Raw genomic sequence first — 115,343 nt, 5'->3', positions numbered from 1 at the left:
ACACGCCTTTGGATTCGGGATCGTCGCTTAAAAATTTCAGCACCAAAGGTAAAGCCACCAGGCCTAAGCCCACGGCGATAAACAACGTCGCCGCGCGCCAGCCTTCATGCACATTGATCTGCATTAACACCGGGGTGAACACTAACTGGCCGGAGGAGAAAGCTGCCCCCAATATGCCTAATGCCAGCCCCCGGTGTTTATGAAACCAGCGATTGATCAGGGCCGAGCCCATAATCATGGACGTGCCGCCCGAACCCGCGCCAATCAGTAATCCCCAAAGCAAATACAATTGCCAGGACTCCTGCATAAAAACGCTGCCACCAGCGCCCACCACCGACAATATCAGGGTGATAACGCTGATGCGTTTAGCGCCGTAAACATCCATCAATCGGCCTAGAAAGGGACCGGCAAGGCCAAATAACAGCAGATTGAGTGAGATGGCGCCGCTAATCGTTTCCCTATTCCAACCAAACTCCTGTTCCAGGGACAGCATAATAATCCCTGGAACGGAGCGCAGTGCCGATGCCATAAACAAACACAGAAACGTCACCGCGAGTATGACCCAGGCATAGTGAACTGAATCAGTGTGACTCTTGGGCATGGTGATATCGGACTTGGATTGAAACATTTTCGTGAGGGTTGATTAGTAAGGGATGGAAACGCTTCGCGAGACTACTTTAAAAGTCGGGTATCGGCCCGACAGCCGAGTTTCTTTCTTTTGCTCGGCCAAAAGAAAGAAACCAAAGAAAAGGCTGCCCCGCATACCGCCTTAATCCTGCGCTTCTCGCCTTTGACGAGGGTTTTTCGAAAGGGCATCCCAGCCCTTGCGAAAAACGCGCGGCATCCATGCCGCGCCCCTGCGGGCAATTTCTCGTCAACGGCTGCGATGCTCGGGGCGGTATGAGGGGATTAAAAACCAGCCTTCGGCTTTTTTCGCTTCGCGGATTTTTGATTTTTCACATCAAGTTGAACCGCACCCATTGCATTCAGCCCGACCTACCTTGGGTACGGCAGCCTTGTTATGATGGGCTTTTCATGCCAGCTGCATCCCAAAGCAGACCTATTCAGCGTCTTCGATTTTGTCCATGAGTTCGATCAGCCGAGTCACGCCTTGCAGCAAAATCCCACCAACGCCCAACGCAAACCAAACCCCAATCACAAAGCCCCAATGGATAGGTGCGGCGAAGAATTCTTCTCTAAACCAGAAGGTATGTCCCCATTCATTGAAGCCGACGCTGACCAAGATCATGAAGGGGCCGAACACCGCCAAGGTTAACGGTAAGGAAATGCCTTTGGCATACAAGGGCAAGCGGGTTCTGGCGTACAGCCAGGCGCAGCCGCCCAGGATCACGTAGAGCGGGAAGTTGAAATAAAACTCGATGATGTGATTGGCCGTAAACGGTGTATCGCGAATCGCCACCTGGTGCCAGGAATTGTCCTGCTCGGCAAAATAACTGCCCGCCCAGTACACCGCGAAAGTGTAAATGCTGATCCACATGGTCAAGGTGAAATAGCGCCGGATTTCTTCCTTGGGTGCCAGTTGATCCAGATTGCGGTCGCGCGTGGTCCATAAGTAACCCCAAAAGCCGCTGGCGACGGCGGCAATCACCGCCAGTTCGATATAAAACAGCCGCATCCAGTATTGTTCGAAGGCCGGTTCCGAGGAATCCAGACCGTGCGCTATGGCAAAAGCGCCCTGATACAGGCGTAAACTGATATACATAACGGTTAAAAAGCCAAAGCCCTTTAAATATTTGGGTAAGTCAAGCAAATACCAAGGCAATGATTTGGGGTTTTCGCTGCTCAAGCTAACGTGTTCTGTCGTGGTAGCCATGATGTGTGCTCCTGAATTAATTGAATTTGGGAATGACGGCGGCGGAAATGCTGGAGATATAGCGTTTTCCCATCACATCGTCGTAAAGAAACAGCAGGCCACCCAGCCGGCTGTCCGCATCTTTGATCAGCCCATCCAACTTTTCCGATTCCCAGGCCGCATCGCGCACTTCTACGGTGACGGTGCGTTGTTCGCCGGGGGCGATAGGTGTGTTGTCACTCAGGCTCAGACCGTTATTACTGACGTCATCTTTGCCAGGCTTGCTGTTGACACTCGCTAAGTCAGCATTCAGGAAATGCACGTTGGAACTGGAAAATTGACCGATCCTGACCGCGCCTTGGCTGCGATTGTCGATACTAAACTGCATCACCATGGCACGTTGAGCCACGTTGTATTCCGCTTTTAAGGTGTCGACATTGACCAGTCCGGCATTGACTTGAGCCGGCAGAGGCAAAATCCGATCCAAGCCCGCTTGTAATGGGATGGCATCCGGGTACTGGTTGGCGGTGACAGCATTCAGCGCCAATACCAATACCGGCACGCCCACTAACACCGCCTTGGCGATGGTTTTGTCCTGATCTGTGATCAAATCATGTTCCAAACCGGCATCCAGCATACGGTAGCGGCTGATGAACAAGGGACGGCGCACCCACCACAACAGCCAGGCGGCCGCCAATGCGCCCCAGAACAGATGCCAGAACACGCCATTGGCAAAGCCGAAGCTTTCCATGTCGATCATTTCCCCGTTGATGGTTTGAATGGTATTGCTAAAGTCGGCGGGATCGCCGCCAATGTCCAGCCACACCCCAGGTCCCATTACCTGACCGGCGTCCTTTAAATTAAAAAACGGATGGATGTGATAATGGCCCGGCAAACGGCCTTTCATGACCACCTTGAACTCGTAGTCGCCGCCCGGCTCCAGCGATACCGAATTGGTCCAAGGCTTACCGTTCAGGTAGCGCTCGGTACGGATCAGCACCGGTCCTGGCGTGGAGATGTTCAAGAAGCTGGCTTCCGGTTTGGGGACGCTGATCGGCCAGTCTTCGGCGACATGAAACTTGCCGCTGACGCTGACCTCATCGTTGACGTTGAATTTTTGCGTGGACCATTGCACGTCATACCATTGTATGGTGCGCATCCTGATGAACGGCTCCAGGGCTTTTTCGCCATGGGCCTGCGCGGTGGGTACGGCAAATATCGACAATACGTTGATGCAAAGCACGGCCAACAGCCAAGGTTTAAAAAATAATGTCATGGCTGTACTCCTTAGATTTTTTTCAGATAACGGGTATCAGCGAACAATTTGCCGATTTTCCACCAGAGCGGATACATCAACGAACACAACAACGCTGAACAAAATGCCGACAATGGCGTCGCGTACTGGCCATAGGTGCGCAAGGTGCCGCGTTCGATGATGCGCAGGTATTCCGGCATGCCGGTGCGGATGTATTGGAACCCGAACACGTCGGCCACCGACAGCTGGCTGTTGTGGTAATCGACCGCTTGGTGGAACATGCCGAAAATCGGCCAGTTGGTGGGGTAGAACAACAAGGCAAACGCGCCGCCGCCGAAAATCGAGGTGATGGTCAGGCTGTTGGTGAGCATCAGCAAGGTATCCAATACCAATGCACCCGGCACCATGGTCGCTGGCAACACCATGTTAATGGGGAAGAAGTTCCAATAGTGGTAGGCAAACACGCGGGTAACCCAGGTGCCGAGCAATAAGGCCGCGACGCACAGCGTAGCACCCAACGGCAGCCGGAACTTATCCCATAACACTGCTTGAACAGCCGCTGGAAAAGTGATGCCGATCAGCGGTGTGACCAATGGCCACCATTGCCGATCTTTCCAATCCACCCAGAAATCCCAGTCGCCGACGGTCAGGGCAAAATGCAGATGGAACGAGCCGATAAATAAAAATAAAGCCAGCACCAGGATCAGATAATCGTAAGCCCTGGCCAAGCGGGCTTTTTCGCCCTGATAAGGTTTGAATGTTGAAATTGGAATTTGTGCAGACATGGTAAGAATCCCCCGCAATGCGTTTTAGTGAACGGCTGTTGCCATTGAGTTTTGGGCGAGCCACCAACCGAAAATCTACCCTTGGGGGAGTTAAACTTTGTAGGCTTGGACGACGCGCTCGCGGTATAAGGTAGGGAGAAACGGCTTGGCTGTGAAATGGTGAAATTTCATCCGCTACCATCAAGACTGTTCATACCGGCCAGACGCGATTTTGTTTAGTATGCAGCCAGTTTATTTGAGGGTATCCACATGGCCAATCTGCGCACTTTCGACTTAAACCTGTTGCTGGCTTTCGATATATTGATGCGGGAGCGCAATGTCACCCGCGCGGCGGAATGCATGTTCGTCACCCAGTCGGCGATGAGCCATACCTTGCATCGCTTGCGGCAGCAATTGAACGATCCGGTCTTGGTTAAATCGCCGGCCGGCATGCAGCCGACCGCGCTGGCGCTGGCCTTGGTGGAACCGGTACGCAGTCTGTTACAGGAGATGGAACGGCTACTCGAAACACCCCAAGCCTTCGATCCGGCCTCCAGTCAACGCCGTTTCACCATCGCCGCCACCGATTACATGGAGTTTTTGATCTTACCCGAGTTGTCGCAATTGATTGAGCAATCCGCGCCGGGCGTGGATATTCATGTCAAACGCACGGAATCTGCTTTTCCCTTGGCGCAGCTGGAAAACGGCAGTCTGGATGTGGTGTTGGGCTTTACCTCGGTGTTAAATCCGCCCGCGCATTTGCACTGTGAACATTTATTCATGGATCGCATGGCTTGCGTGGTTAGGCAGGATCATCCCAGCATCCAAGCCGCGCCGTCGCTGGAGGACTATTTGGCGGCGACGCACATGCTGATCTCCAGAACCGGCGATAAATTGGGGGTGATAGACGAGAAATTGACCGAGCTGGGCCTGGAGCGCCGTATCAATTTCATCGTGCCGCATTTTTTATCGGCACCCTTGATCGTTGCCCAGACCCATATGATTTTGTCCTTACCCTATCGCCTGGCCATAGCATTCCAGAAACTGGTGCCACTGCAAGTATTACCCGTGCCGGTCAGTTTGCCGGACTACGATTTGGCGATGATTTGGCATCCCTTATGGGAAAAAGACCCGGCCCACGGCTGGTTGCGTGAACAAATTAGCTCAATAGGCCGGACAATAAGCGCCTCTCAAATCAATCTTTAACGTCCAGGCAGGCCGGCAGCCAAGGCTTTGACCTTCAACAGGAAGTAAGGCGGTTTGGATTGGTTATCGCCGCCGTTCAGTGTGGCAGAACGATGTAAGCGATTCACCACGGCATAGAGTTGGCCGTTAGCGCCAAAACTAAAAGAATCGACCCATGACAGCCGCGGACACTGCGCCAATTGCCGGTATTGTCGATTCGGCGCGATCACCCCAATCGCATTATTGGCCAAGTCCCCCAGATAGATATTGTTGTTCTCGTCAATGCTGATGCCGTCCGAGATCGGTTTGTCGCTGTAGCGTTCAACCTGCTTGGCGAGTTCTTGAGGCGTTAACGACTCGTTGATCAAGTCGGCGGCTTTAATCCGGTAAAGATTGAGGCCATGCATCGGTCCGAAATAAACCCATTCGTTGGCTAAATCCTCGGTAATGGGGTTCACACCAATATGCGGTTTCACCAATTCGCCTGACGGCGTTTTCACTTGAATCGGCACATTGTCGATGACTAAATCGACGTTTTCCGGTATCACACTGTGATGACCTTCCAGCACCCGCCGCGCCGCGCCGGTGGACAAGTTGACCACGATCAAGCCGGCATTGGCACCACCTGCCGGATCGCTGATAAAGGCATGATTGTGCTTGGCATCCAACGCAAAGTCATTGACGAACGCATCTTTCGGCGCAATCGGGGCCGGCAGGTAAATCAGCCGATGAAGTTTATTGGTTTTGGTATTCCAGCCAACCAGCTTGGGCGTCACCCCGCTCCGCATGCCGTTGTCCAGCATCCAGACGATACCGTTGCTATCGGAGCGGATACCCAGTACCGAGTCGAGCTTGATCGGCGCAGTCGAATCCGCCGCGGACAGCTCCTTATTCGGAAAAGGTAGCAAGGTTTGATCCTTGTATTCGACCACGGTGTATTGCGGCTGATAAAACTGATGTTGGCTCATTATGATTCGGCCGTTGGCTGTCGCCGTGACATTGCCGGGCCCGCTATCGAGGTTGGCGAATACCTCAAAATTAGAATTGCCATCCGCCAAGGCTTCAAATGCTGCAAACACTAGAGCAGCGCAAGATAGGGTTACACGGTTCATTTTCATCTCAATTATGTTGTTGGTTTAGGCAGCAACATACCGGATCGTTAAACCCGTGTTAAATGACATTATTTAATCACGGACCATTCAGAACGTTGATGGTGATTTGAGTATTCAATCTTGCCGATACCACGCTTTCAGAGGATCAATTCGGGATAAAAATTCATCAACGTACTGGTTGACCTGGCCGCTTCCGGCTTTACTCCCGACATTCGGTGAAATATTCGAATGTCCCAAATTGGCCGGATTCGTGAGGTCACCACCGGCAGCTTTGTGGAATTACAGTTCTAAGAATCTCGATTTAATTGACTGGCCGCTTTGAAGAATCGTGACTTGCAAAAATGGGTCGAAACCTATCACTGAAACACTCAAAATAGCTTATTCAGGGTTAAAAATGTTCCGGGGTTTCGGTTTACAACTTTGATTGGTGCAACTGCCGGAGGGCGCTTTGCCGATCTGGCAGTTGTTTTAAGTGGGATGAGGCTATAAACGTTGATTATTGATCCATTAGCTTTTCGAATAACCTGAGTTAATGCCTAGATTGAACAACAGGCAAAAACGCCAATAGCTCTATCATGATGGCATCTGATCGATGCCGATTCAGGGTGCACAATTAACCACCAGTTCATCACTGAATTGTCCCACTTCATCATCACCGAGCAAATGCACGGCGGTATAACGCCGCAGTTCCGGTTTGCCGGCAACCAACAATGGCCGCTTATCGGTAAAAGGTGAGACCAGCGTACGGGATAGCAGCGTCAATTCGGTCTCGCCCTCGCGCTGGCAATAAATATTGATACCATCGCTTTTATATTTATTAAATTTCAATTGCACAATGCCACCGGTTTGGTCGGTGGCCGTTAAGATGGGTTTATAACTGGCGGGATCGATATGAGTAGCCGAGCCGATGATCCCCAGCAATACGCCCATCGACTCGACATAAGCCGGCTGAGCCTTGGCCCGGCGCGCATGAGCGCGCGTATTATTTTCAACTTCGCCGATAGTGCTGGATTTTGCTGCATTAGCACTATGAGCCGCCACAGCAGCCGCATTTGCAGCGCTTATCGTTTGATGCAATTGCTCGTTATCGGCATGGATGGCGGCAAGATCCGCATCTGAAAAGCCCAAACTGTCTTTTAGTGTGGCAAGGGCATTTTTAAAATGATCATGCCAGAGCAATAAATCACTATCTGAATGCGGAAAATAATCGGATTTAGGCATGGCTAATTCTCCTGGGGGTGAGGAATCTGAAGCAGAGCACGGACGGCCTGGTAAGTGGCAATATCTATGTGACTAACAGGTAAACTAAGTTTATTGCGGTATTGGCTTTATGCAAGAAACTGCTAATGCGACTAAATGTCGCAGACCATTCGCTCGTCAGACTGGACGTGAAGGATTAAATGTTGCATCCCCAATGGGGACAGGGATGTTCCCAGCCTTAATAGAAAGGGCAATGAAGTGGCTGGGGAGATTATGAATCAGGCCAGGGAGGTTTTTTTTGCCGTTGGGGGCGATACAAAATCGTCTGGGGTCGCCCCCGGAAGCATCCGGGGCTCCCCCGGCGCGGTTGGGGACGTTTTTTTTGCCGCTGGGGGCGACCCAAAATCGTTTGGGGTCGCCCCCGGAAGAATTTGGGTCTCCCCCGGCAGCGTTGGGGGCGCTTTTTTTGCCACTGGGGGAGTCTAAAATTGTGTCGGGGAGGGTCAATCCTTTTCAAGAAAGCACGACTGTGAGCTTTTTGACGCAATGAGGCGCTCATTCCATCTCTAAAAGATCATAAATACCGGCAAATATAAGCTTAGGGGGCTTAGGATTTCGCCAAAATTAACTTGCCTGCGTATTCCGACCAAAATCAACCAACCATTCCGATTGAAAACCGCCACCAGTTCCGATGCAAACCAGGCCATCGATTCCGATGTGATTACGCCAGTGTTGAATTGTCGCAATCAACCCTCAAGCGACATTCACTCCAGTTTTGCAAATGTCCGCCAATTGATAATAAGCCGATGTTTGGTTTGCAGTTGTAGGCTAGGTTGAATGATAATGATGAGACCCAGCTTTGAGGCCGAAAAGTTTTGAAATTCAAAAACATTTGGATGCAAAGAAACTTGGCTATATCAAAGCCCCTGCTCTGTTTCGCGTTGCTCTACCCAGTCTACGGCCCTAATCATTATTTTGGATAGAAAAAGTGAAATATCGGGAAAGTCAAAGAGATAAGGAACTTCGAAAGAGATTTTCAAATGATTATGGGCACTTGCTATTGCGAAAAATTATACTCAAAGAGGGAACTCTTCGAGGGCTAGATGCGCTAGATATTGCTTTCCAATATCCAATTACCGCTATAGCTGGAAAGAATGGATCAGGAAAGTCTACTATTCTCGCACTCGCTTGCTGCGCATACCACAATGGAAAAACCGGATTTAAATTACCAAAGCGGAAAAACTCCTATTACACTTTTTCGGATTTTTTTATCCAACACTACGAAGAAATTCCACCTGGAGGTGTTGTTATTGAGTATCACATCGCGCATAACAATTGGAAAAAGACGCCTTCATTTCCTGATGGAGTCGGCATTGGTTTCCAAAGGCGTCGTAAGAAAAAGGGCGGTAAGTGGAACGATTATGCTGATCGTGTAAGAAAAAATGTGGTGTTTTTAGGTATCGAACGAATCGTTCCACACAGTGAACGTAGCCAATCTCGATCATATTCAAGAGCATTCAGCGATACCTCTCCAAAGGGTTGGGAAGACAAAGTAAAGGATGCGGTTGGTTTTGTTCTTGGACGGACGTACAGCAAATTTCGTTATCTTGAGCACTCAAAATACAGCCTTCCAATTGTTCAGGTCGGCGATATAGTTTATTCAGGCTTCAACATGGGGGCTGGAGAAAACGCATTGTTCGAAATTTTCTCCACAATCTATGCATGTGGTGGATCGTTGCTTGTAATGGACGAGATAGAGTTGGGGCTTCATGCTGAGGCACAACGTCGTTTTATTGAACGACTTAAGGATGTTTGTTATGAAACCCATACGCAAGTTATTTGTACAACACATTCCCGAGAAATATTTGACTGCTTACCTTACGACGCACGTTTTTTCGTTGAAAGAGTTAACGGCAAGTCGAAAATAACGGAAGGGATATCTTCAGATTTCGCCTTTGCCAAATTAGCGGCTGTACCAGGGGCTGAAGTAGAGCTCATGGTAGAAGATGATGTAGCGAAAGCAATTCTCCTTTTATGCGTCCCATCAGAGATGCGATCTCGCGTGAAAATAACTGTAATCGGGTCATCAACGGCACTCGCACGGCAACTAGCGGCAATTTATATTCGTGGAGAAACTCTCCCTGCATTAGCAGTATTTGATGGCGATCAGTTTGGCAAAGAGCGTGACAACCTTAAACATGCACGTAGTATGTGTGAAAAAACGAAAGAAGATTTTGATGAATGGTACATCAGCCGTATTAACTATCTTCCGGGAGAAACTTGGCCTGAGGCGTGGCTGGTTCAACGTGCATCTGAATGTGTTTCATCACTGTCACCCGTTGTTTCATGTGATGAAAATGCTCTCATAGATATTCTTGAGTATGGGCTTCAAGCAGGTAAGCATAACGAGTTTTACGAAATAGCTAAACAGCTTGGAATCGAACGGGATATGTGCTTACAGCTAGTAACTATGGTCGTAGTAAACAACTTTCAAGATCATTTTAAACCCCTTATGTCCCATATTCAGAAATCATTGCAAGAGGCCGGTTAACTAAATGAGTATACAAAACCCTTTTGGGTGAAAAGCAGTCATTGAAAAATGTACCATGATCGGCCGCAAATGGCCACTATGTGAAGTTTCCTTTTATGCACTCAGCACAACAGATGGCTTTTCTTGCTTAAAATAGTTTCCAACAGTGAAACAATCGTGCGGAATTTATCCATCATGTCGATAAACAGTGAGGATTCGATAGGCCTGATGACATCGGCTGGAATAAACGCTGATACTGTTCCCTTTTGGTGTGTTTGAAAGCTTGTTTCAAATCATGGAAATTATGCAAAGCTCCTGAGCGAGATAGACGGCTCAAAGCTAGGCCGCACCTCGTTTGCGGCAACACCGCTATACATAAACGGAAACTTCACATAATGGGCGCTTGTCGCCCAACACAGGCACAAGCATTCAGACCCGTGAGCAATTTTTTATTCGCGTATGCGCGCATCATTTGTTTCTAGTGCCCAGCAGATAATCAAATCCCGGCCAGGTGACGCACCAGTTGCCGGAGCCGGGCTGGGTGTGATGTTGGTAATGCCAGGGTAAATGCTGTTTAGCCCATTGCGGGTCGAGATGGGCTTTCCGGTGCAGAATGTAATAAAGCGTCAACGAGCCATATAAACCTACGATGAAAGCCGGCAAGTACCAAAATAGCGGTAGATGGGCGATTACAATCGCGGCCAATACCGCTAGTTCCTTGGTCTGCGCGTTCCATGTCGAGAAGTCCAAATGGCGATAGCCGGGATCCAGCATCTGGTGTTTAGCGCATATCGCATGGTGTTCATACCAATGGTAGGCCCAGATGCTACCCGGCTGTTTGCCTAAACGATGCAAGATGAATTTGTGCATCAACCATTCGCCGAGATTGGCGTAAAGAATGGCTAGTAAAAGTTGCAGGCTCGCTGAGATCATGGTTTGGCTGGGGCTAATCGTTTGTAGTGGGGATTATCTTCACCCGGTTTTCCGCATTCAGCATAGTTGTTTTATTTCTACTGCTTTGGCCGGGTATTTTCGATTCCAACTCTTGCGTTTGCCGAATGTTTTTCCATTTTTTAATCCGATTTTAATCAATTCCGCCCCAGAAATTTCCAAAAACTCTGCTAAAAATTAAAGCGATTATTCGATTGAGGCACGGAATTTAGCCGCTTAGTTTGCTGTACATCGCTTTTTTCGATTTTTATTGGCGGATCTCGTCACAAAATCGACTTGCGTACAGTAGACCTTTGTACTAGGCTATGCTACCGCTCAAGCAAGGGGAGGAGAAATGGCTTCGTACCGGGGAGTGACCGGCGCGCTTCTGGCGTTGGAATCGTTCTTGACCAGCAGATTGCCTGCCGAGCTGAGCAGCGAGCCCACCAATGCCCAAGCAAAACTGCTGGGTAGCGCCGACATCGCCAATATCCTCACCGGCAATCTGCTAGGCATTTACCTGCACCGGATTACCATCGATCCGCACGGCCGGCAGCGCACCTTCGCGCCGCGCGGTTCCGACCATAGCGCTCCACAAGCCGAACTACCGGTCAATCTGCATTTCCTGTTAATCGCCAACGCTGCAAGCGCCACCATCGAAGCCGATCTTTTGAGTTGGGCCATGGTCGAACTCGCCAACGAATGTCAGCTCGACATCTCGCATATTCAAGACATTGACGACGAATGGGGGCAGGCCGAAGTGCTGAATATCGCCCCGGACGAGATGACTACCGAAGACCTGATGCGCATCTGGGATGTCTTCAAATCGCCTTACACCAGTACCGTACCCTATGTGGCGCGCACCGTGCGCCTGCGGCTGCGCCGGCCGCGTACGGAAGGTCCGCCGGTTTCGACGCGGATATTTCCGGGAGGCACGGTATGAAAGCCGTCAAGGTTCTGGAAACCAATATCCTCTACGCCAGCGACGTGATCTATTGGCTGGACGGCAGCAGCGCCGCACAGGAAGCCGATATGCGGCGGCTGAGCGAAGCCGTTGTTTTGCAACTCGATACCCGTCCCGCCGATCTGCAGTTTTTAAACACGTCAGGCAAAACGGCCTTGTGGCGGCGCTCGGCCGGCAAAACGGTGCAAGGGCCGCCCAGCGAGGCGGACAAACTGCGGCCGATTGAGGCGGCTTACGTTATCGCCGGTTCGGTGGCGGACAGTCAACGCCGCTATGTCCCGCGCCGTTTTCAAATTCAAGCCGGCAATGCCGCCGGACACAGCCTAGTGCTTTATCCGACCCCATTCGGTACCAAGCTAGGGCGCGGTGGCGGTTTGCGCGGCACTTTAAGGTTTACCGGTAGTAATGCGCCGGCCGTGTGGGCATTGCTGACGCTGACTGTCAATTTAGGGGTGGGCGGCAATTTGATCTGCCGCGCCCAAGCCGACGCCAATGGCGATTTCATCATCGCGATGCACCGGCTGCCGCCCTTGCCGGAAGGGGTAACCGAGTACACCGCCACCTTAAATATTCGCGCTCTGGTTGCCGCCAATGCCGCCGACGTTATCGATCCGGACGATCTAGTAGCGATGACGCTAGGTGCGTTAGATGCCGAGAATAGTTTTGCCGCCGAGGTTGCCCTGGCTGTGGTGCCCGGCGAAATCGGTTTAATCCGGTCCTTTAATCGGGATCATCTTGCCGTTCAACCCAATTGAGTCATCCATGAGTTGAGTTCGTTCTTTAAACGCTGGTCCACATAAAAATTAAGGAGGGGAGCATGCCTGAATATCTTGCACCGGGTGTGTTTGTAGAAGAAGTTAGCTTTCGCGCCAAATCGATCGAAGGGGTGGGGACCAGCGTTACGGCGGTGGTCGGTCCCACGCGTTTCGGGCCGTTGCGGGGCAATCCCGAGGTAGTGACTAGCTTTGGCGAGTTCACCCGCATCTACGGCGACATCCAAAATCTCACGCTGGCTGGCGCATCGGTACTCAACCATACCGCTATAGCCGCGAAAGCCTTTTTCGACGGCGGCGGCAAACAACTGTATGTGTCGCGGGTCGGCAATTTTCCGCAAAACGCGCCGGGCATATCGACGCGGTCCGTGCCGAATGTGTTGAGTTTCAGCAGCCGCTTTCCGGGAGTGATGGGCGATTTCACGCTGGAATTGCTGTGGCGCGATAGCGAAAATCTGTTAAAAACCGAGACTACCTCGGCCCCCGCCGAAGGCGAAGTGGTATTTCTCAATGCCACCGGCCTGACCAACGCGGTGCGCTCGGCGGGCATCGACGCGCAATTCCCCGACGAACGCTTTCCTCTAAATGTCCGCGCCCTGGTGCGCCGGGAAGGCGATCATTTCGTCATCGTCAACAATCGCTGCGAACTGGATACTGCCGATGATGTCGCGGCGGGCGGTACCGCTTTGCGTCCCAACGGCCAGGCCGACGGCAGTCAGGGTGTATTGATGACGGCCGGTTTGGTGAACGGTCCGGGCGTTGCAGTCGGCTACACTCGGGTGTTTGCAAAAAAACCGAGCAGCGGGTCTTTGGCTAATGGCACGTCGGCGGTGTTAACCCTTAGCGCGGAAACCAACTTGTCGGTGTATACCGGCGCGGCGCACTGGGGCACCCTAACCGCGCTACGCGGCACATTAAATGCGGCCGGCAGCGAGTTTGTGGTGGACGGCGGCGGTTTGAATGCGGGCGTGAACGCCGACATCACCCTGCCGTTGGCGGCTTTGGCCGCTGCACCGAATACTGTGCGGGCGGTGGTGGTGCAGCGCAATTTCGATATTGCCGTGCATGCCGGCGGCCGCGACGGCCCTGTGATTTATAGCTACGGCGATATTTCCAGCGCCCCCGATGCGAAAAACAGTCTCAGTGCAATACTGCCCGTCACTCCGGACAAGCGTTACGACCAATTGAGCAGTCCGGTCAGTTGCACCCTCAGTGCCGGTATCAGCGGTGCAGATGTGGTGGCAGCTTTGTACAGCCTGTTCGAGTCGAATGGCTTAAATCCCGGTCCCATGTCGGTTCAAGGCCCGCGTTATTTGATTAATCTGTCGGGCGGTAGCGACGGCAACGTGCCGGGCGCCGTGCAATACGGCGGTGTGGAAGACGAGGTCAACGGCAGCAGCGGTTTCGTGGCCTTGGAAAATATAGAGGATGTTTCCATCGTGATGACTCCGGCAGCGGCGGCTGACGCCACCAATCATCAAGCCATCGTCGCCGAGGTGCAAAAACACTGTCTAAAAATGCGTTACCGGGTCGGCATCGTCGATAGCCGCGACGGCATGGCGCTGTCGGAAGTGCGCGAGTTTCGTTCCAACTTCGACGATTCCAGGCTGGCGCTTTACTACCCCTGGGTAGTCATAGCCGATCCGCGCGGCCTGCTCAGTACAATCAATGTACCGCCGTCCGGCTTTGTCGCCGGCGTCTATGCCAATACCGACGTGCAGCGCGGCGTGCATAAGCCGCCAGCCAACGAACCGGTGATCGGCGCTTTGCGTTTTGCCCAGGAAATCAACCGCTTCCAGCAGGAATTGCTGAATCCCAACGGCATCAACTGTCTGCGTTCGTTTCCGGGACGCGGGCATCGGGTTTGGGGCGGCCGGACTTTGTCCAGCGATCCGGAATGGAAATACGTCAACGTTCGCCGGTACTTTTTGTACCTGGAGCGTTCCATCGACAAGTCCACGCAATGGGCGGTGTTCGAACCGAACGGCGAGCGCTTGTGGGACAACATCCGCCAGACCGTGGAAAGCTTTTTATACAACGAGTGGGTCAACGGCCGGCTGTTGGGTGGTAGCGCCAAAACCGCTTATTTCGTGCGTTGCGACCGCAGCACGATGACCCAAAACGATCTGGACAACGGCCGCTTGGTCTGCGAAATCGGCGTGGCAGCCTTGAAGCCGGCCGAATTTGTGATTTTCCGCATCGGCCAAAAAACCGCCGACGCCTGAACCCTGGACTGGAGATAAACCATGGCTACATATCGCGAAACACCCTATGGGGTGTTCAATTATCTGGTCAACCTGGGCGACGGCAGCGAAGGCGAAGTGCAGGGCGGCTTTTCGGAAGTGTCCGGTTTGAATGCGGAAGTGACCGTAGCGGAATACCGCAACGGCAATGATGCGGTGAATTATGTGCGCAAGATTCCGGCCATCAACAAGGCCGGCGACGTGACGCTGAAGCGCGGCGTGATTGGTGCCGACAACATTTACAGTTGGCTGGAGCAAATTCGCGGCGGCGATGTGACAGCCAAGCGCGACGTAGTGATCAAGCTTAAAAACGAAGATCCCACCAGCGCCAGCGCCGTAGTCACCTGGAAACTGGTCAGGGCCATGCCGATCAAATGGACCGGTCCGACGCTAACCGCCAAGGGCGGCAGCGACGTGGCGATGGAAGAGCTGGTGCTCTCAGTCGAAACCATTATCCAAAGCTAAGCGGAGCAACAGCGGATGGAATGGCTAGCGGGAGCGCGTATTGCCTTGACGCCACGGCCGGTTGAACGCCGGATCGCGGCTTTGGAAGCGGCCATGCTTGGGCATTGTCCAGGTCGGGTCAGACTTGAGCGCCTGCTGCAATTGCCGGCAGCGTTGGCGGATATGCGCGCGGTCGGATACGGTAAGACAGTCGATGACTTGCTGCTGCCCGGTGCAGTCAGCGAACTGTACCATCTGCCGATACCCTTGCAGTCCAGCGCGGAATTTCACGACATTTTCCCGGATGCGCTTACCGCCACTACCCAATATGTCAGCCTGCTGGCCGGTAACAAAGCCTGGCTGGGTCTGGCGGTCGACGATTTTTTCGCCAACGGCGGCGAAAAACTGTGGGTGGTGCGGATACCGGAAAGCGCGGGACAAGCCGGTTTTCTGCCCGCTGCCAACACGCAATTGCACGATATTACGACTCTCCGGGGCTTGGCCTGTGTGCTGGTCATTCCGGCTTTGGGCGTGGTGGGTTTTCCCGATTTGGAACGCCTGCAGATACCGCCTCGCTTGCCGGATATTCCCCGAGTCCGCTTGGAAAACAACGATCCGCAGTTTCTGCCTTGCACGCAAAATACCGATGACGATCACCGCGAGCGCCGTTACAGTAACGAGTTAATCGACATGTCTTTGCCCTGGCAATTGCCTGAGGTACTGCGCGGTATGCTGCAGTTTGTCAGCAGTCAACGGCCCGATTTGCAATGTCTGTTTACCTTGCCGCTGGCGTATTCCGGAGAGTTGGACAGCCCGGTGCTCGACCCGGCGGCTTTGAGCGCATTGGCCGGGTATCAAGCAAATCCGGATACGGGTCAAGCGCTGCGGTATGTGCAGTTTTTATTTCCCTATCTACGCGGTCCGCGCTTTGCTTTGCATAGTCCGGTCGGCTTGATCGCCGGCCAGCAGGCGGCGGTCGCCCGTCGCGACGGCCCGTGGCGCTCAATGGCGGCCAAGCCTTTAAACACTGACGCCTTGCCTTATCCGCGTTTATCCATCGCCCAAACTATTGGTTTACGCGATAAACCCGGCATCAGTGTGCTCAACTACCGCAACTCGTTTAGTGGCGGCGCGCAGCTCAGCCTTGATGACGAGCGCCTGGTGGTGCCGGCCTTGCCGGTCGCTGATTATCCGTTCGACCGCCAGCGTTACGATGGTTTTCGCTCGGCGGAAGTGATGCGCTTCCTGGGCTTTTTGCGCCGGCAATTGCAGGCCTTGGGCGAGCAATTGATCTTCAATCTGGATTATCGCGATCCCCGCCCGCGATTGTTGTTGGAACAGTTTTTCCGCCGCTTGTACAGCCAAGGCGCCTTGCGAGGTGCGTCCGCCGAGCAAGCCTTCTCGATCCACGAATCGACACCGCAAGAGGGCGCGATGCTCTACGAGATTATGCTGGCGCCGGCGTTTCCGATCGACAGGCTGTTTCTCACCTTTGCCAATTTGAACGGCGAATGGCGCTCGGAGGTGGTCGATGGCTGAAGTCAGCGAATTCGTCGCCTTTCGTTTCAAGGTCAATCTGTACAACAGCGACCAGAGCAGCTTGTTGTGCAGCGGTTACTTCAGCGAAGTGACCGGTTTCGAAGCAACGATGGAACCCAAAGTGATTAACGAGGGCGGCCATAATTGGGGCGAGCATCACCGCTCCGGGCCGACTAAATTCGCGCCGATTATTTTGAAACGCGGCGTCACCGACATCAACGATTTATGGTCCTGGTTCGACATCACCACCCGCCAGGCCAACTACGGCTACCGGCTGAGTGGCGAGATTATCGTGTTCGGCAATCCCAGCGTCAGCGGCGGCAACGTCACCGATAACGCCGTGCTGGTTTGGAAGCTCAGCGGAGTGCTGCCGACCAAATTCAAAGGCCCGGATTTGTCGGCCACCGCCAGCCAGGTAGCCATCGAAGAATTGCAGCTGGTGCATCAAGGCCTGGAATTGCAGCGGCCGGCGCCGGCCAGCACGCAAGGCAGGGGGACGGCATGATAGCCATCGAACGCGGCAAACTGATTCCGGTCAGCGGCGACAACGATAGTCCTGATTTGGATAACGCCATTGACGTGCAATTCAACCCGTCCAGCCTGAAAGTCAGCCTGTCCAACACCTTGAAAGAAAACGCCCGCAACGGCAATAGCCGCTCGGCGCAGTTCGTCGATAAAAGCTCGTCGAATCTGACTATAGAGTTGATTTTTGATACCACTTATATCGAACAGCCCGGTGGCGCGGGCCAGGGTAGCGGGCAGACTGCCAGCAATGCCGGCAGCAACAGCAGCGCCAAGAAAGCCATCGAGCAAGGTTCGGATGTGCGTTTGGAGACCAAGAAAATAGCCGATACGTTTATTAAGCCGGTAGAAGACGGCAAAAAGATGAAAGCGCCCAAACGCTGCCTGTTTCAATGGGGCGCGTTCGAATTTTTAGGCTTGGTGCAAAGCTTTGACGAAACCTTGGATTTCTTTTCCCCGGAAGGCCGGCCGCTGCGCGCGACTGTGTCCTTAAAGCTCAGCGAGGACCGCTACCAGTTTCGTAACCGCGCCGTCGAACAAGCCGCCCGCACCACGCCCAGCCTGAGTTCCACCGGCGCCGGGCCGCAAGGCGGTTCCGGGCAAACGGCCGCGCCGGTGCCGGGAACTAGCGGCGAAGGCGCGGGCAATTGGCGCGATACCTCGCTGTTTAATGGCATAGAGTCGCCCAGAATGCCATCGCTATCGGTGGTGGCGGTGCCGAGTGTGAGCTTGAGTGCGTCGGTGGGGATTAGTGCTGGGATCGGCTTGGGCGTCAATATCAGTGGCGGTGTCAGCGTGAATGTTTCGGCAAGCTTGTCAGCGTCGGTGAATGTTGGTGTTGGCGCTGGTTCTGTCAATAGTGCGGGGGGGACAAAAGCTGCATCACCAGCGGTGCCATCGCCAAGTCCTGCATTCAAATTCGGCAACTCCGCCAGCCTAGGTACCGGCATCGAAGGTGCGTTTAACCCGGCTGGAAAAAAGGGCAGTCTGAATGCCGCCCATATGCAAACCGGCAGTGCGTCGTTGAGACCAGAAGCAATGCCAACCGCCAGTGGCAATCAAACCGGGTCATCGGCCTCTGCGATTGCTGGCGAGAGACCTTTGTCAACCGCTGCAGCTAACCAAGCAGGATCAGCAACTGCGGGCCGCAAAAGTAGCGGCGTATCGGTCAGCAGTTTATTAAAAGCCGCTGCCGACAGCGGCGTTGGATTCGATTGAGCAGGAATTAGACATGCCGGTGTTGATAGATGAAGTGATATTAGAGGTGCAAGACGGCGTCACCGCAGCCGCCGAGCAACAACCGAGCGCGCAGCAGACACCGTTGGCACCAGCGGAAATCGAGCTGGCGCAAATGTTGGAGTTGATCAGGCAGAGGCAAGACAGGTTGAGGATTGATTGAATAGATGTGGGTAAGGAGATTTGTACAAAGATTTTTGGAGGCTTTGAGTAGCGGAAGGGTTTCCTTCCCGTATGCCGCGCCGAGCACCGGAGCTTTTGAACGGATCCGCCCGGAGGGGCGCCGCATGGATGCTGCGCGTTGCCGAAGGGGCAGGAGCCCCTTTCGGCAACCCCGTTCAAAAGCTTCGGAGCGCAGGGAATAAGCGGCATCCGGACCGCCTTTTCTTTGGATACTTTCTTTTGGCGGAGCAAAAGAAAGTATCTCGCCTGTCGGTGCGAGAACCGACATTAAAAAAGATCGTCGCGTTAGCGACACCAACTAAAACAATAAGAAAATAAACTAACAACACTATGCCCGAATCCGCCTTCACCAGCTCCCGCCCAACGATCAAAATCGACGGCGAACAACGCGAAGACCTGCAACAGGCCTTGCTGGCGATGCAGGTCAATCTGCCCTTGCACGGCTGCGCGCATGCCGAATTGCAGCTATCCAATTGGGGGAGGCCGGAAGGCGGGCAAAACCCCGACTTTACTTTGAACGATATTGCCTTGGGTGCCGGCGTGGAAATCGAAATGGGCAGCGACACCCCGCAAAATCTGTTCAGCGGCGAGATTACCGCCATTGAAGAAAGCTACGGCGAAGGCGCGCCCAACATCGCCCTGCTGTTACAAGACAAATTGCATAGACTGGCGCGCAGCCGGCATAACCGCAGCTTTGAGGATCAAAGTCCGGACGAACTAGTGCAAGCCATCGCCGGCGAGGCGGGGCTGCAAACCGATGCGTCAATCTCCGGCATCACGGCCACCTGGCATCAACTCAACGAAAGTGATCTGGCTTTTTTGTTGCGCATCGGCAATCGCTTCGATATAGCCGTACGCTTGGCGGGCAATACCTTACGGGCCAAGCCCGAAGAAGCCGATCCCAACCCGGTCGAGCTTAGCGCCCAGGACAGCGCCTTGAAAGTGCGCTTGATCGCCGATTTAAATCACCAACCGCTCAGCAGCCAAGTCAATGGCTACAACCTGGTCAGCGCCGATCCGGTGGATTTTACGGCCGACACGATGACGCCGGCACCCATCGGCACCAGCGCGGCAGCGGCTTTAGGCAAGCTGAGCTGGCCCGGCGCGGAAATTGTCCCGCAGCCCTTTCCCGGCACTAGCAGCGAAGCGGAAGCCTATGCCAAGGCCGCATTCAAACGCCAAGCCAAACGCTTTATTCACGGCGAAATTGTTTGCCAAGGCGAGGCCAGCCTAAAACCCGGCCGCGAAATCGAGTTGGACGGCGTATCGCCGCGCCTGAAAGGCCGCTACCAGATTGTGCATTGCGTGCATCGCTTCGATAACAACAGCGGTTTCGAGACACACCTGAAAGTCAACAAAGGCGGGTGGCAGTCATGAACAGTCACGCCTTAGGTAATCTGCACAGTTTGCAACTTGGGCAAGTCACCGATAACGCGGACCCGGACAGCCGTGGTCGTATCAAGGTGCGCTTGCTGGCAACGCAGATGGAATTATGGGCCAGTGTCGTCGCGCCGTCGGCCGGCCAGGGTTATGGCGCCAGTTTCGTGCCGCGCCTGGAAGAAATCGTGGTACTGGCTTTCATCACCCCGGAAATGCCGCTGGTGTTGGGTAGCGTCTGGGCCGGTAGCAGCAGTGTGCCGGCAGAAGCCGATCCGCAGGAAGATCATTATGTGATTCGCACCCCGCAGGAAACAGTGTTGGATTTCGACGACGGCAACGGCCCGAAACTGGAATTGCGCACCCGCTCCGGTTACAAGATTTCGATAGACGAAGCCGGCGGCGGGGAAATTGTCATCGAGCGCTCCGACCAAAGCGTTACCCTTAATAGCACCGGCATTGCGGTGCGCAGCAGCGGCAGCGTTACGGTCGATGCCAGCACGGTGACCATTAACGCCAGCATGGTGACAGTGAATGCCAGCATGTCCAAATTCAGCGGCGTGGTGCAAGCCGATACAGTGATCGCCACCGCGGTGGTGGGTAGTTCTTACACGCCGGGCGCCGGCAACATTTGGTAAGGGATTATGAAAACCGAACAAGCTCTGCATCCCATTAAACTGAAACCGCCGTTTTATCAGGAGGACGGGCAATGCGGTTTGCATCGTTATCTGGATGCGGAGTTTATCAACCGCTTCAAGCAGGATATGCAGCGCCGCCAGTTCGATTTGCCGCAGTTCAGCGCTTGGCAACAGGAAGAACGCCATAGCCGCCACGGCCAGCAGCCTGTGTTGCGCTTGCCCTTGCATCGGGCTTTTCATATCGTCAGCTGCGAAGTGGTCTGTGACCGTTTTGGCGAGCCGGCGCTGGACCCGCAAAAAATCAGCTCGGCCGGTTTCGTGATACGCCGGCTCAACGGCGGCCGCGAGCAGGCCTGGATGCTGGAAGACGGCGAAGCCTTGGGTTGGCAGGACGCGCCCAGCGAGCTGCGCGACCCGGATCTGCATCGCCGCTTGTGCGCCAACGGCGTACTGCACAAACGCGATGAGCAGGCGGCGTACAGCGGCGAGGAAGTGCATCCCTTGCATGTGTTAAAAACCAGCGACGCCAAGCGTAAAACCCACACGCTGTTGTTCGGCTATTTGCCGCTGGGCGGTTTTTATTATTTGCGCGATGTTAGTCAGGCTTTCGATACCGCCGACCAAGCGCAAACCGCCAGCGTCGCGGCGACGATGTTGCCTTGGCCGTTCGGTTATCGACAACCGCTCAATCAAACCTGGCTGACTGAACACAGCAAGCCTTTGGCGCAAGGCCTGCCCAGCAAAGCTTTTTTCGAATTGCTGAGAATATTGGTCAACCGTTATCACCTTGGAGAAGCCGGCATCGCCGAAAACGCCGCTCTGGAAAATAAAGCGCAGCAATTGTGGCTGTACGACGAGGCCAAACTGCCGGCTGGTTTGCCAGGCCAAGCCTACACCGAAACCAGCCAGGGCTTGTTCGCGCCGTATCGGCAACAAACCTTTTATAGCTATCTGCAAGCCTGCTTTGCGATGGGCGGTGATAACCCGTTGGTGCGTTGGTTGATTCAACAAGAACAGGCGATAGATACAGTTGGCGGCTTGGACAAGCTGGGGGCATTGCCGGCCTTGCCGAATGCTAATGGGGTTGGCAGCCTGAATCTGACACTGTTGCTGCTGGCCGCCGATGCCCAGGAAATCCGTGTGTTGTTGGACCAACGCCTCAGTGACCAAGCCTTGAATAAGGTCAAGGAAATTCCGCTGCCCAAATTCGCGCAAAACCTCGGCGATGTCTATCAAGTAGTGGCTTTTGTCCGTGCCAAAAACCAGCAGGGCCAGGAACAGATTCAATGGGCCAATGCCGACACCCGCAGCATTCAGTTCCGTGTCGCCGCGCCCTTCGATCCGGACGCCAGCCGGCCGGCGCTGATTCAGATGCCGTCGCTGGCCGATCTGCGTCGCGGACTGGCCAAGGGCGCGGCGATGATCACGCCCGCTGATACCTTCGATTTAATGAACAAATTGAAATTGAATAAGGGTGCCAGCGAAGACACTGTAAAAGACACTGCCGGCCCGGACTTTGGGATTCAATGGATTTGTTCGTTCAGCTTGCCGGTGATTACGCTGGTGGCAATGATTTTGCTGATGATCATGATCTCATTGCTGAACATCGTATTTTTCTGGCTGCCGTGGGTACGGATTTGCCTGCCGTTTCCAAAGATTAAGGGAGGTTGAAAATGCGCACGCCGGTACCCGAGATTATCAGCTGGCCCTTGGGCAATATCGATGCCGACGGGCGCTTGAGCTGGACCCGAGACGATCAGAGTATCCGCGAGGTCATGCTCAACATTTTGCTGACCCGTCCAGGCGAGCGCTTGCAACGCCCGACTTTCGGCGCCGGCTTATTAAACTTTGTGCATCAACCTAATAACGAAACCACCCGGCATTTAATCGCCGGTGTGGTGCGCAAATCGCTGGAAACCTGGGAGCCACGAGTGGAAATCGACGAAGTGCAGGTGCAGGCCAGTCCCGCCAGCGTCGCCGATGTGCATATCAATATCCGCTATCGGTTGCGCAATAGCCAGCGCCCGGCGGAACTGGGATTCACGCTAAACCTGAGCCTGCCGGCTTGAGGCTGCAAGAGAGGCCGTTATGCCATTACCGGTACCGAATTTAGACGATAGACGCTTCGACGATCTGGTCGCCGAAGCCAAGGCCCGGCTGGCAAATCATTTGCCGGAGCTAACCCAGATCGCGCCCGGCGATCCTCTGCACAGTTTCGTGGATTTGTTCGCTTGGCTGACCGAAACCATTTTGTATCGCGCCAATTTAATCCCGGAACGCCAGCGCCGGGTGTTTCTGAATTTGCTGCAAATCCCGGTACGCGCCGCCCGGCCTGCCAAAGGCATAGTCTGCATAGACGCCGGGCCGACCAGCGTGTTGCCGGCACCCTTGTTGGCGGATGGCAGCCAGCTCCGGGCCGGCAAACAAATTCTGACAGCGGTCGGCGAATTGCAACCCACCTGCTTGAGCTTGCAGGTGTTGATCAAACAAAGGCTGGAGGTTGCCGATTTAGCCGCGTTGGGTTTGACCTTGCAGGATTTGCAGGAACAGTACGGTCTGCGCAACGGCCAACGGCCGGAGCCGTTTCAACCTCGTCGTTTCGAGCCGGTTAAGGAAGTGCTGGATCTGACTAGCAGTTTGGATCGCAGTTTTTACCTGGCTTGCATCGCCCCCCGGCAACTGGAAAGCCAGATTGCCTTGCTGCGCAGTCATCTAGCTGGCTTGGCTTTTAATATCGGTATTGCGCCTGCCGACGAGTTGGAAGGTGACGCGATCAATGAGCTGAATCCGCGCAAATTGCTTTGGGAGCTGGTATCCACCGGTGAGGCCGGTGAAACGATTTATTTACCCTTGGATGTGTTGGCCGACAGCTCTAAAGGTGGTCGGCAAACCGGCGTGGTGCGTTTACGTCTGCCGAAGAACCCTGCGCTGTTTCAGGCTTTTGTGCCTACCGATCCAATGTTCAGCGGCGTCGGCGATAGGCCGCCGGAATTGGCGGATCAAGTCGAAGCCGGCCGGGTGGCCTTTTGGCTGCGCCTGCGTTGCCCGGAACATCCCAAATTACAACTGGGCTACCTGGCGCTGAACGCTGTCGATGTGCTGGCCCAAGGCTTGAAACAGGATTTGCTGGTGGGCATGGGGACCGGCCAGCCCGATCAAGTGGTGGTCTTGCCGGATCAGAATATCGAGGCTGCTACCTTGCAACTGGATGTCGAGGAAAACGGCGCTTGGGTGGTTTGGCAACAAGTGGATTTCCTGGCCGGCCAGGCTGCCGATGCCAGAGTGTATCGGCTCAATCCGCAGTCCGGCTATGTCTACTTTGGTGACGGTACGGTGGGGAGACGGCCGCCTGTGGGCAGCCGAATTCGCATCGCCGCTTATTTATTTGGTGGCGGCAGTGCCGGCAATATCCCCGCAGGATCGGTCAAGGAAGTAGTCAGCGGCAGTGCGCGCTATAAATTGCGCCACGAATGGCCCTTGCACGGCGGACGCGATGCGGAAACTGTCGAACAGGCCGAAAAACGCATCCCGCAATTTCTGACCCATCGCAACCGGGCCGTGACCCAGCAGGATTTCAAAATCATCACCGAAGCCAATCCCGTCAATCCGGTGGCCCGCGCCGAAGTATTGATCGGTTTTCTGCCCGGTGCCAGCATTCGTGCGGCGCGCGACGATGTGCCGGGAGTGGTCAGCGTGTTCGTGCTGCCGCCGGCTGAACCCGCTTTAGGACATACGCCCAAGTCTAACCAGGGCTTGTTGAAGGATGTGTTTGCCTATCTATTGCAGCGGACCATGGTCGGCACCGAATTGTATGTGTTAAGTCCGGAGTTCGTGCCGATTGCGGTCAGCGTAAAAGTGCAGGTGCGCGACATTGAAACCGAGCAACAAACCCTGCGCGATGTGCAGCAGACTCTGCTGGAATACCTGTGGCCCTTGGCGCCCGGCGGTGCGCGCGGTGTTGGTTGGCCTTTGGGCGGTGCAGTGCGCGCTAACGAATTATTGACCCAGGCGGCGCGGGTGGCCGGTGTGCAAGCCATCAATGCTTTGAGTCTGTTTCAACGCGGCAGCAATGGCTGGCGACGTTTGCAAGCCGACGAGCCTGTCAATTTGACTAAATATCAGTTGCCGGAACTGTTGGGCGTACGCGCCGATAGCGGTTCCGGCGCGCCGGCCTTACCGGACGGCATTGGTTTGCTGGAAGGCCAAACCCCGGACGATAGTTTGGGCGTCGCGGTGCCGGTAATACCGGACATTTGTTGAGGGCGAGCGATGGACGTCAACAACACCCCGTATTTTTTACTGAAAGGCCAGGCCGATTTCGAACAGGGTTCCAGTCATTTGAGCTGGAACACCGGTTTGCAGGCGCTGACGCTCGCACAAAACCAGGTCTTGCGCTTGCCAGCCGCCGATCCGGCGGCGGCTTTGTTGGCTTGGGAGACCAGCGCGCCGCTGGCCTTGGACAGTTTTAATCAGATCGGTCGCTTGAGTGCCGACGGTAGGCGCGTCGAATTGAACAGCGGCCGTGGTTATCTGAGCTTGCAGGACAATGAATTGCAGGATGTCGTCGCGCCGCAGGGCCGCTTTACCGACATGGCGTTCGCGGCGATTGCCCGCAGCGGCAAACCGGGCTTTGGTCTGCCAGCCGGCGACGGTAGATTGGCCTTGCCGTTCAGTGACGGTGTCAATCAGCATGGTTTACTGTTGTTTCATTTGGCCCGACGTTGGCAAACCTTCTGTGCATGGGGCAATGCCGACGGCGAGGATGCTGGTTCGCAAATGCCGCTTAGGGCCTGTGTCGACGCGGAACAGCGCGTCTGGTTAATCAGTGAATCGGGTTTGATGTTATGCAGTGGCGAACCGCTGCCCTTACCCTACACGCCGCAACCGGTACGCTTTGAGCCCGAGCAGGCCAATCCGCATCCATTAAGCCGCATCTGGCAGCAAGCCTTGCCGGAGGGTATGCAGGCGCTGGCGCTATGTTGCGATTTGCAGCAGTTATATCTGTTGTGCCACGACGGTATGGGGGCGCAGGCCATATTGACGCGGCCTCTATCGGCATTGGCCGATGCGCCATTCAAAACCTACGCTTGCCCGGCCGAGTTGCCGTTTGTTGTCGATCTGGCGCTGGCTGCCGATTCGTCTTTACCGGACAGCGGCCGGCTGGCGGCTTTGGTACCGCGCGCGGCGAATGATGCGAATTTCACGCAACGCGATTGCCCGGTATTGACGCTGTATTGGGATAGCGAAACCAGCAGCGGCCAGGCCCGCTTGCTGCACGAACGCTATCCAATGTTGTCGCAAGCCGTGCCGCGTTTTGTCAGCAGCGCCGACGGCCAGTTGCGTTATCAAGCCGAGGCCGATGCGGATTTTCCGGCGATTGAGCCGCGTCCGCGAGAATTGCATGCCTTGCGCCGGCCACAGTTTTTTCTGGAAGGCACGGCCTTGCTGCATGAGCTGGATTCCGGCCAAGTCGATACGCAGTGGCATAGATTGTATCTGGACGCCTGCATCCCGCCGGGCTGCGATATTCAGATTGCAGTGCGGGTATTTGCCAGCCGGCAGGCGGTTCGGCCCAAACCTATCGAGCAACCCGCGCCGCTGTGGAATCCGCTGGCGTCGGAATTGCCATTCGCGGCAAGCCTGGCCGGCCAGCAAGCCGGCAGCAGCGGTCTGTTCGAGATTCTTTTGCAGCAGCCGTCCGGTCGGGTGCGGCAATTGCGCGGACGCTATCTGCAAATTCAAGTGACTTTGCGCGGCGATGGCCGGCAAAGCCCGGCTTTGCATGCCATCAGAGTCTATTACCCGCGCTTTTCCTACCAGGAAGCCTATTTTCCGGAATTTTACCGGCAGGAACTCAGTTACGACCCGGCGCAAGCTGTAGGTCCGGCCAATGGCGCCGACGTTCGCGAGCGCTTGCTGGCAGCCTTCGAAGGGGTATTGACCCCGCTGGAAGGCCGGATTGCCGCCAGCGAGCAATTGCTGGCGCCCGAGGCAACGCCTGCCGCTAACCTGCCTTGGTTGGCCGAGGCGGTCGGTGGCCGTCTGCCTAGCCACTGGCCGGAAGCCCGGCAGCGGCGCTGGCTAAGGGATCTGACCTTGATTCAACAGTACAAAGGTACGCTGGCCGCGTTGAATCTGGCTTTGGACATCGTCAGCGACGGCGGCGTGCAGCGCGGCGAAATTGTGGTTTTAGAGAATTTCCGTTTGCGGCGGACCATGGCGACGATCTTGGGCATAGACATGGACGATGGCGATCACCCGTTAACTCTGGGCACAGGGATGAGCGGTAACAGCATCATCGGCGACAGCCTGATTCTGTCGGAAAGCGACGCCCGGCAATTTCTGGCGCTATTTGCGCCGGCATTGGCCACCGTTGACGAGGCGGCACAGGTCAAAGCGTTTTTTGAAGAATACGCGCATCAGGTCAGTATCTTGCTGCACGGGCGGGCGGTGAGTTTGCGCACTGCCGTCGAAGACATTTTGACCGAACAACTACCGGCGCACCTGCAATACAAAATCATCGAAACCGAACATCCTTTCGTGCTGGGTATCGCGCCGCTGCTGGGCATGGATACCTTCATCGAAACCGCGCCGCCGTTCCGCCGCGTCACGCTGGATGACACTTATCTGGGCCGCGAAGGAGTTTTGAAAAACCCGGCGGCCTTTTCACCGGAGGACATCAATGCACAGGCTTAGTGATTTTCTTGAATCGAATTTCGGTAATGCCTTCTTGGCAGCAAACGCGGAGGCCGCATGGACACCCTAGACGATTTCACCACGCTGGAACAGGACGCCACGTTGGCCGAGCCCTTGCGCCGCGTGGCTTACGAGGCCGGGATGATGCTGGGTCTGGAAGCGACCCGTGACGAGCAGGCCTACCACCGCCGCCGTCTGACCCGGCATCAATATTGGCTGCAAGGCTACGGCACCTTGGCGGGCATGCTGGTCAGCATGGCGCCGGCTACGCATCCCAACAATACCGACAATCTGACGGTACGCTTGCTGGTGAGTCCGGGCATAGGCATCGACGGCCTGGGCCGCGAGGTGTTGATTCACGAACCCTACTGCATCAATCTCGGCGACTGGCTGGCCGCGCAATCGGAGAGTCATCTGCGCGAAGGATACAGCGACGCCGATAATCTGCTCTGGCTGAAAATCTGCGTGCGGCAAAAAGATTGCCCGGTGGCGATGCAACCGGTGCTGGCGCGCAAGCTCAATCTCAGTACCGATGCAGTGCAACCCAGCCGCACTGCTGACAGCGTGCGTCTGGAATTGATTCCGGAATTACCACCTCCCGCGGGTGACGATGCCTACCAACCCTGGGCCTGCCATCAAGCCTTGCCCGCAGCGATGCCGGCCTTGTCGGCCGTCGAACAAGCCTGGTTGCAGCAAGTGCAAACCGATAATTCTGAGGCCGGCGCGCAACTGGCGCTGCATGCCCGTTTGCTGCACGCGCTGGACGGTAGTGGCGTTAATCCCCGGCAATTGAATGATGAACTGGAGGAGGGCGCCCGCTTGTTGCTGGCCAGGATCAGCATCAGCGTCGCCGACATCAACGCGATTTTGGTCAACCCGCAATTAATCTCGATCAACAACTTGGTGCGGCCGTTCCTGGCCACCGCCAGCCAATTGGCCTGGCTGGCGCGCCAGCCCTGATCAAGGAGGGACTATGAGCGACATTCTATTTCAACCCCTGGGCAATCCGATTGCCGCCGGACTGGCGCTGGATCAGGTTGCCGACATCGACCCGCGTCTGACCCGCAGCCATTATTTCGACGGCCGCTTGCTGACCGCCGAAGACCTGACCCGCGATCAAATCTATCTGGATCAGCGTTTGCGCGAACTCGGCCGGGTGCTGGGCAGCGGCATCGTCGGCGGTCTGGCCTTGAGCTTCGACCGCTTCACCGGCTTGCTGACGCTGGAACCGGGGTTGGCAATGACGCCGGCCGGCCGGGTGCTGGAGCTGGGTAGCCGGCTGATCGTCAATCTACGCGACCGGGCCTTGATCAGCGGCCTGAACGACGGCAATTTCGCCAATCTGAACCGGGGTTTGTATGCGGTCGTGTTGCGGTATGTCGATGTGGGCACCGACATAGCCGAAGTGTTCCCGAAAGATTTGAGCGCCAAACGCGGCTTTCAATACGCGATGATTACCGAGTCGGTGCAAATGGGCTTGGTGCCTTTGCCGATTCCGCTGCCGCAACAAAGCCCGTTGCAGATTCGGGCGCGTTTGATGAGAGAGTTGCTTGGCGATGATCAATTGCACGGCTTGTTGCCGGAAGACGCCGTGGCACTGGGTTTGGTGGCGATTCAAGAAGGCGCACCGCAATGGCTGGATGCGCAATTGCTGCGCCATCCCTTGCGTGCCGAGCCGGGCATAGATTCATTACAAAGCGATTTGTCCCGGCAGTACGAGGCCTTATTAACCGACATATTAAGCAATCGCCGTAGCGGCGGGCTGACCGGCGATTTTCATGCCAGCGATTATTTTTCCCTGTTGCCGCCGGTCGGCACTCTGCCCAAGGAAGCGGTCGATCCGGTCAACGGTCGGCAAGGTTATTTTCCGGAAAACTATCAGGTCGCTATCGCACCTTTACGGCAATCGGACGTGGAACAGATTCGCGCCGAATCCCTGGCTTTGCCGCCTATTGATTTAAGCAACGGCGAACCTGTGGACATTGTGGTGCTGGTGCCCTTGTCCAATCTGGATTACGGGCATTACGCCGCGCAACTGGAGCGCAATTTCGACCCGAATAAACGCCTGCTGCCGCAGCTGGATTTGCTGCGATTGAAGCTATATCCCGTAAGGCCGGTGCATGCTCTGGATACCGACCAGGCCGCCTGGCAAGCCATCTGGGATCGTTTCGGCAGCAATGCGCCGCTGTACATGCGCCGGCCCAGCCGCGCCGCAGAAACCTCGATCAGCGGTATCGTGTTAGCACTAGGCACTTCTTTGCCGACGCCGCCCGAAGTGGTGGGCGGCCCAGCCGACGGCGGCGGCTTGATCGACGACGAAGACAGCGTGTTCTTGAAACGGGTGAATTACCCGATGCTGGCCGAGCTGCGCCCCCCCAGCGACGACGCCGGCCGTGCCGCCTTAGCGGCGTTGGTTGAGTCCTTCAAAGAATCAACATTGGTCGCCGCCAGCCAGCGCATCTTGTTGTTGGTGGAACGCCAATACGACGCTGTGATCTGGCAAACCCTGCAACAACTGGCTGCGGCTAACAACCTGGAAGCATTTTTGGCCGGAGTGCGCGCCAAGCCCGCCAACCAGACCACCGGCGCCTGGGTTGGCGCGAGCGGTGCAGGATTGGGCTTGGATAATGCGTTGATCGGTCAATGGACCGCGCTTTTGGGGTGAGGGGATGAAATTTTGGGAGCGGGTTTGGGAAATGCCGGTTTTGTAGGATAGGCACGATTAAGTGCCGTCGCGGAATCCACAGCCAACGGTGGGCAAAATTGCCCACCCTACGCATTTGATTGTTTTGGTGCTCTAAAAGACTTTGATTTCGGGACTGGTTTTCATCCCGTATGCCGCGCCGAGCACCGGAGCTTTTGGACGGAATAGCCCGCAGGGGTGCGGCATGGATGCCGCACGTTGCCGAAGGGGCAGGAAGCCCCTTTCGGCAACCCCGTTCAAAAGCGAGGAGCGCAGGGAATAAGCGGCATCCGGGTGTCTTTTCTTTTGGATACTTTTCTTTGGACAAGCAAAGAAAAGTATCTCGCCTGTCGGTGCGAGAACCGACATTAAAACACCTGTCGCGATAGCGACTCAACAAACAAGGTTAAAAGGGATACCAGCGTAACGGTAGCCCAATAAGGAGTAGCCATCATGTCCATGATCCTGCTGCATAACCCCATCGCCAGCTCCCGCAGCTTGCAACGGGTGCACATGTTCCCCGGCCGGCATCTGGGCGAGGAAGAGTTCGACCGCGAACAGGCGTATGCCGATGCGCGGTTGGCTAACGTGTTACAGGGCAAAGCCGCCGGCATCGTGCACGGCCTGGATTTACAACTGGGGCCGAACGGCGTAGCCGAGCCGGGCTTTAGTGTTAGTTCCGGTCTGGCATTGGCAGCCAATGGTCAGGCGTTGGGTCTGTACTATCCGCCACGCGCCGAGTGGCAGGATTTGATCGATAGCTATCTAAACCGCACTCAGGTCGCCAGCGCGGTGGGCGTTTATTATTTGCTGTTGACGCGCGGTGACCGGCAAATCGACGGGCCGGGCGTTGATCCTTGCCAACGTACCGAACTGGATCCGACCCGCGATACCCAGCGGGTATTGGCCGGCAGCCTGGCTCTACAGCGCATCAATATCAGCGACGCTGCAGTGAATACCTGGCCGCGTGATCGCATAGAAAACTGGGTGGCCGCCGACCGGGTCGATGCCGGTTTCATGGCCAAATTGGGACACGCCGTGCCGTTGGCTTTGCTGGCAGTGGTGAGCAACGAGGATGCCAGCTACCGAATCGCCTGGCTATCGCAAGAAGCCGGCCGCTACGAAGCTATGCCGAACAGTGGTTACCGGGTTTTGTTGAATCAAAGCGGTGCGGCGATGCGGCGGGTAATGCAGGCGGCCGGTTTGCCGGCCAATGCCGGGATTGCCTTGCCGCAATTCCTGCAAGACAATCTGCATCTGGATTTTCTGCCGGCCGCCGGCCAGTTGCCGTTGGATTGGCTGCAAAACCCCGCCGCGCCGGCGCCTAATCTGCTTTGGCTACCGACACATCTGGGTATCGATATGGTGCCGGTGCCGGAAGAAGCTGTGATCGAGTTGTTAAACGGCCATATCGCCCGCCGAGTCATTGATTTGCGTCAACCAGCCGGCGACAAGATTCGCTTGCTGTTGGCGGTGAACGAGCCTGATTACCGGCCCAATCTATTGGATATTCCGCAAACCGACAGTGTGCTGGAAAGCGATATTTTCCGGTTTTACATGCGCGCTTACGAAGCCTGGCGCAAATGGCGCCAACAATTCGATGCCTTGTATTTCGTCGAACCGTCCAACACCCCGCCTCTGGCTGGCGGCATAGGTGTGATAGAGCATGCGGTGCTCGATCCCGCGCAATTCAAAAATCTGGATTTGCCCAAACCGGAAATGCCGCCAGCCTTGCCGTTGACGATTTTCGAGAAAGTCATCGCTCGCGCCAACAGCGAACAACAAGACCCGCAAAATCCCGGTACGCCCTATCCCTACAGCAAAGGCGTGCCTGCATTGCCTAACTTTTACAGCAATTGGTTGGGTGAAGACGGCAATCCGCCGCCGATAGCCACGCCCAGCGACGACGGTTTGGTGGTGCAGTACGCGGTGGCTTTGGTGGAACTGGAAGCCATAGAAAACCAGATTCGGGCGATCCGCAGCCGAGTCGAGAAAACCCGCGACTTTTTATTATTGCAGCGCCAGCAACTGGATTCGCAAACCGTGGCGCTGGCCGCGCTGGCAGGCGGCGTGGCTGGCGACGGCACCGGCTTGCAGGTCGCCCGCTGGCTGCCTTATGCCAATCTCAACGCCACCGACATTCCCAATAACGTCGACAAAGCGGTCAGCACGGAAAGCGTGGTCAGCAATGCGCCTAAAGCGGTCTTTGCCACGGCGTCCGCGGGCTTATTCAACAGCGCGATCAGTCAGATGGCTGCGCCGAAAATCAGCGCCAGCAGTGCCTTGAGCAACAATTTATTGAGTAACGCGCTGGCCTCCACGTCGTCAGTTTCCAAGTCGGCGTTTTTATTGACCAGCAAGCCGCAAACCTACTCGGCGTTTGAATTGGGCATCAATAAAAACCGCCTGGATATGTTGTCGCGCATCACCAAGGAAGCGGTTAGCAAGCCGGCGTTTGAGGCCAAGGAATACCGCTTTGGCGTGATCGATCATATCAGCCCGGAAATCAACGAATATGCCAAAGCCTATTACGGGATGAAGGAATTGCTGGCCACGCTGACCGATTTATTCGACCCCACCGACGCCGCGACCTTGCGCAAGCAGATGGAAAAAATCGGCGTGGTGGAAGACGATCAAGCCGGCGCCAATGCCACGAATCCGTTCGAGCGCAGCGGCAAATTGGAGTCGCCAACGGTGCTGGATAATCTGGCCGACAAAAACGCTCCGAATAATCCGCAGCGTTCCAGCCTGTTAAAAATCCAATACCGCTACCATGCCTTGTTCAAAGCCGGACGGATTTTGACGCAATGGATCGCGATTTTCGAGGCGCGTTACAACAATATCGAACGCAAACTGCAAGGCAAGTTACGCGAACAAGCCAACAAGCTGGCGCAGATCGACAAACTGGCCGGTTTGATCCGGGTGGCGAGGGAAACCCTGGAAGGCATGGACAGATTCCGCGTCGAACAACTCGGCGACTATGGCGTCGCGCAGCGTTTGCTGGATGAAGACTGGCGGCAGGTCTGGACTTTGAATAACGAGCGCACGCGGATTCTGACCAAGGCTTTGCGCGGCTTATATTACGTCAGAGTGCGCGGTACGCCGGTCAGCGCTGCCTTGGCCGATCCGCTGGCTTTGCGGTATGGCAGCCGCAATGACATTGTCCCCGGCTGCGACTGGGAAGAAGAAGTGGACTTGCCGGCGGCGCTGGACCCGTTTTTTGCGGCAATCTGCGAGATTCCGATGGACGACTGGGCAAGCTTAAAACCGTTGCGGCCCAAGCTGCCGCCGTTTCAGCAATTCGATTATCTGGGGCAATTGCGCCAGGCCCGCTTCAAAGCCAGACCTGCCAGCCTGCTGACGCCTGCCAATACCGATACCTTGCAGGCCCGCCTGCAAACCGTGCATCTGCAAACCCAGATTGTCATGCAGCAGTGGGCCAGTTTTAGTTTGCCGGCTTTTACCGCCAGCAGTTTGCAAACCCAGGCGGCGGCCGCCAAAGTGTTGGCCTTGGCAGACCTGGTCGGCGCCGCCGGACCGCTACGCAAACCAGCCCACGAATTGCGCGAGCAGTTGGAGCACTGCCAGTTTTGTTTGCTGGAAAAACTCAATCTGTTGCCGCCGTCCTTACGTTTGCAGTGGGGGCAACTGGCTGAAGACGACCAGATTCGTGTCGAGGACGTATCCTGGTGGCCGGGCATGGATAGAGCGGAAGCCGACGATTTTAACGCCGTCCGTACTGTGTCGGAATTAATCGCCTGGTGGTTCCGGCAATTGGACCGCGATGCATCCGCCGCCAGCCGCAGCGCGATGCGTAATATGATTCGGGCCGTGCTGATTCATGCTTCCTTGGGCGATCCACAAGAAATCATTCGCGGCAACGTGCATGTGCCGCCACGCTTGGCAGCGATAGGTGAGCGCTTGCAAGTCAAACTAAACCGGCCGCCGTTGCCCGGCACTCGGCTGCAATTGCTGGATACCGAGCAGCGCGTAGTGGCGGTGTTGGCGGTGGAAGACCACAGTCCGCAAAGCACCCAGGTCACTATCGTCGATATGTTGCAAAGTGGGGTGAAGATCAACACCCGCTTTAGTGTGGTGGCGAACAAGCTGACGCAGCAGCGTTTGTAAATTGCCATTATGACCAAGCTGGCCGCCGACACCGTTGTGATACATCGTCTGACCGTCCGGGCCGGACAACGGCGGACGGCGGACGGTGTGCGCGACAGTTTGCAAACTGGGGATTGGCCGCATGTCGGGCCCGACAGTTGGGTTTTTATCCGCCGTCTGCAAGTCAGCGGTACGGCGCGGCAACTGTCCAGACAGTTGCTCGAGCAAACCCGGCAACATTTAAATACCGGCAATAATCCCGAACAAGTGATGCGCTTTGCCAGCCTGGCCGAGCTGTTGGCGGCCTTGTTGACGGATCTGCTGCGCGGCCGCGCCGGCTTTAATTGGTATTGGCTACGTTGGGCGCATTGGTTTGAATTGCCGGTGTCGCGGACCATATCCGGCATAGTGTCCGAACATTTGGCTTTAATGCCGTCGGTTTCCGCCCGATTGGCGCAACGAGGACAATTGGCGGCGGTCTGGTTGAGTCTGACCGACAGCGATGCTCGGCAATTGGCGGTCGAGCTGGCCGGAATGAGTGGTTTTCGCTTACCGTCTGTTTTGGAAATCGCCGAGGTGCTTGGTTCTGAAATCGATAACGCAGACAGGCAAACCCCCTTAGCCGCCGGGGAGCAGAGTTGGGCTGAGCAACTGACTCTACGGCCAGGATTGCTGGCGCATTGGCGAACGGTGTTACAAGAACTGGATGTCGCCGACGGACGCTATCAATTGGCTTTATTGCTGATCGGCCAAGACCTGGCACCGTTGCTGTTGCAACAACAGCCGGCTAGGCTGCTGGCCGTTCTATCTGCCTGTTTTGAGTCTCTGCCACACACTAAAAAAGCGCGGAGGAGTGCGGAGCTAAAGCCGGTAATCTTGAATGATACGACCCAGTCCCAGCAAGCAAAAACCTATTTGCAAGCGCAGTCGATTAGCCAAGTCGATCAGGCTCAAGCACAACTGAATGGCGAGGCCAAGGCGAAGACTAATGCTGACGCCGAGGGGCAGATACCGGCACCATTGCCGCGCAAGCACCTTGCCGAGCATGATGGCAACTATATCCTGCGATTCCCGCAAACGCCGATTGCAACAAGCCTATCGTTAGCCGACCCTTGTTTTACTGCCAAGGCGCTTGCACAGGACTCTTTTCCAGAGCCGGCCAGCGTAGGCCTGGAGTTTGCCGGATTCCATACCCGGCAAGGCGGCTTGCTGTATTTATTAAATATGCTCAATCGGCCTGAATTGCGCGGCTTGATGCTGGAACATGCCGAAACATTGCCCAGCGGCTGGGCCTGGCTGTATCGGCTTGGGCAAGAATTGCAGTTGGACACGGACGATGCGCTGGTGGATTTTATCGCGCTGCAATTGGGCCGGCGGAATTGCTTGGAACTGGACCAATTGCCTGCATTGCCGGCTCGCGAACAGGTTTTGAGTTTGGCCCAGCGTTGGTATGGCAAGACCGGGGTTTGGCAGCCTGAGTTGTTGGCGCTCACCGGGCAAATTCAATACAGCCCCAGCCATATCGATTTATACGCGCCGATGGCGGCGATTAAATTGCCGGTGCGTTTGGCCGGGCTGGACATTAATCCGGGTTGGTTGCCGTGGTTGGGCAGAGTCGTGAGTTTTCACTATGACTAAGCCGCCGCAGCCCTTGGCCGAATCGCTTAATCTGCAGCCGCCTAACCGGCAGCAACCGTTGGCTGCCTTGGTGCGGGTCGGATTGGCGGAGTTTTGGGAGCGGATGATGCCCGGCGACGGCGAATTGTCCGAGCAATTGCGCCAACAAGCCGCCCGGCAGTTAAATCTGGAATCCCTGCCGAGCTGGGCGAAAGTGCGCGATAGTGCGGCGGCCCAGATACGCGCCTTGCCTGGTCCCTTCGGCGTTTGGTTGCGAGAACAATACATCGATTTGCCGCAAGCCTTTCTGTTGGCTTTGGTCGGCAGCGCCGAGACCGATTATCTGGTGACCTTGACGCTCAGCGAATTGCAAACGCCCAATCCCGGTAATCGGCTGGCGGTGCATTTGGCGCTAACAATGTTGGATGAACTCTTCGGTGCCGCCACCCTGGACGCGCTGGATTTGTATAGTACGGCGCTGGTGCAACAGCAGGTCTTGCTATTGGAAGGCAGCGGGCCCTTATCGCTAAGACAATTGCGCATCGAGCCGGCTTTGTGGTCGGTATTGTGCGGCCGGCCGGCGATTTGGCCGGGATGCCGAGTGATTGCGCTGACCGACCGTGAGTTGCTGCCGCAACGTATCCGCAAGCAATTACCGCATCTGGCGACCTTATTGGCGAAAGGCGAGGTGCGCGGCTTGGCAATACGCGGCAACAGCGGTTGTGGCCGGCGGGCTTTGGCCGCCGAACTGGCCGGTTTGTTGGGATTGACTGCCATTGAAGTGCAGAGTGACTTGTGGCAACAGCAGCCGGCCTTACCACTGGCCTGCCAACTGGCCGGCTGGCTGCCGGTCATCAAGGTGCAGGTTGCGGCCGGCGACAGCTGGCAGTTGCCGGTGATACAGCCCAATATCGCCCATGTGATTGTGCTGGGGATGAGCGATGCGGTGTCCGGTCAGGATCTGCTGGAATTGGAAATGGGCGTGCCAGACGAAGCCGAGCGCCGCCAGCTTTGGGCGCGTTATCTCGCCGATCCTGAATTGGCCCGCCGTGCCGCCAGCGCGTTGCTGAGCGGGCCGGTGATCCAGAAAGTGGCACGCAATGCGGTGCTGCGCGCGGAACAAAGCCGCAGCGTATTGAATGCCGAACACATTGCCCAAGCCCGCCGCGATTTGGGCGCGGAACGCTTGCGGCTATTGGCCGAGCCGGTGCGGCGGCGCGTCGAACGCGAAGCGGTGGTATTTCCGCCGCTGGTGGAGCAATACCTGCACGATTTCATCGCCCGCGCGCATAGCCGAGAATCGTTGTGGGAAGCTTTGGGCGTAACCTTGCAAGCCTCGCGCAATGCCGGTCTGCGGGCCTTATTCGTCGGCGACAGCGGCACCGGCAAAACCCTGGCCGCCAGTTATGTCGCCACTGCGCTGGGCGCACCGCTGTACCGCGTGGATTTGGCGGCGATTATGAACAAATATGTCGGCGAATCCGAGAAAAACCTGGGCAGCTTGCTGGATTTGGCTGCCGCTGCCGATGCCGTCCTACTGTTCGACGAGGCCGATTCCTTATTTGGCCGCCGCACCGACGCCCAACAAAGCGGCGAACGTTACGCCAATATGCTGACCAATTTTTTATTGACCCGCATCGAAAACCATCCCGGCATCACGATTCTGACCACCAACAGCCGCGAGCGTATCGATAACGCTTTTACCCGGCGGCTGGATGCGATTGTGGATTTTCCCATGCCGGGGTTTCAGGAGCGCCTGGATTTATGGCGCAGCCATTTCGGTCAACGCAGCCCCAGCGACGACTTGTGCAAAACACTGGCCAGCTATTGCGACATCAGCGGCGGCCAGATCCGGAATGTGGTGCTGACCGCCGCCGGTTGCAGCCCGGCGGACCAACCCATCGGCATCGAGACCTTATTGTCGGCTTTGCAACGCGAATATCAAAAACTGGGCCGCAATCCGCCGGCACAGTTAAAACAGTTAAGGAGTTAGCTTATGGCAACCTTGGCGTCCAAACTCCGTAAAAAACAGCCGCAGCGCAAAACCAGTGCGCCGCCGAAGCCCAACGAAGAAAAAAAGCAGCGCAAGCCGGCGTATCTGCAACGCAAGATGGCGGTCAGCCAGCCGCATGATCCTGAGGAAAAGGAAGCGGACCAAGTAGCGCAGGAAGTCAGTCGCGCTAAAAAGACTGATGAGCAGCCGGGCGTGAAGGAAGATAAGGAGATGATTTCCAGCAAGCCGGTGCCCAGCGCCCAGCGCTTGCTGCGGCGGCTGAATCGGGCGGTGGCTAATGCCGCAAAACCTGAAGATGAGCAAAAGCCGGTACACCGGGCGAAACAGCCGGATGAGGAAAAGAAAAATCCAGTTGCGCAGCGTTCCGTGGAAACCGAGGATGAAAAACCGGATCAGCTCAAGCGGCTGAATCGCAAAGCCCAGGAAGAAGAAAAACCCAAGGCTGCCCGACTATTTCGCAAGGCAGCAGGCCCCGAAAAAACAGATGAACAACCCAGCGCTGTGGCGCGTTTGTTGCGTAAATCCAAACCGGCAGACGCAGAGCAAACGGTCGCCCAAACCCGCTTGCACAGGGTTGCAGCCGAACATGCAGAGCAGCCTGACGATACCGAATCAGCCGCGTCGGCAAACACAGTCGAGCAGTCTGTGGAGGCGCGAATCGAGGAAAGCCGGGGTAAGGGGGCGCCATTGCCGGAAAATATCCGGCGCGAGATGGAGCAACAGCTAGGCGCGGATTTTTCCGGCGCGGTTATTCACAACGATGCCGAAGCGGCGGATTTGTGCAAACAACTGAATGCCCGTGCGTTTACGGTTGGTAATGACGTGTATTTTGCGCCTGGCGAATTTGCGCCGGATGCCGATGCCGGGCGCGAATTGTTGGCGCATGAACTAAGCCATGTGGTGCAACAAAGCGCCGGGGTGCAACGCGTGATGCGTGAAACGCCGCCGGGTGCGCCAACCGCATCGCCTGGCGCGGGCGGTGCTAAGAGCGCCGGCAAGGGCAAGCTCAAGGGCGGCGAGCTGCATGTTCCCTCGCTCTCCTTGCCGCAAAAACCGGGCATGCAGGAAAAATTCAGCGCCAAATACGGCGGTCTGACCAATTGGAAATTACCGCAAGCCGACGAGCGAACCAACCAGATCGAGGACTGGAAAAAGCAGATCAAACCGTCGTCCGGCGGTTGGGATTTAAAACCCTATCTCGGTAGCGACAACACCTTGCCGGACACCAGCGGGACCAATACGCAATATGCCTTGAAGCTGAAAGCCGGTGGTGGCGGACAAGGCTATCTGATCGGCACCGAAAGCAATATTCGTGAGCAGGCTATTTTGCCGTGGTGGGATAGCCAGGGTGCGCCGCATTTGTTCGACGTCGATCATATTTTGGAACTCCAGTTGGGCGGCGATGCGGATAAGCTGGAAAACTTCCAGTTACTGGATGCCAGCGCCAATCGCAGTTCGGGCAGTAAGATTAAAAACGCCATCGATAAAGCGATACGCGCCGCCATTCCACCCGAAGTGGAAGGCGGTGGCGACTTGCCGGAAAATCTCTCCAAACCGCTGCCGGGGCGCGGCAAAGCCGCACCTGGAGTCGCACCGGCAGCGGCCACGAATCCCGCAACGCCCAGCCCGGCGCCGGCCGCCGGCGCGGTACCGGCTACTGCCGCCAAGGACCCTGCTTCGGCCGCGCTGGATGCGATCAAAACCAGCTATCAGGACAAGCTGATATTCGACGAAGTGAAATTCGAAGGTAGTGTGGGCGGCAGTCCCGGCACTTGCTGGGCGGCGGAAAAAGTCACCGGCATGGCGCACATGAAACCGTTGGAAAAAGCCACCAAAACCAATGCACCCGATCTGTTTGCCAACGACAAATTGCGGCTGCTACCGCGCCCCGGCGCCGGGGTGATGTTTGTCAGTGCTTTGAAAGGCGATCCGGGCAGTGAAACCTTCGAGGGCGGCAGTTGGGGCGGCATGTCGGTGGTAGGCGGCACCTTTAATCGCACGGCCGGCAGCGGTACGGTAACGCTGACCATGCCCAAGACCAAAAAAGTCGATGCGCAGAATACCACGTTAAATTTTGTCAGCAGCGGTGCGCCAACGCTATGCCATATTCCGCCCGGCCAAGTAGCCGATGCTTATCGCAATGCCTTTAAAGCCAAGACTTTGAGCCCGATTGCGTTGAATAACGCCGATATGGATGCCAGTGCCAATATCGTCGGCGGCGGTGTCTTAACCATCGACGGTATTCCGTTGCTGGCCGGCACGACTGTTGATGTGGCACTGGTGGGCGGCGATTTGGTGTTCTCGAAAACCTTTGCCACCGATGAATTCGACATGAAAGGGCCGATTCAATTGGATAGCAGTTCGCTGACGCTGAGTGCCGGCGCCGCCACGCCGATTGCCGCCGCCGGCTTGGTGGAGTTTCATATTGGCGAATTGGCTAAGGGGTCTTTGGAAGGTAGTGCCACGGCCGGCGGCTTTGCGATGGCCGGCCAGCTGGAGTTTGATAAACAACTGTTCACGGGTGCGGGGCGCATCGACTATGACAGCGCCAAAGGAATTAAAGCCTCCGGTACACTTGGCTTGAAGCCAGGCGCGCTGAAAGGCATCAAAAAAGCCAGTTTTACCTTGGCTTACGACGATGCCAAGAAAGCCATCGATTTTGCCGGCGATGCCGAGGTTTCCGTACCCGGTTTTAAAGGTGCCAAATTGTCCGCTCATGCCGACGATACCGGCAATATCAGCTTGGGCGGCGAGGCGACGCTGTCCGACACCATCCCGCGTATCAAAGCCGGCAAGCTGAATGTGTCGGCGGAGCGCAAGGGCGATGTCTGGTCGCTGGGCGGCGGCGGCGAGTTGGAACCCGATTTGAGCGGGTTGGACGCCAGCGCCAAAATCAAACTGGATTATAAGGATGGCTTATTGAATGGCAAACTCACGGCCAATTACAAACGCAGCATGTTGGCCGGCAATGTCGATCTGAATGCCAAGGCCGTGGTCGGCGAAGGTGGCGGCGAGGCCGAGCCTATCAAAGTGTGGGGCAGCGGCACGGTCGATGTCACTGCCGCGCCGTGGTTGAAAGCGACCGTTGGATTGACATTGGATGAGGAAGGCGAGATTACCGTGTCCGGGGAATTGGGTTTACCCAGTTCGCTGGAGATCTTTCCGCGCAAGGAGATCAACAAATCATTGTTTGCCGTCGCCACGCAAGTGCCGATAGTGCCTGGCATCGTCGCGGAAGTAGGCGGTAATCTCAGTGCGACAGCAGGCATTGGCCCCGGCAGCCTGGATCAATTGAAAATTGGTTTGACCTACAATCCCGATCACGAGCAAGACACCAAGATTACCGGCGACGCTCATCTCAAAGTGCCGGCCGATGCCGGGTTGCGCTTGGCGGTGCGGGCCGGTATCGGTCTGGGTATCACGGGTGCCAGTGCCACCGGCGGTCTGGAGATAGGTGGCAAACTGGGTGTCGAAGGTGCGGCCGAGGCGGGCGTGCATGTGGATTGGACGCCGGCCACCGGTCTGGATTTGACTGCCAAGTTATCGGTATCCGCGCAACCCAGCTTTACCTTCGATATTTCCGGTTACGTGGCGGTGACTGCATTGGGCTTCAGCGTTTATGACCAGCGTTGGCAACTGGCGGCATACCAATTTGGTTCGGATTACAAGTTTGGTATCAGTCTGCCGGTACATTACCACGAAGGACAGCCCTTCGATGTATCGCTGGATGACGTGCAGTTTGAGGTGCCGGACATTTCGCCCAGTGATATTCTCAGCGGACTTATCGAAAGGATTGCCTAATGAGTATTGCGATTAACGATTTGCTTAGAGAAGGTGTGATTGCCCATCAGTCCGGTAACCTGGCCGAAGCAGCGCGCTTATATCGAGCGGCGCTGGAATTGGATGCCGACAACGCCAGCGCGCATAACAATCTGGGTTTTGTGCTGGCGCAGCGGCAAGAGTGGGCGGCGGCCTTGGTGCATTTACGTACCGCGCTGCGTCTGAAGCCGAATATGGCGATGGCGCATTGCAATCTCGGTCAGGTGCTGGTGAATACCGGGCATGCCGGCGACGGGCTCGCTCACCTGGAGCAGGCTACTGCTTGCGATCCGGGTAACGTCACGGCTTGGGATAATCTGGCCCGGATAAAAGTGTTACTGGGCGACTTTCAAGGCGGTGAATATGCAGCGATTAGGGCTTTGAATCTGCAACCCAATGCACCGCAATTACGCACTCGCCTGGGTATTGCCGTAGCGGCTCAGCAAAGACTGGCGGAAGCGGTGCAGCATTATCTGCAGGCGCTGGCTTTGGATGGAAATTATCAGGAGGCTTGGGCGCAACTGGGTATTACCTATTTCCTGCGTAACGATTTGGGCAGCGCCCACGACGCGCTGGAAACCGCACTGGCCTTGAATCCGGACGACAGCAACGCCTTGCGGCATCTGGCCTTGGTGAATCTGAGCTTGGGTAAGCGCGATGTTGCTATCGCCCAGTTCGAGTATTTATTGGAACATAATCCGGACGATGACGACTCGCGCCTAGATTTGGCGGTGGTGTTGTTATCCGGTCAGCATACGCTCGCGGCGATGGAGCAGATGGAGGCTATAAGCGAGGCCGCTCGCGCGTCCAGCAAATATCAATTCTATTTAGGTCTGGCCTTACAGCAAAACGGCGAGCAGGAATCCGGCACGCAATTGCTGCGGCAGTTGGCGGATTTGCCGGATGATGCTTACGGGGTTAAAGCGCGGAAGATGTTGTTGGTGAGTTGAGTTTGAGTAGGCGGCCCAGTCACGGCCCGGTAAACGCGACCCTTGGGCCACGCCATCTCGTTAAATAACCGCGAGTTTTTTGCCTTGGGGACAATCAAGTTGTATTTACCGATAAGTTAAACCTTTCTCCTGGTATTGGGGTTCGCTTTTTGCGGGGCGACGCATTGGTAGGTAAATAAAGGCTCCGCTAGCGGAATTTGAAGATGTATGACAACTAATCGGAGGTGAACGCGCTTATTTCAAAAGAACTCGAGCCAAATAATCCGCGTTGATAAGATTCGGTCAGCAGCGCTGTTTGTTGGTTTTAGTCCCAAAATACTTATTACTGGAGATTGCTGACATGAATACGCTGTTGAAACTATCTTTTCTGAATTCCCCCACCAGACTGGTACTGACGCTGGTCGCCGCCCTGATAATCTATTCGCATGAGGCCAACGCTACAACGTCGTTTGCGCAAATCAATCTAGTGACCGACGATCAATCGGCTAATTCCGCACAAATTACCGATACCAGTTTGAAGAATCCCTGGGGGCTATCGTTTGGCACGGCGGGGCCTTTCTGGGTGTCGGACAACGCCACTGGTGTTTCGACCTTGTTCAACGTCAGTCCGACCACTCAAAAACCAACGAAACTGGGTTTAACCGTCGCAATTCCCGGTGCCGGCAATGTGACCGGGCAGGTGTTCAATAATTCGACGGGCTTTAATGGCGATGCCTTTTTGTTCGTCAGCGAAGACGGTACCGTTTCCGGCTGGCGTGGTGCGCTGGGTACCACGGCGGAAACCTTGGTGACGTCGAGCGCCAGTAATCTTTACAAAGGCGCGGCGATAGCCAGCTTCGGCGGTAATTCCTATTTGTATGCCGCCAATTTTAATACCGGTGCTGTCGATGTGTTGAAAGGCTCTCCAGGGGCACAGAATCTGGCGGGAACATTTACCGATCCTAATCTACCGTCGGGTTTTTCGCCGTTTAACATCCAAGCCCTGGGGGACAAACTCTATGTGGCTTATGCGCTTAAAGACAGTGCTTCGCCTGATGAGGTGGCGGGTGCCGGTCTGGGGATGGTAAGTGTTTTCGATTTACAGGGGAATTTGGAAAAGCGCTTGGTTACCGGCGGTGCGTTAAACGCGCCCTGGGGTTTGGCAATTGCGCCATCGTCGTTCGGCGAATTTGCAGGAGATTTATTGGTTGGTAACTTTGGTGACGGTACTATCAATGCGTACAATTTAATCAATGGCAGTTTGGTCGGCCAACTGAAAGACAGTAACGGACAAGTACTGAAAATTGACGGACTCTGGGCCTTGTCAGCCGGTAACGGCGGGTCTGCCGGCAGTAGTCAGGCGATCTATTTCACGGCCGGACCCGGCGATGAAGCGCATGGTTTGTTCGGTGCGATTACCGTGGTGCCGTTGCCTGCGGCTTTCTGGTTGTTCGGGTCTGCGTTGCTTGGATTCAGGGTTTTCGGCAAACCTAAAAAAGTTGGGTTGTTAGGCGCTTAAAGCAGGCACAAATTTTTATCAGCGCGGAATCGAATTTATCTTGGATTTTTGAAACTGCGGCGATAAGTTCCGCAAAATTCGGATTCGCGCTTGAAAAAATCGGCCGGAAGGCCAGAATGAAACGCAGAGCGCTACTGCGGTGTTAACACTGCGCAAGCGGTCGATGACGAGTGGAACAAATGAGCGGCAACGCGTGTCCTGTCTGAGGATTGAACGTTAGGGGCAATTACCACGTAAAGAGCGGGTACGGAAAGATTCAAATTAGTGCATAGTGGCGTCGAATCCCTCGAGCAATCGTGGTTTCGTATTTTGTTCATAATTGGCTGAAATGATGGCAGAGGTCTTGGTTAGTGCGGCCTCACGGTAAATTTCGGGATTTCTGACTGACTACAGACTTCGAGTCTGACCTCGTCAACGGCATCGGCGGTAGGCTGGCGGGTTGGAGACTACAGTTTAGGCTGTGGAATCCCCCGCCGGCGGGCTCATCCACTGCCAATCCAGGGGCTTCAATCCATTCCTGCTTCTCCAATTGCATCCCAACTGTTTCTTGGTGTTAGCAACAATCCTGCTGAAACTTTGTTTCCGCATCCGAACATCACCCAATGATATTTAAAATTCCGTGGAATAGGCCTTAACCGGTCAGCATTGATACAATAAGGCATTATTTCTCAAAGCCACATTATCCAGGGAGTACTCATGATTCGCTTTCCAGCAGAATGGGAAACACAATCAGCCGTTATTATCGCTTGGCCGCACCACGGCGGCGACTTTACCAATCTGTCCGCTGTCGAAGACACCTATCATTTTGTTGCTACTACCATCAGCCGCTTTCAGCCTTTGGTGATTATTTGCAAGGACGGCGAGCACCAACAGCATATTCAGACTCAACTGGGCCAAAACGAAAAAATTCATATGGTGCAGGCCGATTACAACGATATTTGGCTGCGGGATACGGTGTTTCTGACGATGGAATGGCAGCATCCCAAAGCCAGTGTGCAGTTGCTGAATTTTCGTTTCAATGGCTGGGGCAAGAAATATCCGCATGCAGCCGACGATGCCTTGAATCTGGCGCTGTTTGCCCATCCGATTTTCAAGGGCCATCCCACCGCGACGTTGGATCTGGTATTGGAGGGCGGCAGCGTGGAGTCGGACGGTCAAGGCACCTTGATGACCACCAGAAATTGCTTGCTCAACCCCAACCGCAATCCGGATTTATCGGAAGCGGCGATTGCTAGTCAGTTGCAAAATTATTTAGGTGCGAAGCGGATTTTATGGGTCGAGCAAAGCAATTTGGCCGGAGATGACACCGATGCGCATATCGATACGCTGGCGCGGTTTTGCGATGCCAACACTATTGCCTACACGGCTTGCGAAGATAGCGAAGATCCGCATTTCCAAAGCCTGAAAAATATGGAAGCGCAGTTAAAGACCTTTAAGACGGCAGGCGGTGAAGCCTATCGTTTGGTGGCGTTGCCGTTACCGAAATCGATTTTTGACGAACAAGGCCAGCAATTGCCTGCCAATTACTCGAATTTCCTGATTATCAATGGTGCGGTATTGGTGCCGGTTTATGAGGATGCGATGGATGCGGTGGCGCTGGAACGGCTGACAAGCTGTTTCCCAAATCATGAAATTATCGCCACGCCATGCCGGCCGCTGGTGCATCAATACGGTAGTTTGCATTGCGCCAGCATGCAGGTGCCGGCGTTCGTTAAATTGAATTTCTAAGAATCTGTCCGACTCATGAAAAAAACGATTATCGCCTGTGCCGTGCAGCAGCCTTGCAATCGCGGCCGGGAAACCAATCTGGCTTATTCGATCAGTCAAATCGAAACAGCCGCCCGGCAGAACGCCGATTTGGTGGTCTTGCCGGAACTGCATCTCGATCATTATTTCTGTCAAAGTGAGGACACCGCTTGTTTTGATTTGGCGCAACCGATTCCCGGCCCGACTTGCGAAACGCTGGCCGGAGTGGCCAAAGCCAACCAGGTGGTGATTGTCTCGACCATTTTCGAGAAACGCGCGCCGGGTTTGTATCACAACACTGCGGTGGTGTTTGATAAGGATGGCAGCATCGCCGGTACGTTCAGGAAAATGCATATTCCCGACGATCCGGGTTTTTACGAGAAGTTTTATTTCACGCCTGGTGACCTAGGTTTTACACCGATCCAAACCTCAATCGGTAAGTTGGGCGTGTTGATCTGTTGGGATCAATGGTATCCGGAAGCCGCGCGTTTGATGGCTTTAGCTGGTGCCGAATTGCTGATCTATCCGACTGCGATTGGCTGGAACCCCGATGACGACGATGCCGAGAAACAGCGCCAATGCGATGCCTGGATTACTGTGCAGCGCGCGCATGCGGTAGCGAACGGTATTCCAGTGATTTCGTGTAATCGCATCGGTTTCGAAGCCGCCCCGGATCAAGCGCCGGGCATTCAGTTCTGGGGGAATAGCTTTATCGCTGGTCCGCAAGGCGAGATTTTAAGCAGCGCCGACGATAATCAGGATGTATTGCTATTCGCGGAACTCGATGGGCAGCGCAGCGAGGACGTCAGACGCATCTGGCCATTCCTGCGTGATCGCCGGATAGATGAGTATGCGGATTTGAAGAGAAGGTTTATCGATTAAACGCTGATGATGTCAGCGATTTGAGAAAGCCGGGCAACAGCAAGAACTGTTGCCCGGCTTTTTTAATCAGTCTTCGCTAGCGCTACGGCTGACAGGTTCTTGAGGTGACTCGGTGCTGCGACTATTGCTGCTCCGCTCGGCGAAATCTCTATCGTAAGAGCGTGGTTGGCTGGTCGCTTCATTGCCTTCGGAAAAGCTAGGGGCCGGTGCCGGACGCTCTTCGCCTTGATTACTCCCTTGGCTGCTCTCGCCAGCTTCGCCGCCGGCACTTTGCTCAGGGCGTCTCTCGCCGCCGTTGCGAGGGCCGCGTCTACGGCTGCGGCTGCGACGGCTGCGTTCTTGCCCACCGTTCTCTTTGTTGGTGCTTGCAGCGGCATCGCCAGGAATTTCCTGGTCAATCGCGACGACGGGTTGCGGCTTTATCTCTGCAGGTGCGTTGCTAGTGCTTTCGGCGGTTGCCGGATTGTTAGGCGGGCGACGGTTGTTGTTGCGCCGGTTGTTGTTACGGCCTGATGACGCTGAACGTTCGCCTCTTTCTCCTCTGTCGCCGCGATCACCACGGTCCCGACGGTTGTTTCTGCCGGATCTGGGTTTGTCTTCGCCGCTTTTTTCAGCAGATTCACTGCTTTCGGCCGCTTTGCTATTCCCGATCAAGCGCTGCCAGAAACGTTGAATCAAACCGGCAGAGGTTTTTTTGCTTTGTACGGGCGCGGGAGAGTCCGGCAAAAACTCTTTAATCGCAGCTTTTTCGGCTTTAGGGCCGGCCTGTTTCGCAAATTCAGGAACCGTGATGTCTTCTTCCTTGATGTGCAAATGGCTGGCTTTTTCGTCGCTGCTTTCGCCGGCGGATTTGATGCGTTCGATGTCGTAAGCCGGGGTTTCCAAATGTTTGCTAGGCAATACGATAATGCCAACCTGCAATCTGGTTTCGATTTCTTGAATTACCGCGCGCTTTTCGTTTAATAGGAATGTCGCGCAATCGATAGGCAAGTAAGCAATGACGCGCTCGGTGCCTTTTTTCATCGCTTCTTCTTCAATCAAACGCAACACGGCCAGTGTGACTGATTCGACGTTGCGGATCGTGCCTTGGCCTTTGCAGCGCGGGCAGGTCAGTTGTGTTGAGTCACCCAGCGATGGCCGCAGACGCTGTCTGGACATTTCCATCAAACCGAAACGCGAAATGCGGCCGGTCTGGATTCTGGCCCGGTCGATTTTCAACGCATCGCGCAAGCGGTTTTCCACTTCGCGTTGGTTTTTGTTCGACATCATGTCGATGAAATCGATGACGAATAAACCGCCCAAGTCGCGCAAACGCAATTGGCGGGCGATTTCGTCGGCGGCTTCCAGGTTGGTGTTCAACGCGGTTTCTTCAATATCGCTGCCTTTGGTAGCGCGCGCCGAGTTGATGTCGACCGAGGTCAAGGCTTCGGTGTGGTCGATGACGATGGAGCCGCCGGAAGGTAGCGATACCTCGCGGCGATACGCCATTTCGATTTGGGTTTCGATCTGGTAGCGGCTGAACAGCGGTACGCTGTCCTGATACAGTTTGGCCTTGTGCAGATTATGCGGCATCACCTGTTTCAGGAAGTTATGTACCAGTTTGAAGGCGCCGTCCTGGTCGATCAGGATTTCGTCGATGTCGCCGCGCAAGTGATCGCGTAATGCGCGGATAATCACATTGCTTTCCTGGAAAATCAGGAATGGCGCGATTTGCTCGCTGCTGGAACGATCAATGGCTTCCCAGAGTTGTAGCAGGTAATTCAAATCCCATTGCAGCTCTTCGACATTTTTGTCGGAGCCTGCTGTGCGGATGATCAAACCCATGCTGTCCGGAATTTCCAGCGCAGCCATGGTTTCGCGCAGTTCGCTGCGATTGTCGCCCTCGATACGGCGAGAAATGCCGCCGGCTTTGGGGTTGTTCGGCATCAACACCAAGTAAGTGCCGGCCAGACTGATGTAGGTCGTTAGCGCCGCGCCTTTGTTGCCGCGTTCTTCTTTTTCGATCTGAACGACGATTTCCTGGCCTTCGCGAATATTGGATTTGGAAGATTTACCTTCGTCGCTGTCGCCGGTTCTGTATTCGGGGGCGATTTCCTTAAACGGCAGGAAACCGTGTTTTTCGGCGCCATAATTAACGAAGGCGGCTTCTAGGCTGGGTTCTACCCGGGTGATAATACCTTTATAAATGTTAGATTTTTTTTGTTCTTTTGAAGGAACTTCGATGTCGAAATCATAAAGTTTCTGACCATCTACCAAGGCCACCCGCAGCTCTTCGGGCTGCGTGGCGTTGATAAGCATTCTTTTCATTAAATTATCCTTATTGTGTTATGTATCCTACCTAGAGCTTAAACAGGTTTGGTTGTCGCGGATAAAGGCGGCGTGTTTCCCAATATGTACTTAAGTGAGCGGCCAGACTGACTGAAAACTGCAAAGGATTGTAGTAATTGTCGCAGTGGGTTATCGGCAATTGCCGAGGGTGGCGCTTGAAAAATGGGAGATCTGTTATACCGAACTCTATACTAAGGATGCAGCTCGCTCATCATGGGTTGAGCGATAAAACCCGAAAAAATTCTTTAAGCTTAGCGCGAAGCTACAGCGCTAAAACCTGGTCTTTAAATTTTTATAGTTAAAGTCTATCCAAAGATAAACTAGCCTAATATAGCAATGTTTATTCAGAGCAGCAATTTTAAACATGGCTGGCGGATATGTTGTTATTATTTGCGGCATGAATACCGCAGAAAATCAGACCAATCCGCAAGTACAATGGCTGGAAATTACCGAGGCAAACAGCGAACAAAGGCTCGATAATTTTTTGATTACTTATCTCAAAGGCGTCCCCAAAACCCGCATCTATCGCATGGTCCGAAAGGGCGAAGTGCGGGTCAACAAAGGTCGCATCGACGTCAGTTATAAATTGCAGCTCGGTGACATCGTGCGGATTCCACCGGTCAGAGTGGCGGAAAAAAAAGACCAGATCATCGTTCAGCCCACCTTGAAGTTCAGTTTGGAAAACCACATTCTCTACGAAGACGACGGCTTTATCGTTTTGAACAAGCCGGCCGGCTTTGCGGTGCACGGCGGTAGCGGCGTCAGTTCCGGCGTGATCGAAGGGCTTAGGCAGATTCGGCCGCAGCAGAAGTTTCTGGAGTTGGTGCATAGGTTGGACAAGGAAACCTCCGGTTGCTTGTTGATTGCGAAGAAACGCTCGGTATTGAAGGCCTTGCATGAACTTTTTCGCGGCGACGGCATTCAGAAGACTTATCTGGCTTTGTTGGTTGGACAGTTTCAACGCAAGAAGCAGTTGGTCGAGGTGCCCTTGTTGAAAAATGTCGCTCAAGGCGGTGAAAGAATGGTGGTGGTTAGCCAGGCTGGCAAATCTGCCGAAACCTTGTTCACCCGCTTGAAACAGTTTCAGGATGCCACGCTGGTGCATGCCGCGCCGAAGACCGGACGTACCCATCAGATCCGGGTGCATGCGGCCTGGCTGGGGCATCCGATTGTGGCCGATGATCGTTATGGCGATGACGGCACGAATAAAGCCTTTAAAAAACGCGGTTACAAGCGTTTGTTTTTGCACGCCGAGCAATTGCAGTTTGCGCATCCCGTAAGCGGAGCCTTGCTGCACTTTACCGCGCCTTTACCCGAGGATTTACAAGAATTGCTGAGTCATGAAAAACCGCTTTGATTTAATCATTTTCGATTGGGATGGCACTTTAATGGATTCGGTGGACTGGATCGTGCATTGTATTCAGCAGGCGGCGATGCGTTGCGGCTTTGCGGTGCCGACCTCGCAGGCGGTCAGGGACATCGTCGGCTTGAGCATCGAGAACGCGATGAAACAGCTGTTTCCCGATGAAGATAGCGAAAGTCGCCAAAAAATTGCCGCCGATTACGCGAAAACTTTTTTTACCAAACAGATCGGTCCTGACGACTTGTTTCCCGGTGTACATGACATGCTGAGGCAATTTCGTAGCCAAGGTTATCGCTTGGCGGTGGCGACCGGCAAGAAAAGTACGGGTTTACATACGGCGATCACGGCCACCGGTGTTGCCGAGCTGTTTTGTACCACGCGGTGCGCCGATCAGACTGCTTCCAAGCCCAATCCGCTGATGCTGGAAGAAATTATTGTGGAGTTGGATGTGGCTAAGCAGCGTACCTTGATGGTCGGCGATTCTGTGCATGATTTGCAGATGGCTTTAAATGCGCAAGTTGCGTCAATCGGCGTTACCTGTGGTGCGCACCCTGCGACAACCTTGCAAAAGTACAAGCCTTTGTTGTGTTTGAACTACCCCACCGACTTAATCGGAATCATATAGGAGACAAATGGTGGAGAATAATCACGATCTTCCCAAAGATGTTGCTGAAAACAATCCTGGCTGGGAAAAATCCGTGCTGGAGAAATTGGCGTTTGCCGCGATCGACGAACAGAAATCGGCTCGGCGCTGGGGGATATTTTTTAAGCTGTTGACGTTTGCTTATCTGACAGTAGTGCTGGGTATAGCGATTTATCCGAAGCTTAAGGGTGGTATTGATTCCGGTACAGCCGAGCATGTGGCTATCGTCGATGTAGTGGGGCAGATTGTCGAAGGAGAGGCTGCCGGCGCCGACACGGTAATCGAGGGCTTGCGCGATGCGGCCAAAGATAAAAATACCAAGGCTATCATCCTGAATATTAACTCACCCGGCGGCAGTCCGGTGCAGTCGGCATACATTTACGACGAGATTAAGCGTTTGAAAGTCGTGCATCCGCAGTTGCCGATTTATTCGGTAGTTGGCGACATGTGCGCATCAGGCGGTTATTACGTTGCGGCTGCAAGCGACAAGATATTCGTGAATCAGGCCAGCATCATCGGCTCTATCGGCGTAATCATGAACGGTTTCGGCTTTACCAATGTATTGGACAAGCTGGGTGTCGAGCGGCGTTTGTTGACCGCAGGCGCACACAAAGCCATGCTCGATCCCTTCTCGCCGGTCAATCAGCAAGAAAACAAACATATGCAGTCTTTACTGGATCAAGTGCATCTACAATTTATCGATGCGGTTAAGAAGGGGCGCGGTAAGCGGTTGAAAGACGCCGAAACGCCGGATATGTTTTCCGGGTTGGTTTGGACCGGTGCGGAAGGCGTCAGATTGGGGCTGGCTGACGATTTCGGTAGTGTCGATAGCGTGGCGCGCGATCAGTTCGGCACAGAAGAAACGGTGAATTTTACCCCCCAAGAACGTTTGATCGACCGCTTGGCCGGCAGGTTCGGCGCCTCTTTTGGGCATGCTATTGCCAGCAGTTTGCCTATCCCGTCTATACAGTAGTCGGGTGGCGCATTATCGGCGTTATTTACTTATTTTTGGCAAGACAGTTGCTTATCGGTGGGCTTTTATGGATAATGCGCCACTCTTCAGCTTCTCGCTGATGTATTATGGTTGCTGTGTCGGTCCTCTCGCAACGATACGCTGTAAACCCCGCCAGGTCCGGAAGGAAGCAACGGTAGCAGCGGACTCGTGTGCCGGGATGTGGCTGGCACAGTAGCCGCCCAATTCCTGCCTTTCCGCGTTGCTAATGGCTTATCAGGTTCTTGCCAGAAAATGGCGTCCCAGCAACTTCACTCAGCTTGTCGGTCAGGAGCATGTCAGCCAATCGCTGATGCATGCTTTGCAGCATGATCGATTGCATCACGCCTATCTGTTTACCGGTACGCGCGGCGTTGGCAAAACTACGGTGGCGCGGATTCTCGCCAAAGCCATCAACTGTGAAAATCTAAAAGATTTTAATCCCTGCGGCGAATGTTCGGTGTGTCTGGCCTTTGAGCAAGGCCGCTTCATGGACTTGATCGAAGTCGATGCCGCTTCCCGCACCAAAGTCGAAGATACTCGCGATCTACTCGACAATGCCCAATACGCGCCCAATCAAGGCCGCTACAAAGTTTATTTAATCGACGAAGTGCACATGCTGTCCGGGCATAGTTTCAACGCTTTGTTGAAGACCCTGGAAGAGCCGCCGCCGCACGTCAAATTTCTGCTGGCCACCACCGATCCGCATAAAATTCCGGTCACGGTGTTGTCGCGCTGTCTGCAATTCAATTTAAAACGATTATTGCCGGAGCAAATAGACACGCAGATGCAGTTTATCCTGGGGCAGGAGCAAATCGCTTTCGAGCCGGCTGCATTGAAAATGTTAGGTAGAGCCGCCGACGGCAGCTTGCGCGACGGCTTGAGTCTACTGGATCAGGCGATTGTTTATGGTAGCGGCAGCGTCACAGCCGAAGCGGTGATCGGCATGCTCGGCACCGTGGCTCAGCAACCCATCGACGACATGTTGCAGGCCTTGGCGGCTGGTGATGCACGGGCTTTGTTAGCAAAAGTTGCCGATATTGCGGAACTGACGCCGGATTTTGCCGATATTCTGCAACAAATACTGAGAGTATTGCACCGGGTGGCGCTGTTACAGCAAATGCCGGATTTCGTCGATCAGGAGTTTGATAAACAATTACTGGATACGCTGGCCAAGGCCTTATTACCGGAAGACGTGCAGCTGTATTATCAGATCGGTTTGATCGGTCAGCGCGATTTGCCGCTGGCACCCGATCCGCGTAGCGGTTTTGAAATGGTGATGCTGCGGATGTTGACTTTTCGGCCGCAAGCCGCAGAACCGCATACACTTGAGCCCGTCAAGCCGGCTGTGCTTAAGCCGCTTACCAGTGTGGCGGTGTCCGCGGCGCCAGTGCTAGTCGAGGCTAAACGGATTGAAGAGCCTCGCTCGGCACCTGCACAAGCAACCGCCAAGCCCGGCGGCTGGACGGACATTATCGCCGCGTTGAATATCAGCGGCCGTACCCGCGAGCTGGCGAATAACTGCGTGTTGGACGGCATCGACGATAGCAGTTGTCGGCTGTTGCTCGATCCGAGCTTCCAACAAGTCGGCAGCAAAGCCGAAGAAAACCTGCGTGCCGCGTTGCAAAATTATTACGGTAAATCCTTGAAGCTGGTGATCACTCAGCAAGCGGTTCAGCAAATGACGCCGGCGCTGGAAATACAAAAAGCGCGCGAAGATCGGCAGCAAGCGGCGGTCGATAGCATAAACACTGACGAGAATGTGCAGGCTTTAAAAGACACGTTTGGCGCCAGAATTATGCCTGGCAGTATCGAACCGCTTAATTAAATATTGGAGAGACGATGATGAAAAATGCGCTAGCGGGCATTATGCAACAAGCCCAAAAAATGCAGGACAACTTAAAAAAAGCCCAGGAAGAGTTGGGTGCGATGGAAGTGCATGGCGAATCCGGCGGCGGCTTGGTGACGATTGTGATGACCGGTAAACGCGAGGTGCGTAAGGTCAGTATCGATCCGTCCCTGTTGAGCGACGACAAGGATATGCTGGAAGACTTGGTAGCGGCGGCAATCAACGACGCGGTGCATAAGGTCGGTAAAATGAAAAAAGAGAAAATGGCCGACGTCACCGCCGGTATCCCGCTTCCTCCCGGTTTTCAAATGCCGTTCTAAACATGCAAAACCAGGGATTGCTGAAAGAGTTAATCCAGAGCCTGTGCTGCTTGCCGGGCGTTGGGCCGAAATCGGCGCAACGCATGGCGTTTCATCTGTTGCAGCGCAATCGCGACGGCGGTATGCAGTTAAGCAAAATGCTGGCGAAAGCCATCGCTGAAATCGGCCATTGCCGCGAATGCCGAACCTTGACCGAAGCCGAGTTGTGTGAGGTCTGCGCCAACCCGTTGCGCGATTCGGACACCTTGTGTGTCGTCGAAAGTCCGGCCGATGTGTGGGTGATCGATCAGGCTACCAGCTTTAAAGGTAAATACTTTGTGCTGCACGGCCGCTTGTCGCCGCTGGATGGCGTCGGTCCAGATCAGCTTGGCTTCGAGTTATTGGAGCAGCGTATGGCGGCGGGACGCATCAAGGAAATCATCCTGGCCACCAATTCCACCGTGGAAGGTCAAGCCACCGCGCATTTCATTGGCGAAGTCGCCGGCAAATTCAATATCCGCGCCACCCGCATTGCTCACGGCGTACCGATGGGCGGCGAGCTGGAGTTTATCGACAGCGGCACTTTGGCGCACGCGTTCAACGGTCGCCGCGAATTTTAGGAGGAAACATGAGTGATTGTCTGTTTTGCAAGATGGCCAACGGTGAAATCAAGCCGGATGTGGTGTACGAAGATGAGCAACTATTGGCGTTCCGAGATATTCATCCGCAGGCGCCCTTGCATGTGCTGGTCATCCCGAAGCGGCATGTTGCCAATTTAAACGAGCTGGACGATGCATTTCTGGGTGGAATTATGCTGCAAACCGCCGCTAAAATCGCGACTCAGTTTGGTTATGCGGATAGCGGTTATCGGACGGTGTTCAACTGCAACGGCGATGGCGGACAGACTGTCCACCACTTACATCTGCATCTGCTGGCCGGCAGACAGATGCATTGGCCACCGGGTTGATTTTAGTGGCTTGACGCGCTTTAGTTGCCGCGATTGCCTGGCGGCATTTTTTCTCTGAGTTTTAAAAAGCGCTGATAGCGTTCGGAATCAATTTGACCTGCTTCTACCGCCAATCGCACCGCGCAATCCTTGTCGTTGACATGCCGGCAGTCGTTGAAACGGCATTTGGAAATATAAGGCTGAAACTCTCTATAACCCCAAGCCAGTTGTCCTTCCGACAAACCGGCCAAGCCAAATATCGCGACGCCGGGGCTGTCGATTAACTCGCCGCCGCCCGGTAAATGGTACAGTGTCGCGGCCGTGGTGGTATGGCGGCCATGGCGGGTGATTTCCGAGACGCTGTTGATTTTCAAGTTGCGCTCCGGCAATAGCGCGTTAGTCAAAGACGACTTGCCGACCCCGGATTGGCCGGCGAACATGCTGGTTCGTTGCGCCAAAACCTGCTGCAAGCCGACTATGCCGATTTTTTGATTGGCGCTGACTCTGTGTAGGCTATAGTCCAAGTTTTGATAATAGGCTAATCCTGCTTCTATTGAGGGAGACAGCGGCAGGTCGACTTTATTCAGTACTAGCGCAGCATCGATATTGCAGTTTTCGCAGATCGCCAAATATTGGTCCAGCAGCAGAAAATCGCATTCCGGTTCGGCGGCGAACACGATGAAAATGGTGTCCAGATTAGCCGCTACCGGCCGGGTATCGTTGCCGCGACTGGGCCGTTGCAATACCGAACGCCGGGGCAGGAGCTGCTCGATTCGGCCTTGCTCAGGCGAAGACATGGATAACATCACCCGGTCGCCGACCACCACAGTGTCCAGTTTGCGCAGCGTTTGGCAAAGCACGAGTTGCTCGGCAGCGATTCCTGCGTGGTCGCTCACTTCGACAGCAATACCTTTGCCGAGATGGGCGACGACCAAGCCCTGGTGCAGATCGGCCATCAGGCAGACTGCATCTTTTCTTCGATATGCGCTATGCGGATGGCAGCGGGCGGATGGCTGTAATGAAACGCCGAGTACAAAGGGTCGGGGGTCAGGGTGCTGGCGTTTTCTTCGTAAAGTTTAACCAAGCCGCTGATCATTTTGCTGCCTTGGGCATTGCGGGTAGCAAAGTCGTCGGCTTCGAACTCGAATTTACGTTGGAAATAGGCGCTGATTGGTTGCATGAAAGTTGTAAAGACCGGTGATACCAGCATAAACAGCAAGAGTGCGGCTGCATTGGAATGGGTTGTCACACCCAAACCGTCGAAAAACCAGTCCTGAGTGATCAACCAACCTAACACCGCAAAGCTGATCAAGGTCATCACCGATGAAGCCACCAGCATTTTAATGGTGTGTTTACATTTGAAATGGCCTAGCTCGTGCGCCAGGACTGCTTCCAGCTCTTCCTCGTCCAGCGAATTAACCAGGGTATCGAAAAACACGATGCGCTTGTTATTGCCCAAGCCGGTGAAATAGGCGTTGCCATGGCCGGAACGGCGCGAGCCGTCCATGATGAAAATGCCTTGGCTGTTAAAGCCGCAGCGCTCCAGCAAGCCCTGGATGCGTTGTTTCAGCGTGCCGTCCTGCATTGGCGTAAATTTGTTGAATAAGGGGGCGATTACGGTCGGAAACAGCCAGCTCATCAACAAGGAAAAACTCATGATGATGGCCCAGGCATACAGCCACCAGAGGCCGCCGATGCTGTCCATTACCCACAGAATCAGCGCCAGAATTGGCAAGCCTATGACCAGCGTCAAGCCCATGGATATCATTTGGTCCTTCACGAACTGGGGTAACTTGCTTTTGTTAAAACCGTATTTTTCTTCGATAACAAAGGTTTGGTACAAACTGAACGGAATTTCAATCACGGTCATCAACAGAAAAATGCTGGCCATGGCCAGCAAACTGGCCAGTAACGTCGACAAATCGAAGGTCGACCAGAAATCAAACACCAGACTGATACCGCCCCCTAAGGTGAGTGCCAGCAGAAAAACCATGCCGACCACACTGTCGAGATCGCCCAGTTTGCTCTTCTCTATGGTGTAATCGGCAGCCTTTTGGTGGGCGCTGAGCGACACCCGGTCTTGAAAGGCGGCAGGTACCTGCTCGCGATGTTGTAAAACATAGGATTTCTGGCGTATCGCCAGCCAGAATTGGATGCCGTAGGAAAGGACTAAAGCCGCTAAAAAAATGCCAGTAAACGTGTTCATCAAGCCTATGTGGTTGGGGTTAACAATTAGCGGTACAGATTAGCTAATGCTACAATTTGCCGCAACATTATTAATACCATGGAATGAAAATGGCTCAAGATGCCGACAATCTTATCTGGATCGATCTGGAAATGACAGGCTTAGATCCTGATAACGATCTCATCATCGAAATCGCCACGGTAGTGACCGATAAAAATCTGCATATTCTGGCGGAAGGCCCGGTGATGGCGGTGCATCAGTCGGATGCGGCCTTGGCCGGAATGGACGACTGGAATCAGCAGCATCATGGTCAGTCCGGTTTGATTCAGCGGGTCAAAGACTCCAAAATCGAGGCTGCCGAAGCGGAAGCAAGCACCATAGCGTTTTTGCAGCAATGGGTACCCGCCAACACTTCGCCGATCTGCGGTAACAGCATTTGTCAGGATCGGCGGTTTCTCTATCGCTACATGCCCAAATTGGAAGCGTACTTCCATTACCGCAACTTGGATGTGTCTACTGTCAAGGAGCTGGCTGCGCGCTGGGCGCCGCAATTGAAGGATGGCTTTAACAAGCAGGCGTCGCACAAGGCCATGGACGACATTATCGAGTCCATTGAGGAATTGCGTTACTATCGGGAAACCTTCTTTAAGTTCTGATGCTGCAATTGTTCGCGGTCGCTCTGGGCGGCGCTATTGGCTCAATGTTGCGCTATCTGGCGTCCAGCGGCGTGTATCTGTGGCTGGGTAGGGGCTTTCCTTACGGCACCTTAACTGTCAATTTGCTCGGCTCGTTTTTGATCGGCCTGATGACTGAAGCGCTGATTCTGCAACGCTTGGCGATTGCCTTGGAATACCGCACCGCGATTTTGGTGGGGGTGATGGGCGGCTTTACAACCTTTTCCAGCTTTTCCCTGGAAACCCTCTATTTGCTCGAGCAAGGTCAAATCGGCAAGGCCGGTTTGAATATTGTCGTCAGCGTGTTCGGTTGCTTGTTTGCAGTCTGGGCCGGTCTGGCCTTGGGTAAGGGGCTGTTTTTCTATTCGCAAGGTACGTTTCGTCTGTTCGATTGGCCGTTTCCGTATGCATTGACGCTGGTCAATGGCATCGGCGCGTTTTTGATCGGCATCGTCGCCACGGTTCTGATGCATAAACTAGCTATTTCGATAGAGTATCGGGCAATTTTGGTGACCGTTTTGATGGGCTTATTCATCACCTTGTCCGGCTTATATTTAATTCTTTACCTGCTGGAAAGCGGCCATTCCTTCGAATCGCACATGGGTGCCATGCTGACCGTTTTTCTGGGCAACATCGTTTTTTGCGGCGCCGCGCTGTGGTGCGGCTTGTGGCTAGGTAAGCAGGTATAGCCACCGTTTTATCTCTTTTTTCAATTCAGGATATTCAACACCATGCTAGACCCCCGTTTATTTAGAAGCGACCTGGAACTGGTTCTACAACAATTGCAAAGACGCGGCTTTCAATTCGACGCCGCTGGCTATCAAGCTCTGGAAGATCGGCGTAAAGCGGTCCAGGTCAAAACTCAGGAATTGCAAAACGAACGCAATACCCGCTCCAAAGCGATTGGCCAGGCCAAAGCTAAGGGCGAAGATGTTCAGCCCTTGCTGGCTCAGGTGGCGGATTTGGGGGATCAGCTAAAAGCCGCAGAAACCGAACTGAACGACGTTCAAAACCAATTGAGCGTTTTATTGGAGGGTATCCCCAATATTCTCGACGAAGCCGTTCCAGCAGGAAAAAGCGATGCCGAGAATATCGAAGTTTCAAGGTGGGGCGAGCCGCGCCAGTTCGATTTTCCCTCTAAGGATCATGTCGACTTGGGCGAGCCGTTGGGTATGAATTTTGAGCTGGGGGCGAAAATCGCCAGCGCCCGTTTCGTGGTACTGACTGGCAAACTGGCCACCCTGCAACGCGCCATCATTCAATTGATGCTGAATACGCATATCAACGAGCACGGCTATCAGGAAACCTATGTGCCTTTCCTGGCCAACGCCGATAGCTTGCGCGGCACCGGCCAATTGCCCAAGTTCGAAGCCGATCTGTTCACGGTTAAAAACGATCCGACTTTTTACCTGATCCCCACCGCCGAAGTGCCGGTCACCAATATCGTTCGTGATGTGATCGTCGATGCCAAGCAAATGCCGCTGAAATTCGTCTGCCATTCGCCCTGTTTTCGCAGCGAAGCAGGTGCGTATGGCAGCGACGTGCGCGGTATGATCCGTCAGCATCAATTCGAAAAAGTCGAGCTGGTGCAAATTGTCACCCCGGAAACATCCGCGCAGGCCCATGAAGAACTGACCGCACACGCCGAAACCATATTGCAGAAGCTGAACTTGCCCTATCGCAAAGTATTACTGTGCGCGGGCGACACCGGCTTTTCATCGTCAAAAACCTATGATCTGGAAGTCTGGCTGCCCGGCCAACAAAAATACCGGGAAATCTCGTCCTGCAGTAATTTCAAGGACTTTCAAGCGCGGCGCTTACAAGCGCGTTGGCGTAATCCGGAAACCGGTAAACCGGAGTTGGTCCATACCTTAAACGGCTCGGGCTTAGCGGCCGGCCGGACTTTAATCGCGGTGATGGAAAATTATCAAAACGAAGATGGGTCGATCACCGTGCCGGACGCTTTACGGCCTTATCTGGGTGGTCTTGAGAAGATTCAATAACTTACAAATCATCCGGTCTTTGGCGGCACGTAAATAGTTTGGATGCGAAACTATCATGCGTTATCATCGCTGCCGAGGCCGTTATGTCAGGCAAAATCAATAACTTGCCAACTTAGTCGCCGCCTCGGAAATTCAATAATTATAAGAACAGGGGTAAACAAATGAGTGAAGCAAACGAAGTGCAAGGACCATCGTTGTATGAACGGATTGGCGGAGAAGCGGCAGTAAACGCCGCCGTCGATGTGTTTTATGGCAAAGTGCTGGAGGATTATCGAATCAACCGTTTTTTCGAAAGAACCGACATGGCGAAACAAGCCGAGCATTTGAAAACCTTTATGACGGTTGCCTTTGGCGGGCCGAACAACTATACCGGTCGTTCATTACGCGACGGTCATGTCAGATTGGTGAATATGGGCTTAAACGACTCACATTACGACGCGGTGATGGAGCATTTGGGGGCGACCATGCGCGAACTGAATGTCCCGGAAGATTTGATCGGGGAAGCCGCCGCACTGGTGGAAAGCGTTAGAGGTGAAGTACTGGGTAAATAGATGGGGTTCCGCTACGCTGTTGCGCTCATATCCGCTCAGCAGCGTAGCGGATTATCTTGGCTAGGCACTCAGTTTGAATTGCTTGGTGAGTTTTAGTAGATTTTCCGCTAGCTGATTTAGCTGGCCGGCTTCGATAGTCGTCTGCTTCGCACAGCTGCTGGTGCGTTCCGAGAGGCTGCTGATGTGGACGATGTTCCGATTAATTTCTTCCGTCACCGCCGTTTGTTCTTCGGCAGCGCTGGCAATTTGCAGGTTCATTGCATCGATAGTTTCCACCGATTGGCTAATCGCTTCCAAAGATTGCATCGTTTCCCGAGACTTTTCCACGCCGATCTGGGCTTGTGTGCGACTTTGCTGCATCACCGCGACGGCTTCGCGCGAGCCACTCTGTAACTTGACGATCATGTTTTCTATCACTGCGGTCGATTCCTGAGTGCGGCTTGCCAGGTTGCGAACTTCATCCGCTACCACCGCAAAACCTCGGCCGTGTTCGCCGGCACGCGCGGCTTCAATCGCGGCGTTCAATGCCAGTAAGTTGGTTTGTTCGGCGATACTTTTGATCACGTCTACTAAAGAGCCTATAGATTCGCTGCTTTTTTCCAGGCCTTGAATCACATTAGCGGCATCTTCAATGTCATTGGCCAATTGGCTAATCGATACGGTGGCGCTTGCGACAACGCTTTTGCCGTTTTTGGCCTGGTCGTTAGCATTGCTGGCGGCGTGGGCAGCGGTATTGGTGGTGTTGGCAACATCCTGAATGGTGGCGCTCATTTCGTTGACCGCAGTCGCTACAGACGTGGTTTCTTGCTGTTGCCGTTCGAGATGAGCGGCACTTTGGTTGGCAACTGTGTAAACTTTTTGCGCGGAAGTATGTAAGTCAGCGCTGGTATGAATGATTTCCTTGAGCAAGGCCGAGCTGGTTTCTATCATGGCATTGAAGTGTTCGGCGATTTCCTGCATTTCATCGTTCGAAGCTATGTGTACCCTGGCGCTTAGGTCATTTTGGGCAACCAGTTTAGTCGCGGTATTGATGGCAACAATGTTGCGACTGACTGACCTAGTTAAGCCCAGCAATAACACGATCACCACCAACAAAATCCCCAATAATCCGGCCAGCGTAATGTGCAGAGATCGCTCGGCTGCCGCGCTACGGTTCTGAAAAATAAGATCAAGTTGCTCTAGCAGCCCACTGTAGAGCTGATATGACTGTGTGATCGCCAGCGTGACGGTGTCGAATACCGTATTGCTGTCAATCGAAATGGTTTCGCTTTCAATCAATTGCTGCCGTACTAAATCGAGCGTGGCTTGCAAAGCCTTATGATAGTTTTCATGGCTTGTGAACAGGTTTTTGCCAACCTCGGGATTTTCTGAAAACGCCACCTCAAGCCCTTCATCCACCTTATGGGCATAGGTTTCTATATTGGCGATCAAGATCAATAATTTCGTTAATGTTTGCGGATTGATACTGCCTTTGGCTGCCACTCCGGAGGCCAGTGCGCGAGTTTGCCCCATCAATTCGATTAACTCAGGTAAATCGGATGTCAGTACGAAACCCATATGAAAACTGTCCAGCATGGGGTCGAGAATTATCCCTGATGTATTTGAAAGGTGGTTTAGCAGCTTTAAGCTATCGGCAATTAATTGATTATGAGCGGCTATCGTCACGCTCAACTCTTGATCCATGGAGCGCGATTTGATGTCGTTCCATTGTTGGTTCAGCTTAGCTAGCATGTTGTCGGTTTTCAATGTATCTCGTAGCTCGCTATCCACTTTTTCAAGTGCGGCAAAATAGCTATCGATTTCTTCACGCTTGCTAAAAATACGCTCCTTGAATTGTGTCGCGCCGTTCCGAAACGCGTTGGTCATGCCGCGATGCTGTTGAATATGTTCAATCGGCGTTCGCAGGGCGGCGAGATAGCGTAAGCCATTGCGTTCTTGTTCCGAAACGTTGGCTTCCGTTTGAAATTGCCTAACCAAGGTGCCGGCCATTAACAGCATCGGAATCAGCACGACGGTGAATAACAAGGCAAATTTTGCCGGATAGCGAAGTCTATCCATCAATGCGATGGCAGGTGAAATTAGAAAATCCATGGGGATCCCTAGCGCTTATGTTGTGGCGAACGTATCGGCAACTATAGCTGCATTATGTTTTTTTGGAGCAGGCGCCTAGTAAATTTATTCGGCGACGGAATGCCGGGCTGCAGGCCCTAGTTAGCCAGGAAGATCTAAAAGCGTGCGATTAGCAGGATTGCAGCCGACACTAATAAGCAGGCTCCTGCCAGCCACGAACCAAGGCGAGACCGCCTTTTTGAAACCCACATGGCAATAATGGACGTCAGGGAAATGAGTAAGACCGGATACGCCAATAAAATAATCGATACCGGTAACGTCGTGTTTGAATCAGCATCTTCAAGTGTGTAATAGCTGAAACAGCCTAAACTGGGTAGCGCTACTATCAGGGCCAAGACTAATAATTTGTGACTGAGCTGATTCATAGTTAAAAGCCTGAGTGGGTCTTCTTGGCAAGCATATACCTAAATGAGCGTAAGCGTGGTTTACCGCGCAAACCAAGGTCCGCGCCGAAGTGTGCTTTTCGATGTTGGGATAATATTGCCCAAAATCTAAGTCCTTGGCTTATGATTTGCTAAAATCCACCAATAGCTGTTGTGTTAACAGCCTAGCCCGTTTTGGGGAGTAGTTATGCAATACGATTCCAGTAGTTGCCGAGCATTGATAGGTTTCAGTCTGTGTTTTTGGCTATTGCCTTGCTCATCTGCCGAGCTGTCTCGCGAGGATGTGATCACTATTATTGCCAAAGCCGGTGTCCAACGGCCGATATTGGCTAAAAAAGACTTGTCCGGACTGGATTTATCGAGCGTTGCGTTCAATCAAGCCGATTTGTTTTCCGCCAATCTTGATGGCGCCAATTTGAAGGGAGCTCTACTGAGCGGCGCAAATCTTAATCTTGCGCATATGCGTAATGCAAATTTGCAGAATGCCAATTTAGCCGATGCCAGTCTATATGGTGTGCTGATGGATAATGCCGACTTGACTGGCGCTGACCTTAGTCGTAGCCGCGTGACGGGATTGCTGAACAATGTCAATTTAAGCGGCGCCAAGCTAAGGCAGGCTAATTTAGGCCCCGATTCCGCGAGCCCGCGGCAACAGCCTGATCAGCTCGAAATGAACAATGCAATACTGAATGATGCGGATTTGAGCGGTGCTAATTTTAATTATGCGCAGATGAAGAATGTATCGCTCCGTAACGCCGATTTAAGCGGTGGGCAGTTTATTTGGGTTGACTTATCGGGTGCCAATTTAGACGGCGCAACTATTGCCGATGCGGATTTCAGAAGTGCCAAGTTTGATGGCGCAAATCTGGATAATGTGAAAAGGGCCGATACCGCCCTGGGCTTTAAAAAATAAGCTTGCCGTCTGACGCTGCATCACAATCAAGTTAATTCAGGCACTGCGGCGTTGGTTTCCGTTGGCGTTGATAATTGCAATACCGACAATCCGGTCAAGGGGTGGAAGCCGAAGCAATCGACATCGGCAAAATCCGCATCATCGGCAAAAACCACGTTCAATTGGGCGGTCAGCCGGTTGGGAACGCGATACCAGGGCATTAATCCGTTCGGCTGAGCAGCAAACGGGCCCGCGGCTTTGAAATCCAGCTTGCCTTGCTCGTTGCAATACGCCATCTGCGTATAGGCATTGGCAATAAAGTTCAGGCGTTTCCAGCCGCGCAGTTTGGCGTGCCAGCGCGATTGATCTTGCTTCCGGTTTTCCAGAAACGTCGCGTAATTGCTTCCCGATAGAACCGATTCCACTTCATACGCAAAGGTCAAGGCTTGGCTAAAAGTCCATTCAGCAGGAATGCCGGCATGGACCAAAGTAAAATTAAGCTTGGAATCGTGATGAATCAGGCTACGAAGGCGTAACCATTTCAAAAGCTCCTCCCGATCCGGAGCGTTAAGAATGTCATCTAAAGTATCGTCCGGCCCCACTTGCGCATAGCCGAGCGCCACGCCCAGTAGATGAAGCTCCTGTTTGCCCAATACCACAACGGCCGCCTTGCCCAAGCTTTTGACGAAACGCAGCACTTGTAAGGATTCCGGCCCCTGGTTGACCAGATTGCCGGTAAACCACAGTCGGTCTTCTTGCGGATCGAAGCTGATGTCCGCGAGCAGTTGCGTTAGTGTCTGGTAATCGCCGTTTACACTGCCGATGGCGTAGGTAGTCATAGTTATTTAAATTCCAAAGCCATGTCTGATAAATGGCTGGCCCTGACCTTAATCAGGTCAGGGCTATGCCGGGGATTTCCACATTACCGTCAATACCTATCAATTTTGATGCCATCCGTCTTGGCTACGGATTGCTGGAAGCTGTTTGTCTGCCAACTGACTGATTATTCGCTACAAACCTATTGCCAACCGATGATCTATTCGAGGGGCTTAGCCGGATAAACCTCGTTTGTTTCCCACAACATCCGCTGTTTTGCGGGCTTAATGTAAAGTAGTCGACAGGTTTTGGGATGGTTGCTAGCGGAGCCAATCGAGCTTGCTGGCAAGGCTTGCAACATCGCCACATTCGACGCAGCAGAAGGAGGTGTTGAGTGTTTTTATATATGTAAAATCTATTGAAACGATAAAAACAATCGATTTTATTAGTGATGAAGGTTTGTTCACAATAGTCTCCAAGCTGGATCGATTGATATTTCAATCAGGTTTCCAGCGATGTAACAATTATCACCAGGAGACTTGTCATGAAAACCCTAAGCACCCTTCAAATTGCTATCGTCCTCACTGCTGCTATTGCATCAACCGGCGTTCAAGCGCACGGCGATCAGATTACTTCCGGCACTGTTGCAAATGGTCTGGTTACTGAAGTGATGTACGACAACCCCGCTTACAACCGGGGTATTCACGGCTACCCTAATCCGGTTGCGCCGCTTGTGATAGCCGAAAAACAGTTGATCTATGTCGACCAGGCGCATGGCCAAGCGATTTACAGCTATGCCGGAAACACCAAATAGTCTTTCGGCGTTCCGCCAGCTCTGCTACGCAGTCTGTTAACTTTGCCAAGTCGTTGGCTTGAATAAGGCAATTTATGGCAATAAATGTACCCAAACCAAGCAATTTTCGGTTCGCTTCGGCTTCGCTCAGCACAAGTCCGCTCAGCGAACGACCTATTTGGCATTGCCAATGGGTACAAACATCCTCAAAAATCACCTAAGGACTTACAACGCCCGTACCAATAGTACGGGCATCCAGGGGCATACTAACAGGAGCAGGCCGGTAAACCAGATATCGAACATGGGGGGTAAGGCTGGGGCTTCGAGTAGGTCGGCCGCTGGATTGCTGGGCGCGAAGATTAATACCAACGCCACCAACAGCATGAGAGGCGGAGCGAATAAAAAACCTAACAATATTCCCCAGGCTGAAGAACCGATGTCACGACAGCGTTTAATCATCGCCGATACCCCGAACAAGCCGCATGCCAAGGCGATAACCAGGTAAAACGGCACTGCATATTCGTCCGACGACCCGGTTGTGGTGATCTGATGCGCGTACAAGGGCAGCGCCAAGGCATTCAACAAGCTGGGTAGCCCAAGGGCAATGTATCGAGATCGGTCGTAACGCAACATATTTCGGTATATTCCCTGAATTTGAAGTTAACCGGGCCAACTAGATTAGCTCAGTAGGCGACGATTGCCAATTTTTGCTTGCGCGGCACTTTCCTATTGGGCGGATTTATTGCAACTCTTCTTATCGATGTAAGCGCATTGCCGATACCGGTAAAGCTAAAGTAAATTAAGCAGCCATACTTTCCGTGCCCCGGCAATAATTCTGGGGCTATCTCCATCGGCAAACCGAGCGATGATCAAAAAAATCGATGTGACCGACCTGAAGCCCAAGATGTTTATCCACGACATCAATTGTCCCTGGATAGAACATCCGTTCTTGCGCGACAGTTTTGTCGTCGAATCTGACCACGACATCGAGAAAATCGCCGCCTACGGCATTCGCCAAGTTTACATCGATACCGCTCTTGGACCGGATATGCCCGAAGCGCCAACGGTTCATGAAATACATAAACAGCTTGATGAGCGCATGCAGCATTTGGGGCGAACTCTGAAGCGCGTGCCACCGCCGCTGATCAGCGTCGAAAAAGAACGGGTAAAAGCCAAACAAGTCTGCCGCGAAGCCAATCGCATCGTGCATAACGTCTTGCAGGATTGTCGGCTGGGTAAGCAAGTCGAATTGGAACAGGTAGAGCCCGTAGTTTCCAATATCGTAGACTCGATTTTCCGCAACCCGGATGCCATCGTTAGCCTGCTCAGAATCAAGCAGGCCGACAGATATACCTTTCAGCATTCGGTGGCGGTCGGCACCTTGCTGATCAGCTTTTGCCGCGCTTTGGGTATCGACCGCAAAACCATAGAAATGGTTGGCTTGGGCGGTTTGCTGCACGACATCGGCAAAATGCAGGTGCCGAATAACATCCTGAACAAGCCGGGTAAACTCACGGAAAGCGAGTTCGAGATCATGAAAAACCATGTGCGCGATGGTTGCCTGGTGCTGGAAAAAACGCCGGGTATGTCACCGATCGCGCTGAGCGTAGCCGCCGAACATCATGAATGCTATGACGGTAGCGGTTATCCGCTAGGTTTGAAGGGTGACGAGATTAGCCTATACGGACAAATGGCAGCGGTGGTGGATGTCTACGACGCGCTGACGTCGACGCGGATTTATCACGTAGGCATCGAACCCACCGAAGTGTTAAGAAAATTGCTGGAGTGGAGCGACCACCATTTCAATCTGACAATGGTGCATCAGTTCATCCGCAGTATTGGTATCTATCCGGTCGGCACCTTGGTGCGCTTGGAAAGCGGCTATCTAGCAGTGGTAGTGGAGCAGCATCATGAAAACTTATTGCATCCTCGAGTCAGGGCGGTTTTCAATAGCCGGTCTCGCAGTTACATGCCGCCACGGGATTTCGATTTATCCAAACCCGGCTGTAATGATCGGATTGCCTCATTTGAAGTGCCATCGCGCTGGGGCGTCGATCCGGGGCGTTTCATTTAGGGATAGGCATCAACAAACGTTGTAGGCAACGGGTGCTGGCACAGTCAGCTTAAGGCCTTGAGCCTTAAATACGTGCTATCGAGCCTTACAGTGCTACGAATCCAAAGTTGGGGGGAAGTCGCTACATGCCACGGATAGCAAAGGCTGCAGAGCATGGCGATTTCCTGATCTCCAAAAACGCGCCACTGCAACCCTGATACACGCTACTGGAAGTGTCAGGTATACGTTTCAAGCCTGTAAACACGGCGTCGGCAGGCAGACTAGTTTGCAATAAACTCAAATAGTGGCGAGAAATAATCATAGTCAGAGCACTGCAAGCCGATCCTGTATGCAAAGCTGATCCACAATGATGTCTGCGGCCAGACACAATGGCATCAATTTCGTCTAATCCTTCTTCCAGTGGCGCCGTTGCATAAGCATCGGCAACTTGTTGGCTAGCCTACCAACCGATCCTTAAAACGCCGTATCCGATCGAATAACCGGGCAGCCACTAGTGCCGCTAAGGGTTTGCCATCTTTTTAGTTCAAATCGAGTCATGCCGGTACTGAGCTTGATTTAGCATTTCTCCCAGGTTTTGATGGGACGTGACAGCATTTTCTTCCTTAACCACTTTGGACAGCCTTAATTCGGCGAGTTTCCCAAAAGCGGCCATCGAGTTGCATAGCCGATTTAGGCTAAGCAAAATCCCGCTGCCAATCATTGATGATCCGGCATAATTGCGCCATGCCGTCGCTGAGCGCAGCCGGGCCGGGCTGTAAAATGTCGCAGGATTTAATTTCGTAGACTCGCTGCTGGGTTACGGCGGGAATGCTGTTCCAACCGGGGCGCGCGGCAAGATGATCCGGCCGAAATTTTTTGCCGCACCAGGAGCCGATGACAATATCCGGGGCGCGGCGCACGACTTCCTGCGGATCGGCGATGATGCGCTGCTTGGCGGAATGTTCAGTGGCCAGTTCGGCAAAGCAATCGTCGCCACCGGCGATGGCAATTAACTCTGATACCCAGCGGATACCGGAAATCATCGGCTCATCCCATTCTTCAAAATAGACTTTGGGCCGTTTGCTGAACGAAAGACCGTGTTGGTGGGCGGTCTCCAACTGTTGCCGGTATTGCGCCACCAGCGCGGCCGCTTTTTCCGGGACCCCAACCATCGCGCCCAGCAAACTGATCATATCCAAAATGCCGGCCACCGAACGCTGGTTGAAGATATGCACCGCCACGCCGGCCCGAATTAAATCCGCCGCAATGTCGGCTTGCAAATTGGAAAAACCCAACACCAAATCCGGTTGCAACGCCAGGATTTTGTCGATTTTGGCGCTGGTAAACGCCGAGACTTTGGGTTTTTCCCGGCGCGCCTGCGGCGGCCTGACCGTGTAGCCGGAGATGCCAACGATGCGCGCTTGCTCACCCAGCAAATACAGGGTTTCAGTGGTTTCATCGGTTAAACAGACGATGCGGGCGGGATAATCCATCAGCCAATCCAGGTTAAAAAGTAAACGGAGCCAAAGCGGCTAAGCAGTAGCGTATTGAGGTGCTGCGAGCAATAAAAACCGCCTAGCGGCCGATAGCCGGTAGGCGGTTTAATCAGGCCGGAGAAAACGCCGGTTTACTGCGCTTCGATCAGACTAGGGTCGTAAGCTTCCGGCGCGTCAAAGCCCAATAGGTTCAATATTGTCGCTGCTACATTCGACAGGCCGGCTTTAGGTAAATCCTGGCGTAATTGGTAACCCGGATTCTCCCTGGAAATCAGCACGAATGGAACTGGATTCAAGGTGTGCGAGGTTTTGGCCTTGGTGCGGCCTTCGGCATTGCGCGTGACATTGCCTTTTTTATCCAGCTCGTACATTTCGTCGGCGTTGCCGTGGTCGGCGGTGATAATCGCCGTGCCGTTCATCTCCAGAATCACCGGAATCAAACGCGCCAGCTGCAGATCCAGACCTTGCATCGCGGTAACCGCCGCTTCGAAATTGCCGGTGTGGCCGACCATGTCGCCGTTGGCGTAATTCACGCGCAGGTATTGATACTTGCCGCTACGCACCGCGGCTATCAGCGCGTCAGTAATCTCGGCGCATTTCATCCAGGGCCGTTGTTCAAATGGCACTACGTCGCTGGGGATTTCCACATAAGTTTCGGAGGCTTCGTCGAATTTGCCGGAGCGGTTGCCGTTCCAGAAATAGGTCACATGGCCGAATTTTTGGGTTTCGCTGATCGCGTATTGGCTGATGCCGTTTTTAGCCAGATACTCGCCCAAGGTGCGGTCGATGGTGGGCGGTTCCACCAAAAAGCGCGGCGGCAATTTGGTATCGCCGTCGTATTGCATCATGCCGGCATAGGTCACTTTCGGCAGTGGACCACGCTCGAACGGGCTGAATTGTTCTTCGATAAAAGCGCGGGAAATTTCGATCGCCCGGTCGCCGCGGAAATTGAAAAACACTACCGCATCGCCGTCGACGATAGTACCCAGCGGCTTACCGTCTTTGGCAATCACGAAGCCGGGCAAATCCTGATCGATGACGTTGGTTTCGTTGCGGAAGGTTTCAATCGCCTCGTGGGCGCTGGCAAATTGTCTGCCCAAACCCAGCACATGAATGTCCCAACCGCGTTTGACCATCGACCAGTCGGCTTCGTAACGGTCCATGGTAATTTGCATACGGCCGCCGCCGGAAGCAATTGCCACATCAAAATCTGTGCTACGCAAACCGTCCAGATACGCTTCGAACGGATCGACATAATCCAGCGCCGACGTTTCGCCCACATCGCGGCCGTCTAACAGAATGTGTAAACGCACTTTAGCCACGCCGGCTTGCTTGGCTTGTTCGATCATCGCTTTCAAATGGTCGATATGCGAATGCACATTACCGTCGGAGAATAAACCCAGGAAGTGCAGGGTGCCGCCTTGTTTGGCAGTGGCGATCACGTCGTGCCAGGCCTGGCCTTGCCAGAGATGGCCGCTGCTGATGGATTCGGCCACCAATTTGGCACCTTGGGCAAACACCCGGCCGGCGCCGAAAGCATTGTGGCCGACTTCGCTATTGCCCATGTCTTCGTCGCTGGGCATGCCCACTGCGGTGCCGTGTGCCAACAGCTTGGTCATCGGGTAGCTGGCCATGTAACGGTCCAGATTCGGGGTGCGCGCGGCTTTAACCGCGTCGCCGTCTTCGCGCGGCGAAATGCCCACGCCATCCAGGACGATGGTGACGACTGGGCCGGGGCAGGCGGGAAAACAGGAAGATTTTGTTAATTTCATGGTGTTATTCAATGGGTGGTACTTCAGAAGTTAAAAGAAACAGGGTTTGGCGATTTAGCGAAAGGTGATGCTGGCGCCTTCAAATTGCCGGACATCATACCCGATCAGCCACGTTCAGCAGCATGTCAGGGCTTGTCTTTTGCTGCTTGTTTCAGAACAAACGCCAGATTCATCGTAATCGAGACTTGCAAATAATCGTCCGCGCTTAATGTTAATTTGTCTGCCAGAGCCAGTTTGGGTTTGCCTTGGATATACAAAACGATTCTAACGGTTGCCGACATAATGTGGAACCCTTGCGCCAAGTATTTCGTCTGAACGCAGGATCGAAAAAAGCGTCCGTGCTTTTTGGGTTTGACACATATCCACGCTGTCACACCAGCGAGCGTACAATTTAAACCATCACGCCATTTGCCTGGATTGCATACATAAAAAGGTGCCGTCATGACCATCGCCCAACCGCAGAACCCGCTTGAACCCTTGCTGGAAAATTGCCGCTATTTTGAATATACCCAAGCCGCCGATCCGCTTGGCTCCGGCGCTATCACCAAGCTGCCGTTCGCCAATTTCGGTAGCGAATTGCACCAAACCGGTAGCACCCGGATTATCCCGCTCGACGTAAGCGCGCAATTAAATTGTCCAGGTCCGGCCACCAGCCCGGCGTTGTGTGCAAACTTTGTCAGAATTCTGGCCGGCGAATCGCTGGCGACCCAGTTCAATGCCACCTCGCTGTTGTTTTACGTGATGTACGGCAGCGGCCGCACCGAATTCGACGACCTGACCATCCCCTGGCAAACCGGCGATTTTGTGGTGCTGCCAGTGGGCAAGGATATTCGACATTTTGCCGACAGCGATTCGGCCTTTTACCTGGTGCACGACCAGCCGCTTTTGACTTATCTGGGGGTGACAGCCGATAGGCCATGCTTTAAACCGACGCTTTATACCGCAGCGGATTCGTTGCGTGAGTTGGCGGCAGCGCAAAAAGCGGCGGAGAGGGTGAATCGTAACCGTATCAGCGTGTTGCTGGCCAACAAAGCCATGGACCAAACCCTGACCGTGACGCACACGTTGTGGGCGATGCTCGGCGTGCTGCCCAAGGGTGCGGTGCAATTGCCGCATAGGCATCAATCGGTAGCCTTGGATTTGATTCTGGACTGCGCGCCGGGTTGCTACACGCTGGTCGGGCCGCAGATTTCGGCAAATGGTCAGATCGTCAACCCCACCCGCGTCGATTGGCAACCCTACTCAGCCTTTATCACCCCGCCCGGCTACTGGCATGCACATTTCAACGAGTCAGGCAAAGAGGCGCATTTGCTCCCGCTACAGGATGCCGGCTTGCAGACTTATTTACGCAGTTTGGATATTAAATTTGTGTTGCCGGATGGGAGTGTTTCGAGGTGAGTTTATGAGCCGCAAGGTTCGCGAAGGATGTTGTGTACGTTGTTTGCCAAATCCTAGGGGCTGTGTAATAAACTGATCGCATAGTCCACTCGTTTCTGCACACTCCCTATGCCTTCCATCAATAGCAAGCGCGTTTTAGATTGGCTAAGCAAAGCCCGGCACGACAGCAGCGCCGAATGTCGCGCGCAAGTCGAGACCACTAAAGCCGACCCAGACGAAGAAAAGAAGGTTACGCTGGCCGATGCCAAGGCCTTGCTCGACGACTCGTCGCAGAAGAACCGCAATCTGTTCGTCGGCTTTCTGGGCGTGTTGCTGTACACCTTGGTGATGACCTTGGCGATTACCGACCAGGATTTGTTGATGGGGCGGATGTCGATGAAAATCCCGCTGATCGACCTGGGCTTGCCGCCTTTGGCCTGGTTCAGCGTGGTGCCGGTATTGTTTTTGTTGCTGCATATCGATTTGCTGCACAACCTGGACGAGCACCTCAACAAACTGCTGCGCTGGCGGGAACTCAACGGTGGCACGCTGGACCGCCGGCAAATGCAGCCCTTTTTCTACGACTTTGCCTTCGCCTATCCCAACGAACGCATCATCGGCAAATTGCTGGACTGGTTCGTCTGGTTCTTGATTTATCTGCTGCCGATCTTTACCCTGCTGGTGGTGCAGGTGCGCTTTGGCGCCTATCAAAACCAATTATTGTCGGCAGTGCATTGGGCATTGGTGATGGCGGATATTGGCGCCTATGGCCTGTTTTACCGGAATTGGCGGATCGCCAATGGCCGGGGACTGGACGGACGCTTGGTCAAGATTCGACAGGCGTTGATCGATACCGCGACCTGCGTCGTGCTGTTGCTGGTTTTGCTGTGGTTGGCTGAAGGCGGTTGGAGTCATATACGAGAAGAGTTCCCTGATTGGCTTCGTGATGATTCTAGCTATTTAGCGTTTGCCTGGTTGTGCAGTGTCCTGAGCTTTTCCGAAAGTCAAACCTTGATTACCACGGCCTATGCTTTGGTGGGCGTGTTACCGACGCTGGCGGCAATAGTGTTACCGGCATTGCGCGGCGGCTGCACGCGGGCTTTACTGTGGCTTAGCTTATGCAGCTTGGCGTTGACCAGCTGGTTTTGTCAGGCTTGGGCATTGTCCGCGACTAAACTGATTATTGGAGTGTCGTCAGCTCAACCTCTAGCGGCGTTGCTGCCACGCTTGGTGGTGGCCAGCCATATCCTCAGCGGGGTCGACGACAATGAGAAACGCATGCTGCAAATGTTGGCCGATTATCAATCGGCCGACACAAGCAACTCGGCTCGAGATGCCCAAGACAGTGCAGCCAAGCCGGGTGCTGCTAAAGCCAAAGACGGTTCGTTGGCCAAGCAATGGTGGCAACAAGGCGCGCGTCTCGATTGGCGGGAACGTTCGTTCAATTTTGCCGACTTTTACGGTAGCCTGATGGCTAGGGCGGACCTTAGGAACGCACAGCTGCAGGGCGCTCGTCTCGACAGGGCGCAGCTGCAGGGGGCTGGTCTCTACAGTGCGCAGCTGCAGGAGGCTAGTCTCCTCGGGGCTCAGCTGCAGGGTGCTATTCTCGACAAAGCGCAGCTGCAGGGGGCTGGTCTCTACAGTGCGCAGCTGCAGGAGGCTAGTCTCCTCGGGGCTCAGCTGCAGGAGGCTAGTCTCTTCGGGGCTCAGCTGCAGGGTGCTAGTCTCTACAGAACGCAGCTGCAGGGCGCTCGTCTCGACAGCGCGCAGCTGCAGGGCGCTCGTCTGGACAGCGCGCAGCTGGAGGGTGCTAGTCTCGACGGCGCGCAGCTGCAGGGCGCTAGTCTCAAATGGGCGCAGATGCAGGGCGCTAGTCTCGACGGCGCGCAGCTGCAGAGCGCTAGTCTTAACGTGGCGCAGCTGCAGGGCGCCGAGCTTTCCAGAGCACAAATTCAAGGCGTCGAGTGTGAATCTTGGTCAGGAATAACCCAAGTTGTTGCCAAACAGCAATCCTCTCAGGATTGGCAGAAATGCCTGGCTAGTGCGGCTAAACCTTTAACACAACTCCACGTTCAGATTATATTGGCAAAACGGCCTAATCCAACATCCGAGCAACTGAAGGATAAGCTTGCCAAGCGTTTGCTCGAGCGAGTCAATCAGCCTAGCACGCTGCCTGAAGCCATCTGCGGCAACCTGACCGAAGACATGGCAACAGCCATAAACCAGCATTGGCACGACAGCGTTCCCGACGAATTGACCGAGCGATGGGCCGAACAAGGCCAGCCTTGCGCCGAGCCGCCGAAAACTGACTTGCCGGCTTCCGGCAAACCAATCCCATCATCAAAAACGGCTCGAGCAACCGACGCCAAACCCAAAGCCCGCTCCGAATAGCGAAGCCTATTCGGAGGAATGAAGGCGTTAGCTCCACCTAAAACCCCGGTGGTAGTATCCAAGGGGCATGGCGGGACCGATCTGAGGCTGTATGATGTCAAACATGCGACGCTTCATTCAACACTTCCGTCGCCCACTGATTCAGGCTTTTGCCTTTCGCTTTGGCGGTTACTAGGGCGGCTGCATGGATTTCGGGCGGTATGCGCAGCATCAGTTTGCCGCTAGCTGGTTTTTCCGGCGATTTTCCGATGCGGGAGCAAGTTTCCAGGTAGTCGTCAACCGCTTCCTCAAAAGCGTTACGCAATTCGGTTACCGTCTCGGCATGAAAGCCGATCACATCTTGAATGCCCAGCAAGCGTCCAATCAACAAGTTGTCTCTGTCGTCAAAATCGATGCGGGCGGTATAGCCTTTGTAAGTCATGGTGTTCATGGTCTGACTCCAATAGAAGATAAAAAGTCGCGAGCCTGTTCGACTTGGTAAGGTTTGGCTTCCTTGTTTGGATGAGGTCGATGGAAGGTCGCGATTCGGCCTTGGAATACAAAACGTACTCGTGAGCCTCGTCCCTCGATTACTTCACAGCCTATTGCGGCAAAAAGCGATTCGATGCGTTGCCATTCCAATGTGGCCGAAGTGGGGTTGGCAAAGATGGCTTGCAAGGTCTTGGTGTGCCTTGCATTCATGCCACTATGCTATCAAATAATGCTATCGCTTGTCAGCCCGCGTAGCTCCGAATAGCGAAGCGTATTCGGAGGCATGAAGAGTGTTAAATTCGTCCGATTACGTTTCATTAATCGGACCTACGGACCTTGGGTAAATCAGTTTGAAGTGTCGGCAAAACGTAAGTTGATGGTGTTTTATCAGCGCTGAAGAAGATCACTCCTGCCGTTTTCGCAATAAAGGTAGTAGGAAATATGCAGCAAAATTAGGCTTTTAGCACTAGCTAGTCACAAAAAAGGCGATAATCCGGGTTCTTAGCCTGGCGTTGGGTTTCTAACCAATAGTCAACAGTCGGCTTTATAGCTACTAGTGGCGGCGATGGTAATTGTCGAATCTTGGTATTTGTTGTGGTTGTTGTTGCGGATAGACAAAACCCCGCACAGGCGGCAATCCATAATAATCGGCTGGGGCCTGATAGCCCGTCGGAGGCTGAGGATTATAGCCACGATAACCACCGTGATAGCCGTTGTAATTTTGATTGCCTTGATAGTTTTGGTAATCGTGATCCTGGTTATAGTCGTTCCGGTAATCGTCTCGGCCATAGAATTGCCGCTGTTCGGGTTGTTGTTGGTATTGTCGTTGCTGCGACTGTTGGCGAGGGATATAGACCCAGTCATCCTGATCGCCGAAAGCCGTGTCTGACAAAAACAAGCCAAATGTCAAAACCAATGCATGCCTGACCATAAATCCTCCTAAAGTTGGATTCTTGTGAGATAGCACATTATTCTCTTTCGGCCTTAAAGACTACTTAAGCTTGGATTATTTGGCTAGTCATTGGTTTTTGACGTGACCAATGACTATTTGCTTTTTCTAGGTCGCAGCTGGGCCATTTGCAGCCCGCGTAGGTCCGATTAACATAGTGTAATCGGACGCATGATGACCTTCGTTCCTCCGATTACGCTATCGCTAATCGGAGCTACCTTTCGTTCCTAGCCTTGCCAACAACTTCTCCAAAAACGCCACCTTATCTTCCATGTCCTTAAAGGTCTGCGTGAAGCGTAATTTATCCGCGCCGTCGAATTTATACACCTGCGACTGGCTTTGAATCATCAAAATCAACTCGCCTGTGTCGATTTGCGGTGTGGCGGCAAACACGATGCGGCCGCCGGTGGCGTGGGCTTCGATTTTGCGGATGCCCAAATGTGCCGCGTGTTGTTTCAGTTCGGTGATCGCGAACAAGGCTTTGACTTGATCCGGCAATAAGCCGAAGCGGTCGATCATTTCGATTTTTAATTTGCGCAAATCGTCTTCGGTTTCGGCGCTGGCGATGCGTTTGTATAACACTAGGCGGGCATGGATGTCCGGCAGATAGTCTTCCGGGATCAGTGCGGCGATTTGTAAATCCACTTCCGGGCCGGTATCCAGCGGCGCGTCCAGCTCCGGTTGTTTGCCGGATTTCAGCGCTTTGACCGCGCGTTCCAGCAGCTCGGTGTACAAGGTAAAGCCGATTTCCTGAATCTGCCCGCTTTGTTCATCGCCCAGCAATTCGCCGGCGCCGCGGATTTCCATGTCATGCGAGGACAGCATGAAACCGGCGCCCAATTCGCCGGAGGTCTCGAAGGCTTCCAGACGTTTGATCGCGTCCTTGGTCATCACGGATTTGGGCGGCACGATGCAGTAAGCGTAGGCGCGGTGATGCGAACGGCCCACCCGGCCGCGTAACTGGTGCAACTGCGCCAGACCGAGTTTGTCGGCGCGGTTGATGACGATGGTGTTGGCGCTGGGGATGTCGATGCCGCTTTCGATGATGGTGGAGGCAATCAACAGATTAAAACGCTGATGGTAAAAATCCAGCATGATTTGCTCCAACTCGCGCTCGGCCATCTGGCCGTGGGCGATCTGGATGCGCGCTTCCGGCACCAGTTCACTCAGCTCGCGCATCATTTTCTCCATGCTTTTCACGTCGTTGTGCAGGAAAAACACTTGGCCGCCGCGCTTGATTTCCCGTTGGCAGGCTTCCTGGACTTGCGAGTCTATCCATTCGGTGACGAAAGTCTTGATGGCGTGACGGTTGGGCGGCGGGGTGGCGATGATGGAAATGTCGCGCAGGCCGGCCATGGCCATGTTCAAAGTGCGTGGAATTGGTGTAGCGGTCAGCGTCAACAAATCCAACTCGTGGCGCAGCTTTTTGAAATGTTCTTTTTGGGTCACGCCAAAGCGGTGTTCTTCGTCGATGATTACCAAGCCCAAGGCTTTGTATTTCATCTCTTTGGACAGCAATTTGTGGGTGCCGATGACGATATCGACTTTGCCGTCGGCTAAATCGTCGGCGATGGCTTTTTGTTGCTTGGGGGTGACGAAGCGCGAGGTGACTTCGATGCGTACCGGCCAGTCGGCGAAGCGGTCGCGGAAGTTTTGATAATGTTGCTGGGCGAGCAGGGTGGTTGGCACCAGCACCGCGACCTGTTTGCCGCTTTGTACTGCCACGAAGGCGGCGCGCATCGCCACTTCGGTTTTGCCGAAACCCACGTCGCCGCAGACCACGCGGTCCATCGGTTGGCTGGCGGCCATGTCTTGCAAAATGGCTTCGATGGCGCTGAGCTGATCCGGGGTTTCTTCGAACGGGAAGGCGGCGGCGAAAGCGTTGTAGTCGCTATTGTCGATGTTAAAGGCAAAGCCTTCGCGGGCGGCGCGTTTGGCGTGAATGTCCAGCAACTCGGCGGCCACATCGCGGGCGCGCTCCATGGCTTTTTTCTTAGCCTTGCTCCATTGGTCGGTACCCAGTCGATGTAGCGGGGCGTTTTCGGCGCTAACCCCGCTGTAACGGCCGATCATGTGCAAGGAGGCCACCGGCACATAGATTTTGTCTTGGTTGGCGTATTCCAGCATCAAAAACTCGGCGTCGATACCGCCGACGTTGAGTATCTGCAAACCCAAGTAACGGCCGACGCCGTGTTCCTGATGCACCACCGGCGAACCTATCGTCAGTTCGTCGAGGTTGTTGAAGATGTTTTCCAGCGCCCGGGCCGCTGATTTGGCGCGGCGCCGGCGTTGTTGGACTTTTTCGCCGCTGAGTTGGCTTTCGGTGATGACTGCCAGTTTTGCATCTTCGAGCCACAGACCATGATCCATCGGCGCAACGACGATGCACGGCGAATGGTGGGATTGTAGAAATTCCGGCCAGCTTTGCACCTGTTTGGCGGCCAGTTTGACGCTTTTTAATTTGTCGATCAGGCCTTCGCGGTGGCCTGCTGTCTCGGCAACAAATAGGATTTTGCCGTCAAAACCTTCGATGAACTGGCGCAGGCGTTGTGCGGGTTCTTTTAAACGGCTGTCTATCGCTATGTCCGGTACCTGTTTGCAATCGAAGGTGTGGGCGGTTTCTGCTTGGTTATCCAGCACTACGCGACTAAAGCTATCGGTGTGTTGCTGGATTTCCTCGGCCGACAAGAACAAACGCGTCGGCGGCAATAATGGTCGATCAGTGTCGTATTTGCGTTGCTGATAGCGTTCGTCGGCTTCGCTGTAAAAGCGCTGGGCGTTTTCGGCGAAATTGGCTGGCAGTACAAACAGCGCAGTCTTGGGCAAATAGGCGAATAGCGATTCGGTGCGCTCGACGAACAGCGGCAGGTAATATTCGATGCCGGCCGGGGCGATTTGCTTGGAAACATCCAGATAGAGATTGTTTTTGGGCGAGGCGTCCGGGAATTGCTCGCGGAAGGCCTGGCGGAAGCGTTTGATGGCTTCGTCGGTAAACGGAAACTCACGGGCCGGGAATAGCTCGACTTTTTGCATTTTGTCTTGCGACATTTGCGTGTCGGGATCGAAGCTACGGATCGATTCCACATCATCGTCGAACAACTCAATGCGGTAGGGCTGTTTGGAGCCCATCGGGAACAAGTCCAGAATCGAGCCGCGTACTGCGAATTCGCCGTGTTGATAGACTTGCGACACGCATTGATAGCCTACGGCTTCCAGTTTTGCGCGAGAAACTTCCAAGCTCAAAGTGCCGCCGACTTCTATGGCAAAGCTGTGGGCCAGAATATGCTCGCGCGGTGCCAGACGGTGCATCAGCGTCGCCACCGACAGGATCAGCGCGCCGCGCTTCGTGTCGGGTAGCAAGGCCAGTGTGCGCAAGCGTTCCGAGATGATCTCCGGCAACGGGGAAAATACATCGTAGGGTAGGGTTTCCCAATCCGGAAAATGCAGAATAGGCAGGCTGTTGTCCAAGAAGAACGCCAGTTCGTGCTCCAAACGCAAGGCGGTTTGGGTGTCCGGAGTGACGATGACCAGTAGGCGTTTTTCTTGGGTAATTGCTTGGGCCAGCGCAAGCGAGTCGCCGCAACCACTCAGGCCGCTCCAGAATACCGTGGTGGGGTGCTGCGGCAATGCTGCAGCGGGAATAAGCGGTAAAGACATGGCGATGGAATTGGGTTTCAGAAGGGCTGCATTATAACCGCGATATTTGGGCTTGGAATAAGCTTACGCGGCCTATTTGGGATGTGCTAAGGCCTTTGCTGTCCGGCGAATCCGCTTGTCGCGTATATCCGGACAAGGAAATGAGATCAATAAGAGTTAGTGGCTTTGCTAAGTTGCTGTGCTATTAGAAATACCTCATTGCGAGTCTTATACTGAATATTCTACAGGTCTTAAATGCTCAAGTTTTTCTGCTGTAATTCGATTTCCTGCATATAGCGTTGGATGCTGTTCTCGAATACTTGCGGGATGTGCGTAAATTTGCAGCCTACGCGATGTTGATAGGTTGTAGCGTTGGCTCGGACATTGGTCACGCTTTTCACTACTAAGCCAACAGTTGCTCTGCTGCCGTCGTTCAAAAACAGGGCGCATTCGTCTATCACGGTATCGGGTACCAAGAAGTCGGCAATCTTAGTGTCGGGGTTTAGGAGCGAAAATCCGGAAAGACTAATGTCGGACAGGTTAAAAGCTTTGGTTTGCGATTCGGTTTCACCTGCTTCATTTTCGATGGCAAGGTTGATTTCGCAGGTGCTGTTTTTATGCGATAGCGGCACTTTAACGCGATAATACTGGCGGCGTTGCATCCAAAAAATGGCATCCGGGATAGGCATCGCAAACACCGGGTGGCCGTCGCTTTGCGATTTTTTGATGTCTTTGCCTCGGAACGAAACTTTAATCCCTTCGTATTCGGTGCGGAACAGCACTTTTGCGGAGCCGAGCAGTTGCTTATTCAGCAATTCCGTAGGCGCAACGTCCAGCGTGATCAGGTTGGCTTTTTGATCGAGATCGATAATGGTGGTCAAAAACGATTGATTATGTTCGCCAAAGTGTGCGGAGATAATGCACTTCTTTTTTATTAGATCGCTCAAGTGGCCAAAAACCAGTTTGGCGCTTCTAACGAGGTAGTCGGATTCTTTTTGCATTTAATTGCTAAATTTTGCGGATAGATAAGAGCACTACTGTAAAATACCGCAGATTATAGTGCATATGGAAGGAGTTTTGATGGGTTGGTTGCTATTGTTCGCCGCAGGTTGCTCGGAAATCGTGTTCGCTGTAAGTCTCAAATACAATGACGGGTTTACCAAGTTATGGCCAAGCGTAGTGACCGGCGTATCGGGTGCGGGCAGTTTTTACCTATTAATGTTGGCGATCAGGACGCTGCCCTTAGGTACGGCTTACGCAGTCTGGACGGGCATGGGGGCTGTTGGTGTCGCTATACTCGGGATTTTTTTGTTTAAGGAGTCGGCGGATTGGTTCCGGTTGGCGTCGATTCTGTTAATCATCGTCGGCATCGTCGGTTTGAAGCTGACGCATGTGGAATAATGCTGCATTTGCTGTCGCAAATGCCGTTGCAAACAGCGGTTGTTGAGCGCATTGGCAATGGTGATGATGTCGTCTTGATGGACGGCGCAGTGTGTGCCACGCTGACCGGGCATAGTGGCAATGCCTTGTTGCGGCAATTGCTGAGTCAGTCGTGTCGGGTTTATGCCTTGCAAGAGATGTTATTGGTTCACGGCGTCGAGCAGCAAGGCTTGTTGGTGGGTGTGGAGCTGATCGATTACGCGGGCTTGGTCGAGTTGACCGTGAAGAATCCGGTGATTCATTCGTGGTGTTGATGGTCGACGGCCTTGTCTTGCCAACCAGCGACGACGGCTTTCTGCGTGATGCCGGGCAATGGAATCGAGAGGTGGCCGACGAGTTGGCCCGGCTGGAAGCGATTGAGATTAGCGATGCGCATTGGGAAATCCTGCTGTACATTCGCGATTACTATCAAAAATTCCAGCACTTGCCTAATGCCCGGATGTTTGTGGCGGCTATCCGCAAACAATTCGGCGAAGACAAGGGCAATAGTCGCTATCTGCAAAAATTGTTTCCGCAAGGGCCGCTGAAATACGCCTGTAAAATCGCCGGCTTGCCCAAGCCACCCACCTGTTTATAAAAATGTTTTCAAGAGAGTTTCATGAGTAACCCCCGTGTTGGATTTATTAGTTTGGGCTGTCCCAAAGCCTTGGTCGATAGCGAACAGATTTTGACCCGCTTGCGTAGCGAAGGCTACCAAGTCTCGCCAAACTATAAAGATTCGGATTTGGTGATCGTCAATACCTGCGGCTTTATCGATGCGGCGGTTGAGGAATCGCTGGACAGCATAGGCGAGGCTTTGGCGGAAAACGGTAAGGTCATCGTTACCGGTTGTTTGGGGGCGCGCCAAGATGAGATATTGGCTCGTCATCCCCAGGTTTTAAAAATCACCGGCGCCCATGCCACAGACGAGGTGGTGTCAGCGGTACACGAGCATCTGCCGCCGGCGCATAATCCGTTTACCGACTTAATGCCGCCGCAAGGCATCAAACTGACGCCCAAGCACTACGCCTATCTAAAAATCTCGGAAGGTTGCAATCATCGCTGCACGTTTTGCATCATTCCGTCGATGCGCGGCGATTTGGTAAGCCGGCCTATCGATGACGTGATGTTGGAAGCCGAGCGTTTGGCAGATGCCGGCGTTAAGGAGTTGTTGATCGTTTCGCAAGATACCAGCGCTTACGGTTTGGATCTGAAATACGAAAGCCGGCGATGGCGCGGTCGGGAAATGCAAACCCGGTTTTACGACTTAGCCGCAGCCTTGGGTGAGTTGGGGATTTGGGCGCGGATGCATTATGTCTATCCCTATCCGCATGTCGATGAGGTGGTGCCGTTGATGGCCGAAGGCAAAATCCTGCCGTATCTGGATATTCCGTTTCAGCACGCTAATAGCCGGATTTTAAAATTGATGAAACGTCCGGCCGCTGCGGAAAACAATTTGGAACGCATCCGTGCCTGGCGGAAAATTTGCCCGGATTTGACGATCCGCAGTACTTTTATCGTCGGCTTTCCCGGCGAAACCGAGCACGACTTTGCAGAGTTACTGGATTTTCTAAGCGAAGCGCAAATGGACAGAGTCGGCTGTTTTGCCTATTCGCCGGTGAAGGGAGCGGTAGCTAACGATTTGCCCGGTGCGGTAGCGGAAGAGCTTAAGCAGGAGCGCTTGGCGCGTTTCATGGAGCATCAAGCGGCTATCAGCGCCGAGCGCTTAGAGCGTCGGGTTGGCCGAATCGAAACGGTGTTGGTCGATGAGGTGGTCGAGGAGGGTGCGGTGGCGCGCAGCAAGAGCGACGCACCTGAAATTGACGGCCAGGTGTTTATCGACGGCGCAAGCCATTTACAAGTCGGCGATTTCGTCAATGTGGAAATTGAAGAAGCCGACGAGTACGACTTGTGGGGTAAACTGATCTAACGAAAAAGCCGCTGGTTAGGCGGCTTTTTCAGTTCAATTTACAGCGGTGTTACGTTTTCCGCTTGTGGGCCTTTTTGGCCATTGGTCACTTCCATCGTGACTTTTTGGCCTTCTTTCAAGGTTTTGCGGCCGTTGCCGTTGATGGCACTGAAATGTACGAATACATCTTTGCCGCCTTCTTGCTCAATGAAGCCGAAGCCTTTTTCATCATTGAACCATTTTACTTTGCCTTCTACTTGAACTGACATAAATCTCTCTTGCTAATAAAGTGCTATTCGCTGGTTTGGAACTAGGGTTGGTGAATAAAGCAGGTAGTGGAAAACAATGTTTGTTGATCCAATTGCAGACTTGAAAAGCGACAACGATACCGAGCTAAATCAACTACATTATACATCGCAATCGGCGGGTATCCACAAAAACTAGCTAGATTTTGCGTGTTAAATGATTGTGACAATCGTTTTTCGGTTGTCTTTGTAGGGTGGTCGGTTCGAGGCTAACGCAGGTTGCGGGTGGCTAAGATATTGAAATGAAGTGGTTTTTTACGAGGTTTTTTTGTGTTGCTGTAATGCTCAAACCCGTTTTCTGCCGATTGGATACAGCAAATGAATCGCCGCAAAATAAACAAAAAATTACTGGATTTTGCAATTGACCTATTGGGCAGGCCCTAAAAAAACCGCCCAATAAGCTTGTCGCTTTAAAAATAATTGCCGTTAATCAGGAAATGGGTGGCAATGCTGCCGAAAAAGCCGATCAAAATGATCGGCATCCATTTCAAGTGCGCGCTAAAGGTGTAAAGGCCTTTCATCTGTCCCATCAAACCGACTCCGGCCGCCGAGCCGATAGCCAGCAAACTTCCGCCGACGCCGGCGGTCAAGGTGACCAGCAGCCATTGTCCTTGGGATATTTCCGGATGCATGGTCAGTACCGCAAACATGATAGTACCGTTATCGATGAATGCCGACAGGATGCCGACCACTATATTGGCGATGGTTGGGTCCATTCCGACGTACAACACATCAGAGGCCATGGTCAAATAACCGATGAAACTCAAACCGCCGACGCTGATCATGACGCCGTAAAAAAACAGCAAGGTGTCCCATTCCAGCGTGGCAACGCTTTTGAATACGTCGAATTTCTGATTTGGTCTCGCGTCGGGAACCGCAACATTAAATAATTTATAAACGTGGGCAAAGTCGCTAATTTTGCCATTGTCTTTGTCGGCGGTTTTTTGTAGATAAAAGCCCAGGAATTTCAGATAGGTCAGACCCGCCAGCATGCCGGCCGCAGGCGGTAATTTCAGCATGTTTTCAAAACAGACCGCAGTAATAATGGTCAGCAAAAACAGCACAATCATAGTCAACGCGCCACGTTTCATTTTTGGCGCTTTACCCACTGCCGCTGGATGTTGCTTGGGTATCCAGAAATGCATAATTATTGCGGGCAGTGTGAAATTGACCACGGCAGGAATGAATAGAGAATAAAAATCCTTAAAAGGTACTATCCCGCTTTGCCAAACCAGCAGTGTGGTGATGTCGCCGAATGGGCTGAACGATCCGCCGGCATTGGTCGCTACCACCACGTTGATGCAGGCTAATGTAACAAACTGCCGATTGTCTTTGCCCATTGCAGCGATCACCGCTCCCATTAGCAGGGCTGTGGTCAAGTTGTTGCAAACCGAGGACATAAAGAACGACATGACGCCGGTAATCCAGAACAATTTTCGGTAGCTAAACCCCTTGCTGAGCAACCAAACCCGCAGATTATCAAAGACGCCGCGGTCTTCCATTGCGTTGAGATAGGCCATCGAAACCATGATAAACAAAAACAGTTCCGCATAGCCCTCCAGGCAGCCGCGGAACGCATGGCGGGCGATTTCACTCATGCCGTTATTAACGTAAATACCGGCGATAAAAGCCCAGATTAAGCTCGCCGCTAAAACCATGGGTTTGGATTTATTTAATTCGGTGACTTCTTCGGTCATTGCCAGCAGGTACGCAACTGCAAAAATAGCGATAGCTGAATAACCGACCCAATGTTTGGTGAGATTGAGGGCTTGTGAGGCTTGTTCTGCGTCTGCCCAGGCTATAACTGGAAAAAGTCCGAGCAATAATAGAAAGATGCGCGAAAACACGGGTGAACTCCTTTCAATAACTGGGTGCAGGACTTTCACGGCAGGGAGTGTGTTCCTCGACCGTGACTGCTTTTTGCCGTGCCCGTTTAGTTACGGGCTTGGCGATCACGATATTACAAGTTTGTAGCTGTATAGCCAGTGTAGCCTAGCATTGCTAAAACGAGGGGAAGTCCCGTAGGCACGCCCCTCGATTATCAGCCTTGCGCTAGTCTACCGGGGATAGGCTTAATGTCTGCCTATATATTATCGTTCGGCTTCCAGCAAATAAGTCAGCCAGAGCGAGGACAGCTTTTCCTGAACCGTGTTTTGCCGTAGGCGGGCAGCTAAGTTTGGGAAATCGACATAGTCCAGGGCCTGATCCTGGTTGTAACAGGAATACATAAAGCTCTCTTCGCCGCTTTCCGGGTCCACATGTTTGCATAAACATTGGGCGCAGACGCCTTTCATCATGCATTGCATCGGTGAGTTGATCGAGCCAACCGCTTCGTGGCCTTCCTTCAAGTATGGTTTCAGTGCGGCAAAACGCGCTGCTTTGACCGCGGCCATCATCCGGTCGGAACCGATTACGATCAGATGTTCTACATCTTGCAGGCGCAAGCCGGTTTCGCCCAATTTTCCGGTGGCATAGGACACCATGGCTTCAACAATATTGCCGACGAAGGTTTTATCCTGTGGCCGAGTGACGGGTATAGCCTCGTTACCGGGTCTATCATCGACCGCCCAAACGATCACGTCGGACGCTTCTTCGATTTCCGGGACCTTGAACAAGTCTTCGCTGTTACGGTAGCCAGCGAAATACAGTACTTTGTTACCGGCATTGCGCATGGCTTTACCGATTGAGAACAATACCGCGTTACCCAAGCCGCCGCCCAGCAGCAAAACCGTTTTGCCGGTTGGAATTTCGGTTGGCGCACCGGTAACCCCCATTAATACCAGGGGGTCGCCCACTTTCCAGGTCGCGCACAAGCGGCTGGAGCTGCCCATTTCCAAGGCAATCAAAGATACTAGACCTTTTTCCTTGTCTACCCAGGCGCCGGTCAAGGCCAAGCCTTCGGCAGCCAGCGTGGTGCCTTCGACTACTGGGGCCAGTGATTCATAGTTTTGCACCCGGTAAAACTGGCCGGGTTCGAAATGTTTCGCAGCCGCGGGCGCTTTAATCACCACTTCGATGATGGTCGGCGTCAGGCGATTCACTTCAACGACATGCGCCCGGAAGGTTGCATCCAGTCTGTCTTGTAAGTCGGTCAACTGCGCATCGCGTTGTGCTTGTTGTGTAGCGTCCTGCGAAGCAATTTGGTCGGCAAACAGCTTGACGATGTAGGGATAGCCGTCTTTTGCGCTGGCCATCGCTTTCACCACGTTGCCGGCGTAAACCGGATGGTTGTCACCATAGAATGTAATGTAACGGCCGTTGCTGTGGTAAGAGGTAAACGGCGCTGGTTTACCGACTTTGACTTGTGTCTCGTCGGTGGTCGCTACCAATTCCGTTTGGCCTTGTAACCATTCCGGCTCGTGGCGTTTGTAGAATTTGCGATCCATGACAAAGGTGCCGGGGTGCTCGGATTGGTAAATGGTGTTAGGCGCGGTGCCGGCGGCGATGAACAGGCCGCGCAGCTTCACTTCCACTTCATCGGTTTTACGCCATTTGCCGTCTTCTTCGGTCAGTTTCTCAAAGCGTACTGCCTGCAAATGGCCATATTGATCTTCGATGGCTTCCAAGGGGCTCATGCCTTCGGCCAGATAAATACCCTCCGATAGCGCTTCGTGGATTTCTTCGTGGTTTTGGCGATAAGCCGGCGAATCCTTGATACCTTTCCGATAGAACAGCGTCACGCCGCCCCATTGTTTCAGGAAGGGCAGAAAGTTAGGGGTTTCGCCTGCAGCTGCGGCACGTTCGCGCTCTTGCTCGATTACTCGGCCATGTGCCAGGAACTCTTCCAAAATTTCCAGTTCTTCGCCATCGTAACGGCCGCGCACTGTCGCTTCACCGTATTTAGCCACAAGCTTTTCGTAGCGATGCAAAATTTTGCTTACTTGTCCAGGGTAGTAGGCGAGCAGCTCGGTGGTGGTGTCGATGGCGGTTAAGCCGCCGCCGATGACGCCGGCCGGTAGTCGTACTTGCAGATTGGCCAGTGAGGATTTTTTCGCCGCACCGGTCAATTGCAGGCCCATCAAAAAGTCGGATGCCTTGCGGATACCGCGAATCAGGTTATTTTTCAGATCGATCACGGTCGGCTTGCCGGCGCCGCTGGCAATGGCAATATGATCGAAACCCATTTCCCAAGCTTCATCGATAGTGATGGTGCCGCCGAAACGCACGCCGCCATAACATTTGAAAGCGTTGCGACGCAGCAGGGTCAGGTAAATGACTTTCAAAAAGTTTTTATCCCAACGCACGGTGATACCGTATTCGGCCACGCCGCCGAAGCCCAGCAACACTCGCTTATCCAGGTCTTCGTAAAGACTTTGGAAGTCCATGATAGGCATTGGCACGTTGTCGCGGTCGCCGGTCAAATGCAAGGGTAAGGGTTCGATTTTCAGAGCGTCGATACCAACCACGCCAAAACCTTCATTTAGCAAATAGTGCGACAGGGTGTAACCGGCTGGGCCCATGCCGGCGACCAGCACGTTCTTGCCGTTATAAGGCAAGGCGCTAGAGCGCTTGACGTTGAGCGGATTCCAGCGGGTCAACAAGCTGTAAATCTCGAAACCCCACGGCATGAACAGCACGTCGGTCAGCACATTGGTTTCGATTTGCGGGATGTTGACGGCTTCGGTTTTTTGATAAATACAACCACGCATGCAGTCGTTGCAAATCCGATGGCCGGTGCCGGGGCACATCGGATTGTCGATGATGATCATCGCCAACGCGCCGATATTGTCGCCCTGACGCTTGACCACATGCATCTCGGAAATTTTTTCTTCCAAGGGGCAGCCGGTCATCAATGAACCCAAATGATTGGCCTTGAAGCTACCGTCTTTCTTATTCTTAATGCCTTTCGAGCAGGAATCGTTGTCGCGGTCGTGGCAGTAGATGCAATGGTCGATTTCATACAGCGCCTGACGTTGTTTGAAACGTTTGTCGGTCAACGCAAAACCGTCGCGGCGGCGATGATGGTGATCGTCGCAAGCCCACACGCCATAGCCGTTTTTCGCAACAGTGTCGTGTTCGACCAGGTTTTCCAGATTGGTTTTTTCAGGGATTTTGAAGCTTAGCCATTTGGCTACCAAGGTCTGCAATTCAGGATCTTGTTTGGCGGCAAAACTCCAGCGGCAGACGATGTCCAGTAGGCCGGCTACCAGTGCTGCGGGGCTGTCGTAGCCGCTCAGTTGATCTTTCAGGTGAGCAACATCGGCATCGCTAAGTTCGGTTTGTTGTGATAAACGCCATAAATCGGCGCCAAGTTGGCTGACAGCTAACTCCTGGTCAGCCTGAAATAAATCCTGTCTGTCGGTGGCAGTCAGCAAGCCGTCTAGCTGGGTACGCAGCGCGGCAATATCCCAGCCTTCGATAGTCTGGCCTTTGAACAACTTGCTCAAATTACCGACGATTTCGGTGCGATAGACAAATACTGCGTCGAATTCGCCGTGAATATTGTCGATTTGTTGGTCGCGCACATCGCTGACATTGAATAAACGCGCAACAAAGGTGCCGACCAGCGGCGCCATTTTCACCAATAACTCGGAAATATCTTCCGGCTTCATCCCCTCGCCGCCGCAGGCGCGGTAAGCGGTAATGTCCGCAAACAAAGCCGCGTCATGCTGTTGCACGGACTGATCGAACACAGTCAGCAAGTCGGCCAGGCGTTTGGCATCGTAGAGGTCTTTATAAGCAAAGCCGGGGATGCCGAGGGTGAGTTGGGTAAGGTCGCGATTATTAAGCTTTTGTGTCATCAAGTTATTCCGTGAGCGTTCGCTTGAAGTTGTAAATAAAGTTCTGAATTAAGGACGGTCGTCGACGACGCTATCTTTGGCTGGCGGCATCAAATCTTCGCGGCTCAAGCCAAAAGTCAGAGCCAGCGAGCTGGCGATATAAATGGACGAGTAAGTACCTTTGATGACGCCGATAAGCATCGCGATCGCGAAGCCGTGGATGGTTTTGCCGCCCAGGAATGCCAGGGCCAACAGAGTCAGAAATACGGTCAGGGAGGTCAGGATGGTCCGGCTTAAGGTGTCGTTCAAAGCGGTGTTGACGATTTCATTGATAGCGCCTTTTCTGCTGCTGCGCACGGTTTCTCTGATCCGGTCGTAGACCACGATGGTGTCGTTGATCGAATAACCGACCAGCGCCAAGATCGCCGACAATACGGTCATATCGAACTCCCAGCCGAATACCGAGAAAAAGCCCATGGTAATGATGGTGTCGTGAAACAGCGCGGCAATCGCACCGACCGACAGTTTCCATTCAAACCTGATGCTGACATAAATCATGATGCCGATAAAGGCAAAGAATAGAGCCAAGCCGCCGTCGTTGACCAAGTCTTCACCCACTTGCGGGCCGACAAATTCGACGCGGCGGAGTTCGCCGGGTTGGCTTTGACTGCTGTTGGCGATGCTGAGGACTTTTTCGCTCAGCTCTTTTTGCGTGATGTTTTCCACCGGTTTCAGGCGGATCAACACATCGGCGGCGCTGCCGAAATGTTGCAGATTGGCGTCGGCAAGGCCTTGTTGCTCAAGGGTTGCGCGCATTTTGTCCAGGTCTGCCGCTTGGTTGTAATGCAGTTCGTAGACACTGCCGCCGGTGAAATCGATACCCAGGTCCAGGCCTTTTACGAAAAAGGACACCAGAGAAATTAAAAATAAGGTGCCGGAAAAGAAAAACGCCAGCTTTCTTTTGCTGAGAAAATCAATGTGTCTAGCGGAAGTCATGCCAATGTTCCTGATAAATGGTAAGTGTTGCTATCCGATCACGCTGAATCTACAGTGTCAAATAGAGGGCTTGCGGACGATAAGGCGGAGAATTGTACTATTTTCTCCAGAAAGTGGGTGTAAAAAGCACGATGAGCGTGAACACTTCCAGGCGTCCCAATAACATGGCGATAGCACAAATCCAGGTTTGAAAATCGCTGAGACTTTGGTAATTCCCGGCAGGCCCGACTTGATTCAAGCCTGGGCCGGCGTTGTTGATGCAGGCAATCACGGCGCTGAGTGCGGAGATAGGATCCAGTCCGGAAAAAATCAAGGAAAAAGTCAATACCACGATGGAAATGAAATACAGGAAAATAAACGCCAGCACCGCGAATATGATTTTGTTAGCAATCGGCGTGTTGCCTATGCGGACCGGATTGACGGCGCGCGGATGCAGCAGGCTGAACATTTCCCGGCCGGCCTGTTTCCACAACAGCAGGGTACGGAACATCTTAATACCGCCGCCGGTAGAACCCGTGCAGGCGGTCACGCAGCTCAGATACAGCATCCACCATGGCACGAATGGCGGCCATTTATCAAAATCGGTGCTGGCAAAACCGCAGTCGGTGGCAATCGACACCAGGTTGAAAGTCACATGGCGCAAATTCGTCGAGAAATCTTCGTACACATTGAAGTGCCAAAGATAACCGGCGCAAAGCAGCGTGCTGCCGGCAATTACGCCCAGCATCGGTATCGCTTCCGGATCAAGCAGGTAAGGCTTAAGGCTGCGATTGTGCAACACCGTGTAATGGGTGGCGAAATTCATCGCGGCAATCAACATGAAAATGGTGAGTACCAGCTCGATAGCTGCCGAGTCGTAAAAGCCGATGCTGGCATCGTGGGTGGAAAAGCCGCCTAGGCCCAGTGTGGCGAAGGCGTGGCAAATGGCATCGAACCAACCCATGCCGGCTAATTTAAGAGCCAGGATACAAAACAAGGTGATACCGGCATAGACCAGCCACAGCAGGCGCGCGGTTTCGGCAATTCGGGGGGTGATTTTGCTGTCCTTTACCGGGCCGGCTATCTCGGCTTTATACAGCTGCATGCCGCCGACGCCAAGCAAAGGAAGGATCGCCACCGCCAACACAATGATTCCTAATCCACCTATCCAGTTGAGCTCGTGCCTCCACAAATTCAGTGAGGGCGCCAGATTGTCCAGTCCCACCAATACTGTGGCACCGGTGGTAGTGAAGCCGGACATCGTTTCGAAAAATGCATCGGTGAATGACAAGCCCGGAATGCCCCATAACAAGGGCAATGTGGCTGCCGAGGACATCAATATCCAGAACGAGGCGACCAGTAAATAGCCGTCTCTGGTCTTTACATCGCCGCGAAAGCGCATCGTCAAGCCGGAAAGCAGGCTGCCGACGCCAATATTCAGCGACATGCCGTTCAGGAAATGCTCGACCATGCCGTCCTCAAAATACAGCGAAGTGGCTATCGGTAGCGCATAGGTGACGCCGAAGACCATCAAGATCAGGCCGAGTACAAAACCTAGAGTGCAAAAACGTTGCATAGTGCCCTGATTTTAAAACCGAAAAGGTTTTGCCGTGTTGTTATGGATCGCGGGTCTCGAGCGTTCCAAATAGCTGAGCGCGTCGCAGCCGGCAATTGTAACAAACAATCACAAAAAATGACCTTGTCACACAACCTTAAAAAAAGCTTCACCTAGCTGTCATAAAGTCTCTCTAAGCTGGACTCGTTATCAGGGAATTTATACCAAACGGAAAACCAAGAATTTCCAACCGCTGCGCGCTGATCGCGGTCGACACGTGCGGCAATGAACGAGGACCAGACCATGAAGCTGATTTACTCTATTCATAAGTACGACGTGACGATGTTTACCTGGCTGAACAGCGTTGCCATTCATGCCTACTTAGTGCGCTCTTGCCGCATGATTTCCCGCACCGCCGACGGCTTCCTTTATGTCATTCTCGCGGCTTGGCTTTACTGGGATCAAGGCATCAATGATGCCTTGTTGCGGGCAATGATTCTGGCATTTTTGATCGAAAGACCGGTTTATACGCTGCTGAAAAAAGGCTTCAAGCGCAACCGGCCGCAGCAAGCGTTGCAGGATTTTAAGAGTGTGATCACACCATCGGATCAATTCAGTTTTCCCTCCGGACATACCTCTGCCGCATTCATGGTGGCTACCTTGGTAGGGTATTTCGCGCCTGCACTGATGCCTGGTCTTTATGTTTGGGCCGCATTGGTGGGTTTTTCCCGAGTGGTTTTGGGTGTGCATTTTCCCACCGACACGCTGATGGGCGTGGTGTTGGGTGTTAGTACCGCAATTTTTAGTCTCGATTATATTTTATGATGAAAATTTTTTATGGTGTGCAAGGCACGGGCAATGGTCATATCACCCGTGCCAGAGTGATGGCAAAAGAGCTGTATGCGGCGGGTTTTGATGTAACTTTCCAGTTTACCGGACGGCCTGCGGATAAATACTTCGACATGGAAGTGTTCAATGGTTATCAAGTCAAAACCGGCCTGACCTTTAACACCCACAACGGCCAGGTCAGTTATATGAAAACCGCGTTGGACGCCAGTCCTATTCGGTTTGTCAGAGACATCAATAGCCTGGATTTAAGCGCTTACGATTTGGTGATCAGTGATTTCGAGCCGGTTACCGCCTGGGCCGCGAAACGGCAAAAGAAAAAAGTGCTGGGCATCGGCCATCAATATGCGTTTAGGCACAGTATTCCTCGGGCCGGCGGTGATCCGATCGCCGAGCAGGTGATGAAGTATTTCGCGCCGGCCGACATCGGTATCGGTTTGCACTGGCATCATTTCGGCCAACCGATTTTGCCGCCGATTATCGAAACCCCTGAGTTTCCACAAAACACCCAAGCCAATAAGATTGTGGTGTATTTGCCCTTCGAAGATCCGCATGCAGTCGTTAAGCTGTTGTGCCCGTTCGAAAATTTTGAGTTTCATCTGTACTCGCCGGAACCGGCGGTGTCGAAATATCCGCACATCGTTTGCAAACAGCTGTCCAGAGAAGGCTTCCAGCGTGACTTGTACGACTGCGCCGGCATCATCAGCAATGCCGGCTTCGAACTGGCCAGTGAGTCTTTGCAATTGGGCAAGAAGATTTTAGTGAAGCCCTTGCATGCGCAAATGGAGCAGATTTCCAATGCCGCGGCGTTAAAGCAGCTGGGCTACGGTCACACCATGTTTGATTTGGACGAGGCGGTGATCGAGGACTGGCTGCACAATCCCCATGCGGTGCATGTTACCTATCCCAATATCGCCAAAGTGATCGTGCAGTGGCTCAAGGACGGCATGCCGGCAATGGACGCGGAATTCACCGAGCGGGTTTGGGAGTCGGTTCAGGTGTTGCAGATAAAATACTAAGCCAACTCCTAATCCTTATCCTCGTCGGGTATCAGACCTTTCAATTGTTGCGATAACAGCGTTTGCGCGCCGGTAGTTACGATTTCCGCGCCAGGCGGTAAGCCGTCGGCCACGAAATAACCTTGGCTATTGCCGCTGTAGTGGTTGAGCGCACACCGGCTGAAATGGTTTGCATCGGTTTTGATAAATGCAAAAGCTTGGCCCAGATGCCAGATCAAGGCTGATTGTGGAATAGTGACGCCGCTGTCGGCTCTGCCGCCCTCCGGAATCCAGGCGGTAATATGGGTGCCGAACGGCAGGCGGCAATCCGCGCATTTGAAAAAGTAACGAGGACCTTGCGACACCGGATCGACTTGCGGTGCCGAGGAGATCAAGATGGCGGGCAAGGCGGCCTGACGTAGGCCGCGTTCGTGGATATGAATCACGTTGACGGATGGATCGAGCTGGCTATTAGCGGGCAGGGTGATTTGCAGCAATTGGGCGCGATGTTCCAACAGTTGTATGGCGTTTTTATCCTGGGCTTTGGTAAACCAATTGCTCAAAGTGTCGCCCCAAAGGAGCCGGCTGTTGGCCGCGATCAGTTGTTGCTGATAGCTGTTGGAGGCCAGATTGGCTTTGTCGGCCTGCCAAATGGCTTGCTGTTCCTGCAGGCGGCGGGTGGAGACAATATCGTGTTGATGCAGGTCGCGGGTGCGATTCAAATTTTGCGCCGCCTCGCTGTATCGGGCTTTTGCGCTGTCTTGCTGGGCGCTGGCGGCCAGGAATTGCTGGCGAATATTGAGTAACGGTTCCGGATTGAGCACCGTGCCGTAAGCGGCAAATTCCGGCGTTTGCTGGACCGCTGTCAGTGTTTGGGTTTGAATGCCGGCTAATCTCTGGCCGGTTTGGTCCAGCTGTAAGATGTCCGGATCGGTATTTGGGTTGGTTTGCCGGGTGCTTGACCGCGCATCGTCATCGTCCGCCAATGCGGCGTTTGGCATAAGACTAAAAACGCCCAACAAGCCAGTGAGGAAAAGTGCTATTCGCATGAATTTTATGGAATGTAGTTGAACGCCTTAGTGGCCGGACTTAGTTAACGGCTCTCCGTGTGTCCGGCAATTATAAAGTTTGGGCTGGCGGGGACTGTAATTTTTTGTTGTGTTAAAAAAATAGCCGGTTATCCTTTTGAATTACTGTTACGGCTTGAGGGAAATGCAAATGAGTGAAACACCTGAAGATTTGAAATATGCCGAGACCCATGAATGGGCCAAGCTGGAAGATGGCAATGTGGTGCGCGTCGGTATCACCGACTTCGCGCAGTCCGAGTTGGGCGACATCGTCTTTATCGGCTTGCCCGATGTGGGCCGGGTCGTAGCCGCGGGAGAACAGCTGGCGGTGGTGGAATCGGTTAAAACCGCGTCCGATCTGTTCAGCCCGGTGAGCGGCAGTGTGCTTGCGGTCAACGATGCGGTATCGGACGAGCCGGAGCAGGTGAATGACGGCGCTTACCAAACCTGGTTGTTTTGCATCAAAGCCGATAATCCGGCTGAACTGGAACAATTGTTGGATGCCGATGCTTATCGGGCTTTGATCGAGGATTAGGAATACCAATGGCAAACCAAAATGCAAAGGGATTTAAGCGGCTGATTAATGCCTGTTTTTTTTCGATAGCCGGTTTCAAAGCCACTTGGCAACATGAAGAGGCGTTTCGCCAGGAAGTGGCCTTGTTCGTGATAACGACGCCGCTGGCGATCTGGCTGGGCCAAACCGCCATCGAAAAAGTCTTGTTAATCGGCAGTATGGTATTGGTGTTACTGGTGGAGCTGTTGAATTCCGCGGTGGAAGCCGTGGTGGATAGAGTAGGTTTCGAGCATCACGAACTATCCGGACGTGCCAAGGACATAGGTTCGGCGGCGGTCATGTTGTCCTTGATATGGGCCGGCGTGACCTGGGCGTTGATTCTTTTGTAAGTGGTAAAGACGAAGAAGAGCGGCTGATTTTGTCGCTTTCGTCTTGTGCCTATTTCAAACATCCGTTACCTTAGGCTGCTGAAATCGTTAACCAAGGATAATAATGAGTGCATTGATCTGTGGCTCCATGGCCTACGACACCATCATGGTGTTTCACGACAAATTTAAACATCACATCCTCCCAGAGAAAGTACACATGCTCAATGTGTCTTTCCTGGTGCCGGCCATGCGCCGCGAATACGGCGGTTGCGCCGGTAACATTGCCTATAATTTGAAATTGTTGCAGGAAGAGCCATCCATCATGGCTACCGTCGGTCACGATTTCGAACCTTATGCGCATTGGCTGAGCCAATGTGGCATTTCCAGTCGTTATATCAAAGTGTTGGACGATCATTACACCGGCCAAGCTTACATCACCACCGACGTAGACGACAACCAAATCACCGCTTTCCATCCCGGTGCCATGAGCTTTTCGCATTTAAACGCCGTGCCTGCCGACTCAGGTATTACCATCGGCATCGTCTCGCCCGATGGTAAACAAGGTATGCAGGAACATGCGCAGCAGTTTGTCGAACAAGGCATACCGTTTATTTTCGATCCCGGCCAAGGTATGCCGATGTTCGATGGCGACGAGTTGTTGGCGTTCCTGGAACTGGCCAATTACGCCACCTTTAACGACTATGAGTCGGAATTGATGCAGCAACGCACCGGCTTGACTTTGGAGCAAGTTGCCGAAAAAGTCGATGCCTTGATCATCACCTTGGGCGGCAATGGTTCGAAAGTGTACACGCGCGGCGAATGCATAGACATTCCGCCCGCCAAACCCAAACAATTGTTGGATCCCACCGGCTGCGGCGATGCTTATCGGGCCGGTCTGCTATACGGTTTGATCAACGATTACGATTGGGATGTGACCGGTCGGATTGCTTCCCTGTTGGGCGCGATCAAAATCGAGCATAACGGCACCCAGAATCACACCTTTAGCATGGCGGAATTCAAAAAACGCTATGAGGATACCTTCGGTTCGACATTTTGAGTTTGACTAAAACCCAGGAACTGTTGGCTTTGATGGCCCGCTTGCGCGACCCCGAAAAGGGTTGCGCCTGGGACGTCAAACAGGATTTCCATAGCCTGATTCCCTACACTATCGAAGAAGCCTACGAGGTGGCCGACGCCATCGAACGTAAGGATTTCGACGATTTGCGCGGCGAATTGGGCGATCTGCTGTTACAAGTAGTGTTTCACTCGCGGATTGCCGAAGAGCGCGGCTTATTCAATTTTGAACAAGTAGCGGCGGCGATCAGCGAGAAGTTGGTCAGCCGACACCCGCACGTGTTTGCCGACGTCAAATTCGACACTGACGAACAGCGTCAACAAGCCTGGGATGACGCGAAAGCCGAAGAACGGCGGCAAAAGCAACCGGCTCAGCAGACCGAAAGCGTATTGGCCGGGGTCGCACAAAGTCTGCCCGCTCTGGTGCAGTGCGAGAAAATTCAGAACCGCGCTGCCAGCCACGGTTTCGACTGGCCGGAAGCGGAACCGGTATTCGACAAAGTGCGCGAAGAATTGCAGGAAGTCCACGAAGCTTGGCAATCCGGCGATCAGCCACATATTCAGGAAGAAATCGGCGATTTGCTGCTGGTGGTTGTCAATCTCGCCCGACACCTGAAAGTCAATCCGGAAATTGCCTTGCGCGAAGCCACTAAAAAATTCACCCGCCGGTTTAATTACATAGAAAAACAGGTGGAAGCCTCCGGCCGCGAGTTGCGCGATTGCGAATTGGCGGAACTGGATGGTTTATGGAACGAAGCCAAAATTCATTTAAAGGCAGCGCACAAAGATGGCTAATTCGCTTAAGGGTGGCTTCAATCCCTCAATTTACAAAGCGTGCTGTTTGAGTGTGCTTTTCAGCATCTGGGTATATAGTCCAAGCGCAACGGCCGAATTATTGGGGACAATCTCCGATGAAACCGCGCCGGTTACCAAGCCGCTCGGACCTAAGACCGGCAAAAACGATGACCGGAAAATTATCTATCGAGTAATTTGCTCGCCTGAAGATCAAGACTTGCCCGACTGCGACCGGTCGGCCGTTGATGACGGCAACGAAACCGCAGCACTGCCGATGCCGGATTTGCCACCGGATAGCGCGGACCTCGCAGAGCAGTCTACGCAGACTGACGCCGCGAAAGTTACTACGCAGGAAAAGCCGCAGAAACCCGCGCATAAAAAAGTAGCCAAGCCCAGTAAGTCGGTAAAAAAGACTGCCACAAAAAAGACGGCAGCCAAAAAGCCGCGCAAGTAGCCAAAGCCCAATCCTGACTTTTGGCGCAAGCGGAACTGACGACCCGGCTTATGGTCGAGTAGATCTAAACTTTATAAGAGGCGTCGCAATGAAACTTCCCGGCATCCCCGCAATTCCTGCTTCCGAAATCACGCCTCGCGAGCTGTTTTACCAGCGCCGGCATTTTATGCAGTTGGCACTCGGCGGATCTGCCGCGTTGCTGGCGGGAGCTGCTGTTGGCGGGGAAAAACTGGCAAGCAGTCTCTCCGAAGCTTACGGCCTGACCGATAAACTGACGCCTTTGGAAGACGTCAGCCAATACAATAATTTCTACGAATTCGATACCAGCAAAGAAGGCCCTGCCAAACTGGCCGGTAGCTTGAAAACCCGGCCCTGGACGGTCAGCGTGGAAGGCGAAGTCCGAAAACCTAAACAATTCGCCATCGAGGATTTATTAAAGCTAGCGCCGATGCAAGAACGTATTTATCGTTTGCGTTGCGTGGAAGCCTGGTCGATGGTGATTCCTTGGTTGGGTTATCCCTTAGCGGAGCTGCTGAAACAGGTAGAGCCGACCAGCGAAGCGCGTTATGTGGAGTTTGTCAGCCTGCACGACCCCGAGCAACTGCCCGGTCAGCGTCGCGCTGTACTGGAATGGCCGTATCGGGAAGGATTGCGGATAGACGAAGCCATGCATCCCCTGGCTTTGCTAACTTTTGGTTTATACGGCGAAGTGTTGCCCAATCAAAACGGCGCGCCGGTCAGAATGGTCGTGCCCTGGAAATACGGTTTCAAAAGCGCCAAGTCCATCGTCAAGATTCGCTTGCTCAAGCAACAACCCACGACCAGTTGGATGCAAGCCGGTCCCGGCGAATACGGTTTTTATGCCAACGTCAATCCGGAAGTCGATCACCCGCGCTGGAGCCAAGCCAAAGAACGCCGCCTGGGCAATTTTCTGAAGCGGCCAACCTTGCCGTTCAACGGCTATGCCGAGCAAGTTGCTAGCTTGTATACCGGTATGGATTTGACTAAAAATTTTTGAATCGTGAGTTGGCAAACGCTTGACGATGTAAACCTCCGCCGGCTAAAAGTGCTGGTGTTTTTGACGGCTTTGTTGCCCCTGGCGCTATTGTTGACGGCCGCCTGGCAAGATAAATTGGGTGCTAATCCCATCGAAAAAATCACCCACAACACCGGTTATTGGACATTGACGTTTTTACTTATAAGCCTGGGCGTCACCCCGCTAAGGCAACTGAGCGGGGTAAATTGGTTGATACGGCTAAGGCGTATGCTGGGCTTGTTTGCCTTTTTTTACGCCTGTCTGCACTTTCTGACTTATCTGGTTTTGGATCAGTTTTTCGATTGGTCAGCAATAGCCAAAGACATCCTGAAACGCCCCTACATTACTGTCGGTTTTGCGGCGTTCTTGCTCCTGATTCCTTTGGCCGTAACCTCCACCAATGCTATGCAGCGCCGACTCGGCGGCAAAAATTGGAAACGCTTACACCGCTTAGCCTACCTGATCGCCGGCGCCGGCGTAGCGCACTTTGCCTGGCTGGTAAAAAAAGATTTAAGCAGGCCCTTGCTGTTTGGCGCAGTGCTGGCCGTGTTATTGGGCTTGCGCTGGTTTTATCGTTTTAGAGCTAGCCGTTTACGTCGTTCATATTCCTCGGTTTAGACTAGGCTTATACTTTTTACGCTTTGCAAAGGGATACTAAGTTGCAAACTATTAGACCCAATGTCATCGATATCGAAGCCTCCGGTTTTGGCTTCGATAGTTATCCCATCGAAGTAGGCGTGGTGTTGGGTAACGGGCAAAAATATTGCGCGCTGATCAAGCCTGCGAGTGATTGGAGTTATTGGGATGAGCAGGCCGAACGGGTGCATGGCTTGAGCCGCGAGACACTATACAGTTCCGGAAAGCCTATCTCTCTGGTGGCCAGCGAACTAAATGATTTTTTAGCGGGTAAAACAGTGTATAGCGACGGTTGGGTGGTCGACAAGCCGTGGTTATCTCGCTTGTTTTTTCGGTGCGGCGTACAGCCGGGCTTTTATCTCAGCGCGTTGGAAATGATATTGAAAGAAGCGCAAATGGATATCTGGAGCCAAACCAAACGGCAAGTGATCCAGGATTTAGCCCTGATGCGTCACCGAGCCAGTACCGATGCCTTAATCATTCAGGAAACCTATGCGCGTACCCGGCAATTGATTAATGGTGGATTAGCACCGGCTTGATCTTGCATTGATTGCTGAAATTCGCCTCTTGAATCGTACCGAATTTGCCTAAAGTTGATAACTGTCCGTGGCCTTGATAGCCTATGCCGCCGGCCGGAGCTTCGCGGGGTATTTGGCGGAAAAAAATGAGCCAGGGTTGGTACCAACCCGATAATTATAATAAACGAGAAAATCGAGAGCTCGTACCATGAAACTGGAAACCCAATTTAGCAATCAGCAACTCAAGCGCATCAACGTTCAAGGCATACTTTACATGTGTTCCTGTCCGTCGCAAGTTGGCGGGCAGATCGATAGCTTGCGTAAGCTGTTCGATTACCAGGCCAATTGTGCCGAACGTAGCGCCAGCGACATACAAACCAAGGTGCATCAACGCATCGCCGACGCCACTGAAAAAGCTCATCTGATCATGGAACAGTGTCTGAAAGACATCCTGGAACTGGAAGGCTGGGACCCGGAAACCCTGGAAATGCCGGCTGGCTTGCGGACTTTGCTGGAACAAGAAATAGACAGCGGGTAAGCAAGTGCAGGCAATTCCTTGGGTGAGTGCGTGAGTTGGATTAACGAAAAAATCCAGCGTGGTTTAGAGGCTAGCCTATTTAATTTTGTGTGCAGGGACTGCCTTCATTGCCCGTATTTCTTTTCCAATTCCCGTGATAAGGCGTCGGCTTCCTCGTCGGACATGTTTTCCAATTCGTGCAGACTTTTTCCGGTCACTTGTTTTACCGCCGCTGCGCCTTGGCCTTGGTTAAGCGCACTGCGGGCTTCTTGAGCCAAGCGATTGGCCTCGTCCGTGGTTTGTTTGATCTTGGCATCGTACAAGCGATTCACTTCCGCATCTGATTTGCCCTTGGCCGCCGCACCCAGGTTTTTGCGCTTGCTCTCCATCATTTCCTGGTTGGCTTTGGCATTCGCGGCGTCGATCATTTTTTGTGCCTCGCGTTGTTTGGCTTGTTCGGCGCGCTGCGTGGCTTCCCGCTGTGCTTGTTCTTGCGCTTCCAGTTCCGGGTCCCAGTCGGCCAGGACATTGGTGTTAAATACTGTGATCAAGATCAGTACGATAACGCGATTCATGAAGAGGTCTCCTGGGGATGCGATTTTAATTATTGTGGGTTGTTCAATCTAATCGAAAAAGTCTTTGCAGACGGCTATTCACTGTAGTCGCGCCTCCTCAGGCCTGTCAATCAATTGTGCGGCAGGTATTCGAATATTCAGTCGTACAGTTAACCTTGTGTCGTATTTCCGGCAATCTTTGCATGGTATTGTTGGGTTTGTTAGGTAGCAGACAGAGGCTAGGTTGATCAAAACGCCAATTGTCTTACCATTTCAAAGGTTTTACGCCTGTCGGTTGGCCGGCATAGATGTTGCTCTGGCTTTGCGGGGCAAACCTAGTCACCACGGTGGCAGGGCTTGCAACTCGAATAATAACAATCAAAGGTTTTCACCGTCCGCGATTAACTGGATCGGCACAACCGCGGGGGCGGTTTTGAAAACTTGCTATTGAAGCTACTGGATATCAACAAGCAACGCCTAAGCTCGCGTGGTTTCGTCAAGCCAGTCACTTTGATTAGCCATAACGACGACTGGAGTATCCATGATCGAAACCTTTTACGATGTGATGCGCCGACAAGGCATCACCCGCCGCAGCTTTCTGAAGTTTTGCAGCTTAACGGCTGCGTCGCTGGGCTTGTCGCCGGCCTTCGCGCCGAAAATCGCCCATGCGATGGAAACCAAACCGCGCATCCCGGTACTGTGGCTGCACGGTCTGGAATGTACCTGCTGCTCGGAATCGTTTATCCGCTCCGGCCATCCCTTGGCCAAAGACGTGATTCTCTCGATGCTGTCGCTGGATTATGACGACACCATCATGGCCGCCGCCGGTCATAACGCCGAAGCTATCGTCACCGAGATTGTCGAAAAATACAAAGGCAATTACATCCTGGCCGTGGAAGGCAATCCGCCGCTGGCCGAAGACGGCATGTATTGCATCATCGGCGGCAAACCGTTTGTAGAACAACTCAAATACGCTGCCGAAAGCTGCAAAGCCATCATTTCCTGGGGCTCTTGCGCTTCCTGGGGTTGCGTGCAAGCTGCCAAACCCAATCCAACTCGGGCGACGCCGGTGCATAAAGTACCCGGCTTGGCCGACAAACCCATTATTAAAGTCCCAGGCTGCCCGCCGATTGCCGAAGTGATGACCGCCGTGGTGGCTTATCTCTTAACCTTCGACAAACTGCCGACCCTGGACAAACAAGGCCGGCCGCAGATGTTCTACAGCCAACGCATTCACGACAAATGCTACCGGCGGCCGCATTTCGACGCCGGCCAATTCGTCGAACAATGGGACGACGAAGCCGCGCGCCAAGGCCATTGTCTGTACAAAATGGGTTGCAAGGGGCCAACCACGTATAACGCCTGCTCCACGGTGAAATGGAACGAAGGCACCTCGTTTCCGATTCAATCCGGCCACGGCTGTATCGGTTGTTCCGAAGACGGTTTCTGGGATAAAGGCAGCTTTTACGACCGCCTCACCGGTATCAATCAATTTGGTATCGAAGCCAATGCCGATGTGGTCGGTGGCACTGCCGCCGCGATTGTGGGTGCCGGCGTTGCCGCGCATGCCGGTTTGACGGCTCTAAACAACGCCAAACAAGCCGGGGATAAACAACCAGGAGCGCAGCAATAATGACAGTCCGAAACACCCCCAACGGTTTTAACTTAAACGATGCCGGCCGCCGCGTCGTGGTCGATCCGGTGACCCGCATCGAAGGCCACATGCGCTGCGAAGTCAACATCGACGACGACAACATCATCCGTAACGCTATCTCCAGCGGCACCATGTGGCGCGGGCTGGAAGTGATTTTAAAAGGTCGCGACCCGCGTGATGCCTGGGCCTTCGTGCAACGTATCTGCGGCGTTTGTACCGGTACCCATGCACTGACCTCGGTGCGGGCGGTGGAAGATGCGCTGAAAATCAAGATTCCGGAAAACGCCAACTCGATCCGCAACATCATGCAGCTGAGTTTGCAGGCGCACGATCACTTGGTGCATTTCTATCATTTGCATGCTTTGGATTGGGTCAATCCGGTCAATGCCTTGAAGGCCGATCCGGTCGCGACTTCGGCTTTGCAGCAACAGATTTCGCCTAGCAATCCCAAATCTTCGCCAGGTTATTTTCGCGACACGCAAAACCGTCTGAAAAAATTTGTCGAATCCGGCCAGTTGGGTCCGTTCAAGAACGGCTACTGGACCAATCCGGCCTATTTGCTACCGCCGGAAGCCGATTTGTTGGCGGTCACCCATTATCTGGAAGCGTTGGATTTTCAAAAAGACATCATGAAAATCCGCACCATCTTCGGCGGTAAAGACCCGCATCCGAACTGGCTGGTAGGCGGCGTGCCGTGCGCGATCAATCTGGATGGCGTCGGCGCGGTGGGTGCGATCAATATGGAGCGCTTGAATCTGGTTTCTTCGATCATCGACCGCACGATCACTTTCATCGATCAGGTTTATATCCCGGATTTATTGGCGATCGCCCAGTTCTACAAAGGCTGGATGTACGGCGGTGGTCTGGCCGGCGCCAGCATGCTGTCTTATGGCGATATTCCCGACAAGGCCAACGATTATTCCGCCGCCAATTTATTGATGCCGCGCGGCGCGATCATCAACGGCGATCTGACTAAAGTCCATGAAGTTGATTTGACCGACCCCGAGCAAATCAAGGAATACGTGCCGCACTCTTGGTACAAATACCCTGACGAAGCACTGGGATTGCATCCCTATGATGGCATCACCGAACCGAACTATAAAATCGGTGCCAAAACCAAGGGCGACCGCACTAACATCCAGGAACTGGATGAAAGCGCCAAATATTCTTGGATCAAGGCTCCGCGCTGGCGCGGTCACGCCATGGAAGTGGGTCCGCTGGCGCGCTATGTGATCGGCTATGCCCAAGGCAACAAGGAAATTACCGAGCAGATCAATTTTGTTTTAAAAACCCTGGACGTGCCGGTCAGCGCCTTGTTCTCCACCTTGGGCCGTACCGCTGCCCGTGGTCTGGAAGCGCAATGGGCGGCCGGCAAAATGCGTTATTTCATGGACAAGATGATCGCCAATCTGAAAACCGGTGATTTAGCCACCGCCAACGTCGAGCGTTGGGACCCGGAAACCTGGCCGAGCAGCGTCAAAGGCGTAGGCTTCACCGAAGCGCCGCGCGGGGCTTTGGGGCACTGGCTGAAAATCGAAGACACCAAAATCGCCAATTACCAATGCGTAGTGCCCACCACCTGGAACGGTTCGCCGCGCGACGAGCAAGGCAATATTGGCGCCTTCGAGGCCTCGTTGATGAACACTAAAGTCGAGGTGCCGGACGAGCCGGTAGAAATTTTGCGCACACTGCATAGTTTCGACCCGTGCCTAGCTTGCTCGACCCATGTGATCAGCCCCGATGGTACCGAATTAACTCGCGTCAAGGTCAGATAAGGAATAGCCATGAAAAATTTGTTTTCGCTTCTGTTTCTGCTGGCGCTGGCCGGCAACGCCCACGCCCACAGTCATCCGGGTATCGATAGCTTTACCCATGCCCTGGAGCATCTGTTTTGGAGTCAAGCTCTGCCCATGCCTTACGCCTTAGGCGGCAGTTTGCTATTGCTGGTATTGGCCGTGGCTGCGGTCTGTTGGGCGAGCCGCTGGCGGAGACCTTTATGAGCGCGCCGCTGGCTCCGGTTTATGTTTACGAATTGCCGGTCAGGCTTTGGCACGCGGTCAATGCCTTGGCAATTACCGTGCTGGCGGTTAGCGGCTATTTGATTGCATCGCCGATACCATCCCCGGTCGGCGAAGCCAGCGAACATTTTCTGATGGGCTATATCCGCTTCGCGCATTTTGCCGCTGGCTATGTCTTGGTGATTGGCTTGTTGGGGCGCTTGTACTGGGCTTATGCTGGCAACGAACATGCCAGGCAAATCTTTTTTCCGCCCTTGTTGCAAGCGCATTTTTGGGACGGCGTCCTGCAGGAAGTGCGTTGGTATGCCTTTATCGCCAAAGCACCGCGTCACTACATCGGTCACAATCCGCTGGCGATTTTGGCGATGCATTTTGTATTGGTGTGGGGCTCGCTGTTCATGATCTTCACCGGTTTTGCCTTGTATGGCGAAGGCGAGGGCCAAGGCAGTTGGCAATATGCTTTGTTCAGCAGTTGGCTGCTGCCGCTGTTCGGCGATAGTCAAACCGTACACACCTGGCATCACCTGGTGATGTGGTTCATCGTCTGCTTTGTGTTGATTCATATCTATGTCGCGGTGCGCGAGGACAAATTGTCGGGGCAAAGCATGCTGTCCACCATCGTGAATGGTTGGCGAACTTTTAAAGACGATAAGCCGGTTGATGATGCGCATTAAACTCGTAGGGTGGGCACGGTTTTGGTGCCCACGCGGAACAGAACGGTGGGCACTTGATTGTACCCACCCTACGCTTGTCTGAGCGATCCATGGCAAGCGCTTCAGCCAACATCCTGCTGCTCGGCATCGGCAATCTGCTGTGGGCCGACGAAGGCTTTGGCGTGCGGGTGGTCGAGCATCTGCAAAAACATTACCGTTTTCCGGATAACGTACAAGTGGTGGATGGTGGCACGCAGGGCGTATATCTGATCGAACATGTGCAGGCGGCAGATGTGCTGGTGGTGTTCGACGCGGTCGATTACGGGCTGCCACCGGCCACGATGAAGCGGATCGAAAACGACGAAGTGCCGAATTTCCTGGGCGCCAAGAAAATGAGCCTGCATCAAACCGGCTTTCAGGAAGTCTTGGCGCTGGCACAAATGCTCGGACAATATCCGCAGCATCTATTGTTAATTGGAGTGCAGCCCGAAGAGCTGGAAGATTATGGCGGCAGCCTGCGGCCCGCCGTCAAGGCGCAGATTCAACCGGCCATCGATATGGCTTTGACCTATTTACAAGACTTTGCTGTGCAGGCCGAATGCGTCGCTACCCCTCAGGAATTGGCCGATCCCATCTTAAATATCCAACGCTACGAACAGGAACGTCCTACGCCCGAACAAGCCTGCCGGCTGGGCGACGAACGCATCGTATTATCCGCTGCGTTTGCAGTGAAACCGCCACCGGCGTTCGACCAGCCCAGCCTGCAAGTCGATGTCGATTTCCGGGGCAAATACTGATGTGCATCGGCATCCCCATGCAAGTCATCGAATCGCGTGGCGATACCGCACTGTGTGAATACCGCGGCCAAACCACGCTGATCGACATGATGTTGGTCGGCGAACAAGCACCCGGCACTTGGTTGCTGGTATTCCTGGACGCGGCGCGGGAAGTGATCACCGCCGAACGCGCCGCGCATATCACCGATGCCTTGGAAGCCATGCGCTTAGCCATGCAAGGCGAAACCAACTTCGATCATTTATTCGCCGATCTGGTCGACCGCGAACCCGAACTGCCGGAGTTTTTAAGAACATGAGCACGCCCTTGCTGCAACAGTTGCAAACCCGCCATGGCCTGCCGCTGCTGGATGCCGACAGCTACGACAACTTTATTTACGGCCACGATACCGTGGTGCTGTTCTTTGCCAACGATCCGGTGATGTTCCCGGAAAGCCACGACGTCGCGGTGATCTTGCCGGAGCTGTTAAAGGTGTTTGCCGGCCGGGTGCAAGGCGCGCTGGTCGATAAAACCATCGAACGCGAGTTGCAGGCCAGGTTTCACTTTAGCAGTTGGCCGTCTTTGGTGTTTTTGCGCGGCGGTGAGTATTTGGGCGTGATTACCGGCATCAAGGATTGGGGGGAATACGGGCAGGAATTTGCGCGGATTTTAGCTGCCGAGCCTGGGCAGCCGCCGGGGTTTGATCTTGGGAAGGTTTGTGGTGGGCATGCTTAGTTTTTAAAAATGTAGGTTGGGTTAGCTCGATAGAGCGTAACCCAACATGTTGAAGCCGGAAGCCTGTCTATAGCTTGCGGGCTTTGTGGTCGAGGATTTAGGCTCACCTGCTCTTTAACAATTTGGTGTCGCTATCGCGATTTATTTTGATGTCGGGTCTCGGCCCGACAGCCGAAATACTTTCTTTTGCGTGGCCAAAAGAAAGTATTCAAAGAAAAGGCCACCCGGACGCCGCTTATTCCCTGCGCTCCTCGCTTTTGAACGGGGTTGCCGAAAAGGGGCTTCCTGCCCCTTCGGCAACGCGCCGCATCCCTGCGGCGCCCCTAGCGGGCTGATCCGTTCAAAAGCTCCGGTGCTCGGCGCGGCATACGGGAAGGCGCCACTCCAAAGGCTATTGTGTGCAACGGATTTTTTTTGGTAGGCTGAGTTCTAGAGATTTGAAAAATATCATTCCAAGCCGTAAATATCACAAGCAATATTTTAAAGAGGCTCATCATGACCACTGAACTAACGGTTGAAGAACAAGAGGTTGTCGATTATGTCGAAGGCGGTGCGGCTATTAGTATCAATAATCTGGACGATGAAAAAAGCCGGTACAGCCAGATTGCCCGTGATCAAATCGGCAAAAAGAAAACGGTCAGTATTCGGTTGTTGGAAAGCGATCTCGAACGTTTGAAGGCGCAGTCGGTTAGCCAGGGATTGCCGTATCAGGTTTTGATTAGTTCGTTAATACATCAGTATGCGAATGGGAAGATTAAATTTGATGCTTGATGAGTGAGTTTTCCTAGTTTCCAAGCTTGTTGATTCAATGTGTCGCTGTCGCGACGGTTGTTTTGAAGTCGGGTCTCGGCCCGACAGCCGAAATACTTTCTTTTGCGTGGCCAAAAGAAAGTATTCAAAGAAAAGGCCACCCGGTATTCCGCCTTAATCCTGCGCGTCTCGCTTTTGGCGAGGGTTTTCGGAAGGGCCATCCCTGGCCCTCCGAAAACGAGCGGCATCCCTGCCGCTCCCCTGCGGGCTGATCTCGCCAAAAGCTGCGATGCTCGGGGCGGAATAACGGGAACAACCCCGTCGCCAGACGAAAGGTTATAAGATTATTTTGAACGCTAGGTTTGTAATTGTGTTGTAGGATGCTGCCGACGTAAGGAGGTGCATCGTTCGCGACCGATGCGCTTCTCTCCGTTCAGCACATCTTATAGGACTAGATTTGTCAGGCATTATGAATAATAAATCAAATTTAGCTAGAACTACTTTATTCTTTGTTTTATTAACATTTATATTGTCGTTAGCCGATCTGGATGTTTTTTTATTAAAAATTCCAGAGTTTAATCAATTAGAAACTGGTCATGGCTCTATAAATTTTAGCCTTACTCCACTAAGCAGAGGCAGTTCATTAATACTTGGCAATAAGGGTAAAACAATAGAATTGAACTGCTGGATAACAAGTGTTGGGACGAAGGATTGTTTTGCTACTGAAGATAAAAATCCATTTAAAGGTAAAAATGCGAAGGCATGGTGGTATGAAGCAAGAATAAATGGATTTTTTACTGAAAATCGGCTTCTACAGCTTGAGGTGGATGGAAAGCTAGTAATTAACTATTTAGATCAACGAAATAAATATATCAAAATTAAGGAATCTTATATTTATGTTTGGCCTATGTTTTTTTGCGTCGCTGTGTTTTTTTATTTTATTGTGCGTTTCAGTAACAATTGTCGCAATAGTTATTCAACGTAGCAATGTTGGGTGGGCATATGTTTTTCGTGCCCAGGCGGAAAACTGCCTAATACAAAGGCCATGAAATCAATTATTCAATTTCTAGTAATTCTTGCGACATTGGCAGGAATGGTTATCCTGTCCTTCTTCTCAAAATCAATGGACGAAGGGAATACTAGTGCCAGTATGTACTACGGCATTCTTGCTATATTGATTATTGGTGCTTTTATACTGCTATTTCGATGGGATAAAAGACGCATTCAAAAGGAAGAATTTGAATTACGGCAACGTGTTGATGCAAGGGTCAGGGTTGCGCTGAATTACAAACACCCCGTTGAATTTTATGCAAAACCGTCCCAATTCGGATTCTTGGTATTTATATTTATCTTGAGTTTAGGGTCTATCTATTTAGGTGTTTATTTACTTTCCGATTTACCGTCAACTGAGTGGTTGTTAGGGGCCGCTTTTCTATCTGGCGGAATATTATTTGGTATCGCATCGTTTGCATCGGGAAAACGGTTGATCGGCCGTCCGGTGATTCGCCTTGATTTACGTGGCGTGAAGCATTTTCGCTTCGGCTTCATACCTTGGAGCGAGGTAACTGATGTTTTTCTCCAAGCCGCAGTAATTAAAGGAAACCAGGTATTCTCTTTGCGGGTCGCAACCATAAATAAGTCGATTTATCTGGCACGGCTTCCCCGCTGGTTGCGAGTATTTCATAAACTTGAGCCCGGTGGATTATCACTCCCTTTGCCGCTGTCGGAGCAAGATGCCAGAATAGTTGACGGCGTTGCAAAAGGTTATGCAAACTATGCCGGAGCACGGACTATCGAACAAACAATTTCAAGAAAAGTAGTAGATGAAATATCTTCAATACAAACATCGCAACAAAGAATGAAACGATTACAGGAATTGATGACAGAAACATCGGGGGAGTTTGAAAAACGGCGTCAAGAAATTTCCAGAACTAATATGCTTTACAGCGTGATCTTAATATTAGGGGTTATTGCCATTTTTGTCGGAGCATGGGTCAAAAGCAAGTAGCCTCGATGAAACGCAGTGGAATCGAGGATGATCGAAGCTATCCAACCCTCGATTTCGTTACACTGCATCGAGGCTACATTATTTAAAGCAAACATGAACGCTTCAAATTCCGGGACGTTTTAGTCCCGTTATTCCGCCCCGAGCATCGCAGCTTTTGGCGAGACTAGCCCGATAGGGGAGCGGCAGGGATGCCGCTCGTTTTCGGAGGGCCAGGGATGGCCCTTCCGAAAACCCTCGCCAAAAGCAAGACGCGCAGGATTAAGGCGGAATACCGGGTGGCCTTTTCTTTGAATACTTTCTTTTGGCCACGCAAAAGAAAGTATTTCGGCTGTCGGGCCGAGACCCGACATTTAAAACCATCCTCGCGATAGCGACACCAATAAAACAAACATCCCGAAACCAACAAATAACTGAAACATGACCAGCATATCTCTCCCTATTTTCGGCCAAGGCAGCCAACCCGCCGAGGAAGACGGCGTCGAACTCGACTATCTGGCGATGCCGGAAGAAATGACGACCTACCGGATGCCGACGATTTCGGTGGACTTGAATGCGGCCGATCTGGCGCAGGCCAAAACCGCGTTGCAGCAGCTCGAGCAGAATTTGGCAAAGTATCCAGCAACCAGCCAAGCCATAGACTTGATCAAACTGGATCAAACCAATCGCCAGTTCGTCGACGAACTGCTGGGTGAGGGTGAGGTCAGCATGCTGTGTAAAGGCGCCCAAACCCTGCGGATACAGGAGTCGGTACTGGCCGGGGTCTGGCGCTCGCAACGCCTCGATGCGCAAAAGCAGATCGTCACCGATACCTTGGAAGTCGGCATCATCCCGCAAGCCATCTTGCAAACCACGTTTGCCGGTGCCGCCGAGCATATTGATACCGACATGCGTGCGCTGCCGGACGGCGTGATGAACGCGCCGCCGCTGCTGGCCGAGTTGAATGCCAAGATCGCCGAGTATCAACCGGGTGCTGAGGCGCATGTCATCAATTTAAGTTTGTTGCCGCAAACCGAGCAGGATTTGGCGCTACTGGAACAGCGCTTGGGCAAGGGGGCGGTGACTATTTTGTCGCGCGGTTACGGTAATTGCCGGATCGACGCCACGGCCACCCGTAATGTTTGGTGGGTGCGTTATTTCAATTCTCAAGATACCTTGATCCTCAACACCCTGGAAGTCAGCGACGTACCCAATGTGGCCTGTGCCTCGGCGGAAGACATTGCCGACAGCTACCAGCGGTTGCAGGAAATTTTGCAGGTGTATTTGTGAGCGAAGGCTTCTTCGCCGGTGCTTACGGTGGCGATGCCGCCAACTTGCCAGTAGACGCCAAGCTGGAATGCAAAATTTGCTGGCATGTCTACGACCCCGCCGCAGGCGACGCCGTCTGGCAAGTGCCGCCCGGCACCGCCTTTGCCGACTTGCCGGACCATTGGAGCTGCCCACAATGCGGCGCACCCAAACAAGGTTTTTTGGTGTTGGACGACTAAACATGCAATGGCAGGACGGCGAGCAGATTCGGTGGACGCTGGAACGCGTGTTTAACGACATCCTCAGCCAGCGCATGCACGACGTGCCGGTAGTGAATCATGCGCTGGCGGTGCGGGCGCTGGGTTTTAACCGCTACAACGCGGATTGGGCGGGGGTGTTGATTACGCCGTGGTATATGAATGTACTGCTGCTGCCGGGGCCGGAGAGCGCGTGGATAACACAGCCGCCCGGCAGCAAGTTTGAACAGGCATTTCCCTACGGTAGTTTCGAGTTTACGGTTGCCGACGAAGCGCAACTGGGGCGCTACGCCCAGTGTTCGCTGTTTTCGCCGATGTTTCAATTTGCCGATCAAGCGGCGGCTGAGGCTGCTGCCAACAGCGCCTTACAAGCGTTGTTGGCCGTACCCGCGCCGCGCGCAATCAGTCGCCGCGATTTGTTGCGCGGCAATTTGGTACGATCTTAAGTGACGCCGGCGGGTGAGATTCATATCGAACTGACGCATCGCGCCGGCCAGGTTGGTTCGGTGAAGATAGCTTCTACCCGGCCAGAGGCGGCGCAAGCCTTGGTCGGTAAAACCCCGGAACAGCTGTTGAGTATGCTGCCGCTGCTGTTTTCTTTATGTGGCAATGCCCAGGCCTACGCCGCGTTATTAGCTTGTCGCGCCGCCTTGGGATTGGCTGCCGAGCCGGCAGCCGACGCTGCTCGGGAATGCTTGCTGCGACTGGAGACCGTGCGCGAACACGCTTGGCGTATATTGTTGGACTGGCCGGCTTTATTGGGAAAGCCTGCAGATAAAGCCGCTATGGTGGCCTTATTGAAACTGGATAGGCAATTCAAAGCCTGTTTGTTTGCGGATGGCGAGGCGTTTAGATTGGATAGCCGTTTGCAGATCGATGAGCCGAGCTTTAACGGCTTGAGCGCCGAGCTGACTGACTTAATCGATCACGCGATTTTCGCAGGTGGTTTGGACCGGTTTCTGGCGATTACCGACGCAGCGCAATTGCGTGATTTTGTGGTTGGCAACACGGGTTTGGCTGCTCAACTATTGAACGCTCTGTACCAACGGGATTGGTTGGCGCTGGGCGCTAGTTCAGTGTCTTGTTTGCCGGAACTAGAGTACGCCGAGTTGCATCAGCATATGCAACACGCGGATTTATCGGCATTTTGCCGGACGCCACAGTGGCAAGGCCGTTGTTACGAAGCGACGCCACTCAGTCGCCAACAAGCGCAGCCTCTGATCGTGGAATTACAAAGCCGATACGGCACGGGTTTGTTGGTGCGATTTGTGGCGGTATTGCTGGAAGTAACGGCTGTGCCAAAGCTCGTCGCGCTGCCCACTCGCGCGACAGGCGGCGGGGCAGATGGTGTTGGTCTGGCACAAGTACAGGCCGCGCGCGGCTTGTTGATTCATCGTCTGGCCTTACGTCAAAGCCGGGTGTACGATTACCGCATTGTCGCGCCGACCGAATGGAATGTTCATCCCGACGGCGTGCTGGCCCAAGGTTTAAAGGCTTTGCAGGCGACCGATGCCGATGATTTGCGGCAGCAGGCGGAATGGTTAATTCAGGCGGTGGACCCTTGCGTGGCCTATCGTGTGACATTGCATAAACAGTAGGCTACGCACCGCTTATCATCGAGAGCTGGTAATCATCATGCACGAAATGTCGCTCTGCGAGAGCGTGTTACAGATCATCGAACAGCAGGCCAAGGCCCAGCAATTTGCCAAGGTCAAAACCGTGTGGCTTGAGATTGGTGCCTTGTCCGGCGTGGAGCCGGAGGCGATGCAGTTTAGTTTTGAAGTGGTGATGCAAGGCTCCCTGGCCGCACAGGCCAAGCTGGAAATTATCCCCGTGCCGGGCGTGGCCTGGTGTATGCCCTGCGGCTGCGAGGTGCTGGTGCAACAGTTGTACGACGAATGCCCGCACTGCGGCAGTCATCAATTACAGATCGTCGATGGCGATCAAATGCGAATTAAAGAACTGGAGGTAGAGTAATGTGCGGCGTATGCGGCTGCGGCGAGGGCCATATTCACTCGCACGACGAACCACACGATCACGAGCATGCTCATGATCACCACCACGGTCATGACCATGGTCATCACCATCACGAACATACGGCAGAACACGCGCACGCGCCGGGTTTGACCCAGGCGCGGATGGTGCAGATCGAGCAGGATATTCTGGCTAAAAACAATCGCTATGCCGACGAAAACCGCCGCTATTTTAGCGAGCGCGGCATGCTGGCGTTGAATTTGGTGTCCAGTCCCGGCTCCGGTAAGACCACGCTGTTGACCGAAACGATACTGCGTTTAAAAGACGAGTTGAGCATAGCGGTAATCGAAGGCGACCAACAAACCGCTCGCGATGCCGACCGCATTCGCGCCACCGGCGTACCGGCCTTGCAAATCAATACCGGCAAGGGCTGTCATTTGGACGCGCACCGGGTGGGTCATGGCTTGGAAAGTCTGAATCTGCCCGAGCACAGCTTGTTGTTTATCGAAAACGTCGGCAATCTGGTCTGCCCGTCGGCGTTTGATTTAGGCGAAGCGCACAAGGTGGTGATTTTGTCGGTGACCGAAGGCGAAGATAAGCCAATCAAATACCCGGACATGTTCCATGCCGCCGATTTGATGATCCTGAACAAAACCGATTTGCTGCCGTATCTGGATTTCGATAGTGCGCAATGCATTCAATATGCGAAGCAGGTTAATCCGCGCATCAAGGTATTGTCGCTATCGGCCAAGACCGGCGAAGGTATGGAAAACTGGCTGACCTGGCTGCGGGCGGAGATGGCTTTGCAGCGGATTGCTTATGCTTGATCGAATGCTTACGACTCCCATCCCTGTACTCAAATGTGAGCCGTAATAATGCCGTGGAGAATATCTTAGAGTATTTAGTATTTGCTCTCAGGTGCGGCGACGCAAAAGACCTAAAAGGCCGCTGGCAAATAGCCATCCGGCGCTTGGTGCAGGGACTGGAGTGGGTATTATGATGCCGTCATAGAGCTTCAATGAGGCGATGCGACCGTCGGCAAACTCTTGTTGGGCGGGACCGGCAAGGTTGTCTACAAAGAAGTGCAATAGGTGGCTGGGATTATTGGGGTTGTCTAGGTTTAGCTGGTCCGAGTCGGAAGTCAGTTCCAGGATGCCGTCCAGATAGGCCTTCACCTCACGTGTGCCGTTGACCACGTTGTTGGTGAGCACTACATTATGAAATCCGGGGGTGGTGAATAAGGTATTCCCGCTTATTACGGGATACACAAACAATTTGTTGCTTGGATCGACATAAAAGCCGTCGTCGGATTGACGGTTTTGTGTGTCGATGATTCTGCGCCAGCCACTGCCAAACGCAGCTTGTTCCAGGAATTCGAAGGTTAATTCGACGGAATAGTTGTTGTAGGAAACCAGTCCGCTGGCATTTAGTTGCAGTCCGGCGTTTTGTGCAGAATCGCTACCATTGCCGTTCCAGTGAAATACCCGTTGGTTTTGGCCGTTGACGGTTGTGGTTTCGAATCCGCTTAAGCCCAGAGGATCAATCGATAATAAGTCGGGTGCCGACGCTTCATTGGCGGCCAAGCTGTCATTAAAGGAGTAACTGGCTACCAGCGTTGCCGCGTTAGCAGGCAGACAGGCAGCGAATAGCACCTGGAGCAACAAAGTGCGCCAAACGGTTTTGTTTGTTTTTGTCTTTTTGTGATGGCCAGGACTCAGCGAAAGGAAGGTGGATTGATGTCTTTGAATATCGATAAACATTGGTTTCTCCTATTTCTAGTGTTGATTGTGCTGTTACTTGAAGGTAGGCGTTGACAGCTTAGCGCCGGATCATACGGCTGGTTCGATTCATGAAACATGGTTTGACCGAAAGAATGGGTCCGAGGCAACGCAAGCGCAGCAGGCTAACGCTAACACACTGTGGCAATGCTTGCAAAACCCCTTCGCGTCGTTGGGATAGGGCATTCTCGGATAATGCCTTGATCGACGTTAAAGCCATGAGATTATGTAAACCAGAGCAACAAAAGTGTGTCTTGGTTACGCAGATATCTAAACCCTGGTTGGGGATTAGTGATTACCGCTACTATAGCTAAAATCATCGAAAGCTCGTTCAGTTATAGATCGGAGCATGTGAAGGTTTACTATGCATTTGTCTTTAGCTTGCCGAAACACGGCCGTGCTTCGACAAGCTCGGTACGCGTGGTAAAAGCATTTAAAAGCCGGATCAATAGACTATGACCTGTAAGCCCTCTGGCAAAAAGTGGTAAAAAGTAGTCAGCGAATTAATTTAACCTATTAACCTTAT

The 115,343-nt window shown here is 53.5% G+C and carries 104 protein-coding genes and 1 other RNA gene (1 of these 105 cut by a window edge); 75 read left to right on the top strand and 30 right to left on the bottom strand.

Annotated features, from left to right (window positions below):
- The 4 genes from EBA_RS20380 to amoA form a co-directional block, all read right to left on the bottom strand.
- Positions 1-628, bottom strand: partial view of an MFS transporter gene (locus tag EBA_RS20380; protein WP_225616379.1) — the 5' portion only. Its footprint begins 647 nt before the window's first position; the window shows 628 of its 1,275 coding nt (coding positions 1-628); it begins with the start codon at positions 626-628; its stop codon lies off the left edge, out of view.
- 432 nt (positions 629-1,060) lie between these two features.
- Positions 1,061-1,834 (bottom strand): bacterial ammonia monooxygenase, subunit AmoC, encoded by a 774-nt coding sequence (gene amoC / locus EBA_RS20375; protein WP_064039767.1) that lies wholly within the window; start codon positions 1,832-1,834, stop codon positions 1,061-1,063.
- A 16-nt stretch (positions 1,835-1,850) separates the two neighbouring features.
- Entirely contained in the window at positions 1,851-3,089 is a 1,239-nt protein-coding gene (gene amoB / locus EBA_RS20370) for a bacterial ammonia monooxygenase, subunit AmoB (RefSeq protein WP_192376416.1), read from the bottom strand.
- Positions 3,090-3,100: 11 nt separating this feature from the next.
- Entirely contained in the window at positions 3,101-3,853 is a 753-nt protein-coding gene (gene amoA / locus EBA_RS20365; protein ID WP_192376415.1) for a bacterial ammonia monooxygenase, subunit AmoA, read from the bottom strand.
- Positions 3,854-4,102: 249 nt separating this feature from the next.
- On the opposite strand from amoA, the gene EBA_RS20360 reads away from it, so the two are divergent.
- Complete coding sequence (locus EBA_RS20360; RefSeq protein ID WP_192376414.1) at positions 4,103-5,038, top strand: LysR family transcriptional regulator; 936 nt, start codon at positions 4,103-4,105, stop codon at positions 5,036-5,038.
- Here the strand turns inward: EBA_RS20360 and EBA_RS20355 are convergent.
- Complete coding sequence (locus EBA_RS20355) at positions 5,035-6,129, bottom strand: L-dopachrome tautomerase-related protein (RefSeq protein ID WP_192376413.1); 1,095 nt, start codon at positions 6,127-6,129, stop codon at positions 5,035-5,037. The two genes, EBA_RS20360 and EBA_RS20355, sit on opposite strands and share 4 nt — an antisense overlap.
- Positions 6,130-6,729: 600 nt before the next feature.
- Positions 6,730-7,350 (bottom strand): hypothetical protein, encoded by a 621-nt coding sequence (locus EBA_RS20350; protein ID WP_192376412.1) that lies wholly within the window; start codon positions 7,348-7,350, stop codon positions 6,730-6,732.
- Between the two features lie 967 nt (positions 7,351-8,317).
- On the opposite strand from EBA_RS20350, the gene EBA_RS20345 reads away from it, so the two are divergent.
- Entirely contained in the window at positions 8,318-9,880 is a 1,563-nt protein-coding gene (locus EBA_RS20345; protein ID WP_192376411.1) for an ATP-dependent nuclease, read from the top strand.
- Between the two features lie 447 nt (positions 9,881-10,327).
- On the opposite strand, the gene EBA_RS20340 is transcribed toward EBA_RS20345, so the two are convergent.
- Entirely contained in the window at positions 10,328-10,792 is a 465-nt protein-coding gene (locus EBA_RS20340; RefSeq protein WP_192376410.1) for a sterol desaturase family protein, read from the bottom strand.
- A 352-nt stretch (positions 10,793-11,144) separates the two neighbouring features.
- Between EBA_RS20340 and EBA_RS20335 the strand changes: the two genes are divergently transcribed.
- From EBA_RS20335 to EBA_RS20255, 17 genes are all read left to right on the top strand, one after another.
- Positions 11,145-11,732 carry a DUF4255 domain-containing protein gene (locus tag EBA_RS20335; protein ID WP_192376409.1) on the top strand — a complete coding sequence of 196 codons (588 nt, stop codon included), beginning with the start codon at positions 11,145-11,147 and terminating at the stop codon, positions 11,730-11,732.
- Positions 11,729-12,508 carry a carboxypeptidase regulatory-like domain-containing protein gene (locus EBA_RS20330; protein WP_192376408.1) on the top strand — a complete coding sequence of 260 codons (780 nt, stop codon included), beginning with the start codon at positions 11,729-11,731 and terminating at the stop codon, positions 12,506-12,508. The genes EBA_RS20335 and EBA_RS20330 overlap by 4 nt, the downstream gene beginning before the upstream one ends.
- A 62-nt stretch (positions 12,509-12,570) precedes the next feature.
- A complete protein-coding gene (locus EBA_RS20325) occupies positions 12,571-14,751 on the top strand; it encodes a phage tail sheath family protein (RefSeq protein WP_192376407.1) in 2,181 nt (726 codons plus the stop codon).
- Positions 14,752-14,772: 21 nt separating this feature from the next.
- Positions 14,773-15,234 (top strand): phage tail protein, encoded by a 462-nt coding sequence (locus tag EBA_RS20320; RefSeq protein WP_033157779.1) that lies wholly within the window; start codon positions 14,773-14,775, stop codon positions 15,232-15,234.
- A gap of 15 nt (positions 15,235-15,249) precedes the next feature.
- Entirely contained in the window at positions 15,250-16,752 is a 1,503-nt protein-coding gene (locus tag EBA_RS20315; protein ID WP_192376406.1) for a hypothetical protein, read from the top strand.
- Positions 16,745-17,257, top strand: a complete 513-nt coding sequence (locus tag EBA_RS20310) for a phage tail protein (protein WP_192376405.1) — start codon at positions 16,745-16,747, stop codon at positions 17,255-17,257. Before EBA_RS20315 ends, EBA_RS20310 begins: the two co-directional genes overlap by 8 nt.
- Positions 17,254-18,492, top strand: coding sequence for a CIS tube protein (locus EBA_RS20305; protein ID WP_192376404.1), 1,239 nt, complete (start codon positions 17,254-17,256; stop codon positions 18,490-18,492). Before EBA_RS20310 ends, EBA_RS20305 begins: the two co-directional genes overlap by 4 nt.
- Positions 18,493-18,505: 13 nt before the next feature.
- The gene (locus EBA_RS20300; RefSeq protein ID WP_192376403.1) at positions 18,506-18,673 is read left to right on the top strand and encodes a hypothetical protein; all 168 of its coding nucleotides are present in this window, start codon (positions 18,506-18,508) and stop codon (positions 18,671-18,673) included.
- Between the two features lie 128 nt (positions 18,674-18,801).
- Positions 18,802-19,011, top strand: a complete 210-nt coding sequence (locus tag EBA_RS20295) for a hypothetical protein (protein ID WP_225616378.1) — start codon at positions 18,802-18,804, stop codon at positions 19,009-19,011.
- Between the two features lie 12 nt (positions 19,012-19,023).
- Positions 19,024-20,070, top strand: coding sequence for a phage late control D family protein (locus EBA_RS20290; protein WP_192376402.1), 1,047 nt, complete (start codon positions 19,024-19,026; stop codon positions 20,068-20,070).
- Positions 20,067-20,708 (top strand): phage baseplate assembly protein V, encoded by a 642-nt coding sequence (locus tag EBA_RS20285; protein ID WP_192376401.1) that lies wholly within the window; start codon positions 20,067-20,069, stop codon positions 20,706-20,708. Before EBA_RS20290 ends, EBA_RS20285 begins: the two co-directional genes overlap by 4 nt.
- A 6-nt stretch (positions 20,709-20,714) precedes the next feature.
- Complete coding sequence (locus EBA_RS20280) at positions 20,715-22,379, top strand: hypothetical protein (protein ID WP_192376400.1); 1,665 nt, start codon at positions 20,715-20,717, stop codon at positions 22,377-22,379.
- A 2-nt stretch (positions 22,380-22,381) separates the two neighbouring features.
- Positions 22,382-22,777 (top strand): GPW/gp25 family protein, encoded by a 396-nt coding sequence (locus EBA_RS20275; protein ID WP_192376399.1) that lies wholly within the window; start codon positions 22,382-22,384, stop codon positions 22,775-22,777.
- A 19-nt stretch (positions 22,778-22,796) separates the two neighbouring features.
- A complete protein-coding gene (locus EBA_RS20270) occupies positions 22,797-24,968 on the top strand; it encodes a putative baseplate assembly protein (RefSeq protein WP_192376398.1) in 2,172 nt (723 codons plus the stop codon).
- A 9-nt stretch (positions 24,969-24,977) separates the two neighbouring features.
- Positions 24,978-27,404 carry a phage tail protein gene (locus EBA_RS20265; protein WP_192376397.1) on the top strand — a complete coding sequence of 809 codons (2,427 nt, stop codon included), beginning with the start codon at positions 24,978-24,980 and terminating at the stop codon, positions 27,402-27,404.
- Positions 27,405-27,461: 57 nt separating this feature from the next.
- Positions 27,462-28,364, top strand: a complete 903-nt coding sequence (locus EBA_RS20260; protein ID WP_192376396.1) for a hypothetical protein — start codon at positions 27,462-27,464, stop codon at positions 28,362-28,364.
- Positions 28,365-28,377: 13 nt separating this feature from the next.
- Positions 28,378-30,069: a hypothetical protein gene (locus tag EBA_RS20255; RefSeq protein ID WP_192376395.1), complete on the top strand. Its 1,692-nt coding sequence runs from the start codon at positions 28,378-28,380 to the stop codon at positions 30,067-30,069.
- Positions 30,070-30,201: 132 nt separating this feature from the next.
- On the opposite strand, the gene EBA_RS20250 is transcribed toward EBA_RS20255, so the two are convergent.
- Positions 30,202-30,456, bottom strand: a complete 255-nt coding sequence (locus EBA_RS20250) for a hypothetical protein (protein ID WP_192376394.1) — start codon at positions 30,454-30,456, stop codon at positions 30,202-30,204.
- 84 nt (positions 30,457-30,540) lie between these two features.
- Here EBA_RS20250 and EBA_RS20245 point away from each other — a divergent pair, with 84 nt between their 5' ends.
- The 8 genes from EBA_RS20245 to EBA_RS20210 all read left to right on the top strand — a co-directional run bounded on the left by EBA_RS20245 (position 30,541) and on the right by EBA_RS20210 (position 46,720).
- Positions 30,541-34,215: a hypothetical protein gene (locus EBA_RS20245; protein ID WP_192376393.1), complete on the top strand. Its 3,675-nt coding sequence runs from the start codon at positions 30,541-30,543 to the stop codon at positions 34,213-34,215.
- A gap of 9 nt (positions 34,216-34,224) precedes the next feature.
- Positions 34,225-35,832 carry a hypothetical protein gene (locus tag EBA_RS20240; RefSeq protein WP_192376392.1) on the top strand — a complete coding sequence of 536 codons (1,608 nt, stop codon included), beginning with the start codon at positions 34,225-34,227 and terminating at the stop codon, positions 35,830-35,832.
- Positions 35,825-37,804, top strand: coding sequence for an ATP-binding protein (locus EBA_RS20235; RefSeq protein WP_192376391.1), 1,980 nt, complete (start codon positions 35,825-35,827; stop codon positions 37,802-37,804). Before EBA_RS20240 ends, EBA_RS20235 begins: the two co-directional genes overlap by 8 nt.
- Positions 37,805-37,807: 3 nt before the next feature.
- Positions 37,808-41,626 carry an eCIS core domain-containing protein gene (locus EBA_RS20230; RefSeq protein WP_192376390.1) on the top strand — a complete coding sequence of 1,273 codons (3,819 nt, stop codon included), beginning with the start codon at positions 37,808-37,810 and terminating at the stop codon, positions 41,624-41,626.
- Positions 41,626-42,594 (top strand): tetratricopeptide repeat protein, encoded by a 969-nt coding sequence (locus EBA_RS20225; RefSeq protein ID WP_192376389.1) that lies wholly within the window; start codon positions 41,626-41,628, stop codon positions 42,592-42,594. Before EBA_RS20230 ends, EBA_RS20225 begins: the two co-directional genes overlap by 1 nt.
- Before the next feature lie 340 nt (positions 42,595-42,934).
- On the top strand, positions 42,935-44,092 hold the full coding sequence (locus EBA_RS20220; RefSeq protein ID WP_192376388.1) for a TIGR03118 family protein: 1,158 nt from the start codon (positions 42,935-42,937) through the stop codon (positions 44,090-44,092).
- Positions 44,093-44,788: 696 nt separating this feature from the next.
- Complete coding sequence (locus tag EBA_RS20215; protein WP_192376387.1) at positions 44,789-45,820, top strand: agmatine deiminase family protein; 1,032 nt, start codon at positions 44,789-44,791, stop codon at positions 45,818-45,820.
- Positions 45,821-45,835: 15 nt separating this feature from the next.
- Positions 45,836-46,720, top strand: coding sequence for a carbon-nitrogen hydrolase (locus EBA_RS20210; protein WP_192376386.1), 885 nt, complete (start codon positions 45,836-45,838; stop codon positions 46,718-46,720).
- A 66-nt stretch (positions 46,721-46,786) separates the two neighbouring features.
- Here EBA_RS20210 and EBA_RS20205 read toward each other — a convergent pair whose 3' ends face one another.
- Complete coding sequence (locus tag EBA_RS20205; RefSeq protein ID WP_192376385.1) at positions 46,787-49,027, bottom strand: Rne/Rng family ribonuclease; 2,241 nt, start codon at positions 49,025-49,027, stop codon at positions 46,787-46,789.
- A gap of 418 nt (positions 49,028-49,445) precedes the next feature.
- On the opposite strand from EBA_RS20205, the gene rluC reads away from it, so the two are divergent.
- The 8 genes from rluC (at position 49,446) to EBA_RS20165 (ending at position 55,160) form a co-directional block, all read left to right on the top strand.
- Positions 49,446-50,405 (top strand): 23S rRNA pseudouridine(955/2504/2580) synthase RluC, encoded by a 960-nt coding sequence (gene rluC / locus EBA_RS20200; RefSeq protein ID WP_192376384.1) that lies wholly within the window; start codon positions 49,446-49,448, stop codon positions 50,403-50,405.
- Positions 50,389-51,036, top strand: a complete 648-nt coding sequence (locus EBA_RS20195) for an HAD family hydrolase (protein WP_192376383.1) — start codon at positions 50,389-50,391, stop codon at positions 51,034-51,036. The genes rluC and EBA_RS20195 overlap by 17 nt, the downstream gene beginning before the upstream one ends.
- Before the next feature lie 7 nt (positions 51,037-51,043).
- A complete protein-coding gene (gene sppA, locus EBA_RS20190) occupies positions 51,044-52,027 on the top strand; it encodes a signal peptide peptidase SppA (protein ID WP_192376382.1) in 984 nt (327 codons plus the stop codon).
- A gap of 117 nt (positions 52,028-52,144) precedes the next feature.
- Positions 52,145-52,241: signal recognition particle sRNA small type (gene ffs, locus EBA_RS20185), an RNA gene on the top strand.
- A gap of 33 nt (positions 52,242-52,274) precedes the next feature.
- Positions 52,275-53,873, top strand: coding sequence for a DNA polymerase III subunit gamma/tau (gene dnaX / locus EBA_RS20180; protein ID WP_192376381.1), 1,599 nt, complete (start codon positions 52,275-52,277; stop codon positions 53,871-53,873).
- A gap of 17 nt (positions 53,874-53,890) precedes the next feature.
- Entirely contained in the window at positions 53,891-54,214 is a 324-nt protein-coding gene (locus EBA_RS20175) for a YbaB/EbfC family nucleoid-associated protein (RefSeq protein WP_267873600.1), read from the top strand.
- Positions 54,215-54,216: 2 nt separating this feature from the next.
- Positions 54,217-54,813, top strand: coding sequence for a recombination mediator RecR (recR, locus tag EBA_RS20170; RefSeq protein ID WP_192376379.1), 597 nt, complete (start codon positions 54,217-54,219; stop codon positions 54,811-54,813).
- Between the two features lie 8 nt (positions 54,814-54,821).
- The gene (locus EBA_RS20165; protein WP_192376378.1) at positions 54,822-55,160 is read left to right on the top strand and encodes a histidine triad nucleotide-binding protein; all 339 of its coding nucleotides are present in this window, start codon (positions 54,822-54,824) and stop codon (positions 55,158-55,160) included.
- 20 nt (positions 55,161-55,180) lie between these two features.
- On the opposite strand, the gene rsgA is transcribed toward EBA_RS20165, so the two are convergent.
- Complete coding sequence (gene rsgA / locus EBA_RS20160; RefSeq protein ID WP_192376377.1) at positions 55,181-56,095, bottom strand: ribosome small subunit-dependent GTPase A; 915 nt, start codon at positions 56,093-56,095, stop codon at positions 55,181-55,183.
- On the bottom strand, positions 56,095-57,345 hold the full coding sequence (locus EBA_RS20155; protein WP_192376376.1) for a M48 family metallopeptidase: 1,251 nt from the start codon (positions 57,343-57,345) through the stop codon (positions 56,095-56,097). The genes rsgA and EBA_RS20155 overlap by 1 nt, the downstream gene beginning before the upstream one ends.
- Before the next feature lie 89 nt (positions 57,346-57,434).
- Between EBA_RS20155 and orn the strand changes: the two genes are divergently transcribed.
- The 4 genes from orn (at position 57,435) to EBA_RS20135 (ending at position 60,552) form a co-directional block, all read left to right on the top strand.
- Positions 57,435-57,980 carry an oligoribonuclease gene (gene orn / locus EBA_RS20150; RefSeq protein WP_192376375.1) on the top strand — a complete coding sequence of 182 codons (546 nt, stop codon included), beginning with the start codon at positions 57,435-57,437 and terminating at the stop codon, positions 57,978-57,980.
- On the top strand, positions 57,980-58,687 hold the full coding sequence (gene crcB / locus EBA_RS20145; protein ID WP_192376374.1) for a fluoride efflux transporter CrcB: 708 nt from the start codon (positions 57,980-57,982) through the stop codon (positions 58,685-58,687). Before orn ends, crcB begins: the two co-directional genes overlap by 1 nt.
- A 42-nt stretch (positions 58,688-58,729) precedes the next feature.
- A complete protein-coding gene (gene serS / locus EBA_RS20140; protein ID WP_192376373.1) occupies positions 58,730-60,001 on the top strand; it encodes a serine--tRNA ligase in 1,272 nt (423 codons plus the stop codon).
- Positions 60,002-60,162: 161 nt separating this feature from the next.
- Positions 60,163-60,552 carry a group I truncated hemoglobin gene (locus tag EBA_RS20135; RefSeq protein ID WP_192376372.1) on the top strand — a complete coding sequence of 130 codons (390 nt, stop codon included), beginning with the start codon at positions 60,163-60,165 and terminating at the stop codon, positions 60,550-60,552.
- A gap of 60 nt (positions 60,553-60,612) precedes the next feature.
- Here EBA_RS20135 and EBA_RS20130 read toward each other — a convergent pair whose 3' ends face one another.
- Positions 60,613-62,643: a methyl-accepting chemotaxis protein gene (locus tag EBA_RS20130; protein ID WP_192376371.1), complete on the bottom strand. Its 2,031-nt coding sequence runs from the start codon at positions 62,641-62,643 to the stop codon at positions 60,613-60,615.
- A gap of 609 nt (positions 62,644-63,252) precedes the next feature.
- On the opposite strand from EBA_RS20130, the gene EBA_RS20125 reads away from it, so the two are divergent.
- A complete protein-coding gene (locus EBA_RS20125; RefSeq protein ID WP_192376370.1) occupies positions 63,253-63,978 on the top strand; it encodes a pentapeptide repeat-containing protein in 726 nt (241 codons plus the stop codon).
- A 26-nt stretch (positions 63,979-64,004) separates the two neighbouring features.
- On the opposite strand, the gene EBA_RS20120 is transcribed toward EBA_RS20125, so the two are convergent.
- Complete coding sequence (locus EBA_RS20120; protein WP_192376369.1) at positions 64,005-64,796, bottom strand: symmetrical bis(5'-nucleosyl)-tetraphosphatase; 792 nt, start codon at positions 64,794-64,796, stop codon at positions 64,005-64,007.
- A 521-nt stretch (positions 64,797-65,317) separates the two neighbouring features.
- Between EBA_RS20120 and EBA_RS20115 the strand changes: the two genes are divergently transcribed.
- Entirely contained in the window at positions 65,318-65,587 is a 270-nt protein-coding gene (locus EBA_RS20115) for a hypothetical protein (RefSeq protein ID WP_192376368.1), read from the top strand.
- Between the two features lie 204 nt (positions 65,588-65,791).
- On the opposite strand, the gene EBA_RS20110 is transcribed toward EBA_RS20115, so the two are convergent.
- Positions 65,792-66,199, bottom strand: coding sequence for a DUF805 domain-containing protein (locus EBA_RS20110; protein WP_192376367.1), 408 nt, complete (start codon positions 66,197-66,199; stop codon positions 65,792-65,794).
- Between the two features lie 232 nt (positions 66,200-66,431).
- Here EBA_RS20110 and EBA_RS20105 point away from each other — a divergent pair, with 232 nt between their 5' ends.
- Positions 66,432-67,640: an HD-GYP domain-containing protein gene (locus EBA_RS20105; protein WP_192376366.1), complete on the top strand. Its 1,209-nt coding sequence runs from the start codon at positions 66,432-66,434 to the stop codon at positions 67,638-67,640.
- 674 nt (positions 67,641-68,314) lie between these two features.
- Here EBA_RS20105 and EBA_RS20100 read toward each other — a convergent pair.
- From EBA_RS20100 to EBA_RS20090, 3 genes are all read right to left on the bottom strand, one after another.
- Positions 68,315-69,112, bottom strand: coding sequence for a cobalamin-binding protein (locus tag EBA_RS20100; RefSeq protein WP_192376365.1), 798 nt, complete (start codon positions 69,110-69,112; stop codon positions 68,315-68,317).
- 134 nt (positions 69,113-69,246) lie between these two features.
- Positions 69,247-70,887, bottom strand: coding sequence for a 2,3-bisphosphoglycerate-independent phosphoglycerate mutase (gene gpmI / locus EBA_RS20095; RefSeq protein WP_192376364.1), 1,641 nt, complete (start codon positions 70,885-70,887; stop codon positions 69,247-69,249).
- Positions 70,888-71,012: 125 nt separating this feature from the next.
- Positions 71,013-71,168, bottom strand: a complete 156-nt coding sequence (locus EBA_RS20090; protein ID WP_192376363.1) for a hypothetical protein — start codon at positions 71,166-71,168, stop codon at positions 71,013-71,015.
- A gap of 160 nt (positions 71,169-71,328) precedes the next feature.
- Here EBA_RS20090 and EBA_RS20085 point away from each other — a divergent pair, with 160 nt between their 5' ends.
- Together EBA_RS20085 and EBA_RS20080 are read left to right on the top strand one after the other, a co-directional pair.
- Positions 71,329-72,285, top strand: coding sequence for a cupin domain-containing protein (locus EBA_RS20085; protein ID WP_192376362.1), 957 nt, complete (start codon positions 71,329-71,331; stop codon positions 72,283-72,285).
- Between the two features lie 108 nt (positions 72,286-72,393).
- Complete coding sequence (locus EBA_RS20080) at positions 72,394-74,655, top strand: pentapeptide repeat-containing protein (protein WP_192376361.1); 2,262 nt, start codon at positions 72,394-72,396, stop codon at positions 74,653-74,655.
- Between the two features lie 97 nt (positions 74,656-74,752).
- Here EBA_RS20080 and EBA_RS20075 read toward each other — a convergent pair whose 3' ends face one another.
- The 5 genes from EBA_RS20075 to EBA_RS20055 form a co-directional block, all read right to left on the bottom strand.
- Positions 74,753-75,085, bottom strand: coding sequence for a type II toxin-antitoxin system HicB family antitoxin (locus EBA_RS20075; protein ID WP_192376360.1), 333 nt, complete (start codon positions 75,083-75,085; stop codon positions 74,753-74,755).
- The gene (locus EBA_RS20070; protein WP_192376359.1) at positions 75,082-75,336 is read right to left on the bottom strand and encodes a type II toxin-antitoxin system HicA family toxin; all 255 of its coding nucleotides are present in this window, start codon (positions 75,334-75,336) and stop codon (positions 75,082-75,084) included. The genes EBA_RS20075 and EBA_RS20070 overlap by 4 nt, the downstream gene beginning before the upstream one ends.
- A gap of 343 nt (positions 75,337-75,679) precedes the next feature.
- Positions 75,680-76,057 (bottom strand): hypothetical protein, encoded by a 378-nt coding sequence (locus tag EBA_RS20065; RefSeq protein WP_192376358.1) that lies wholly within the window; start codon positions 76,055-76,057, stop codon positions 75,680-75,682.
- 222 nt (positions 76,058-76,279) lie between these two features.
- Entirely contained in the window at positions 76,280-79,732 is a 3,453-nt protein-coding gene (gene mfd / locus EBA_RS20060; protein ID WP_192376357.1) for a transcription-repair coupling factor, read from the bottom strand.
- A 230-nt stretch (positions 79,733-79,962) separates the two neighbouring features.
- Complete coding sequence (locus tag EBA_RS20055; protein WP_192376356.1) at positions 79,963-80,712, bottom strand: flagellar brake protein; 750 nt, start codon at positions 80,710-80,712, stop codon at positions 79,963-79,965.
- Between the two features lie 79 nt (positions 80,713-80,791).
- On the opposite strand from EBA_RS20055, the gene EBA_RS20050 reads away from it, so the two are divergent.
- Genes EBA_RS20050 through rimO form a run of 4 tightly spaced genes read left to right on the top strand, consistent with a single transcriptional unit; the run spans position 80,792 to position 83,060 of the window.
- Positions 80,792-81,112 (top strand): DMT family transporter, encoded by a 321-nt coding sequence (locus tag EBA_RS20050; protein WP_192376355.1) that lies wholly within the window; start codon positions 80,792-80,794, stop codon positions 81,110-81,112.
- The gene (locus EBA_RS20045) at positions 81,112-81,405 is read left to right on the top strand and encodes a DsrH/TusB family sulfur relay protein (RefSeq protein ID WP_192376354.1); all 294 of its coding nucleotides are present in this window, start codon (positions 81,112-81,114) and stop codon (positions 81,403-81,405) included. The genes EBA_RS20050 and EBA_RS20045 overlap by 1 nt, the downstream gene beginning before the upstream one ends.
- Positions 81,396-81,728, top strand: a complete 333-nt coding sequence (locus EBA_RS20040) for a TusE/DsrC/DsvC family sulfur relay protein (protein ID WP_223146716.1) — start codon at positions 81,396-81,398, stop codon at positions 81,726-81,728. The genes EBA_RS20045 and EBA_RS20040 overlap by 10 nt, the downstream gene beginning before the upstream one ends.
- Before the next feature lie 21 nt (positions 81,729-81,749).
- Entirely contained in the window at positions 81,750-83,060 is a 1,311-nt protein-coding gene (gene rimO, locus EBA_RS20035; RefSeq protein WP_192376353.1) for a 30S ribosomal protein S12 methylthiotransferase RimO, read from the top strand.
- A 38-nt stretch (positions 83,061-83,098) separates the two neighbouring features.
- On the opposite strand, the gene EBA_RS20030 is transcribed toward rimO, so the two are convergent.
- The 5 genes from EBA_RS20030 to EBA_RS20010 all read right to left on the bottom strand — a co-directional run bounded on the left by EBA_RS20030 (position 83,099) and on the right by EBA_RS20010 (position 91,615).
- Positions 83,099-83,308: a cold-shock protein gene (locus tag EBA_RS20030; protein WP_020483452.1), complete on the bottom strand. Its 210-nt coding sequence runs from the start codon at positions 83,306-83,308 to the stop codon at positions 83,099-83,101.
- A 446-nt stretch (positions 83,309-83,754) separates the two neighbouring features.
- Entirely contained in the window at positions 83,755-85,191 is a 1,437-nt protein-coding gene (gene nhaD / locus EBA_RS20025; RefSeq protein WP_229427856.1) for a sodium:proton antiporter NhaD, read from the bottom strand.
- Positions 85,192-85,434: 243 nt separating this feature from the next.
- A complete protein-coding gene (locus EBA_RS20020; protein WP_192376352.1) occupies positions 85,435-89,085 on the bottom strand; it encodes a pyridine nucleotide-disulfide oxidoreductase in 3,651 nt (1,216 codons plus the stop codon).
- Between the two features lie 48 nt (positions 89,086-89,133).
- Positions 89,134-90,060, bottom strand: a complete 927-nt coding sequence (secF, locus tag EBA_RS20015) for a protein translocase subunit SecF (protein ID WP_192376351.1) — start codon at positions 90,058-90,060, stop codon at positions 89,134-89,136.
- Positions 90,061-90,157: 97 nt separating this feature from the next.
- Positions 90,158-91,615: a TrkH family potassium uptake protein gene (locus tag EBA_RS20010; RefSeq protein WP_192376350.1), complete on the bottom strand. Its 1,458-nt coding sequence runs from the start codon at positions 91,613-91,615 to the stop codon at positions 90,158-90,160.
- 282 nt (positions 91,616-91,897) lie between these two features.
- Between EBA_RS20010 and EBA_RS20005 the strand changes: the two genes are divergently transcribed.
- Positions 91,898-92,419 (top strand): phosphatase PAP2 family protein, encoded by a 522-nt coding sequence (locus EBA_RS20005; protein ID WP_192376349.1) that lies wholly within the window; start codon positions 91,898-91,900, stop codon positions 92,417-92,419.
- Positions 92,419-93,459, top strand: coding sequence for an MJ1255/VC2487 family glycosyltransferase (locus EBA_RS20000; RefSeq protein WP_192377348.1), 1,041 nt, complete (start codon positions 92,419-92,421; stop codon positions 93,457-93,459). The genes EBA_RS20005 and EBA_RS20000 overlap by 1 nt, the downstream gene beginning before the upstream one ends.
- 8 nt (positions 93,460-93,467) lie before the next feature.
- On the opposite strand, the gene EBA_RS19995 is transcribed toward EBA_RS20000, so the two are convergent.
- Entirely contained in the window at positions 93,468-94,487 is a 1,020-nt protein-coding gene (locus EBA_RS19995; RefSeq protein WP_192376348.1) for an efflux RND transporter periplasmic adaptor subunit, read from the bottom strand.
- A 169-nt stretch (positions 94,488-94,656) separates the two neighbouring features.
- On the opposite strand from EBA_RS19995, the gene gcvH reads away from it, so the two are divergent.
- The 9 genes from gcvH (at position 94,657) to EBA_RS19950 (ending at position 100,438) form a co-directional block, all read left to right on the top strand.
- Positions 94,657-95,040, top strand: coding sequence for a glycine cleavage system protein GcvH (gene gcvH / locus EBA_RS19990; protein WP_192376347.1), 384 nt, complete (start codon positions 94,657-94,659; stop codon positions 95,038-95,040).
- Between the two features lie 8 nt (positions 95,041-95,048).
- Complete coding sequence (locus EBA_RS19985) at positions 95,049-95,408, top strand: diacylglycerol kinase (RefSeq protein ID WP_192376346.1); 360 nt, start codon at positions 95,049-95,051, stop codon at positions 95,406-95,408.
- Positions 95,409-95,511: 103 nt separating this feature from the next.
- Positions 95,512-96,444, top strand: coding sequence for a carbohydrate kinase family protein (locus EBA_RS19980; RefSeq protein ID WP_192376345.1), 933 nt, complete (start codon positions 95,512-95,514; stop codon positions 96,442-96,444).
- Positions 96,441-97,256 carry a nucleoside triphosphate pyrophosphohydrolase gene (mazG, locus tag EBA_RS19975; protein WP_192376344.1) on the top strand — a complete coding sequence of 272 codons (816 nt, stop codon included), beginning with the start codon at positions 96,441-96,443 and terminating at the stop codon, positions 97,254-97,256. The genes EBA_RS19980 and mazG overlap by 4 nt, the downstream gene beginning before the upstream one ends.
- A 100-nt stretch (positions 97,257-97,356) precedes the next feature.
- Positions 97,357-97,710, top strand: coding sequence for a hypothetical protein (locus EBA_RS19970; protein WP_192376343.1), 354 nt, complete (start codon positions 97,357-97,359; stop codon positions 97,708-97,710).
- Between the two features lie 88 nt (positions 97,711-97,798).
- Entirely contained in the window at positions 97,799-98,728 is a 930-nt protein-coding gene (gene msrP / locus EBA_RS19965) for a protein-methionine-sulfoxide reductase catalytic subunit MsrP (protein ID WP_192376342.1), read from the top strand.
- A 3-nt stretch (positions 98,729-98,731) separates the two neighbouring features.
- Positions 98,732-99,364 (top strand): protein-methionine-sulfoxide reductase heme-binding subunit MsrQ, encoded by a 633-nt coding sequence (locus EBA_RS19960; RefSeq protein WP_192376341.1) that lies wholly within the window; start codon positions 98,732-98,734, stop codon positions 99,362-99,364.
- 41 nt (positions 99,365-99,405) lie between these two features.
- The gene (locus tag EBA_RS19955) at positions 99,406-99,921 is read left to right on the top strand and encodes a hypothetical protein (protein ID WP_192376340.1); all 516 of its coding nucleotides are present in this window, start codon (positions 99,406-99,408) and stop codon (positions 99,919-99,921) included.
- Between the two features lie 187 nt (positions 99,922-100,108).
- The gene (locus tag EBA_RS19950; RefSeq protein WP_223146715.1) at positions 100,109-100,438 is read left to right on the top strand and encodes a hypothetical protein; all 330 of its coding nucleotides are present in this window, start codon (positions 100,109-100,111) and stop codon (positions 100,436-100,438) included.
- Positions 100,439-100,542: 104 nt separating this feature from the next.
- On the opposite strand, the gene EBA_RS19945 is transcribed toward EBA_RS19950, so the two are convergent.
- Complete coding sequence (locus EBA_RS19945; protein WP_192376339.1) at positions 100,543-100,992, bottom strand: hypothetical protein; 450 nt, start codon at positions 100,990-100,992, stop codon at positions 100,543-100,545.
- Between the two features lie 520 nt (positions 100,993-101,512).
- Between EBA_RS19945 and EBA_RS19940 the strand changes: the two genes are divergently transcribed.
- The 16 genes from EBA_RS19940 (at position 101,513) to hypB (ending at position 113,866) form a co-directional block, all read left to right on the top strand.
- On the top strand, positions 101,513-102,604 hold the full coding sequence (locus EBA_RS19940; protein WP_192376338.1) for a hydrogenase small subunit: 1,092 nt from the start codon (positions 101,513-101,515) through the stop codon (positions 102,602-102,604).
- Entirely contained in the window at positions 102,604-104,400 is a 1,797-nt protein-coding gene (locus EBA_RS19935; RefSeq protein WP_192376337.1) for a nickel-dependent hydrogenase large subunit, read from the top strand. The genes EBA_RS19940 and EBA_RS19935 overlap by 1 nt, the downstream gene beginning before the upstream one ends.
- A gap of 9 nt (positions 104,401-104,409) precedes the next feature.
- A complete protein-coding gene (locus tag EBA_RS19930; protein ID WP_192376336.1) occupies positions 104,410-104,625 on the top strand; it encodes a hypothetical protein in 216 nt (71 codons plus the stop codon).
- On the top strand, positions 104,622-105,317 hold the full coding sequence (gene cybH, locus EBA_RS19925) for a Ni/Fe-hydrogenase, b-type cytochrome subunit (protein WP_192376335.1): 696 nt from the start codon (positions 104,622-104,624) through the stop codon (positions 105,315-105,317). The genes EBA_RS19930 and cybH overlap by 4 nt, the downstream gene beginning before the upstream one ends.
- Before the next feature lie 89 nt (positions 105,318-105,406).
- On the top strand, positions 105,407-106,093 hold the full coding sequence (locus EBA_RS19920) for a HyaD/HybD family hydrogenase maturation endopeptidase (protein WP_192376334.1): 687 nt from the start codon (positions 105,407-105,409) through the stop codon (positions 106,091-106,093).
- Positions 106,093-106,389, top strand: coding sequence for a HypC/HybG/HupF family hydrogenase formation chaperone (locus EBA_RS19915; RefSeq protein WP_192376333.1), 297 nt, complete (start codon positions 106,093-106,095; stop codon positions 106,387-106,389). The genes EBA_RS19920 and EBA_RS19915 overlap by 1 nt, the downstream gene beginning before the upstream one ends.
- Positions 106,386-106,805 (top strand): thioredoxin domain-containing protein, encoded by a 420-nt coding sequence (locus tag EBA_RS19910; protein WP_192376332.1) that lies wholly within the window; start codon positions 106,386-106,388, stop codon positions 106,803-106,805. The genes EBA_RS19915 and EBA_RS19910 overlap by 4 nt, the downstream gene beginning before the upstream one ends.
- Positions 106,806-107,300: 495 nt before the next feature.
- A complete protein-coding gene (locus tag EBA_RS19905; protein WP_192376331.1) occupies positions 107,301-107,576 on the top strand; it encodes an antitoxin in 276 nt (91 codons plus the stop codon).
- Between the two features lie 448 nt (positions 107,577-108,024).
- Positions 108,025-108,540, top strand: coding sequence for a hypothetical protein (locus EBA_RS19900; RefSeq protein WP_192376330.1), 516 nt, complete (start codon positions 108,025-108,027; stop codon positions 108,538-108,540).
- A 60-nt stretch (positions 108,541-108,600) separates the two neighbouring features.
- Positions 108,601-109,563 (top strand): hypothetical protein, encoded by a 963-nt coding sequence (locus tag EBA_RS19895; RefSeq protein ID WP_192376329.1) that lies wholly within the window; start codon positions 108,601-108,603, stop codon positions 109,561-109,563.
- Between the two features lie 417 nt (positions 109,564-109,980).
- A complete protein-coding gene (locus tag EBA_RS19890) occupies positions 109,981-110,829 on the top strand; it encodes a hydrogenase expression/formation protein (protein ID WP_192376328.1) in 849 nt (282 codons plus the stop codon).
- Positions 110,826-111,047: a rubredoxin gene (locus tag EBA_RS19885; protein WP_192376327.1), complete on the top strand. Its 222-nt coding sequence runs from the start codon at positions 110,826-110,828 to the stop codon at positions 111,045-111,047. The genes EBA_RS19890 and EBA_RS19885 overlap by 4 nt, the downstream gene beginning before the upstream one ends.
- Positions 111,048-111,049: 2 nt before the next feature.
- Positions 111,050-111,511 carry a [NiFe]-hydrogenase assembly chaperone HybE gene (hybE, locus tag EBA_RS19880; protein ID WP_192376326.1) on the top strand — a complete coding sequence of 154 codons (462 nt, stop codon included), beginning with the start codon at positions 111,050-111,052 and terminating at the stop codon, positions 111,509-111,511.
- Entirely contained in the window at positions 111,512-112,663 is a 1,152-nt protein-coding gene (locus EBA_RS19875) for a nickel-dependent hydrogenase large subunit (RefSeq protein ID WP_192376325.1), read from the top strand. It begins immediately after the preceding gene.
- 37 nt (positions 112,664-112,700) lie between these two features.
- A complete protein-coding gene (gene hypA / locus EBA_RS19870; protein WP_192376324.1) occupies positions 112,701-113,042 on the top strand; it encodes a hydrogenase maturation nickel metallochaperone HypA in 342 nt (113 codons plus the stop codon).
- The gene (hypB, locus tag EBA_RS19865; RefSeq protein WP_192376323.1) at positions 113,042-113,866 is read left to right on the top strand and encodes a hydrogenase nickel incorporation protein HypB; all 825 of its coding nucleotides are present in this window, start codon (positions 113,042-113,044) and stop codon (positions 113,864-113,866) included. Before hypA ends, hypB begins: the two co-directional genes overlap by 1 nt.
- Before the next feature lie 87 nt (positions 113,867-113,953).
- Here the strand turns inward: hypB and EBA_RS19860 are convergent, their stop codons facing one another.
- Entirely contained in the window at positions 113,954-114,799 is an 846-nt protein-coding gene (locus EBA_RS19860) for a PEP-CTERM sorting domain-containing protein (protein WP_192376322.1), read from the bottom strand.
- Positions 114,800-115,343 lie beyond the last annotated feature (544 nt).

The organism is Methylomonas albis (assembly GCF_014850955.1).
Classification (GTDB): Bacteria; Pseudomonadota; Gammaproteobacteria; order Methylococcales; family Methylomonadaceae; genus Methylomonas; species Methylomonas albis.
The sequence above is the reverse complement of the archived record's forward strand: the minus strand, read 5'-3'. Positions and strand labels throughout refer to the sequence as shown.

Bases quoted from the DNA above. Each gene is read 5' to 3' on its own strand.
- amoC (WP_064039767.1), bottom strand. From the start codon at position 1,834: ATGGCTACCACGACAGAACACGTTAGCTTGAGCAGCGAAAACCCCAAA.
- amoB (WP_192376416.1), bottom strand. From the start codon at position 3,089: ATGACATTATTTTTTAAACCTTGGCTGTTGGCCGTGCTTTGCATCAAC.
- amoA (WP_192376415.1), bottom strand. From the start codon at position 3,853: ATGTCTGCACAAATTCCAATTTCAACATTCAAACCTTATCAGGGCGAA.
- EBA_RS20360 (WP_192376414.1), top strand. From the start codon at position 4,103: ATGGCCAATCTGCGCACTTTCGACTTAAACCTGTTGCTGGCTTTCGAT.
- EBA_RS20355 (WP_192376413.1), bottom strand. From the start codon at position 6,129: ATGAACCGTGTAACCCTATCTTGCGCTGCTCTAGTGTTTGCAGCATTT.
- EBA_RS20350 (WP_192376412.1), bottom strand. From the start codon at position 7,350: ATGCCTAAATCCGATTATTTTCCGCATTCAGATAGTGATTTATTGCTC.
- EBA_RS20340 (WP_192376410.1), bottom strand. From the start codon at position 10,792: ATGATCTCAGCGAGCCTGCAACTTTTACTAGCCATTCTTTACGCCAAT.
- EBA_RS20335 (WP_192376409.1), top strand. From the start codon at position 11,145: ATGGCTTCGTACCGGGGAGTGACCGGCGCGCTTCTGGCGTTGGAATCG.
- EBA_RS20330 (WP_192376408.1), top strand. From the start codon at position 11,729: ATGAAAGCCGTCAAGGTTCTGGAAACCAATATCCTCTACGCCAGCGAC.
- EBA_RS20325 (WP_192376407.1), top strand. From the start codon at position 12,571: ATGCCTGAATATCTTGCACCGGGTGTGTTTGTAGAAGAAGTTAGCTTT.
- EBA_RS20320 (WP_033157779.1), top strand. From the start codon at position 14,773: ATGGCTACATATCGCGAAACACCCTATGGGGTGTTCAATTATCTGGTC.
- EBA_RS20315 (WP_192376406.1), top strand. From the start codon at position 15,250: ATGGAATGGCTAGCGGGAGCGCGTATTGCCTTGACGCCACGGCCGGTT.
- EBA_RS20310 (WP_192376405.1), top strand. From the start codon at position 16,745: ATGGCTGAAGTCAGCGAATTCGTCGCCTTTCGTTTCAAGGTCAATCTG.
- EBA_RS20305 (WP_192376404.1), top strand. From the start codon at position 17,254: ATGATAGCCATCGAACGCGGCAAACTGATTCCGGTCAGCGGCGACAAC.
- EBA_RS20300 (WP_192376403.1), top strand. From the start codon at position 18,506: ATGCCGGTGTTGATAGATGAAGTGATATTAGAGGTGCAAGACGGCGTC.
- EBA_RS20295 (WP_225616378.1), top strand. From the start codon at position 18,802: ATGCTGCGCGTTGCCGAAGGGGCAGGAGCCCCTTTCGGCAACCCCGTT.
- EBA_RS20290 (WP_192376402.1), top strand. From the start codon at position 19,024: ATGCCCGAATCCGCCTTCACCAGCTCCCGCCCAACGATCAAAATCGAC.
- EBA_RS20285 (WP_192376401.1), top strand. From the start codon at position 20,067: ATGAACAGTCACGCCTTAGGTAATCTGCACAGTTTGCAACTTGGGCAA.
- EBA_RS20280 (WP_192376400.1), top strand. From the start codon at position 20,715: ATGAAAACCGAACAAGCTCTGCATCCCATTAAACTGAAACCGCCGTTT.
- EBA_RS20275 (WP_192376399.1), top strand. From the start codon at position 22,382: ATGCGCACGCCGGTACCCGAGATTATCAGCTGGCCCTTGGGCAATATC.
- EBA_RS20270 (WP_192376398.1), top strand. From the start codon at position 22,797: ATGCCATTACCGGTACCGAATTTAGACGATAGACGCTTCGACGATCTG.
- EBA_RS20265 (WP_192376397.1), top strand. From the start codon at position 24,978: ATGGACGTCAACAACACCCCGTATTTTTTACTGAAAGGCCAGGCCGAT.
- EBA_RS20260 (WP_192376396.1), top strand. From the start codon at position 27,462: ATGGACACCCTAGACGATTTCACCACGCTGGAACAGGACGCCACGTTG.
- EBA_RS20255 (WP_192376395.1), top strand. From the start codon at position 28,378: ATGAGCGACATTCTATTTCAACCCCTGGGCAATCCGATTGCCGCCGGA.
- EBA_RS20250 (WP_192376394.1), bottom strand. From the start codon at position 30,456: ATGTCGGTTCTCGCACCGACAGGCGAGATACTTTTCTTTGCTTGTCCA.
- EBA_RS20245 (WP_192376393.1), top strand. From the start codon at position 30,541: ATGTCCATGATCCTGCTGCATAACCCCATCGCCAGCTCCCGCAGCTTG.
- EBA_RS20240 (WP_192376392.1), top strand. From the start codon at position 34,225: ATGACCAAGCTGGCCGCCGACACCGTTGTGATACATCGTCTGACCGTC.
- EBA_RS20235 (WP_192376391.1), top strand. From the start codon at position 35,825: ATGACTAAGCCGCCGCAGCCCTTGGCCGAATCGCTTAATCTGCAGCCG.
- EBA_RS20230 (WP_192376390.1), top strand. From the start codon at position 37,808: ATGGCAACCTTGGCGTCCAAACTCCGTAAAAAACAGCCGCAGCGCAAA.
- EBA_RS20225 (WP_192376389.1), top strand. From the start codon at position 41,626: ATGAGTATTGCGATTAACGATTTGCTTAGAGAAGGTGTGATTGCCCAT.
- EBA_RS20220 (WP_192376388.1), top strand. From the start codon at position 42,935: ATGAATACGCTGTTGAAACTATCTTTTCTGAATTCCCCCACCAGACTG.
- EBA_RS20215 (WP_192376387.1), top strand. From the start codon at position 44,789: ATGATTCGCTTTCCAGCAGAATGGGAAACACAATCAGCCGTTATTATC.
- EBA_RS20210 (WP_192376386.1), top strand. From the start codon at position 45,836: ATGAAAAAAACGATTATCGCCTGTGCCGTGCAGCAGCCTTGCAATCGC.
- EBA_RS20205 (WP_192376385.1), bottom strand. From the start codon at position 49,027: ATGAAAAGAATGCTTATCAACGCCACGCAGCCCGAAGAGCTGCGGGTG.
- rluC (WP_192376384.1), top strand. From the start codon at position 49,446: ATGAATACCGCAGAAAATCAGACCAATCCGCAAGTACAATGGCTGGAA.
- EBA_RS20195 (WP_192376383.1), top strand. From the start codon at position 50,389: ATGAAAAACCGCTTTGATTTAATCATTTTCGATTGGGATGGCACTTTA.
- sppA (WP_192376382.1), top strand. From the start codon at position 51,044: ATGGTGGAGAATAATCACGATCTTCCCAAAGATGTTGCTGAAAACAAT.
- dnaX (WP_192376381.1), top strand. From the start codon at position 52,275: ATGGCTTATCAGGTTCTTGCCAGAAAATGGCGTCCCAGCAACTTCACT.
- EBA_RS20175 (WP_267873600.1), top strand. From the start codon at position 53,891: ATGAAAAATGCGCTAGCGGGCATTATGCAACAAGCCCAAAAAATGCAG.
- recR (WP_192376379.1), top strand. From the start codon at position 54,217: ATGCAAAACCAGGGATTGCTGAAAGAGTTAATCCAGAGCCTGTGCTGC.
- EBA_RS20165 (WP_192376378.1), top strand. From the start codon at position 54,822: ATGAGTGATTGTCTGTTTTGCAAGATGGCCAACGGTGAAATCAAGCCG.
- rsgA (WP_192376377.1), bottom strand. From the start codon at position 56,095: ATGGCCGATCTGCACCAGGGCTTGGTCGTCGCCCATCTCGGCAAAGGT.
- EBA_RS20155 (WP_192376376.1), bottom strand. From the start codon at position 57,345: ATGAACACGTTTACTGGCATTTTTTTAGCGGCTTTAGTCCTTTCCTAC.
- orn (WP_192376375.1), top strand. From the start codon at position 57,435: ATGGCTCAAGATGCCGACAATCTTATCTGGATCGATCTGGAAATGACA.
- crcB (WP_192376374.1), top strand. From the start codon at position 57,980: ATGCTGCAATTGTTCGCGGTCGCTCTGGGCGGCGCTATTGGCTCAATG.
- serS (WP_192376373.1), top strand. From the start codon at position 58,730: ATGCTAGACCCCCGTTTATTTAGAAGCGACCTGGAACTGGTTCTACAA.
- EBA_RS20135 (WP_192376372.1), top strand. From the start codon at position 60,163: ATGAGTGAAGCAAACGAAGTGCAAGGACCATCGTTGTATGAACGGATT.
- EBA_RS20130 (WP_192376371.1), bottom strand. From the start codon at position 62,643: ATGGATTTTCTAATTTCACCTGCCATCGCATTGATGGATAGACTTCGC.
- EBA_RS20125 (WP_192376370.1), top strand. From the start codon at position 63,253: ATGCAATACGATTCCAGTAGTTGCCGAGCATTGATAGGTTTCAGTCTG.
- EBA_RS20120 (WP_192376369.1), bottom strand. From the start codon at position 64,796: ATGACTACCTACGCCATCGGCAGTGTAAACGGCGATTACCAGACACTA.
- EBA_RS20115 (WP_192376368.1), top strand. From the start codon at position 65,318: ATGAAAACCCTAAGCACCCTTCAAATTGCTATCGTCCTCACTGCTGCT.
- EBA_RS20110 (WP_192376367.1), bottom strand. From the start codon at position 66,199: ATGTTGCGTTACGACCGATCTCGATACATTGCCCTTGGGCTACCCAGC.
- EBA_RS20105 (WP_192376366.1), top strand. From the start codon at position 66,432: ATGATCAAAAAAATCGATGTGACCGACCTGAAGCCCAAGATGTTTATC.
- EBA_RS20100 (WP_192376365.1), bottom strand. From the start codon at position 69,112: ATGGATTATCCCGCCCGCATCGTCTGTTTAACCGATGAAACCACTGAA.
- gpmI (WP_192376364.1), bottom strand. From the start codon at position 70,887: ATGAAATTAACAAAATCTTCCTGTTTTCCCGCCTGCCCCGGCCCAGTC.
- EBA_RS20090 (WP_192376363.1), bottom strand. From the start codon at position 71,168: ATGTCGGCAACCGTTAGAATCGTTTTGTATATCCAAGGCAAACCCAAA.
- EBA_RS20085 (WP_192376362.1), top strand. From the start codon at position 71,329: ATGACCATCGCCCAACCGCAGAACCCGCTTGAACCCTTGCTGGAAAAT.
- EBA_RS20080 (WP_192376361.1), top strand. From the start codon at position 72,394: ATGCCTTCCATCAATAGCAAGCGCGTTTTAGATTGGCTAAGCAAAGCC.
- EBA_RS20075 (WP_192376360.1), bottom strand. From the start codon at position 75,085: ATGAACACCATGACTTACAAAGGCTATACCGCCCGCATCGATTTTGAC.
- EBA_RS20070 (WP_192376359.1), bottom strand. From the start codon at position 75,336: ATGAATGCAAGGCACACCAAGACCTTGCAAGCCATCTTTGCCAACCCC.
- EBA_RS20065 (WP_192376358.1), bottom strand. From the start codon at position 76,057: ATGGTCAGGCATGCATTGGTTTTGACATTTGGCTTGTTTTTGTCAGAC.
- mfd (WP_192376357.1), bottom strand. From the start codon at position 79,732: ATGTCTTTACCGCTTATTCCCGCTGCAGCATTGCCGCAGCACCCCACC.
- EBA_RS20055 (WP_192376356.1), bottom strand. From the start codon at position 80,712: ATGCAAAAAGAATCCGACTACCTCGTTAGAAGCGCCAAACTGGTTTTT.
- EBA_RS20050 (WP_192376355.1), top strand. From the start codon at position 80,792: ATGGGTTGGTTGCTATTGTTCGCCGCAGGTTGCTCGGAAATCGTGTTC.
- EBA_RS20045 (WP_192376354.1), top strand. From the start codon at position 81,112: ATGCTGCATTTGCTGTCGCAAATGCCGTTGCAAACAGCGGTTGTTGAG.
- rimO (WP_192376353.1), top strand. From the start codon at position 81,750: ATGAGTAACCCCCGTGTTGGATTTATTAGTTTGGGCTGTCCCAAAGCC.
- EBA_RS20030 (WP_020483452.1), bottom strand. From the start codon at position 83,308: ATGTCAGTTCAAGTAGAAGGCAAAGTAAAATGGTTCAATGATGAAAAA.
- EBA_RS20020 (WP_192376352.1), bottom strand. From the start codon at position 89,085: ATGACACAAAAGCTTAATAATCGCGACCTTACCCAACTCACCCTCGGC.
- secF (WP_192376351.1), bottom strand. From the start codon at position 90,060: ATGACTTCCGCTAGACACATTGATTTTCTCAGCAAAAGAAAGCTGGCG.
- EBA_RS20010 (WP_192376350.1), bottom strand. From the start codon at position 91,615: ATGCAACGTTTTTGCACTCTAGGTTTTGTACTCGGCCTGATCTTGATG.
- EBA_RS20005 (WP_192376349.1), top strand. From the start codon at position 91,898: ATGAAGCTGATTTACTCTATTCATAAGTACGACGTGACGATGTTTACC.
- EBA_RS20000 (WP_192377348.1), top strand. From the start codon at position 92,419: ATGAAAATTTTTTATGGTGTGCAAGGCACGGGCAATGGTCATATCACC.
- EBA_RS19995 (WP_192376348.1), bottom strand. From the start codon at position 94,487: ATGCGAATAGCACTTTTCCTCACTGGCTTGTTGGGCGTTTTTAGTCTT.
- gcvH (WP_192376347.1), top strand. From the start codon at position 94,657: ATGAGTGAAACACCTGAAGATTTGAAATATGCCGAGACCCATGAATGG.
- EBA_RS19985 (WP_192376346.1), top strand. From the start codon at position 95,049: ATGGCAAACCAAAATGCAAAGGGATTTAAGCGGCTGATTAATGCCTGT.
- EBA_RS19980 (WP_192376345.1), top strand. From the start codon at position 95,512: ATGAGTGCATTGATCTGTGGCTCCATGGCCTACGACACCATCATGGTG.
- msrP (WP_192376342.1), top strand. From the start codon at position 97,799: ATGAAACTTCCCGGCATCCCCGCAATTCCTGCTTCCGAAATCACGCCT.
- EBA_RS19950 (WP_223146715.1), top strand. From the start codon at position 100,109: ATGAAACTGGAAACCCAATTTAGCAATCAGCAACTCAAGCGCATCAAC.
- EBA_RS19945 (WP_192376339.1), bottom strand. From the start codon at position 100,992: ATGAATCGCGTTATCGTACTGATCTTGATCACAGTATTTAACACCAAT.
- EBA_RS19940 (WP_192376338.1), top strand. From the start codon at position 101,513: ATGATCGAAACCTTTTACGATGTGATGCGCCGACAAGGCATCACCCGC.
- EBA_RS19935 (WP_192376337.1), top strand. From the start codon at position 102,604: ATGACAGTCCGAAACACCCCCAACGGTTTTAACTTAAACGATGCCGGC.
- EBA_RS19930 (WP_192376336.1), top strand. From the start codon at position 104,410: ATGAAAAATTTGTTTTCGCTTCTGTTTCTGCTGGCGCTGGCCGGCAAC.
- cybH (WP_192376335.1), top strand. From the start codon at position 104,622: ATGAGCGCGCCGCTGGCTCCGGTTTATGTTTACGAATTGCCGGTCAGG.
- EBA_RS19920 (WP_192376334.1), top strand. From the start codon at position 105,407: ATGGCAAGCGCTTCAGCCAACATCCTGCTGCTCGGCATCGGCAATCTG.
- EBA_RS19915 (WP_192376333.1), top strand. From the start codon at position 106,093: ATGTGCATCGGCATCCCCATGCAAGTCATCGAATCGCGTGGCGATACC.
- EBA_RS19910 (WP_192376332.1), top strand. From the start codon at position 106,386: ATGAGCACGCCCTTGCTGCAACAGTTGCAAACCCGCCATGGCCTGCCG.
- EBA_RS19905 (WP_192376331.1), top strand. From the start codon at position 107,301: ATGACCACTGAACTAACGGTTGAAGAACAAGAGGTTGTCGATTATGTC.
- EBA_RS19900 (WP_192376330.1), top strand. From the start codon at position 108,025: ATGAATAATAAATCAAATTTAGCTAGAACTACTTTATTCTTTGTTTTA.
- EBA_RS19895 (WP_192376329.1), top strand. From the start codon at position 108,601: ATGAAATCAATTATTCAATTTCTAGTAATTCTTGCGACATTGGCAGGA.
- EBA_RS19890 (WP_192376328.1), top strand. From the start codon at position 109,981: ATGACCAGCATATCTCTCCCTATTTTCGGCCAAGGCAGCCAACCCGCC.
- hybE (WP_192376326.1), top strand. From the start codon at position 111,050: ATGCAATGGCAGGACGGCGAGCAGATTCGGTGGACGCTGGAACGCGTG.
- hypA (WP_192376324.1), top strand. From the start codon at position 112,701: ATGCACGAAATGTCGCTCTGCGAGAGCGTGTTACAGATCATCGAACAG.
- hypB (WP_192376323.1), top strand. From the start codon at position 113,042: ATGTGCGGCGTATGCGGCTGCGGCGAGGGCCATATTCACTCGCACGAC.
- EBA_RS19860 (WP_192376322.1), bottom strand. From the start codon at position 114,799: ATGTTTATCGATATTCAAAGACATCAATCCACCTTCCTTTCGCTGAGT.